General features: G+C 71.2%; 104 protein-coding genes, 4 pseudogenes and 1 riboswitch (2 of these 109 only partly in view). Of the genes and pseudogenes, 64 read left to right on the top strand and 44 right to left on the bottom strand.

The window, feature by feature from the left end:
• The 3 genes from NON19_RS06230 to NON19_RS06220 all read right to left on the bottom strand — a co-directional run.
• Positions 1-630 carry the 5' portion of an NAD(P)-dependent oxidoreductase gene (locus NON19_RS06230; protein ID WP_255925612.1) on the bottom strand. The gene continues 27 nt to the left of window position 1, outside the view, so only the first 630 of its 657 coding nucleotides appear in the window; it begins with the start codon at positions 628-630; its stop codon lies off the left edge, out of view.
• A 100-nt stretch (positions 631-730) separates the two neighbouring features.
• A complete protein-coding gene (locus tag NON19_RS06225; protein WP_255925611.1) occupies positions 731-1738 on the bottom strand; it encodes an isopenicillin N synthase family dioxygenase in 1008 nt (335 codons plus the stop codon).
• A gap of 598 nt (positions 1739-2336) precedes the next feature.
• Positions 2337-4262: a Xaa-Pro dipeptidyl-peptidase gene (locus NON19_RS06220; RefSeq protein ID WP_255925610.1), complete on the bottom strand. Its 1926-nt coding sequence runs from the start codon at positions 4260-4262 to the stop codon at positions 2337-2339.
• 173 nt (positions 4263-4435) lie between these two features.
• On the opposite strand from NON19_RS06220, the gene NON19_RS06215 reads away from it, so the two are divergent.
• Together NON19_RS06215 and NON19_RS06210 are read left to right on the top strand one after the other, a co-directional pair.
• Positions 4436-5188 carry a polysaccharide deacetylase family protein gene (locus NON19_RS06215; protein WP_255925609.1) on the top strand — a complete coding sequence of 251 codons (753 nt, stop codon included), beginning with the start codon at positions 4436-4438 and terminating at the stop codon, positions 5186-5188.
• Positions 5188-6378 (top strand): YncE family protein, encoded by a 1191-nt coding sequence (locus NON19_RS06210; protein WP_255925608.1) that lies wholly within the window; start codon positions 5188-5190, stop codon positions 6376-6378. The genes NON19_RS06215 and NON19_RS06210 overlap by 1 nt, the downstream gene beginning before the upstream one ends.
• A gap of 74 nt (positions 6379-6452) precedes the next feature.
• Here NON19_RS06210 and NON19_RS06205 read toward each other — a convergent pair whose 3' ends face one another.
• Together NON19_RS06205 and NON19_RS06200 are read right to left on the bottom strand one after the other, a co-directional pair.
• The gene (locus tag NON19_RS06205) at positions 6453-6779 is read right to left on the bottom strand and encodes a hypothetical protein (RefSeq protein ID WP_255925607.1); all 327 of its coding nucleotides are present in this window, start codon (positions 6777-6779) and stop codon (positions 6453-6455) included.
• Positions 6780-6966: 187 nt separating this feature from the next.
• Positions 6967-8052, bottom strand: coding sequence for a LacI family DNA-binding transcriptional regulator (locus NON19_RS06200; RefSeq protein WP_255925606.1), 1086 nt, complete (start codon positions 8050-8052; stop codon positions 6967-6969).
• A gap of 171 nt (positions 8053-8223) precedes the next feature.
• On the opposite strand from NON19_RS06200, the gene NON19_RS06195 reads away from it, so the two are divergent.
• The 7 genes from NON19_RS06195 (at position 8224) to NON19_RS06165 (ending at position 14590) form a co-directional block, all read left to right on the top strand.
• Positions 8224-9531 carry an ABC transporter substrate-binding protein gene (locus tag NON19_RS06195; RefSeq protein WP_255925605.1) on the top strand — a complete coding sequence of 436 codons (1308 nt, stop codon included), beginning with the start codon at positions 8224-8226 and terminating at the stop codon, positions 9529-9531.
• A 10-nt stretch (positions 9532-9541) separates the two neighbouring features.
• Positions 9542-10432, top strand: coding sequence for a carbohydrate ABC transporter permease (locus tag NON19_RS06190; RefSeq protein ID WP_255925604.1), 891 nt, complete (start codon positions 9542-9544; stop codon positions 10430-10432).
• On the top strand, positions 10429-11253 hold the full coding sequence (locus NON19_RS06185) for a carbohydrate ABC transporter permease (RefSeq protein WP_255925603.1): 825 nt from the start codon (positions 10429-10431) through the stop codon (positions 11251-11253). The genes NON19_RS06190 and NON19_RS06185 overlap by 4 nt, the downstream gene beginning before the upstream one ends.
• A gap of 11 nt (positions 11254-11264) precedes the next feature.
• Positions 11265-12509 carry a glycoside hydrolase 5 family protein gene (locus NON19_RS06180; RefSeq protein ID WP_255925602.1) on the top strand — a complete coding sequence of 415 codons (1245 nt, stop codon included), beginning with the start codon at positions 11265-11267 and terminating at the stop codon, positions 12507-12509.
• Positions 12510-12599: 90 nt separating this feature from the next.
• On the top strand, positions 12600-12818 hold the full coding sequence (locus NON19_RS06175; RefSeq protein ID WP_372514009.1) for a GH85 family endohexosaminidase C-terminal domain-containing protein: 219 nt from the start codon (positions 12600-12602) through the stop codon (positions 12816-12818).
• A gap of 82 nt (positions 12819-12900) precedes the next feature.
• Complete coding sequence (locus NON19_RS06170; RefSeq protein ID WP_255925601.1) at positions 12901-14103, top strand: helix-turn-helix domain-containing protein; 1203 nt, start codon at positions 12901-12903, stop codon at positions 14101-14103.
• Between the two features lie 82 nt (positions 14104-14185).
• The gene (locus tag NON19_RS06165; protein ID WP_255925600.1) at positions 14186-14590 is read left to right on the top strand and encodes a recombinase family protein; all 405 of its coding nucleotides are present in this window, start codon (positions 14186-14188) and stop codon (positions 14588-14590) included.
• Between the two features lie 7 nt (positions 14591-14597).
• Here NON19_RS06165 and NON19_RS06160 read toward each other — a convergent pair whose 3' ends face one another.
• A complete protein-coding gene (locus tag NON19_RS06160; protein ID WP_255925599.1) occupies positions 14598-15491 on the bottom strand; it encodes an LLM class F420-dependent oxidoreductase in 894 nt (297 codons plus the stop codon).
• 186 nt (positions 15492-15677) lie between these two features.
• Here NON19_RS06160 and NON19_RS06155 point away from each other — a divergent pair, with 186 nt between their 5' ends.
• The 9 genes from NON19_RS06155 to NON19_RS06115 all read left to right on the top strand — a co-directional run bounded on the left by NON19_RS06155 (position 15678) and on the right by NON19_RS06115 (position 23303).
• Complete coding sequence (locus NON19_RS06155; RefSeq protein ID WP_255925598.1) at positions 15678-17258, top strand: sialidase family protein; 1581 nt, start codon at positions 15678-15680, stop codon at positions 17256-17258.
• An 87-nt stretch (positions 17259-17345) separates the two neighbouring features.
• The gene (locus NON19_RS06150) at positions 17346-18353 is read left to right on the top strand and encodes an enoyl-CoA hydratase/isomerase family protein (RefSeq protein WP_255925597.1); all 1008 of its coding nucleotides are present in this window, start codon (positions 17346-17348) and stop codon (positions 18351-18353) included.
• A gap of 121 nt (positions 18354-18474) precedes the next feature.
• Positions 18475-19317 (top strand): helix-turn-helix domain-containing protein, encoded by an 843-nt coding sequence (locus tag NON19_RS06145; RefSeq protein ID WP_255925596.1) that lies wholly within the window; start codon positions 18475-18477, stop codon positions 19315-19317.
• Positions 19318-19319: 2 nt separating this feature from the next.
• Positions 19320-19505: a DUF397 domain-containing protein gene (locus NON19_RS06140; RefSeq protein WP_255925595.1), complete on the top strand. Its 186-nt coding sequence runs from the start codon at positions 19320-19322 to the stop codon at positions 19503-19505.
• A 3-nt stretch (positions 19506-19508) separates the two neighbouring features.
• Complete coding sequence (locus NON19_RS06135) at positions 19509-20189, top strand: response regulator transcription factor (protein ID WP_255925594.1); 681 nt, start codon at positions 19509-19511, stop codon at positions 20187-20189.
• Between the two features lie 128 nt (positions 20190-20317).
• On the top strand, positions 20318-21754 hold the full coding sequence (locus NON19_RS06130; protein WP_255925593.1) for a sensor histidine kinase: 1437 nt from the start codon (positions 20318-20320) through the stop codon (positions 21752-21754).
• A 107-nt stretch (positions 21755-21861) separates the two neighbouring features.
• A complete protein-coding gene (locus NON19_RS06125) occupies positions 21862-22302 on the top strand; it encodes a hypothetical protein (protein ID WP_255925592.1) in 441 nt (146 codons plus the stop codon).
• Positions 22299-22517, top strand: coding sequence for a hypothetical protein (locus tag NON19_RS06120; protein WP_255925591.1), 219 nt, complete (start codon positions 22299-22301; stop codon positions 22515-22517). Before NON19_RS06125 ends, NON19_RS06120 begins: the two co-directional genes overlap by 4 nt.
• 327 nt (positions 22518-22844) lie before the next feature.
• On the top strand, positions 22845-23303 hold the full coding sequence (locus NON19_RS06115; protein WP_255925590.1) for a hypothetical protein: 459 nt from the start codon (positions 22845-22847) through the stop codon (positions 23301-23303).
• Positions 23304-23348: 45 nt separating this feature from the next.
• Here NON19_RS06115 and NON19_RS33900 read toward each other — a convergent pair whose 3' ends face one another.
• From NON19_RS33900 to NON19_RS06105, 3 genes and pseudogenes are all read right to left on the bottom strand, one after another.
• Complete coding sequence (locus NON19_RS33900; protein ID WP_443729333.1) at positions 23349-23582, bottom strand: GNAT family N-acetyltransferase; 234 nt, start codon at positions 23580-23582, stop codon at positions 23349-23351.
• A 119-nt stretch (positions 23583-23701) separates the two neighbouring features.
• Positions 23702-23884, bottom strand: a pseudogene (locus NON19_RS33895) (GNAT family N-acetyltransferase); the annotation flags it as partial.
• Positions 23885-23903: 19 nt separating this feature from the next.
• Complete coding sequence (locus NON19_RS06105) at positions 23904-24836, bottom strand: LysR family transcriptional regulator (protein WP_255925589.1); 933 nt, start codon at positions 24834-24836, stop codon at positions 23904-23906.
• A 96-nt stretch (positions 24837-24932) separates the two neighbouring features.
• Here NON19_RS06105 and NON19_RS06100 point away from each other — a divergent pair, with 96 nt between their 5' ends.
• The 4 genes from NON19_RS06100 to NON19_RS06085 all read left to right on the top strand — a co-directional run bounded on the left by NON19_RS06100 (position 24933) and on the right by NON19_RS06085 (position 29598).
• A complete protein-coding gene (locus tag NON19_RS06100; RefSeq protein WP_255925588.1) occupies positions 24933-25637 on the top strand; it encodes a succinate dehydrogenase cytochrome b subunit in 705 nt (234 codons plus the stop codon).
• Entirely contained in the window at positions 25637-27619 is a 1983-nt protein-coding gene (locus NON19_RS06095; RefSeq protein ID WP_255925675.1) for a fumarate reductase/succinate dehydrogenase flavoprotein subunit, read from the top strand. The genes NON19_RS06100 and NON19_RS06095 overlap by 1 nt, the downstream gene beginning before the upstream one ends.
• The gene (locus NON19_RS06090; RefSeq protein ID WP_255925587.1) at positions 27616-28362 is read left to right on the top strand and encodes a succinate dehydrogenase/fumarate reductase iron-sulfur subunit; all 747 of its coding nucleotides are present in this window, start codon (positions 27616-27618) and stop codon (positions 28360-28362) included. Before NON19_RS06095 ends, NON19_RS06090 begins: the two co-directional genes overlap by 4 nt.
• A gap of 351 nt (positions 28363-28713) precedes the next feature.
• Positions 28714-29598 carry an MBL fold metallo-hydrolase gene (locus NON19_RS06085; RefSeq protein ID WP_308213657.1) on the top strand — a complete coding sequence of 295 codons (885 nt, stop codon included), beginning with the start codon at positions 28714-28716 and terminating at the stop codon, positions 29596-29598.
• Positions 29599-29703: 105 nt separating this feature from the next.
• Here NON19_RS06085 and NON19_RS06080 read toward each other — a convergent pair whose 3' ends face one another.
• Entirely contained in the window at positions 29704-30348 is a 645-nt protein-coding gene (locus tag NON19_RS06080) for a TetR family transcriptional regulator (protein ID WP_255925586.1), read from the bottom strand.
• A 130-nt stretch (positions 30349-30478) separates the two neighbouring features.
• On the opposite strand from NON19_RS06080, the gene NON19_RS06075 reads away from it, so the two are divergent.
• The 3 genes from NON19_RS06075 to NON19_RS06065 all read left to right on the top strand — a co-directional run bounded on the left by NON19_RS06075 (position 30479) and on the right by NON19_RS06065 (position 32723).
• Complete coding sequence (locus tag NON19_RS06075; protein WP_255925585.1) at positions 30479-30634, top strand: hypothetical protein; 156 nt, start codon at positions 30479-30481, stop codon at positions 30632-30634.
• Positions 30635-30657: 23 nt separating this feature from the next.
• Entirely contained in the window at positions 30658-30930 is a 273-nt protein-coding gene (locus NON19_RS06070; protein ID WP_372514008.1) for a DUF4190 domain-containing protein, read from the top strand.
• A gap of 116 nt (positions 30931-31046) precedes the next feature.
• Positions 31047-32723 (top strand): bifunctional 3'-5' exonuclease/DNA polymerase, encoded by a 1677-nt coding sequence (locus tag NON19_RS06065; protein WP_255925583.1) that lies wholly within the window; start codon positions 31047-31049, stop codon positions 32721-32723.
• A gap of 4 nt (positions 32724-32727) precedes the next feature.
• Here the strand turns inward: NON19_RS06065 and NON19_RS06060 are convergent, their stop codons facing one another.
• The 3 genes from NON19_RS06060 to NON19_RS06050 are packed head-to-tail and all read right to left on the bottom strand — an operon-like array spanning position 32728 to position 34268.
• Positions 32728-33111 carry a DUF427 domain-containing protein gene (locus NON19_RS06060; RefSeq protein WP_255925582.1) on the bottom strand — a complete coding sequence of 128 codons (384 nt, stop codon included), beginning with the start codon at positions 33109-33111 and terminating at the stop codon, positions 32728-32730.
• Positions 33112-33155: 44 nt separating this feature from the next.
• On the bottom strand, positions 33156-33305 hold the full coding sequence (locus tag NON19_RS06055; protein ID WP_255925581.1) for a hypothetical protein: 150 nt from the start codon (positions 33303-33305) through the stop codon (positions 33156-33158).
• Positions 33306-33353: 48 nt separating this feature from the next.
• Positions 33354-34268 carry an MBL fold metallo-hydrolase gene (locus NON19_RS06050; protein WP_255925580.1) on the bottom strand — a complete coding sequence of 305 codons (915 nt, stop codon included), beginning with the start codon at positions 34266-34268 and terminating at the stop codon, positions 33354-33356.
• A gap of 130 nt (positions 34269-34398) precedes the next feature.
• Here NON19_RS06050 and NON19_RS06045 point away from each other — a divergent pair, with 130 nt between their 5' ends.
• Both NON19_RS06045 and NON19_RS06040 read left to right on the top strand, forming a co-directional pair.
• Positions 34399-35019 (top strand): cyclodeaminase/cyclohydrolase family protein, encoded by a 621-nt coding sequence (locus NON19_RS06045; protein ID WP_255925579.1) that lies wholly within the window; start codon positions 34399-34401, stop codon positions 35017-35019.
• A gap of 226 nt (positions 35020-35245) precedes the next feature.
• A complete protein-coding gene (locus NON19_RS06040) occupies positions 35246-35569 on the top strand; it encodes a DUF4118 domain-containing protein (RefSeq protein ID WP_255925578.1) in 324 nt (107 codons plus the stop codon).
• 37 nt (positions 35570-35606) lie between these two features.
• Here NON19_RS06040 and NON19_RS06035 read toward each other — a convergent pair whose 3' ends face one another.
• Together NON19_RS06035 and NON19_RS06030 are read right to left on the bottom strand one after the other, a co-directional pair.
• Positions 35607-38216: an MFS transporter gene (locus tag NON19_RS06035; RefSeq protein ID WP_255925577.1), complete on the bottom strand. Its 2610-nt coding sequence runs from the start codon at positions 38214-38216 to the stop codon at positions 35607-35609.
• Positions 38213-38728: a MarR family winged helix-turn-helix transcriptional regulator gene (locus NON19_RS06030; protein ID WP_255925576.1), complete on the bottom strand. Its 516-nt coding sequence runs from the start codon at positions 38726-38728 to the stop codon at positions 38213-38215. The genes NON19_RS06035 and NON19_RS06030 overlap by 4 nt, the downstream gene beginning before the upstream one ends.
• A 259-nt stretch (positions 38729-38987) precedes the next feature.
• Between NON19_RS06030 and NON19_RS33105 the strand changes: the two genes are divergently transcribed.
• Together NON19_RS33105 and NON19_RS06020 are read left to right on the top strand one after the other, a co-directional pair.
• Positions 38988-39605 (top strand): LAETG motif-containing sortase-dependent surface protein, encoded by a 618-nt coding sequence (locus tag NON19_RS33105; RefSeq protein WP_303653366.1) that lies wholly within the window; start codon positions 38988-38990, stop codon positions 39603-39605.
• Positions 39606-39766: 161 nt separating this feature from the next.
• Positions 39767-41335, top strand: coding sequence for a purple acid phosphatase family protein (locus tag NON19_RS06020; RefSeq protein WP_255925575.1), 1569 nt, complete (start codon positions 39767-39769; stop codon positions 41333-41335).
• Between the two features lie 345 nt (positions 41336-41680).
• On the opposite strand, the gene NON19_RS06015 is transcribed toward NON19_RS06020, so the two are convergent.
• Positions 41681-42943, bottom strand: coding sequence for a hypothetical protein (locus tag NON19_RS06015; protein ID WP_255925574.1), 1263 nt, complete (start codon positions 42941-42943; stop codon positions 41681-41683).
• A gap of 146 nt (positions 42944-43089) precedes the next feature.
• On the opposite strand from NON19_RS06015, the gene NON19_RS06010 reads away from it, so the two are divergent.
• From NON19_RS06010 to NON19_RS05985, 5 genes are all read left to right on the top strand, one after another.
• Positions 43090-44118 carry a heavy metal-binding domain-containing protein gene (locus NON19_RS06010; protein ID WP_255925573.1) on the top strand — a complete coding sequence of 343 codons (1029 nt, stop codon included), beginning with the start codon at positions 43090-43092 and terminating at the stop codon, positions 44116-44118.
• 61 nt (positions 44119-44179) lie between these two features.
• Positions 44180-45013 (top strand): heavy metal-binding domain-containing protein, encoded by an 834-nt coding sequence (locus NON19_RS33100; protein ID WP_303653365.1) that lies wholly within the window; start codon positions 44180-44182, stop codon positions 45011-45013.
• 51 nt (positions 45014-45064) lie between these two features.
• Positions 45065-45469, top strand: a complete 405-nt coding sequence (locus NON19_RS05995; RefSeq protein ID WP_255925572.1) for a hypothetical protein — start codon at positions 45065-45067, stop codon at positions 45467-45469.
• Between the two features lie 317 nt (positions 45470-45786).
• Positions 45787-47577: a phosphatidylglycerol lysyltransferase domain-containing protein gene (locus NON19_RS05990; protein ID WP_255925571.1), complete on the top strand. Its 1791-nt coding sequence runs from the start codon at positions 45787-45789 to the stop codon at positions 47575-47577.
• 420 nt (positions 47578-47997) lie between these two features.
• Positions 47998-48426: a subtilase-type protease inhibitor gene (locus tag NON19_RS05985; RefSeq protein WP_255925570.1), complete on the top strand. Its 429-nt coding sequence runs from the start codon at positions 47998-48000 to the stop codon at positions 48424-48426.
• A 73-nt stretch (positions 48427-48499) separates the two neighbouring features.
• Here the strand turns inward: NON19_RS05985 and NON19_RS05980 are convergent.
• Positions 48500-48817 (bottom strand): annotated as a pseudogene (locus NON19_RS05980) (tRNA (adenosine(37)-N6)-threonylcarbamoyltransferase complex transferase subunit TsaD); the annotation flags it as partial.
• A gap of 145 nt (positions 48818-48962) precedes the next feature.
• On the opposite strand from NON19_RS05980, the gene cbiE reads away from it, so the two are divergent.
• The 4 genes from cbiE to NON19_RS05960 all read left to right on the top strand — a co-directional run bounded on the left by cbiE (position 48963) and on the right by NON19_RS05960 (position 54598).
• The gene (cbiE, locus tag NON19_RS05975; RefSeq protein WP_255925569.1) at positions 48963-50201 is read left to right on the top strand and encodes a precorrin-6y C5,15-methyltransferase (decarboxylating) subunit CbiE; all 1239 of its coding nucleotides are present in this window, start codon (positions 48963-48965) and stop codon (positions 50199-50201) included.
• Between the two features lie 171 nt (positions 50202-50372).
• Positions 50373-51392: a cation diffusion facilitator family transporter gene (locus tag NON19_RS05970; RefSeq protein WP_255925568.1), complete on the top strand. Its 1020-nt coding sequence runs from the start codon at positions 50373-50375 to the stop codon at positions 51390-51392.
• A 103-nt stretch (positions 51393-51495) separates the two neighbouring features.
• Positions 51496-53232 (top strand): ABC transporter permease, encoded by a 1737-nt coding sequence (locus tag NON19_RS05965; protein WP_255925567.1) that lies wholly within the window; start codon positions 51496-51498, stop codon positions 53230-53232.
• 13 nt (positions 53233-53245) lie between these two features.
• The gene (locus NON19_RS05960) at positions 53246-54598 is read left to right on the top strand and encodes an ABC transporter ATP-binding protein (RefSeq protein WP_255925566.1); all 1353 of its coding nucleotides are present in this window, start codon (positions 53246-53248) and stop codon (positions 54596-54598) included.
• 12 nt (positions 54599-54610) lie between these two features.
• Here NON19_RS05960 and NON19_RS05955 read toward each other — a convergent pair whose 3' ends face one another.
• A complete protein-coding gene (locus NON19_RS05955; protein ID WP_255925565.1) occupies positions 54611-56263 on the bottom strand; it encodes an NRAMP family divalent metal transporter in 1653 nt (550 codons plus the stop codon).
• Positions 56264-56566: 303 nt separating this feature from the next.
• A riboswitch (M-box (ykoK) riboswitch) is annotated at positions 56567-56740 on the bottom strand.
• Between the two features lie 312 nt (positions 56741-57052).
• Here NON19_RS05955 and NON19_RS05950 point away from each other — a divergent pair.
• The 3 genes from NON19_RS05950 to NON19_RS05940 all read left to right on the top strand — a co-directional run bounded on the left by NON19_RS05950 (position 57053) and on the right by NON19_RS05940 (position 62578).
• Positions 57053-60286 carry an amidohydrolase family protein gene (locus tag NON19_RS05950; protein ID WP_255925564.1) on the top strand — a complete coding sequence of 1078 codons (3234 nt, stop codon included), beginning with the start codon at positions 57053-57055 and terminating at the stop codon, positions 60284-60286.
• A gap of 151 nt (positions 60287-60437) precedes the next feature.
• Complete coding sequence (locus NON19_RS05945) at positions 60438-60908, top strand: helix-turn-helix domain-containing protein (protein ID WP_255925563.1); 471 nt, start codon at positions 60438-60440, stop codon at positions 60906-60908.
• 554 nt (positions 60909-61462) lie between these two features.
• Positions 61463-62578, top strand: coding sequence for a PP2C family protein-serine/threonine phosphatase (locus tag NON19_RS05940; protein WP_255925562.1), 1116 nt, complete (start codon positions 61463-61465; stop codon positions 62576-62578).
• On the opposite strand, the gene NON19_RS05935 is transcribed toward NON19_RS05940, so the two are convergent.
• Entirely contained in the window at positions 62567-62875 is a 309-nt protein-coding gene (locus NON19_RS05935) for a hypothetical protein (protein ID WP_255925561.1), read from the bottom strand. The two genes, NON19_RS05940 and NON19_RS05935, sit on opposite strands and share 12 nt — an antisense overlap.
• Positions 62876-62938: 63 nt before the next feature.
• Here NON19_RS05935 and NON19_RS05930 point away from each other — a divergent pair, with 63 nt between their 5' ends.
• The gene (locus NON19_RS05930) at positions 62939-64390 is read left to right on the top strand and encodes a metallophosphoesterase family protein (RefSeq protein WP_255925560.1); all 1452 of its coding nucleotides are present in this window, start codon (positions 62939-62941) and stop codon (positions 64388-64390) included.
• On the opposite strand, the gene NON19_RS05925 is transcribed toward NON19_RS05930, so the two are convergent.
• Complete coding sequence (locus NON19_RS05925) at positions 64373-65713, bottom strand: NAD(P)/FAD-dependent oxidoreductase (protein ID WP_255925559.1); 1341 nt, start codon at positions 65711-65713, stop codon at positions 64373-64375. The two genes, NON19_RS05930 and NON19_RS05925, sit on opposite strands and share 18 nt — an antisense overlap.
• A gap of 145 nt (positions 65714-65858) precedes the next feature.
• Between NON19_RS05925 and NON19_RS05920 the strand changes: the two genes are divergently transcribed.
• Complete coding sequence (locus NON19_RS05920; protein ID WP_255925558.1) at positions 65859-66770, top strand: squalene/phytoene synthase family protein; 912 nt, start codon at positions 65859-65861, stop codon at positions 66768-66770.
• Positions 66771-66775: 5 nt separating this feature from the next.
• Here the strand turns inward: NON19_RS05920 and NON19_RS05915 are convergent, their stop codons facing one another.
• From NON19_RS05915 to NON19_RS05905, 3 genes are read right to left on the bottom strand one after another with little or no spacing between them, the layout of a single operon-like run.
• Positions 66776-68677, bottom strand: a complete 1902-nt coding sequence (locus NON19_RS05915) for a primary-amine oxidase (protein WP_255925557.1) — start codon at positions 68675-68677, stop codon at positions 66776-66778.
• Positions 68674-70200 (bottom strand): APC family permease, encoded by a 1527-nt coding sequence (locus NON19_RS05910; protein ID WP_255925556.1) that lies wholly within the window; start codon positions 70198-70200, stop codon positions 68674-68676. The genes NON19_RS05915 and NON19_RS05910 overlap by 4 nt, the downstream gene beginning before the upstream one ends.
• 36 nt (positions 70201-70236) lie before the next feature.
• Positions 70237-71190 (bottom strand): hypothetical protein, encoded by a 954-nt coding sequence (locus tag NON19_RS05905; protein ID WP_255925555.1) that lies wholly within the window; start codon positions 71188-71190, stop codon positions 70237-70239.
• A 289-nt stretch (positions 71191-71479) separates the two neighbouring features.
• Here NON19_RS05905 and NON19_RS05900 point away from each other — a divergent pair, with 289 nt between their 5' ends.
• Positions 71480-72781: an LmeA family phospholipid-binding protein gene (locus tag NON19_RS05900; RefSeq protein WP_255925554.1), complete on the top strand. Its 1302-nt coding sequence runs from the start codon at positions 71480-71482 to the stop codon at positions 72779-72781.
• A 42-nt stretch (positions 72782-72823) separates the two neighbouring features.
• Here NON19_RS05900 and NON19_RS05895 read toward each other — a convergent pair whose 3' ends face one another.
• Together NON19_RS05895 and NON19_RS05890 are read right to left on the bottom strand one after the other, a co-directional pair.
• A complete protein-coding gene (locus NON19_RS05895; RefSeq protein ID WP_255925553.1) occupies positions 72824-73735 on the bottom strand; it encodes a Sco1979 family transcriptional regulator in 912 nt (303 codons plus the stop codon).
• Positions 73736-73843: 108 nt separating this feature from the next.
• Positions 73844-74080 carry a DUF397 domain-containing protein gene (locus tag NON19_RS05890; RefSeq protein ID WP_255925552.1) on the bottom strand — a complete coding sequence of 79 codons (237 nt, stop codon included), beginning with the start codon at positions 74078-74080 and terminating at the stop codon, positions 73844-73846.
• 225 nt (positions 74081-74305) lie between these two features.
• On the opposite strand from NON19_RS05890, the gene NON19_RS05885 reads away from it, so the two are divergent.
• Complete coding sequence (locus NON19_RS05885) at positions 74306-74833, top strand: ATP-binding protein (RefSeq protein WP_255925551.1); 528 nt, start codon at positions 74306-74308, stop codon at positions 74831-74833.
• A 4-nt stretch (positions 74834-74837) separates the two neighbouring features.
• Here the strand turns inward: NON19_RS05885 and NON19_RS05880 are convergent, their stop codons facing one another.
• Genes NON19_RS05880 through NON19_RS05865 form a run of 4 tightly spaced genes read right to left on the bottom strand, consistent with a single transcriptional unit; the run spans position 74838 to position 78404 of the window.
• A complete protein-coding gene (locus NON19_RS05880; protein WP_255925550.1) occupies positions 74838-75713 on the bottom strand; it encodes an SAM-dependent methyltransferase in 876 nt (291 codons plus the stop codon).
• 47 nt (positions 75714-75760) lie between these two features.
• Entirely contained in the window at positions 75761-76555 is a 795-nt protein-coding gene (locus NON19_RS05875; RefSeq protein WP_255925549.1) for a DeoR/GlpR family DNA-binding transcription regulator, read from the bottom strand.
• A gap of 43 nt (positions 76556-76598) precedes the next feature.
• A complete protein-coding gene (locus tag NON19_RS05870; protein WP_255925548.1) occupies positions 76599-77456 on the bottom strand; it encodes a class II fructose-bisphosphate aldolase in 858 nt (285 codons plus the stop codon).
• A 39-nt stretch (positions 77457-77495) separates the two neighbouring features.
• Entirely contained in the window at positions 77496-78404 is a 909-nt protein-coding gene (locus NON19_RS05865) for an SIS domain-containing protein (RefSeq protein WP_255925547.1), read from the bottom strand.
• Positions 78405-78597: 193 nt separating this feature from the next.
• On the opposite strand from NON19_RS05865, the pseudogene NON19_RS05860 reads away from it, so the two are divergent.
• From NON19_RS05860 to grpE, 6 genes and pseudogenes are all read left to right on the top strand, one after another.
• Positions 78598-78762 (top strand): annotated as a pseudogene (locus NON19_RS05860) (MFS transporter); the annotation flags it as partial.
• A 131-nt stretch (positions 78763-78893) separates the two neighbouring features.
• Positions 78894-80129, top strand: a complete 1236-nt coding sequence (locus NON19_RS05855; protein ID WP_255925546.1) for a glycoside hydrolase family 27 protein — start codon at positions 78894-78896, stop codon at positions 80127-80129.
• Between the two features lie 424 nt (positions 80130-80553).
• Positions 80554-81228, top strand: a complete 675-nt coding sequence (locus NON19_RS05850) for a response regulator (protein ID WP_255925545.1) — start codon at positions 80554-80556, stop codon at positions 81226-81228.
• A complete protein-coding gene (locus NON19_RS05845; RefSeq protein WP_255925544.1) occupies positions 81225-82403 on the top strand; it encodes a sensor histidine kinase in 1179 nt (392 codons plus the stop codon). The genes NON19_RS05850 and NON19_RS05845 overlap by 4 nt, the downstream gene beginning before the upstream one ends.
• An 84-nt stretch (positions 82404-82487) precedes the next feature.
• Positions 82488-84362 carry a molecular chaperone DnaK gene (gene dnaK, locus NON19_RS05840; RefSeq protein ID WP_255925542.1) on the top strand — a complete coding sequence of 625 codons (1875 nt, stop codon included), beginning with the start codon at positions 82488-82490 and terminating at the stop codon, positions 84360-84362.
• Positions 84359-84937 (top strand): nucleotide exchange factor GrpE, encoded by a 579-nt coding sequence (grpE, locus tag NON19_RS05835; RefSeq protein ID WP_308213656.1) that lies wholly within the window; start codon positions 84359-84361, stop codon positions 84935-84937. Before dnaK ends, grpE begins: the two co-directional genes overlap by 4 nt.
• Positions 84938-84944: 7 nt before the next feature.
• On the opposite strand, the gene panD is transcribed toward grpE, so the two are convergent.
• The 6 genes from panD to NON19_RS05805 all read right to left on the bottom strand — a co-directional run bounded on the left by panD (position 84945) and on the right by NON19_RS05805 (position 90366).
• Entirely contained in the window at positions 84945-85364 is a 420-nt protein-coding gene (gene panD / locus NON19_RS05830) for an aspartate 1-decarboxylase (RefSeq protein ID WP_255925541.1), read from the bottom strand.
• Between the two features lie 82 nt (positions 85365-85446).
• Positions 85447-85611: a hypothetical protein gene (locus NON19_RS05825; protein WP_255925540.1), complete on the bottom strand. Its 165-nt coding sequence runs from the start codon at positions 85609-85611 to the stop codon at positions 85447-85449.
• Between the two features lie 235 nt (positions 85612-85846).
• The gene (locus tag NON19_RS05820) at positions 85847-86842 is read right to left on the bottom strand and encodes an aldo/keto reductase (RefSeq protein WP_255925539.1); all 996 of its coding nucleotides are present in this window, start codon (positions 86840-86842) and stop codon (positions 85847-85849) included.
• Positions 86839-88065, bottom strand: a complete 1227-nt coding sequence (locus NON19_RS05815) for an MAB_1171c family putative transporter (RefSeq protein ID WP_255925538.1) — start codon at positions 88063-88065, stop codon at positions 86839-86841. Before NON19_RS05815 ends, NON19_RS05820 begins: the two co-directional genes overlap by 4 nt.
• A gap of 16 nt (positions 88066-88081) precedes the next feature.
• Positions 88082-88648 (bottom strand): M48 family metalloprotease, encoded by a 567-nt coding sequence (locus tag NON19_RS05810; protein WP_255925537.1) that lies wholly within the window; start codon positions 88646-88648, stop codon positions 88082-88084.
• 194 nt (positions 88649-88842) lie between these two features.
• Complete coding sequence (locus NON19_RS05805) at positions 88843-90366, bottom strand: APC family permease (protein WP_255925536.1); 1524 nt, start codon at positions 90364-90366, stop codon at positions 88843-88845.
• A gap of 194 nt (positions 90367-90560) precedes the next feature.
• On the opposite strand from NON19_RS05805, the gene NON19_RS05800 reads away from it, so the two are divergent.
• From NON19_RS05800 to NON19_RS05790, 3 genes are all read left to right on the top strand, one after another.
• Complete coding sequence (locus tag NON19_RS05800; protein ID WP_255925535.1) at positions 90561-90725, top strand: hypothetical protein; 165 nt, start codon at positions 90561-90563, stop codon at positions 90723-90725.
• Positions 90726-90786: 61 nt separating this feature from the next.
• Positions 90787-91404 (top strand): DUF4126 domain-containing protein, encoded by a 618-nt coding sequence (locus NON19_RS05795; protein WP_255925534.1) that lies wholly within the window; start codon positions 90787-90789, stop codon positions 91402-91404.
• A gap of 57 nt (positions 91405-91461) precedes the next feature.
• Entirely contained in the window at positions 91462-91881 is a 420-nt protein-coding gene (locus tag NON19_RS05790) for a YchJ family protein (protein WP_255925533.1), read from the top strand.
• On the opposite strand, the gene NON19_RS05785 is transcribed toward NON19_RS05790, so the two are convergent.
• Positions 91871-93115, bottom strand: a complete 1245-nt coding sequence (locus tag NON19_RS05785) for an FAD-dependent oxidoreductase (protein WP_255925532.1) — start codon at positions 93113-93115, stop codon at positions 91871-91873. The two genes, NON19_RS05790 and NON19_RS05785, sit on opposite strands and share 11 nt — an antisense overlap.
• A 157-nt stretch (positions 93116-93272) precedes the next feature.
• On the opposite strand from NON19_RS05785, the gene NON19_RS05780 reads away from it, so the two are divergent.
• On the top strand, positions 93273-94349 hold the full coding sequence (locus tag NON19_RS05780; RefSeq protein WP_255925531.1) for a glycoside hydrolase family 76 protein: 1077 nt from the start codon (positions 93273-93275) through the stop codon (positions 94347-94349).
• 39 nt (positions 94350-94388) lie between these two features.
• Here NON19_RS05780 and NON19_RS05775 read toward each other — a convergent pair whose 3' ends face one another.
• Together NON19_RS05775 and NON19_RS05770 are read right to left on the bottom strand one after the other, a co-directional pair.
• Entirely contained in the window at positions 94389-97256 is a 2868-nt protein-coding gene (locus tag NON19_RS05775; RefSeq protein ID WP_255925530.1) for a caspase family protein, read from the bottom strand.
• Positions 97246-97629 (bottom strand): hypothetical protein, encoded by a 384-nt coding sequence (locus tag NON19_RS05770; protein ID WP_255925529.1) that lies wholly within the window; start codon positions 97627-97629, stop codon positions 97246-97248. The genes NON19_RS05775 and NON19_RS05770 overlap by 11 nt, the downstream gene beginning before the upstream one ends.
• Before the next feature lie 177 nt (positions 97630-97806).
• On the opposite strand from NON19_RS05770, the gene NON19_RS05765 reads away from it, so the two are divergent.
• Positions 97807-99423 (top strand): APC family permease, encoded by a 1617-nt coding sequence (locus tag NON19_RS05765; protein ID WP_255925528.1) that lies wholly within the window; start codon positions 97807-97809, stop codon positions 99421-99423.
• Here the strand turns inward: NON19_RS05765 and NON19_RS05760 are convergent.
• The 4 genes from NON19_RS05760 to NON19_RS05745 form a co-directional block, all read right to left on the bottom strand.
• Positions 99335-100171: an alkane 1-monooxygenase gene (locus NON19_RS05760; protein ID WP_255925527.1), complete on the bottom strand. Its 837-nt coding sequence runs from the start codon at positions 100169-100171 to the stop codon at positions 99335-99337. The genes NON19_RS05765 and NON19_RS05760 overlap by 89 nt on opposite strands.
• A gap of 99 nt (positions 100172-100270) precedes the next feature.
• Positions 100271-100546 carry a hypothetical protein gene (locus NON19_RS05755; protein ID WP_255925526.1) on the bottom strand — a complete coding sequence of 92 codons (276 nt, stop codon included), beginning with the start codon at positions 100544-100546 and terminating at the stop codon, positions 100271-100273.
• Positions 100527-102758, bottom strand: a complete 2232-nt coding sequence (locus tag NON19_RS05750) for an MMPL family transporter (RefSeq protein ID WP_255925525.1) — start codon at positions 102756-102758, stop codon at positions 100527-100529. Before NON19_RS05750 ends, NON19_RS05755 begins: the two co-directional genes overlap by 20 nt.
• Positions 102759-103069: 311 nt before the next feature.
• Positions 103070-103276 carry a hypothetical protein gene (locus NON19_RS05745; protein ID WP_255925524.1) on the bottom strand — a complete coding sequence of 69 codons (207 nt, stop codon included), beginning with the start codon at positions 103274-103276 and terminating at the stop codon, positions 103070-103072.
• A gap of 21 nt (positions 103277-103297) precedes the next feature.
• Between NON19_RS05745 and NON19_RS05740 the strand changes: the two genes are divergently transcribed.
• From NON19_RS05740 to NON19_RS05720, 5 genes and pseudogenes are all read left to right on the top strand, one after another.
• The gene (locus NON19_RS05740) at positions 103298-103585 is read left to right on the top strand and encodes a hypothetical protein (RefSeq protein ID WP_255925523.1); all 288 of its coding nucleotides are present in this window, start codon (positions 103298-103300) and stop codon (positions 103583-103585) included.
• A gap of 161 nt (positions 103586-103746) precedes the next feature.
• Positions 103747-104726 (top strand): annotated as a pseudogene (locus tag NON19_RS33585) (beta-ketoacyl [acyl carrier protein] synthase domain-containing protein); the annotation flags it as partial.
• Positions 104727-104750: 24 nt separating this feature from the next.
• The gene (locus NON19_RS33580) at positions 104751-105374 is read left to right on the top strand and encodes a beta-ketoacyl reductase (protein WP_255925672.1); all 624 of its coding nucleotides are present in this window, start codon (positions 104751-104753) and stop codon (positions 105372-105374) included.
• 72 nt (positions 105375-105446) lie between these two features.
• Positions 105447-106667, top strand: coding sequence for a cytochrome P450 (locus tag NON19_RS05725; RefSeq protein ID WP_255925522.1), 1221 nt, complete (start codon positions 105447-105449; stop codon positions 106665-106667).
• A 5-nt stretch (positions 106668-106672) separates the two neighbouring features.
• Positions 106673-106882 (top strand): ferredoxin, encoded by a 210-nt coding sequence (locus NON19_RS05720; RefSeq protein ID WP_255925521.1) that lies wholly within the window; start codon positions 106673-106675, stop codon positions 106880-106882.
• Positions 106883-106885: 3 nt separating this feature from the next.
• Here the strand turns inward: NON19_RS05720 and NON19_RS05715 are convergent, their stop codons facing one another.
• Positions 106886-108121 carry a L,D-transpeptidase gene (locus tag NON19_RS05715; RefSeq protein WP_308213653.1) on the bottom strand — a complete coding sequence of 412 codons (1236 nt, stop codon included), beginning with the start codon at positions 108119-108121 and terminating at the stop codon, positions 106886-106888.
• Positions 108122-108293: 172 nt separating this feature from the next.
• Between NON19_RS05715 and NON19_RS05710 the strand changes: the two genes are divergently transcribed.
• Together NON19_RS05710 and NON19_RS05705 are read left to right on the top strand one after the other, a co-directional pair.
• Positions 108294-109148, top strand: coding sequence for a class II glutamine amidotransferase (locus NON19_RS05710; RefSeq protein ID WP_255925520.1), 855 nt, complete (start codon positions 108294-108296; stop codon positions 109146-109148).
• Positions 109149-109254: 106 nt separating this feature from the next.
• Positions 109255-109857, top strand: coding sequence for a DUF4232 domain-containing protein (locus tag NON19_RS05705; RefSeq protein ID WP_255925519.1), 603 nt, complete (start codon positions 109255-109257; stop codon positions 109855-109857).
• Positions 109858-109964: 107 nt separating this feature from the next.
• On the opposite strand, the gene NON19_RS05700 is transcribed toward NON19_RS05705, so the two are convergent.
• Positions 109965-111119 (bottom strand): PucR family transcriptional regulator, encoded by a 1155-nt coding sequence (locus NON19_RS05700; RefSeq protein ID WP_255925518.1) that lies wholly within the window; start codon positions 111117-111119, stop codon positions 109965-109967.
• A gap of 64 nt (positions 111120-111183) precedes the next feature.
• Between NON19_RS05700 and NON19_RS05695 the strand changes: the two genes are divergently transcribed.
• Positions 111184-112356, top strand: partial view of a hypothetical protein gene (locus NON19_RS05695; protein ID WP_255925517.1) — the 5' portion only. Its footprint extends 159 nt past the window's final position; only the first 1173 of its 1332 coding nucleotides appear in the window; it begins with the start codon at positions 111184-111186; the stop codon falls past the right edge of the window.

Genomic DNA, 112356 nt, shown 5'->3' with positions numbered 1-112356 from the left:
GACGTGCTGCGGCTTCTCGATCTCGTCCACGACCGCGACCGCGAAGTCCTCGACGGAGATACGGCTTTCACCCTGGTCGTCGACGACCAGTTCCTCCAGTGCGGTGCGGTAGGAACCGGTGCGCTCACCGGGTTCGATGGTCGCCGCGGGGCTGATGTTGGTCCAGCGCACGTCCTGCACGGTGCGGTAGAAGTCCAGCGCCTCACCGTGCGCGTGCATGATCTGCAGCAGGAACGCGGGCAGCCCCGGCGCATCCCACACCCGGCCGCCGTCCGGCTTGCGCAGCGATCCGGCGCCGCCGACCGCGATCAGCCGCGGCGCCTGCGGGCCGAGCGTGCGCAGGCCGCCGACCAGCGACTCGGCGGCTGGCCTGATGGTGGCGATGTGCCCGGGACCGTTGCCACTGCCGCCGCCGACCGCGCTGACCACCACGTCCTTGCCCTTGGCGGCGGCCGCCACCGTCGTCGGATCGAGCACATCGCCCTTGGTGACCGTCAGCCGGGTGTGCTCGGTGGTGAGCTTGACCGGGTCGCGGACGACCGCGGTGACCTCGTGCCCGCGGCTGAGCGCCTCGCGCAGTATGCGGCCACCGATGGTGCCGGTGGCTCCGAACAGGGCGATGGTCGACATTCTCGGTTCTCCTCCGCTGTCCGCCACTTCGCGGGCGGCGCCGTCCGCGTTCGGTCCGCTATCCACCGTCCCGCACTTCCCGGCCGCCCGCGAAGCGGGGTTACGCCGTCGCGGCGACCAGCTCGGCGTGGTGGCGGCGGGCCACGCCCGGGTGGGCGCGCAGCCAGCCCTTCAGCTCGTTGCGGCCGTAGTCGGCGAACAGCGGGTTGGCCGGGTCCTGCGTGGTGCCCGGTGCCCGGTCGGCGTGCGGGAAGGGCAGCGGTTCGATGCGGGCGTCCAGTCGCGGGTTGTAGAAGAACGGCACGGAGAACCGTTCCCGCTCGGCGGCCGGGCTGACCACCCGGTGGTTGGTGGCCTTCAGATAGCCGTTGGTGGCCACCTCCAGCAGCTCGCCGAGGTTCACCACGAACGCGCCGGGCAGCGGCGGTACGTCGTGGAACGCGCCGTCCTCCCGCTCGACCTGGAGGCCGCCGATGTCGTCCTGGAGCAGCAGGGTCAGGAACCCGTAGTCCTTGTGCGCCCCCACGCCCTGGTCAGCGCCGTCGGGGGCGCGGCCGGGGTAGCGGACGATCTTCAGGTGCAGATGGGGGTGGTCGGCGAAGGCGGCGTCGTAGAAGTCCTCGGGGGCGCCGATGGCGGCGAGCAGTTCCCGCAGCAGCCGGGCCGCGACCGCGCTCAGCCGGTCGATCCAGGCCAGCGCGGTGGTGCGCAGCTCCGGCAGGGCGGTGGGCCACTGGTTGGGACCCTCCAGCCACCAGTAGGCGGGCTCGCCCGGCCCGGGCACGCGCGCGGGGCGTTCGGCGCCTATGTCGAGTTGGTCGCGCCAGTCGGGACTGCCCCCGGTGCGCTCGTCGCCGATGCGGGTGTAGCCGCGGAAGTGCGGGGAGTTGAGGTTGGAGATGGCGAACCGCTCGCTCTCCGGCAGCGCGAAGAACTTCCGTACCACGGAGTTGAGCGTGGCGGTCTCGGCGGGCGTGACGCCGTGGCCGACGAGCTGGAAGAAGCCGACGTCGTGTGCGGCCGAGTGGAGTTCGGCGTGCAGCCGGGCACGCGCGGCGGGGCCGCGGTCGGCGGCGGACAGGTCGATGACCGGAAGCTGGTGAGACATGGGTGATCCGCAGGGTGAGGTCCGGCTACCGCCCCGGCGGTAACCGGGAGCGCCGCGAACGGGCCGGGGTACGGCGGGGTCGCGGAAGCCGGAGAGACGACTGAAGAGGGGAAGGTTCGATCAGCCGCTGCGGCGACAGGACATGCTCGTGACGCGGACGAAGTCCACGTGGCGACGGCGTACGAGCGCGAGCATGCGGGCAGCATACCTCGCGGATTCCGGGGCACGGCTTGCGGTTCGCCCGCCACCGCCGGGCTGCGGCGTGGGGGTTGCTCGCCGTCGCGGCGGAAACGATATGCACCGCCGCGAAGAAGGCGCTTCGGGCGCCGCCGCGGCGGCGCTACCGAACCCGGCAAACTCACCCCGCCGCCACGGCGAGCAACCACGACGGCGGAGCCCGGCGGTGCTCAACCCACCTGAGCCCCACGCAGTGAGTACGCGCGCCCCACGCAGTGGGTACCGCACCCCACGCACAGGACGCGCCCCACGCAGTGGTACCCGCACCGGACGCGCACCCGCGCACGGAGCACCCGCGCCCCCACGCGCCGGACGCGCCCCACGCAGTGGTACCCGCGCCGGACGCGCCCCACGCAGTGGACTAGGGCATACGCGACACCCGGGGCGCCCCCCGAAGCCCGGGAAGGGTCCGTCCCGCCGGATGCGTCACCGGCCCGGGGCCGACGGCCCGTACCAGCGCGGGATACCCGCCGACGAGCGGCAGCTCGGCGGCGGACCGCGTGAGGTCAAGGCTGATCGTCGGAGTGGTGTCCGCCCCGACGATCAGCCCCTTGTCCGTACCGGCGACGACCAGTGCGAGCCGGTGCCCGGCCGGGACGACGTGATCACTGGCGGCCAGCCGCAGCGTGATGGTGTACGGCTTGCCAGGGGTGAGCCGAACACCGTGCAGCGAGGGGGCGTAGTGACCGAGGTCGCCCCAACCACGGCTGAACACCGTGTAGTTGACGTTGGTGGTGTCGGCCGCGGTGTCGTAGAAGCAGGCGCTGTCGCCCGCAGTGCTCTCGCCCCAGCAGGACTTGGTCTTCAGGGTCGTGATGCCCTCACCGCCGCCGCTGTAGTTGCGGATGGTGGCCGGTCCCAGGTCGACCAGTACGGCGGACAGATGCGCGCTGGTGGTGGACGCGGTGGCGGTGAGCGTCACGGTGCCGCTACCGGACAGCCGTAGGTCGTGCTTGAGCACGCCGGTGGTGAAGGCGACCTTGTCGCCCTTGGCCTGGTCGACCTGCGCCGACCAGTCGTTCTCGCTCTGCGACGGGTCGTCGGTGTAGGTCTCGGTGCTGCCCGCCGCCGGGGGCCGGACGCCGAGGGTGCCCAGTCCGTTGGCGCTGCCCGGGTCCAGCCAGACCTTGGTGGCCGCGGTGCCGTGGGCGGGCCAGACGGTGTCGGTGGTCCAGTGGTCGGGGGTGCGCTCGATGTCGGCCATGGGGGCGTGGTCGATGCCGTTGTCGACGCCCATCAGATAGTGGTCGAACCACTGGTGGAGGGTGTCCACCCAGGCCGAGCGGCGGTAGTCGAACGGGTCGACATGGCCGGTCTGGGAGAGCCAGATCTTGCGCTGTACGCCGTGCGCGGCGAGCGCGTCCCACCACTGGCCGAAGTGCTTGGTGCGGACGTTGAGGTCCTCCATGCCGTGCACCACGAAGACGCTGGCCTTCACCTTGGCGGCGTCCGCGACGTAGTCGCGCCGCTGCCAGGCGTTCGTCCAGTCGCCGTCGCGCGGGGCGCCGTCGCGCAGCCGTCGTTGCTCGGCGGAGCAGTTGGCCTGCGCGGTCCGGCTCTCCACGTCGCTGGCGAGGCCGTCGGGGCCGCCGTCGTAGAGGGCGGCGCCCTGGGCGAAGTAGTAGTCGTACCAGGAGCTGATGGCGCTGATCGGCACCACGGTCTTCAGCCCCTCGACACCGGTGGCGGCCACCCCGTTGGCGATCGTGCCGTCCCAGCTCTTGCCGATCATGCCGACCGAGCCGTTGGCCCAACTCGCCTTCACCACCTTGCCGCCGCTGCGTGAGGTGTAGCCCTTGGCCCGGCCGTTCAGCCAGTCGATGACCGCCTTGGCCGAGGTGATGTCGGACGGTCCGCCGACATCCACGCAGCCGTCGGAGCGGTTGGTGCCCGCGAGGTCGACGAGGACGACGGCGTAACCGCGCGGTACGAAGTAGTTGTCGTAGTAGAGCGGGAACTGGACCGGCTTCCCGCTCTTGTCGTAGGTCTTGACCTGGCTTTCGTTGCCGCGCCCGCAGCAGGAGTAGTAGGGGCTGGCGTCCATGATGACCGGGACCTTTCGCCCGGCCGCGGCCGGTTCCCGGGGACGGATGATGTCGGCGGCGACCCGGTCGCGCTTGCCGTTGCCCTCGCCGTGCAGGCCGGTGTCGACCCAGACGGACTCCCGGACGGCGTTGGTGTACGAGTAGACGGGCCGCGTCGGTCCGGTTCTGGGACCGCCGCGCGCCATGGCCGGTGCGGTGAACGCGGCCGCCAGGGCGGTGAGGACGACCGCCACGACCGCCATGGAAGGTATGCGGAATCTCCGAGCGAATGACAGCACGCGCCGCACGCTACCCGCTGTCATTTCCATGACAAATACTGTTTGCGAAAACTCATTCGGAGGTATCGCGCGCGACCCCCCGAAAGGCGGTATTGAGCGGTGCCCGGATAGCGAAGCCTGTACACAATGTTTCAGTGATGTCCATTGACCGCCGCAGTGTTCTGGCCGCGGCCGCCGCCGCCCTGACCGCCGGGTGCTCGGGCGGCCGACCGCACGCCTCAACGCCCCGTGCGGCGGCGCCACCCAGCGCCGCCGCGTCGCGCTCGCCGGGGGCGCCGCTCCCCGCCGGGCTGCCGGACCAGATCAGCCACGGCCCACGGGACCGTCAGATGGTGGCGCTGACGTTCCACGGGCAGGGCGAACCCCGGCTCGCCGAAGGGCTGTTGGGCGAGGCGGAACGGGCCGGGGCGCGCATCACCGTGCTGGCGGTGGGCAGTTGGCTGGACACCTATCCGCAGATGGCCCACCGGGTCCTGGACGGCGGCCATGAACTCGGCAACCACACCCAGAACCACCGCTCCATCTCGACCATGCCCGCGCCCCAGGCATCGGCCGAGATCACCCGGTGCGCCGACCGGCTGCGCGGCCTGACCGGTGGCATCGGCCGCTGGTTCCGGCCGTCACAGGCCCAGTACGCCACCCCGCTGGTCCAGCGGTTGGCCCGCGCCGCCGGGTACCGCCATGTCCTGTCGTACGACGTGGACTCCCTCGACTACACCGATCCGGGCGCCGAGGCGGTGCGCCGTACCGTGCTCGCCCAGGTGCGCCCCGGGTCGGTGGTCAGCCTGCACCTCGGGCACGCGGGCACGGTCGAAGCGCTGCCCGCCCTCCTCGACGGCCTCAAGCAGCGCGGTCTGCGCGCGGTGACCACCTCGGAGTTGCTGACCTGATGCGTGCCATACCCCGTACCCCGCTCCACACGGCGCTGCTGGCGGTCGTGTGCCTGCTCGTCGCCGTCGGCTGCGCATCGCTCGGCAGCCGTCACAGCCCCCCGTCGCGGCCGAGGAGTTCGACCTCGCCGGGGGCGGGCACCATAGGCGTGGCGTTCGACGGGCTGCCCGGCATGCCGCCCCCGCTCGACGCGCACGACCTCTATGCGGCCGACCGGCCGGGAGCGCTCTCCCCCGCTGTACGGAACTTCCCGAACCTCGTTTATGTACCGAACACCATTTCCAACACGGTCTCGATCATAGATCCGGCCACCGACAAGGTGATCAGGACGATTCCGGTGGGCCGTCAGCCGCAGCACGTTGTGCCGTCCTGGGACCTGAAGACCCTGTGGGTCAACAACGACCTGGGCAACTCGCTTACCCCGATAGACCCGGCAACCGGCAAGGTGGGGACGCCGGTTGACGTGCACGACCCCTACAACCTGTACTTCACGCCGGACGGCAGGCACGCGGTGGTGATGGCCTCCCAGGACCGGCAACTGGTCTTCCGCGACGCCCACACCATGGCCGTCGACAAAGCGGTGCCGGTCCACTGCGGCGGGGTCAACCACGCCGACTTCTCGCCCGACGGCAAGTACTTCATCGTCTCCTGTGAGTTCTCCGGTGAACTGCTCAAGGTCGACACCGCCGGGATGAAGGTGGTGGGTCAGCAGCGGCTGCCGTACCAGGGCGCGATGCCGCAGGACGTCAAGCTCTCACCGGACGGAAGGACCTTCTACATCGCGGATATGACCGCGGACGGGGTGTGGGTGCTCAACGGCGACACCTTCGCCGCCCCCGCCCTGCTGAAGACCGGCAGGGGCGCGCACGGCACCTACGTCAGCCGGGACTCGAAGTACCTCTACGTCTCCAACCGCGGCGAAGGGTCCATATCGGTACTGGAGTTCGCCACCGGCAAGCTGGTGAACAAGTGGTGGCTGCCGAGCGGCGGCAGTCCCGACATGGGCGGTGTCTCCACGGACGGCCACATCCTGTGGCTGTCCGGGCGCTACAACTCCGAGGTGTACAAGATCGACACCCGTACCGGGAGGCTGGTCGACCGGATCCGGGTCGGCGCCGGACCGCACGGTCTGTGTGTGTATCCGCAGCCGGGCCGGTACTCGCTGGGCCACACCGGCATCTTCCGCTGAGCGGTGACACATGGAGCCGCACGGTGCCCACTGGGGCGCCGCGCGGCTCGGGTCGGCCCGTATCCGACCGGGTGTCATCGCTTGATGTGCATGTCGCGGTGCGCGTTCATCTGCTCGTGACGCATCTGCTCGTGGCGCATCTGCTCGTGGCGCATCACACCGGTGTGCATGGTGGTGTGGTGGCGCAGGTGCGTGTGGTGGAAGTGGCGCATATGACGGATGTGGTGGTGGCGGTTGAGCCTGACCTCATGGCCCCTGGCGAGGTGCTTTCCGTGGTGGTGCTGGGCGCTGCCCACCGAGGGAGCGGCGGAGGCGCCGCCCGCCGCGAGCAGCAGAGCGGCGGCGCCGCCAACCAGTACCCAGGCGCCGCGAACGGCCGACGACGTCGTGAGGGACTTCATGGTGTGTTGCCTCCAAGAACGTTGAGAACGAGCCCCGACAACGAGCATGTGACACATCAGGCTCGGGCTCTGCCCAACGACCCGGGCGGCGAAGGGTATGGAGGCGGTTACCGAATTTTGCCATTTATTGGAGAATTACCGCCATCTAGGCCAGACATGACGGGACAGCACCTTATGCCCCATAGCGTCAGGACCCCAACGCCTTCCCGTGGGCTTGGCGGCTTGCCGCCAAAGGCACCGTGCTCCCCCGGGGCGTCAGCCGCGGCCGCTCGTCCAGGACGTGGACCGCGGGCTCACCGTCCAGCAGCGCGAGCAGCGCCGTGGCCGCCCGGCGGCCGAAGGCGCCCGTGTCCCGGACCAGGGCGGTGAGCCCCGGATGCGTGCTGCGGCACAACACCGAGTCGTCCCACGCCACGATCGCCAGATCGCCCGGCACCGCGAGCCCCCGCTCGGTGGCGACGGCGAGCCCGGCCACCGCCATCACGTCGTTGTCGTAGACGATGGCTGTCGGCGGACGGGCATCGTCCAGTACCGCACGCGTGGCGGCCGCGCCTTGCGCGTCCGAGTAGTCGGTACTGACCGAGCGCACCTCGGTCAGCCCGAGCGCACCCGCCGCCTCGCGCAGCGAGTGCGTCCGCCGCCGGGTGTGGGCGAGTTCCGGCAGTCCGGCGATGTGCGCGATGCGGCGGTGCCCGAGTTGGTACAGGTGGTCCACGATGGACGCCATCGCCCCGGCGTCGTCGGTGCGCAGTTCGGAGATGGCCGGATACTCGGCCGCGCCGTCCGCCGACCCGGACTCAAGGCCCCCGATGATGACCGCGGGCAGCCCCAGCGAGTCGAGCAGTCCCGGCCGGGCGTCGGCGTGGCGCGGGTCCACCACCAGCAGACCGTCCACCCGGTGCTCGGCCCACCAGCGCCGGTATACCTCGCACTCCGCCGCCACGTCCTCCACCACCTGGAACAGCAGCCCCAACCGCCGTTCCGCCAGCGCCTCCTGAACGCCGGAGACCAGTCGCAGGAAGAACGACTCCACCCCGAGGGTGCGTGCGGGCCGGGCCAGCACAAGCCCCACGGTGGCCGCGCCCTCGCCGGACAGCGCCCGTGCCGCCGTACTGGGCTGCCAGCCCAACTGCTCGGCCACCCGCCGCACCCGCTCCCGGGTGGCCGGTGAGACCCCGGGCCGGTCGTTGAGCGCGAACGACACCGCGCTCTGCGAAACACCGGCCCGGCGCGCTATGTCCTTGATCGTGGGGCGGCGAGCGGAACGGCGCATGCACAGGCCTTTCCAGGTCATGACGTGCCGGGCCACGGCAACGGCCCAAAGCGCTTGGGCAACTCGATGCTAAAGCGCATTAGTTGCCGACGGAAGTGTTGACGGCGCCCACTCACCGGGTGCACGGTCGTGACCGCCACTCCCGGTACCGACCGAAGGAGTTCACCGGCCATGCCCATATCCCGTGGAACCCGCTCCCACAAGGCGGTCGGCGCCGCCTTACCGCTGTTCCTGGCAGCCGCGGCGCTCACCGCCTGCGGAGGAAACGCGGACGGTGGATCGAGCGCGGACGGGAAAGTCGCGGGCGATATCAGTTTCCAGACCTGGAACCTGCGGGCCAACTACAAGGACTACTTCAACGGCCTGATCGCCCGGTTCGAGAAGGAGTACCCGGACACAAAGGTGAGGTGGATCGACCAGCCCGCCGACCACTACGCCGACAAACTCAGCGCCGACGCGGCGGGCGGTACCCTGCCGGACGTCGTCAACGTCTCCCCCGACCTGGCCTATCCGCTGGCGAAGGCCGGGGTGTTGGTGAACCTGGACAAGGAACCGGCCAGCACCAAGTACAAGGACGAGTACACCCCGGAAGCCTGGCAGGCCAACGAGATGCCAGGGCTGAACGGCGGCTACGCCTTCCCGTGGTACCTCAACACCGGGCCGCTGTTCTACAACAGGGCGCTGTTCGCCCAGGCCGGGCTCGACCCCGACAAACCCCCGAGAACCTACGACGAGTTGTTCGCCGACGCCAACACGATGGCCAGACACTCCGGCGGCAGGGTCGCGACGCTGGCCGCGACCCCGGCCATCGAGGACTTCGGCCGCTACGGCGTGCGCCTGATGAACGCGGACGCCACCGAGTTCACCTACAACGAGCCCAGGGGCGTGGAACTCCTCACCAGATACAAGCAGCTCTACGACAACGGAGCACTCGACGCCCAGGCGCTCACCAACGGTCCTGAGGAGTCCGGCCAGAAGTTCCTGGAACAAAAAGTCGCGATGAATCCCGGCAGCGCGCACGACCTGAGCAATTTCAAGGAGAACGCGCCCACCCTCTACAAGAACCTGGGAATCGCTGACGCACCCAACAACACCGGCCACCCGAACATGTACGTAATGGGCCTGGGAATCAACAACGGCAGTCGGCACAAGCCCGCGGCGATCGCGTTCGCCTATTTCGTCACCGACCGGCAGAACCAGGAGTCCGTCGCGCACAAGGTCGCCATATTCCCGTCAACCAGGGGCTCGTTGGACGAGCCGTACTGGACGAAGGACGACGGCACCGACGAGGGCCGGGTGCGGGTGGCCGCCGCGAAGATACTCAAGGGCGCGGTGAACTACACCCCGGTGGTGATGAGCGACGAGATGAAGACCGTCCTGCAGAACCAGGTCGCCCTCGCGCTGCAGGGCAGGAAGTCACCGAAGCAGGCGCTGGACGACGCCGTCGCGCGCGGCGACGAACTGCTCAAGCAGGGCTGAGGCGCCCGGGATGCGCCCGTCACACCAGGCCAGGACCCATCGGGCCGCCAGCCCCTGGCTGTTCCTGCTGCCCGGCCTCGCCGTCATCGCGGTGTTCGACCTGTACCCGTTCCTGACCACCGTCTGGCATTCCTTCACCGACGCGCGAACACTGCTGCCGGGCCACTGGGTTGGGCTGCGCAACTTCCAGGACATGCTGCACGACGACCAGTTCTGGACCGCGCTGCGCAACAGCACCCTGTACGTGGCGCTGGTGGTGCCGTGCACGGTGCTGCTGCCGCTGCTGCTCGCCCTGCTGGTCCAGCCGCGCATCCGCTTCGTCGGCTTCTTCCGTGCCGCGTTCTACACCCCCGTGCTGGCCTCGGTCGTGGTGGTGGCGCTGATCTGGAACTGGATGCTGGACGACCGGGGGCTGGTCAACGGCATCCTGCACGCACTCGGCGCCGGGCCGGTGCCGTTCCTCGGCGACGGTTGGCTGCTGCTGTTCAGCGCGATGGCCCTGACGGTGTGGAAGGGCCTCGGCTACTACATGGTCATCTATCTCGCGGCGCTCGCCAACGTCCCACGGGAGCTGCACGAGGCGGCCTCGGTCGACGGCGCCGGAGCGGTGCGGCGGTTCCTCAGCGTCACGGTGCCGTCGGTGCGCTCCACCATGGTGCTGGTCGGCGCGCTGTCGTCGGTGGCGGCCTTCAAGGTGTTCTCCGAGGTCTTCTTGATGGCCGGTCCCACCGGTGGCCCGGCCGGAGCGGACACCACACTGGTGATGCTGGTGGAGCGCACCGGCACCGGACTGTCCGGGCGGGTCGGCTACGCCTCGGCGCTCTCCCTGGTGGTGTTCGTGATCACTCTGGCGCTGATGCTGCTGGTGCTGCGCGCCGGTCGCGGTGAGGACGCGCCGTGACCCGCGTGTGGGGGCGCGTACTGCGCTATGTCGTGCTGCTGGCGGTGCTGGTGATCACCGTCGGACCGTTCCTTTGGCAGTTGTCCACCTCGCTCAAGGGCCGCACCGAGGACATCTACACCTTTCCGCCGCGCCTGCTGCCGCGGCATCCGACCCTGGGCAACTACAAGGGCGTCGCGGACATCGTCCCGGTCTGGAGTTACGCGCTCAACTCGCTGACGGTCGCGGTGGCCAACGTGGTGACCAATCTGGTCGGCGCCTCACTGGCCGGATACGCGCTGGCCCGGCTGCGCTTCCGGGGCCGCGGGGCCGCGACGCTGGCGTTCGTGCTGGCGCTGCTGGTGCCGCTGGAGAGCATCGTCATCGCCCAGTTAACGCTGATGCGCCAACTCGGCCTGAACAACACGCTGATCGCCGTGGTGCTGCCGGGCTGTGTCGGGGCGATGAACGTGCTGCTGATGCGCGACGCGTTCGGTCATCTGCCGTACGAGACCGAGGAGGCGGCGGTCATCGACGGCGCGGGCGTCTGGCAGCGGTTCGCCCGGATCTCGCTGCCCTCGGTCAAGGGCACACTCGCGGTGGTGGCGGTCTTCTCCTTCATGGGCTCGTGGGACGACTTCCTGTGGCCGTTGATCGTGCTCTCCGACTCCTCGAAGTTCACGCTCACGGTCGGCCTGAACTATCTGCACGGCACGTTCTCCAGCAACCAGCGGCTGGTCGCGGCCGGGACGGTGATCGCCGTCGCGCCGCTGGTCGTGATGTTCGCCTGCCTCCAGCGGTACTTCTTCCGCGGGGTCGCAGAGGGCTCGGTCAAGGGCTGAGGAGGCCCCGAATGGTCCGTTTCGGCGTGAACTACACCCCGACGGTCGGCTGGTTCCACCACTGGCTGGACTTCGACCTGGACGAGGTCCGCGCCGACCTCGACTCCATCGCGCGGCTGGACCTGGACCACATCCGGGTCTTCCCGGTGTGGCCGGTCTTCCAGCCCAACCGCACGCTGATCCGGCCGCGCGCCGTGGAGCAGTTGGTGCGGCTGGTCGACGCGGCGGCGGAACGAGGTCTCGACGTCAACGTCGACGGTCTGCAAGGACACTTGTCGAGCTTCGACTTCGTCCCGTCGTGGACCACCACCTGGCACCGCCGCAACCTGTTCACCGATCCGACAGTGGCAGATGCGCAGGCCGAGTACCTGCGGGCGCTGGCCGAGGCGCTCGCCGACCGGTCCAACTTCCTCGGCATGACCGTCGGAAACGAGATCGACCAGTTCTCGGCCGCGCCCCACCCCGACCCCGATCCGGTCACCCATCAGCAAGCGGCGCACTGGCTACGGCGGATGCTCGACGCCTGCGAGCGCGGCGCGCCGGGCCGTTGCCACCTGCACGCCAGCTACGACGCGGCCTGGTACCACGACGGCCATCCGTTCACCCCCGCGCACTCGGCCCGGCTGGGTGCGATGACCGCCGTGCACTCCTGGGTGTTCAACGGCACCGCGCAGCGGCACGGCGCCAGCGGCACCGCCACCGAGCAGCACGCCGCCTACCTGATCGAGTTGTCCAAGGCCTGGGCCGACCGCCCGGACCGCCCGGTGTGGCTGCAGGAGGTCGGCGCCCCCGCACCGCACATCCCGCCCGAGTGCGCCGCCACCTTCGCCGAGGCCACCGTCGCCAACGCGCTTGACTGCGCGGGAGTCTGGGGCGTGACGTGGTGGTGTTCGCACGACGTGGACCGGTCGCTGGCCGACTTCCCGGAGCTGGAGTACGGGCTCGGGCTGCTCACCAACGACCGCGAGGTCAAACCGGTGGGCCAGGCGGTCGCCCGGATCGCCCAGCGGTGGCGCGGCCGTGAGCACCGACCACCGCCGCGCCGCACCGCGCTGGTGCTCGACGTGGGCGACGCGTACGGCGCGCCCGCCCGGTCCGGTTGCGCACCGGGCGGCGGGTTCTTCGAGGCGTGGACGCGGCTGGCGGCGCAGGGGCTGCGCCCGGCCGTCGTACTGGCCGAACGCGCCACGGACGCCGGGTACTTGGCGTCCCGTGGCATCACCTCGTTGCGAACCATCCAGGGGGCACACCGATGACCGGGCAGCCAAGACGCCGCACCGTCCTGCTGAGCGCCGCCGCGGCCACCGCCGCGCTCACCGTGCCGCGGACCGGAGCCGCGGCTACGGCTGTCCTGGGGGCGGTCGCCCTGCCCCGTCCGGCACTACGAGGTGCACCAGCTACTCCCCGACGGCGGCCGCAGATTCCTCGGCGGCACATGCCAACTCGCCGCGTACGGCCCCGAACTGCGCCGCGCGCCGGGAGAGTCGGCAACCCGCCTCGAAGTCCGCGCGGTCAACGAGCTGTTCACCGCCTCCGCGCCCGCCAGCACGGAATTGATCTGGTAGAGGAGCCCCGGCGAGAGAGGCGATCCCCGCATGGCCGATTGGGGGTACCGTTCCGGTTGTCGAGGCCAGGACGGAGTTCGGTATGCCGGATGCCCTGAATGATCGGGCGGGGATTGGTCGGCGCATCGCGCAGGCCCGCAAGACACGAGGGCTGACGCAAACAGAGCTGGCCCGGCGCATCCCCTGCTCGAAATCCCTCATCGCCCAAGTCGAACGAGGCCACAAGCCAGCCAGCCCGTCACTCACCGCCGGTGCCGCCCGCGCCCTCGGCATCCGGGTGGAGCAACTCACCGCGCAGCCGTACGACGACGCTCGACAGGGCCGTGTGCTCGCCGCCATCCCGCACATCCGACGATCCCTGCTCTCCTGGGACCTTCCCGATGAGGACTTGCCCGCTCGCCCGCCCAACGACCTCGCCACAGACGTGGCCAGGGCATCGCTGCTCGGCCGCAAAGCCCGCTACGCGCAGCTTGGGCAGATGCTGCCCGCACTCCTCGACGAGCTGTGCACCGCCTGCCACGCCGTTGACGGTCGCGAGCAGCAGCACCTGTTCGGCCTGCTATCCGAGGCGTACACCGGAGTCACCGCAATCGCCTACGCACTGGGGGAGTTCGACCTGCGGTCACTAGGCATGGACCGGGTGCAATGGGCCGCACAGCAGTCGGGGGATCCGCTGCGCGTGGCCCGCACCCAATGGCAGCGGTCCACGCTGTTCATGCAGGCCGCCGCCTACGACCGCGGCATGCGGCTGCTCGACCGGGTCCGCGGCGACCTCGGCGACGACATCGCCCGTATGGAACCGGCGATGCTCTCCGTGTACGGCGCGACGCATCTACGATCGGCCATTTTCGCGGCACGCGCCTCGAACGTCCAAGCCGCCTGGGACCACGTTTCCGCTGCGCGTGATACGGCTCGGGTACTGGGCGGCGACGCCAATCACTACGGGCTGGAGTTCGGACCGACGAACGTCGACATCCACGCCCTGGGAGTCGCGGTCGAGCTGTACGACGGGCCACGGATCGCCCGCCTGGCAGAGTCAACGAGGCTTCCGGCTGGGATTGCGCCGGTACGGGCCGGGCGCTGGTACATGGACCTGGCCAAGGGCTGGTTGGACTACGGCCAGCGCGACAAGGCCGTCGAGGCCGTTGCGGCGGCCCGGAAGGTATCGCCGGAGCAGGCTCGCAACCATCCGCAGGTACGTGAAACAGTGCGGACACTGATCGAGCTGGAGAAGTACCGGAAAGACTCCTTGGTCGGGCTGGCCCACTGGTTGGGCATCACCTGATGTTTCACAGCTTGTGAAACTCGACGCGCTCCAAGACGAGCAGTCTGTGTGCGGACGACCACACACCGCCACTGGAGTCCCTTTGATCTACCAACAGGTCCCTCTCGCGTTCATTTATGACCGCTGCGCAACGAAGAGCACGGCCGAACTGGAGCGCCGTCTGGAAGCGTGTGGCGAGTACGTCACCGCGCACGGCTGGGGATTCGGCGGGTGGTGGCGCGACAACGGCGACTACGCCCTCACGAACGACCGCCGACCCGCTTTCGACACTCTCCTTCGGACAATGCGGGCCGCGGGGAACGATCCGCGGGTGTGCCTGGTCTACGACTGGGATCGCCTCAGCCGGGACACGCGGGTCCGCAGGGTGATGACACGCCGCGTGCTTCTGCTCGGCGGCTGGGTGGAGACCTGCCGGGGCGAGAAGCGCACCCCGGACGGCAAACACGTCCCGCCGGGGTATCTGACCTCAGCTCCCGTCATCCCCTGAACGCCCCCTACGCCAAGGACCGCCCCGCGGGAATCATCCTGCTGACCCGGGCGACGAGTTCCGCGAGCCGTTCCATGGCTCGCGGGTCGTGGATGTCGGGCAGGCTGAGGATGACGTGTTCGATACCGTGTGCCGCCAACTCCTCGCAGCGGTCGGCGCATTGGTCCACGGATCCGCCGGGGCCGGTCAGCGGCAGGCGCGCGACCACGGTCTTCTCGATCTCCTCGTAGGGCCGTTCCTCGCGTTCGCAGTGCTCGCGCAGCACGGTCAGCTTGTGCGGGATCTCGGGCGTGTCGAACAGGTTGCAGGCGTCGGCGTACTTCGCCACCAGCCGTAGTGTCTTGCGCTCGCCCGAGCCGCCCACCAGGATCGGCGGACGCGGAGCGGTCAGCGGCGCGGGCGAGATGAGTGGGCGCCGCAGTGCGTAGTGGCGCCCCTCGAACGGCCGCGGCTGCGCCGACCAGGCGTGCCGCACGAGCCGCAGCGTCTCCTCCAGCCGCTCGAACCGCTCGGCGACGGGCGGAAACGGAATGCCCAGCCCGGCCGCCTCCGCGTCGTACCACCCCGCACCGACGCCCAACCAGGCGCGGCCACCGGAGAGTACGTCCAGCGTGGTCACCGTCTTCAGCAGCACACCGGGATACCGGTGGACGGCGGCGGTCACCAGCGTGCCGAGGCGGATCCGCCGGGTGTGCGCGGCGGCGAACGCCAGCGCCGAGTACCCCTCCAGCATCGGCTCGTCCTCGGCGCCGTTCATCGGGATCTGCCAGAAGTGGTCCATCACCCACAGGCTCGCCAGCCCCGCCTCGTCGGCGTCGCGGGCGACGCGCCCCAGGGTCGGGCCGATCGCCTCCGGTCCGCCGGGCCAGGTGAACGATGTCACCGTCAAACCGATACGCACGATTCCTCCCGTCATGACGTGTTGTGCCAACAATGCCGTGATTGCCGACCCATGGTCACGCCTGAGCGAGCTCGCGTCGCGCGGGAAACCGCACAAGTGCCATTGGACAGTTGTCATGTTCGAGTAAGCTCTGCGCGATTCACGTGTGTCACCGCCGTACCACTCAAGGGTTCCAGGGGGTTCCTCATGCGTGTAAGAGCTCGCACCACCGTCGCCGCGGCGGCGCTGCTGTTCGCCGCGGCGGCCGGTACCGCCCACGCGGGTCCGGCCAGCTCCGCTCCCGCCGGGAGCGACGGTCAGCCCGTCTCCCTCGCCTCACCGGGAGACCCGTACGCCAACTGCAACATCAAGGGCGACGGTTCGGCCACCAACTGGCCGTCCAGTGAGGTCGAGCCGTACATATCCGTCGACCCGCACCACCCGCACCATGTGATCGGCGTCTTCCAGCAGGACCGCTGGGCCGATGGCGGCGCCCGCGGACTGACCGCCACCTACAGCACCGACGGCACCCACTTCACCGAATCTCCCCTGCCGTTCAGCCACTGCGCGCCCGGCGGTGTGCCGTACCAGCGGGCGTCCGACGCCTGGATCAGCGTCGGCCCGGACGGCACGGCGTACTCCAGCGGCCTGGTCTTCGACGCCACCGACGCCCGCAACGGCGTTGCCGCGGCCACCTCGTACGACGGCGGCCGTACCTGGCGCAACACCACCCAGCTCATCGCGGACAACGACCCAGCCATCGGCGACGACAAGAACTCGGTCACCGCCGACCCGGTGCACCCGGGCACCGCCTACCAGGTCTGGGACCGGATCGACCAGGTCACCACGGGCGCGCACCCGCACTTCGACGGCCCGGCGTACATCTCGATCACCCATGACCACGGCCGCACCTGGTCCACGGCACAGCCGTTCGTGAACACGGCCGCCGTCCCCAACACCCAGACGATCGGCAACGTCGTCGTCGTCAACCCACGCACCGGGACGCTGTACGACTTCTTCGACTCGATCACGTACTCGGACTACAACGCGACCACGCCCACCGACGCGCACTTCGCGGTCGTCACCTCCACCGACCAGGGCCGCACCTGGAGCCAGCCGGTCAAGGTCGCCACCGACACCTCCGTTCCCGAGGTCGACCCCAACGCGCCGACGGACCCGGCCAAGGCACTGCGGGCGGGCGGCGGGCTCCCGGCGGCCGCGATCGATCCGCACTCCGGTGAGTTGTACGTGGCCTACGAGGGCTCGGAGTTCACCGGTGGACAGTACGACGCCATCCAACTCGTGCACTCCACCGACGGTGGCCGCACCTGGTCCGGACCGGCCCGCGTCAACCAGGCGCCGGGAGCGCCCGCGTTCACCCCGTCGATCACCGTCGACAGCCACGGCACCGTCGCCCTGACCTACTACGACCTTCGCTATCTCACCCCGGGCAACACCACGACCCTGCCCGCGGCCGCCTGGCTGGTGACTCTGCCGGGTGGCAACCCCGACTACCCCACCGAGCGCCGGATATCCCCGGTCTTCGACTGGCTGCAGGCCCCGAACGCGGGCGGCCACTTCCTCGGTGACTACGAGGGCATCACCAGCGCGGGCAGCCAGGTCCGTCCCATCCTGGTGGAAACCAACGACAACGCTCCGCTGGACAGTACGGACGCCTACAGCGGCGCCTTCAACGCCGCGGTGATCGGCTCCGGCACGGTTCACTCGGCCGCCGTGCCGAGGGCGGTCGCCCCACGCCCGGCCGCGCGGCCGGTGCTTCGGCGGTAGCGCACCGCCGGTTCCGTCGCGGTTCCGGGTGGGCCGTACAGTGATCCGCGTCCGCCCGGGCCCGCGACGAACAGGAGCAACCGCACCATGCACGCCCCCGTGAAGACGGCCGTCAGCGGCGGAGTCGGCTCGCTGGTCCTGGACCGGCCGAACGCCCTCAACGCACTTGACCTGCGGATGGTGCGGGAGCTGCGGACGGCACTGGAGGCGTGGCGGGCGGACGAGGCGGTGCGCGCGGTGGTGGTGCGCAGTGCCTCGCCCAAGGCGTTCTGCTCGGGCGGCGACATAAGGGCGGTGCGCGAGGCCGCGCTGCGCGGCGACGCCTCGGCGGTACGCGAGTACTTCGCGTCCGAGTACGGGCTCAACGCCGCTGTCGCCGAATACCCCAAGCCGTACGTGGCGTTGATCGACGGCTACGCGCTCGGCGGCGGCCTGGGGATCTCGGTGCACGGCGCGGTGCGGGTGGTGACGGAACGGGCCGGTCTGGCCATGCCGGAGACCGCCATCGGTTTCTTCCCCGACATCGGCGCCAGCTTCTTCCTGCCCCGGCTGCGCGGCCGGACCGGCTGGTACCTGGGGCTGACCGGGCGCCGGATCTCCGGCGCGGCGGCGGTCGAGTGCGGGCTGGCCACGCACTACGTGCACTCCGGCGATCTGGCCGCGCTGGAGCGGGAGTTGACCGCCACCGGCGGCGAGCGGCTCGCCGAGGTGCTGGGCCGCCATGCCGCGGTGCCGCCCGCTTCCGAACTCGCCGGGCACCGCGAGGCGATCGACCACTGCTTCGCCGCCGACAGCCTGAACGGGGTCTTCGAGCGGCTGACCGCCGACGGCGGCGACTGGGCGCGTCAGACGCTGGCCGAGTTGCGCAGCGCCTCGCCGTCCGCGCTGCATGTGACGTTCGAACTGCTGCGGCGCGGCGCGCGCCCCGCCGCCTCGCTGGCGGACTGCCTGGACCTGGAGCTGCGCACCGCCTGCCGGATGGCGGCCACCCGCGACTTCGCGGAGGGCGTGCGGGCGGCACTGGTCGACAAGGACCGCAGGCCGACCTGGGACCTGGCCCAACTGGACACCGTTCGCGGCTGGTTCGAACAGTAGCGGTCAGCGCTCGGGCGGCCCCGCACCCATGGTGTGACCTGGCGTAACTCACCGGCGGGGTCGGGCAGTTATCCGTGGTAACGCCTTTGCGTGAGGTGAAGCGCACGGAGAGTAGGACCACATGCCGCCCAGGAGCAACCCCACAGCGCGCCAGGTACGACTGGGCGCCGAAATGCGCAGGATGCGTGAACGCGCGGGCATCACGGCACGGGACGCCGCGGCCTTCCTCCATTCCAATCCAATCCAGATGAGTCATGTGGAGTCCGGCCGCAGCGGTATCAGCGAGGAACGCATCCGGCGGCTGGCCGACTACTACTCGTGCGAGAACCGGCGATACGTCGACGCACTGGTGGAAATGGCCAACGAGCGAGGCAAGGGTTGGTGGGAGGAGTACCGCGGCAGGCTCTGCGCGGTAGCGCTGGACCTCGCCGAGATGGAACACCACGCGGTGCACATGCGCGCACTGGAGGTCCTGCATATCCCCGGCCTCCTGCAAACCGAGGACCACATGCGGGCCGCTTTCTCGTATGTGAATCCGGGCCTAGCGCGGGAAAAACTGGACACCTGGGTGGAATTCCGCTCCCGCCGCAAGGCGGCGCTGGGCGGTTGCGTGTTCGGCGCCGTGATCCACGAGGCGGCGCTACGGCTGAAGGTGGGCGGGACCAAGGAGGCGCGCGCCCAGCTCAGATACCTCCTGGAGATGTCGCAGCGGGACGGCGTCTCGGTGCGGATCATCCCCTTCGACGCCGAGGGTTTCGCGGGCGCCGGGTACTCCATGCTCTACGTGGGCGGTCCGGTTTCACAGCTGGACACGGTACAGATGGACACTATGGACGGTTCAAGTTTCGTGGACGAGGAATCCCGGTTGCACAAGTACCGCACTCTGCTCGACCGGATCGAGAGTTCGGCCCTCACCCCCGAGGCCTCACGGGACTTCATTCGTCGCGTCGAAAGGGAGCTGTAGCCGTGGCCACCTCGATCAACTGGCAGAGATCCTCGTATTCCGCGGGCTCGGAGGGCAACACCTGTGTGGAGGTCGGCATCGTCGCCAACCGAATACACCTTCGGGAAAGCGACACGCCCAACGCCGTAGTCACCACCAATCGCAGGCATCTCTCCGCCTTCATACGGCTCATAAAGACGGGGAGTTGACCGATGGGCCGGGTACTCATCGTCGACGACGACGCCGCGATCCTGCGCTCGCTCGGCCGCGGACTGCGACTGAACGGTTACCGCGTCACCCTCGCGGACAGCGGGGAGGCCGCCCTGGAACAGCTGGCGGCGGCCCCGGCCGACGTGATCGTGCTGGACGTCTCCATGCCGGGCATCAGCGGCACCGAGGTGTGCCGCCGACTGCGCACCGCCGGAGACGACACGCCGGTGCTGATGCTCTCCGCGCTGGACGAGGTCAAGGACCGGGTGGCCGGGCTTCAGGCCGGGGCCGACGACTACCTCGTCAAACCGTTCGCGCTCCAGGAACTGCTGCTGCGGTTGCAGGCGCTGCTGCGCCGCCGCCCGCCGTCGCCCACCGAACCGCTGCGGGTCGGCGACCTGGTGCTCGATCCCGCCTCGCGCGAGGTGCGCTACCGGGGCGCGCCGATCCGGCTCACCCGGCGGGAGTTCGAGCTGCTGGAGGTGCTGGCGCGCAACGCGGGCGTGGTGCTCAGCCGGGACCAGCTGCTGGACCGGGTGTGGGGGTACGACTTCGACGTTCGCACCGATGCCGTGGACACGTTCGTCAGTTACCTGCGGCGGAAGCTGGAGGCACAAGGGCGCCCGCGGTTGGTGCACACGGTGCGCGGGGTGGGGTTCGTACTGCGGCGGGACCCCGCATGAGCGGCACGTCTGGGGAGGAAATGACAGCGGAGCGAAGCTCCACGTTTGAGGGTGGTGGTGGGCGCCGGGCAAACATCACAGCGGAGCGAAGCTCCACGTTTGAGGGTGGTGGTGGGCGACGGGCGGGAATGCGGCTGTCCACCCGGATCGCGATCGCGGTGGGTGTGACGGTGCCGCTGCTGGTGCTGGCGTCGGCGGCGCTGCTGCTGCGGCTGGTGACCGTCGACGCGCACGCCGCGCAGGACTCGCATCTGCGGGACCGGGCGGCCGTGGTGCTGCCGATGGCCCGCAACCTGATCAACGTCGACCGTGCCGGGCGCTACCGGCAGGAACGCAACCGTGAACACCGGCTGTTCGCCACCGCGTTGGACGTCGGCGTGCGGGTGGTGGCCGGGCCGGACGGCAGCACGGTCGCGGCGGGCGGCCCGCAGCCCGGTCCCGGCGTTCCGCTGCCCGCGGCGACCGCGAATCCGGTGACCGTGCGGGCGGACGGCAAGGCGTGGCGGGCGTTCCGGCTGCCGGTCACCGGGGAGCGGGCGGGGGACGCGCTGTGGGTGTTCTCCCCCGCGTCGGTGGTCAACAGCGGGGTGGACGCGGTGCGCGGCCGGATCCTGCTGACCGCGCTGATCGCGGCACCGTTCTCGGCGCTGCTGGCGCTGCTGATCGCCGGGCGGGCGACCCGCTCACTGCGCAGGTTGCAGCGGCAGGCCAGCGGGCTCGACCCGCGGGTGAGCGAGGCCCGCCTTGAGCACCGGCCGTCCCGGGTCACCGAGGTCGACGACCTGGCCCGCACCCTGCAGACGCTCCTGGCGCGCTACGACGAGCAGGCGGCCCGGACCGGCGAGGCGCTGGCGACCGCGAGGTCGTTCTCGGCGGCGGCCTCGCACGAGTTGCGCACCCCGCTGATGAGCATGCGGACCAATCTGGAGATCCTCTCCGACCATCCGGATCTCGACCCGGCGGAACGCGCCGAGGTGCTGGCGGACCTACGTGACGAACACGCCCGGTTGCAGGGGCTGTTGGTGACGTTGCGGGCGCTGGCACAGGGTGACCTGGTGGAGGCGGACGCGTTCACCACCGTGGACCTGGGCGAGTTGGTCGAGGCATCGGTCGCCGACGCGGCCCGCCGCCATCCCGAGGCGCGGATCACGGTACGGGCGGACGCCGCCCCCAGGCTGCGCGGCTGGGAGCCCGGTCTGCGGATGATCAACGACAACCTGCTCAACAACGCGGTGGTGCACGGCTCGCCCGACATCCAGGTGACGCTGCGGCGCGAGGGCGAGCACGCGGTACTGACGGTGGACGACGCCGGTCCCGGCATCCCGCCCGCATCGCGGGAGCGGGTCTTCCAGCGGTTCGAACGCGGCCCGGACAGCCCCGGCACCGGGCTCGGGCTGACCCTCGTCGCCCAGCAGGTCGACCTGCACCGCGGCACCGTGCGCGTCGTCGACCGCCCCGACGGCGAGCCGGGCAGCAGGTTCGAGGTGCGGCTGCCGTTGTCGGGGACATCGGAACTGCCCTCGCACCGCGACTGGTTGAGCGGTTCGGTGCGTTCCGGGGACTGACCGGCCCGGGCCACAAGGAAACCACAAGAACCGCTCCTACGGTCTGCGGTACGCGGCCCGGCCGTGGGCCGCGCCCCAACCGTCACCACGAAGTGGAGAGAGTCATCATGCAGCGTCGCAAGGCGACGGTGACCGCGACCGTCGCGGGACTCGTCCTCACCGGTTCACTGGCGGCCGTGGCCGTTCCCGCGTACGCGGACGGCAGCAGCCCCTCCCCCTCCGCCAGCGCCGCCCCGCAGGCCCACCCGAAGGGCCCGAAGACGGACGGCGCGCGGGCGCTGTGCCGCAGGGTGCCGAAGCTGGACCGCCGGATCGCCCGGGAGATCAAGCGGCTGGAGGCGGGGGTCGGCACGCCCGGCTCCATCGCGTTCCTTGAGCAGCGCGTGGACAACGCGAAGAAGGAGAACCACGCGGCGATCGCCAAGTACCTCGGCGACCGGCTCACCGCGCGTCAGGCCCTGCTGGTCAACCTCAAGCAGCGGCAGCAGGACCTGAAGGACGTCGCCACGTGGTGCAAGGCCAACCACAACGGCAAGACGAACGCATGAGCCGCCGACGCCTCGCACTGCTCGCGGCGGCGGCCGTTGCGGTACCGGTGCTGGCGGGGTGCGGGCACTCCGCCGGTGGTACGGCCAGCGGTACGCCGTCGGCCACGTCGACACCGGCTTCGACCTCCGCCGACCAGGTACAGCAGATGCAGCGGAAGGTCGATGCCGCCCAGAGTGCGGCGGACGCGGCGGACCGGGACGCCCAGAGCAACTGACCGCTCCGCCGGGGATACGGCGATTGGCGTGGACCGTCCGCGGCGTTGTTGTGGCTGGTCGCGCCCACGCGGCGGAGCCGCACATGAACACAGCCCGCGCCCCTTCAGGGCGTTGCCGAACCTGCTTAGCCCTTCCGGCGGATCGCCGCCAGCGTGCTGGGGCATGCCGCCTGACGTGCGCGAACACCCCCGAAGGTCCCGCGTTCGGGTGACGCGGGGCCTTCGGTTCGCGTCGCACACGGGGCGGGCGGGAGTTTGCATCCTGGTGAGCCGGTCGGGCCAACGCGGCGCATTCGGGCCGCGCCGTTCCGGCGCCGGGAGTGTGCCATGCCCTCTGGTCGAATCCTCACGGTCACGCTGGCCGCCGTTGCCGCGCTCGGTCTGACGGCTCCGGCCGCGCGGGCCAGTGTGAGCCCCGATCCGGTGAGTCCCGGGCAGCGGTTGCGGCTGACCGACGACGGCAGATGCGACATGTCGATGGGCGCCAAGGCGTCCTCGCCCTTGTTCGGCGAGGCGGACCTGGCCGCGGGCGCGGACCGCATGGTCGCGGGCGTCACCGCTGCCCCGACGGCCAGCCCCGGCACCTACGGGGTGACGATCCGCTGTGGCGCGGGCGGTACGCCCCTCACCGCCACAGTGCGGGTACGGGCGACGCCTTCGGCCGAGCCCTCCAAGGGCGCCCAAGCAGGCACCGGCACCCCCGGCGCGGGTGCCCCCCAACTTGCCTGCGGCACAGCACTGTTGGGCTTCGCACTGACCGCCCTACGACGCCGCCGCCACCGCTGAACGCCGGGTCGCGGCCGGGGTCGACACCGCCGGACCACGAAGGCGTCAGCCGTTCACGCGGGCGTGCGGGTGCATGTCGTGCCAGCCGTCGGCGTGCAACGTCGCGCTGCGTTTCGTTCCCTCCAGGGCGAAGCCCGCCTTCTGCGCCACCCGGCAGGAGGCCGTGTTCCGCACGCCGTGGGTGAGTTCCAAGCAGTGCAGGCCGAGGTCGTGGAAGGCCCATTCCGCGGCCCTGTTGGTGGCGTGCAGCGCCACCCCCGCACCGCGCGCGGCGGGCAGTAGACGTACTCCGCGGTGGCGTGCCGCGGGTCCATGTCGCCCAGTCCAACCGACCCCAGCACCGCGTCGTCCTCGGTACGGACGACGGCCCAGATCGCCGCCGCCTCCTCATGCCACCGCCGCGCGTACCGGGCGATCCGCTCCCGGGCCTCCTCGATGCCGCCCGCGGGCGGGCGGTTCCACTGCCGGATCGCCGGGTCCTGCCAGGCAGCGGCCAGCGCGGGGGCGTCCTCGGGCCGCCACGGCCGCAGCGTGAGCCCGGCATCGGCTACCCGCAGCACGGGCTGCGCGGCGCCACTCATCCGACCGGCGGGGACGCCGTCAGCCGCCCAGCAGCCGGGTGCTGGGCGGGAGGGTGCCTTCCCGGGAAGCCGAGAGCAAGTGCTCGGTGAGTACACCGCGCAACTCCCGTGCCGCGCGCGGTGGTTCGACGTCCTTGCGGTGCGCCACGGCGATCGTACGGTGCAGGCCAGGCGGGGCGAACGGGGTGATTCGCAGCCCCGAGCGGGCGGCGACCATGGAGGGGATCACGGCGAGGCCGAGCCCGGCTCGGACGAAGCCCAGTACCGCGTCCATCTCGCCGCCCTCGACGGTGAAGACCGGGTCGAACCCGGCCGCCCGGCACGCGGACGTGGTGAACTCCCGCAGGTCGTAGCCGCGCCGGAACATCACCAGCGGCTGGTCGCGCAGGTCCTCGATGCGGATCCGGCCGCGCCGGGCCGGGACGTCGGACGACGGCGCGCAGACCACGACCAGGTCCTCGCGCAGCAGTTCGGTCGCGGCCAGCGCGGGGGCCTGGCCGGGCAGCGGGGTGATGATCAGGGCGAGATCGAGTTCACCGGCCGCCAGCACCCGCACCAGATCCTGCGACCCGTCCTCGTGCACCACCAGCTCCACCCCGGGAAAGCGGTCGTGGAAGTCCCGCAGTACGTCCGGCACCAGGCTCGCGCACAGACTGGGGGTGGCCCCCAGCCGGACCCGCCCACGGCGTAGCTGGGCCACCTCCTGCACCTCCCGGCGTGCCGTCTCGGCGTCCGCGAGGATCCGCTGGGCGAGCGGAAGCAGCGCCTCCCCCGCGTCGGTGAGCGTGATGTGGCCGCGGGCGCGGTGGAACAGCTCGGCGCCCAGCTCCCGTTCCAGCGCCCGGATCTGCTGGGAGAGCGAGGGCTGTGCGACATGCACCCGGGCCGCCGCCCGGGTGAAGTGACGGGTCTCGGCGACGGCCGCGAAGTACTGGAGCTGATGCAGCTGCACGGTCGCCACGATACCCGGGACGATAGGCAGCAGCTATCAAATCGAGCCGATCCATGTCTTGGACCGATGTACCCCGCACTCCCTACCGTCTGTGTCATGGCACTGGCGACGCGGACGGTACGCAGGCCGTCCCCCTTGGCAACCCTGTGGCGCTCGACGGTCGGCAAGAAGACCGTCATGGCCGTCACCGGCGTGATCATGCTGCTGTTCCTGGTCGTGCACATGCTGGGGAACCTGAAGATCTTCTTCGGCTCGACGGACTTCAACGGCTACGCGCACTGGCTGCGCACCATCGGTGAGCCCGCGCTGCACTACAGCTGGTTCCTGTGGATCACGCGGGTGGTGCTGGCCGCCTCGGTGGCGCTGCACGCCGTGTCCGCGTACCAGCTCAGCCGCCGTGATCTGGCCGCCCGCCCCACGGCGTACGCGCACCGGCGACCGCGGGCCAGCTACGCGACCCGCACCATGCGGTGGGGCGGGGTGATCCTCGGCTTGTTCATCGTCTGGCACCTGCTGGACCTGACCACGTTGACGGTCAACCCGCGCGGGGAGGCGGGCCATCCGTACCAGAACGTGGTGGCCGACTTCCGCAACTGGTACGCCGACGTGGTCTACATCGTCGCCATGCTGGCCCTCGGACTGCACGTCCGGCATGGCTTCTGGAGCGCGGCGCAGACCCTCGGCGCCAACAACGCGCGCCGTGACAGCGCGCTGAAGTTCACCGCCAACGCGCTGGCCCTCGTCCTGACCGCGGGATTCATCGCGGTGCCCGTCTCGGTGATGACCGGAGTGGTGAGCTGATCATGAGTTACGTCGACTACACCGTGGGCGAGCCGATCGCCGACACCAAGTGCCCGGCCGGGCCGATCGAGGAGCGCTGGGACCGCCGACGCTTCACCGCGAAGCTGGTCAACCCGGCCAACCGCCGCAAGTACACCGTGATCGTGGTCGGCACCGGTCTGGCGGGCGGCTCCGCGGGCGCCACCCTGGCCGAACAGGGCTACCACGTGGTCCAGTTCTGCTACCAGGACTCTCCGCGCCGCGCACACTCGATCGCCGCCCAGGGCGGCATCAACGCGGCCAAGAACTACCGCAACGACGGTGACTCCATCCACCGGCTGTTCTACGACACCGTCAAGGGCGGCGACTTCCGCGCCCGCGAGTCCAACGTCCGCCGCCTGGCGCAGGTCTCGGTGGAGATCATCGACCAGTGCGTGGCGCAGGGCGTGCCGTTCGCCCGCGAGTACGGCGGGCTGCTGGACACCCGCTCGTTCGGCGGTGTGCAGGTATCGCGTACCTTCTACGCCCGCGGCCAGACCGGCCAGCAGCTACTGCTCGGCGCCTACCAGGCGCTGTCCCGGCAGATCGCGGCGGGGAACGTGGAGATGCACGCCCGCACCGAGATGCTGGACCTGATCGTGATCGACGGCCGGGCGCGCGGCATCGTCGCCCGTGATCTGGTCACCGGTGAGATCTCCACGTACTTCGGGGACGCCGTGGTGCTGGCCACGGGCGGCTACGGGAACGTCTTCTACCTGTCGACCAACGCCAAGAACTCCAACGCGACGGCCATCTGGCGGGCGCACCGGCGCGGCGCGTACTTCGCCAACCCGTGCTTCACCCAGATCCACCCCACCTGCATTCCGCGCTCCGGCGACCACCAGTCGAAGCTGACGCTGATGAGCGAGTCGCTGCGCAACGACGGCCGGATCTGGGTGCCCAAGGCGAAGGGGGATAACCGCCCGCCGGACCGCATCCCGGAGCAGGAGCGCGACTACTACCTGGAGCGGATCTACCCCTCGTTCGGCAACCTGGTGCCGCGCGACATCGCCTCGCGGGCCGCGAAGAACGTCTGCGACGAGGGACGCGGCGTGGGTCCCGGCGGGCAGGGCGTCTACCTGGACTTCGCCGACGCGGTAGCGCGGATGGGGCGGGACAAGGTCGCCGAGAAGTACGGAAACCTCTTCGAGATGTACCAGCGCATCACGGCGGAGAACCCGTACGAGGTGCCGATGCGCATCTATCCGGCGATCCACTACACCATGGGCGGACTGTGGGTCGACTACGACCTGCAGACCACGATCCCCGGCCTGTTCGCCATCGGGGAGGCCAACTTCTCCGACCACGGCGCCAACCGGCTGGGGGCCAGCGCGCTGATGCAGGGGCTCGCCGACGGCTACTTCGTGCTGCCGTCCACCATCAACGACTACCTGGCGCGCCACCCGCACGACACCGTCGACCCCCGACACCCGTGCGTCACCGAGGCGGTTGCGGACGTCAGGGTACGTCTGGACAAGCTGCTGTCGGTCAACGGTGACCGCACCCCCGACTCCTTCCACCGCGAACTGGGCGAACTGCTGTGGGACAACTGCGGGATGGCGCGCAACGACGCCGGACTGCGCAAGGCACTTGAGCGCATCCCCGAGCTGCGCGAGGAGTTCTGGCGCCGGGTGAAGGTGCCGGGCAGCGGCAGCGAGCTCAACCAGTCGCTGGAGAAGGCCAACCGGATCTCCGACTACTTCGAGCTGGCCGAGCTGATGTGCCTGGACGCCCTGCACCGCGAGGAGTCCTGCGGCGGCCACTTCCGCGAGGAGAGCCAGACCCCGCAGGGCGAAGCGGCACGCGACGACGACCGGTTCGCCTACGCGGCGGCATGGGAATGGCGGGGCGAGGGGGGTCGTCCCCCGGAGGAGCACGGCGGCGGCACCGGCGTGGCGCCCGTGCTGCACAAGGAGCAGTTGGTCTTCGAGTACGTCCACCCCACCCAGCGGAGTTACGCATGAGGCTCACCCTGCGCATCTGGCGGCAGCGCGGACCGGAACGGCCCGGCGCCATGACCACGTACGAGGTCGACGGCATCAGCGAGGACATGTCGTTCCTGGAGATGCTCGACACGCTCAACGAGCGGCTGATCCTCGAAGGAGACGAGCCCGTTGCCTTCGACCACGACTGCCGGGAGGGCATCTGCGGCGCGTGCGGGATGGTGATCAACGGGCAGGCGCACGGCCCTGAGCGGACCACCACCTGCCAGTTGCACATGCGGCACTTCGCCGACGGCGACACGATCGATGTCGAGCCCTGGCGGGCGGCGGCGTTTCCGGTGGTGAAGGACCTCGTCGTCGACCGGTCGGCGTTCGACCGGATCATCGGGTCCGGTGGCTATGTCACCGCGCCGACCGGCAGCGCGCCGGAGGCACACGCCACACCGGTACCGAAGCCTGTCGCCGACACGGCGTTCGAGCACGCCGAGTGCATCGGCTGCGGCGCTTGTGTGGCGGCTTGTCCCAACGGGTCGGCGATGCTGTTCACTTCGGCGAAGGTGGTGCACCTGAACGTGCTGCCGCAGGGGGCGCCGGAGCGGGAGTCCCGGGTGCTGGACATGGTGGCGGCCATGGACGGCGAAGGGTTCGGCGGCTGTACGAATACCGGCGAGTGCGCGCTGGCTTGCCCGAAGGGGGTACCCCTTCAGGCCATCGCCACGATGAACCGCGAGTTCCTGCGGGCCACCCGCAAGGGGGCACGGTAACGCCTCCGGCGGGGCCGGTTCGTGGGTGCTGTGGGTTCGGCACCGCCGGGCTCCAACGCCGTGGTCACTCGCCGCCGCGGCGGGAGTTCCCGGCCGTACTGGACCGACTGGCCTCCGCCCAGGGCGAGTTGATGGGCCAGCAGCCCGCCGACGCCCCGATGGCCCTGCTGGCGCAGACGGGCAGTCGGCTCGGCGGCCTGGTGGCCTGGTGGCCTGCGGAGTGCTCAGCACGTACCGCTGGTGTCTCGGCCTGGCCCTGCTCGCCGCCTGGCTCACCGTCCGCAGGCCGCTGCGTGCCCTGGGCCCTCCAGGCACGCGGTTACCTGGACGCCAGGTCCTAGACTCCCTGGGATGATCCAGTCACCGGAAGGCATGGGAATGGCGGACGAAGCGGCGCTGGTCGAGCTGGCCGACGGCGTACTGGCCTACGTACAGCCGCGCGGTGGCTGGTGCGTCAGCAATGCGGGAGTGCTGGTCGGCCGGGACGCGGTCACCCTGGTCGACTGCACCGCCACCGAGCGCAGCGCGCTGCGGCTGCGTTCCGCGATCGCCGAGCGCACCCCTGCCCCGGTCGGCACCCTGGTGCTCACCCACCACCACGGCGACCACCACTACGGGGCCGGGGTGTTCGGCCCGGGCCTGACGGTCGCCGCGCATGAGCGCACCCGGGAGACGATGCTGCGGGAGGGGATGAACCTGCCGTCGATCTGGCCCGACGTGCAGTGGGGCGACGTACACCTGGTACCGCCGCAGCTGACCTTCACCGACCGGCTGGCGCTGCATGTGGACGAGCTGCGGGTCGAGTTGGTCCCCGTCGGTCCGGCGCACACCACCGGGGACGTGGTGGTGTGGCTGCCCGAGCAGCGGGTGCTGTTCACCGGGGACCTCACGTTCTCCCAGGGCACGCCGTTTTGCGTACAGGGGTCGCTGGACGGGACGCTGGAAGTGCTGGCGCGGCTGCGGGAGTTGGACGCCCGGGTGGTGGTCAGCGGGCACGGTCCGGTCTGCGGCCCGGAGGTGCTGGAAGCCAACGCGGAGTACCTGCGCTGGGTGCGCGAGGTGGCCGCGGAGGGGTTCGCGGCCGGACGGGAGCCGCTGGAGGTGGCGCGGGCACCGAACTCGGCGCTTTCGCCGGGCTGTTGGAGCCCGAGCGGCTGGTGGCCAACATTTACCGCGCCTACGCGGAGCTGCGCGGCGAGCCGCGCGGCGTCGAACTGCCGCTGCCGCCGATCCTGAAGGACATGATCGCCTTCAACGGCGGTCGGCCACCGCTGTGTCTGGCGTAGCCGAGGGGGCCACGTCCGCGGCTCGCCTTGGGGGGTCGCTCGGCGCCGCCGGGTCTCAGTCGTCCAGCCAGTGGCTGCGGCCCAGCCGGATCAGCCGCAGCTGCCTGCGGGCGATGTTGGCGATCTCCTCCTCGGAGCCGGGGTCTTCGGGCGAGACGTCCAGGAAGGCGATGGCGATCATCACCATGTGGTCGACGTAGAGGTCGGCGAGCATCCGGATGTCCTGCGGGCTCCAGCCCTCGGACTCCGGCTGCGCGGCGAGGTCGCTGGCCAGTTCCTCGGCGAACAGCCGGAGTTCGTCGGCGATCGCCTCGCGCACCGGCTGTACGCCGCCGTAGCGCTCGCGGGCGATGAAGCGGAAGTGCGGGCGGTGTTCGCGTACGTAGCGGGCGATCACCTCGACGGTGCCGTCTATGACCTCGTCGGCCTTGGCCTGCTCGCCGCGGATGGCCCGCACCATCTCGCGCAGCGAGCCGAAGGACTCCTCGACCAGTGCGACGCCGAGGTCGCTCATGTCGCGGAAGTGCCGGTAGAACCCGGCGGGCGCGACGCCGACCTCACGGGTCAGCTCGCGCAGCCCGAGGCTGCTGAGGCTCTGGTGTTCCAGCAGCCGCAACCCCGCGTCCAGCAGCGCCTGCCGGGTGCGCAGTTTCTGGGCCTGTCTGGCGCCCAGGGGCCTGTCTCCGAGAATGTGACTCACATCATCCAGTAAACAGTCGTTCGCCGATTTTCGCCAGGCTAGAGTGGAGGTGTCAGTGAACAACTGTCATCCCAACTGTTCACTGACTGTTCGGTTCACCGAAGCCCACGTCATACGGAGAAGGCCCACCATGGCTCTCGCCCTGATCATCATCGCCCTCGGAACACTGTTCGGTGCGGCGGCCTACGCACCGGCCCCGGTGTTCATCGGCGCCGCCGCGCTGATCGGCGGCTGGCTGCTGGTGTTCTACGTCCGTGAGCGCCTCACCCGCGCCCGCAACCACTGACAACTTCCCACGTCCCGAAGGGAATCATCGTGACCACCGTCACCACGGCCCCCGCCCGGCGTTCGGACGCCGACGGCACGGCCGTCGCGTCGTTCATCCTGGGACTGCTCGGCACCTTCGTGCTGAACATCGTCTTCGGACCGCTCGCCATCATCCTGGCCTCGGTCGCCCTGGTCCGCGGCACCCGACGGCGCGGCCGGGCACTGCTGGGACTGTTCCTCGGCATCGCCGACATCGCCATCCTGGTCGCCCTGATCACCACCCACCAGAGCATCGCCTGGACCCCGGGCTTCTGAACCGCGGTTCGATAGCGCCCTGAAGGGGCGCGAGGAACTGCGCGACCAGCCGCAGCGGCGCCGCAGATGATCGACGCCACATCGCCGCACCCCGGCGGAGCGCTTACGCTCGGCCGGTGACCAAACACCCTGACCCCGAGTGGATCGCCGTGGCCACCGATCCGGTGGGGCCGGGCGGACGGCTGCAGGCCGTGGACGGGGACGGGACCCCCGTCTCGGCCGCCGAACCGGTGGCCGACCTGGCGTCCGCGATCGCCGAGCGGGAGGCGCGGCTCGGACCGCGCTGGGTGTGGGCGGCCACCGACGATCTGTACCCCCGGCTGCTGGACCGGATGCCGGTACGGCTGGCCCGCTGCCATGACCTCAAACTCGTCGAGGCCCTGCTGCTCGGCCACGAGGGCGGCCATGGGCAGCCCCGCTCGCTAGGTGGGGCCTGGGCCCGGCTGCGTGGACTGCCGGTGCCGGACGATCCGCGCGACGGCGGCGCCGACGGACAGCCGTCGCTGTTCGCCGCCGACCGCCATCAACTACCGCCCGATGTCGACCAGTTGACCGCCGTGGTGGCGGTCCACGCCGACCAGCGGCGAAGGATCTCGGCGGTGGAACGGCCGGAGCGGGTGCGGCTGCTGTGCGCGGCGGAGTCGGCGGGCGCGCTGGCCGCGGTGGAGATGGCCAGGGACGGGCTGCCGTGGAGCGCCGCCGTCCATGACGCGCTGCTGACCGAACTTCTGGGGCCGCGCCCGGCGGGCGGGGTGCGGCCGGAGCGGCTGGAGCGGCTCGCGGCGCGGTTCCAGGAGGCGATCGGCCGCCCGGTCAACCCGGACTCGCCCGCGCAGGTGCTCTCGGCGTTCGCCCGGGTCGGGGTGAGCCTGCCGTCCACCCGCAACCATGTGCTGAAGGAGGCCGGTCACCCGGCCGCCGCGATCCTGCTGCGCTACAAGGAGTTGTCCCGGATCCACTCGGCGCACGGCTGGGCGTGGCGCGAGCAGTGGGTGCGCGAGGGCAGGTTCCGCCCGGAGTACGTGGTCGGCGGGGTGGTCTCCGGCCGGTGGGCGACGCGCGGCGGTGGCGCGTTGCAGATCCCGCGGCTGCTGCGCTCCGCGGTGGTCGCCGATCCCGGGCACCGCCTGGTGGTGGCCGACGCCGGGCAGTTGGAGCCCAGGGTGCTGGCGGCGATGTCCGGCGACCGCGGGCTGTGCGCCGCGGCGGCGGGCGGCGACATGTACGCGGACCTGGCCCGCACCGCGTTCGACGGCGACCGCGGGCGGGCCAAGATCGGGCTGCTGGCCGCGATGTACGGGCAGACCAGCGGCGAGGCCGGGCAACTGCTGGCGGTACTGCGCCGCCGCTTCCCAGCCGCCATGGCACTGGTCGAGAAGGCGGCGCGGGTCGGCGAGGCGGGCGGCGTGGTCCGCTCCCGGTTGGGCCGCACTTCACCGCGACCGGCGGACCTGTGGCCCGGGGGCGACGAGGAGGCGGAGGGCACCTTGCGGGCGGCGCGCGCCTGGGGGCGGTTCACCCGCAACTTCACCATCCAGGCCTCCGCCGCCGACTGGGCGCTGGCGGTACTGGCCGCGCTGCGCCGCAGGCTCGCCGCACTGGGCGGCGAGCCCCGGCTGGTGTTCTTCCAGCACGACGAGGTGATCGTGCACACCCCGGTCGAGCTGTCCGAGGCGGTCGCGGCGGCGGTCGCCGAGTCGGCGCGGGAGGCGAGCCGCCTGGTGTTCGGGGACACCCCGGTGCGCTTCCCGCTGGAGACCAGCGTCGTGGAGTGCTACGCGGACGCCAAGTGACCGCTCACACCTCGGGCCCGGCGGGCGGCTCCCCATCGACGGCCACCGTCGCCACCGTGTCGTAGAACGACAGATGGTCCTTGATCGCCTCGACGCCCGGCAGCGGCTCCTGGTACGACCAGACCACGTCCGGGTGCGTCCTGCCGCCGCCCACGTAACTCCAGTACGACGCGGTGCCCTTGAACGGGCAGGTGGTGTGGGTTTCCGTCGGCTCGAACAGGGTGAGGTCCACGTCCTGCGGCGGCAGGTAGTAGCGGACCTTGTGGCCGGTCTCGTACACCAGGACCGGGCGGCTGCTGTCCGCCACGATCCGGCCGTTGATCTCCACCCTGACACGCTGGTTCCCGGGCACCGCCGCAACCCGGTGGCCGTGCGCACGCTCTGGCATCGCGCCTCCTCACGCCTGATTCCGTTACTGGGGCAACACCGCCGTCACGCGGAGTGTTCCACTCCGATCAGCACCTTGCCCACCGCGTCGTCCCTGAGCGCGGACGCCGGACCGCTGTGCGGGATCCACCCGCCCCGCTCCCCCGCGTGCGGGCCCACGTCGACCAGCCAGTCCGCGCGGCGCACCAGATCCATGTCATCGGTGGTCGTCTCCGTGGTGCCGCTTGGGGGATTGGCAGTGACTTACGGGTTGGTCGGCAGGTCCTCCGCTTCGACCAGGCGGTAACCGTCGCCGTCCCGCGTCACGTAGCCGCCGGTCGGGGGTGCGAAGTGGGTGCCGAGTAGCAGCGCGCCGGTCCGCTCGGCGTCGGCCAGCAGTTGCTGCCGGGTGCGCATGGCCTGCGCCGGGTCGACGTCGAAGACGCTGCACACCTCGGTCCTGGCCAGTTGTACGGGGTGGTGCACGCAGTCCGCGGTGATCAGTGCCGTGCGGCCTTCACTGGCCAGCCGGACCGCGACCTGCCCGGGGGTGTGGCCGGGTGCCGGTAGCAGGGTGAGCCCGGGGACGACCTCCAGGCCGGTGGGCGGTACGTCGACCAGGTCCAGCAGGCCGCTGTCGCGTACCGGGTCGACGGACTCGGTGAACATCGGCCGCCGCTCGGGCGGAAGATCGGCGGCGTACCAGTACTCGTACTCGGTGCGGGCCGTCAGATAGCGGGCGTTGCGGAAGGCGGGCACCCAACGGCCGCCTTCCAGGCGGGTGTTCCAGCCGATGTGGTCGCCGTGCAGATGGGTGTTGACCACCAGGTCGACGCTGTCGGGCGGGAAGCCCGCGGCGGCCAGCCGGTCGAGGTACGGGGTGCCCAGACCGCTCCACGCCGGGTTGGGCAGCGTCTTGTCGTTGCCGATCCCGGTGTCGATCAGCACGTTGCGGCCCGCTGTCCGCACCGCGAACGTGTGGACGGAGCCCAGGAGTTCGCCGGACGCGTCGGCGTAGTCGCGGGCCAGCCACGGGGTTCGCGGCACGATGTCGGGCGGCAGGTCGGCGAACACCGTGCGGCCCATGCCGGTGAGCGTGAGTTCGTCCACGCGGTGCACGGTGATGGCGCCGATCCGCCAGGTCGCCCCCGGGCCGCGGTGATCGTGAGTCACTGTCATACGGCGATCCTACGAAGGTCCGTTCGGCGCGGCGCGGGCGCCGAGGTCAGCCGCCGCCGACCGACGGCGGATTAGGATCTTCGCGGGTCCCGGCCCCTCCCATCCCTTACCGCCCGGAGGACAACCGAGCGTGCGTGACGAGACGATCAACGGGTTCCTGGAGCGACTGGCCGCACGGCGACCCGCCCCCGGCGGCGGTGCGTCGGCCGCGCTGCACGCGGCGCAGGGGGCGGCGCTGCTGGGCATGGTGGCCCGCTACACCACCGGCGCGAAGTACGCGGAACACCGGGAGGCCATCGAGCGGATCATCACCGCCACCGACGAACTGCGCGCCGCGGCCCTGCAACTCGCGCGGGACGACGCGACGGCGTTCGCGGCCGTGGCGGACGCGTACCGGTTGCCCGAGGACACCGAGGAGGCGAAGACGGCGCGCTCCGCCGCCATCGCCACCGCCCTCGTGGGCGCCGCCTGGCCGCCGTCGGAGGTCATCGGCGTCGCCGAGCAGTTGGTGACCGCGGCCGAGGGGCTGCTGCCGGTCGGCAGTCGCAGCGTGCTCAGCGACATCGCGGCCGCCGTCGAGGCCGCCCGCGCGGCGGCCACCACCGCCCGGGTCAACATCGAGGCCAACCTGAGGGGCATCACCGACGACCGGGCCCGCGCCGAACTGACCGAGGTCGCGGCCGAGGTGGACGGCATCGCGGCGCGCGCCGAACGCGTCACCGCCACGGTGCGCGGGGAGCTCACCGCCTGACCGCGCCCCTCCTGGACGGACGGGCGCCAGGCCCCCGTGTCGGCGCCCGTCCGCGTATCCATCAATACCCGGTGCGGCGTCAACGGACCGTAAGAATCAGCGCGTTCCGGATACGGGTACCGCTAACGTCCCAGGCCCCGGGCGCACCGCTCGCCTGAAGCGGCGCCAGGCTCAGGGCATGACTTCCGTGCACTGGGTACGACGTGGTACTCGGCCACGCAGACTGATGGATGATCTCGTACTGCCGGTCGGCTACGCCTCGGCGGCATTGGCTGCCGCCGTTCTCGCGTTGGGTGGCGGCCACTGGCACCCGTGGTTCTCGCTGACGGTCTTCGCCCTGCTCACCGCCGGGATCGCCGCGCAGACCACCAGAATGGTGCGGGCTGTGGCGGTGGCGGCGGTCTGCTGGTTGTTCTTCGACGGTTTCATCGTCAACGGCCAGGGTGAACTGGCCTGGCGGTCGACGGACCGCACGGGTTTCGCCGTACTGCTGGCCGCCGCGCTCGGCGGAGCCGCGGCCGCGGCGCTCGACCGGCACCGCGACCGGTAGGTGGGGCGGGTCCGCCGGACCCGCCCCACCCGGACGGTCACCGCTCGTGGGCCAGGTCCACGTCGAACCCCTCACGGCCGGTGCCGTCGAGGTGCACCTGGGTGGCGACCGGCGGGTATCCGCTGGCGATCACGGTGTACTCGCCGCACTCCAGATCGCTGAACCCGTACTCGCCGTCGGCCCCGGTCGTCGAGGTGCCGACCACGTTTCCGGCCGGGTCGAGCAGGGTCACCCTGGCGTCGTCCAGCGGCGCGCCGTCGGGCGTGCGCACCGTGCCGCGGATCCGGGCGCCCGGCGAGAGCCGTACCTCGTACCAGTTGGGCGTACCGGTGACGACCTCGACGGGCAGCGCGGCCGGGCGGTGCCCCTCGGCGCTGACCGCCAGCGTGTAGCTGCCCGGAACGAGTTCGCCGAACGAGAAGTCGCCCTCCACCCCGGCGGCGCCGGAGGCCACGACCTCACCGCGCACATCGGTGGCCACCACCAGCGCGCCCGGCAGCGGTTCGCCGTCCGTGGCGGCGCGTACCGCACCGGTCAGTCCGGCCGCACCGCTGAGCGTGAGGTCGAAGTCGACGGCAGCGTCGCCGACCACCACGGTGGCCGCCTGCGGCTGACGGGCACCGGCGGAGCCGATGAGCACATAGGTGCCGCTGCCGGGCGTGTCCAGCTCGTAGCGGCCGTCGGCCTCGGTGGTGGTACGGCCGAGCTGGCGGCCGCCGACGTCGATCAGGGTGACCACGGCCTGCGGGACCGGGGTGCCCTCGCCGTCCGTGACCAGGCCGCGTACCGGTACACCGGTGCGGTCCAACACGGCGGTGGCGGCGGCCGGTTCGGCGGCCTCGGCCGGTCCGCCCTCGCGCCGGTGGGTGCCGGTGCCGGGCTCGGTGGCCACGGCCGCGGCCACCGGCTGCTCCACGGCCGGTGCGGCGGGTGCGGCGGGCGGCGTGCCGCCCTCGTCGGACCCGGCGGCCTCGGCGGCGCGGGCCTGCAGGCCGGAGACCTGGCGCAGCGGCACCTCCTTGATGAACAGCATCAGCACGAACGCCACCGCGACCACCACGGCACCCAGCAGGAAGACGGTGTGCATGGAGTCGGCGAAGCCCTGCTTGAAGGGCTCGGCCAGCCGCGGGTCGAGCTTCTGGATGAACGACGAGTCGTTGAGCACACCGGAGGAGCCGCCTGCCGCGCCGGGGTGCTTGAGCATGCTCAGCACGGGCCGGTTGGCCGGGTTGGACAGCACCGACGGGTCATGCAGCGCCGTCTGGAACCAGTCGGTGTGCACGGCGGCCCTGAACGCCGAGGAGATCTTGCCGCCGACGTTGCTGAACAGCACCGAAAGGAAGATCGCGGTACCGGCGGTGGCGCCCATCTGCCGGAAGAAGGTGGACGAGGCGGTCGCCACGCCCATGTCCTTCGGCGGCACGGCGTTCTGCACCGCGAGCACCAGGGTCTGCAGGCAGCCGCCCAGGCCGAGGCCGAAGACGAGCATGTAGACCATGGTCTGCCACAGCGGGGTGTCCCACTGCACCTCGCGGTAGAACAGCAGCATCGACGCGACCATCAGCAGGATGCCGATGACCGGGAAGATCTTGTAGCGCCCGGTCTTGGCGGTCACCTGACCGGAGACGACCGAGGCGATGATCATGCCGAGCATCAACGGCAGCATTTCCAGGCCGGACTTGGTCGGGCTGGCGCCCTTCACGATCTGCAGGTACTGCGGGATCATCAGCATCCCGCCGAACATGCCCATACCGATGAGCACCGACAGCATGCTGGTCTTGCTGAAGGTGCCGTTGCGGAACAGCCGCATCGGGATCAGCGCGTCATCGCCGATCCACCGCTCGACGAAGATCCAGGCGATGATGCCGACCGCGCCGATCGCATAGCAGACGAGGGACTTCGTGGAGCCCCAGCCCCAGTCCCGGCCCTGCTCGGCGACGAGCAGCAGCGGCACGACGCCGATGGCGATGGTGACGGCGCCCCACCAGTCGATGCGGTGCTCGCGGCGGGTGTGCGGGATGTTCAGCACCTTGGCGACGACGAACAGCGCGATGATGCCGATCGGCACGTTGACCAGGAACACCCAGCGCCAGCCGGTGATGCCCAGCAGGGTGCTCTGACCGGCCAGGAAGCCGCCGATCAGCGGTCCGGCGACGCTTGAGGTGGCGAACGTGGCGAGCATGTAGCCCTGGTAGCGGGCGCGCTCGCGGGGCGGCACGATGTCACCGATGATCGCCAGGGCGAGCGACATCAGACCGCCCGCGCCGAGGCCCTGGAACGCCCGGAAGGCGGCCAGCTCGGTCATCGAGGTGGAGAAGGTGCACATCGCCGAGCCGACGATGAACACGCTGATCGCGGTGAGGAAGTACGGCTTGCGACCGTGCAGGTCGGACAGCTTTCCGTACAGCGGCGTGGCGATCGTGGAGGTGATCAGGTAGGCGGTGGTGGCCCAGGCCTGCTGGCTCAGTCCGTGCAGGTCGTCGGCGATGGTCCTGATCGAGGTGCTGACGATGGTCTGGTCCAAAGCGGCCAGGAACATGCCGAGCATGAGGCCGCTGAGGATGGTCAGGATCTGCCGGTGGCTCATGCCGCCCGGCGAGGCTATCGCCTTGGACTCCGCGGACGGCGGAGACGCGGACGTGCTCATACGTGTATTTCTCCCTGCTTCGCCGCGGTGCCCGCGTGTCCCCCGGGGCAGAGCCGCGCCTGTTGTTGTTCCACCAAGTCGTCGTTGAGGCGTGCCATGAGCCGGATCAGCTCACTGCGGTCCTCGGCTGGCCAGGGCTTCAGGAGCTCGGCCAGTTCCGCGTCGCGCTGGCGCTGGTAGTGCTCGAACGCCGCGCGCCCGGCCTCGGTCGCGGTCAGCAGCGACCCTCGCCGGTCCTCCGGGTCCGGTCGGCGCTCGACCAGACCCCGCTCCACCAGGGAGCGCACCTGCCGACTGACGGTCGACAGGTCAAGGAAGGCATCCGCGGCCAGATCGGTGGCCCGGCGCTCCCCACCGATCACCAGCCTGGCGAGCAGTACCCGGTCAGCGGCGCCCGGCTCGTGCTTGGCGCGCTGCTTCCAGGCCGCGATCAGCCGGGTGAGCCGTACCAGCTCGGCGCCCAGACCGGCCGCTGCTTCGGCGAGGCCTGTCTGGTCCGTACCCTCACCCATCGCCTTCCGCCTCCAGAGTGTATTGCTTGTATCCAGCAAGCTAGTGTAACCCGCTCCGGAGCGCCCTCTAGCACGCCGGGTGTGAATTCTTCATAAGAAGCGGCGCGGCATGGGCCTCCAAGATCACGGAGGCCGACGCCCGCTCGTGCTCAGGCCATGGATTCCGAGGTGCCACCGGACTGGAGTAGTGTGCCGCCCCTCTCATTGATGCCGCGGCGCAACGGGGGCGCCGCCAGGGGAAGTTGGAGAAGGAGAGCTCATGATCAGAGCGAGCCGGGGCGGCAGGAGATCAGGCGTGATCGCCGCTGCCGTCTTCACGGCCCTGCTCGGGAGCGGCGCACTGGCCGCCCCCGCCTCTGCACACGTCCCGGGATGGTCGGTGACCTGCGACACGGCCTCGATCGACCTCACCAACTACGACACGCGGGCCACCAACACGGTGGAGCTCAAGGCTGACGGCAAGGACCTGCTACCGGCCACCCAGTTCGGCGACACGTACCACAACACGTTCCAACTGCCCAAGCACTCCAGCCCGTTGCCGGTGGAGCTGGTCGTGCACGCCGGTGACGACCAGCGGTACAGCGTCGACCAGACCAAGACCGCCCCGGTGTGCGCCAACGCCTCGACCTCCGCCACCCCGTCCGGTCCGCCGCCGGTGTCCAGCAGCCCGCTGCCCAGCGTCACGGCGACCCTCAGCGCCTCCCCGTCCGCCGTCGCGCCCGTTCCCTCGCCCTCGCAGTCGGGCGGCCTGGCGCAGACCGGGGGCTCCAGCGCCACACCGCTGATCGCCGGTGGCGCCGCCGTGCTGGCCGCCGGTGGCGCACTGCTGGTGTTCGGCCGCAAGCGCCGGGCGAGCGGGGCGCACGCCGCCCGCTGACCGCCTCAAGTCCCGGGCGGGGCGGGCTGGTTCGCCGCCGCGCCCGGGGCCACATCGCGCACGGTTATCGCGCACGGTTTCGGTCTCGTTCGGTCGTTCGTCGGCCATTCTTCGCCGTGTCACATCCGGTATGACACATCCGGCGGGCATCGTCGGCCCCCATGAGTCGCACCGAACCTTCCCCGCCCCGGCCATCCGTCTCCCGCCGGGGTCTGCTCACCGCGGCCGGAGCGGGTGTCTCCCTCATCGCCGTCGACGGCGGCCGGGCCAACGCCCTGCCCGCCTCCTCCCCCACCCTGCTCACCACCCCGAGCAGGCTGGACGCTCCGGCGCTGGCCGGGGTGCACCTGCAGTTCGGCGCCGACGCCTCCCGCGAGGTCACGGTCTCCTGGCAGACCGATGTCTCGGTACGCCGTCCCCGGGTGCTGCTCGGCACGGTCGAGCACGGCGTCGGCGCCGCGCACCCGGCGCGGACCCGGACCTACCGCGACCCGGTCACCGGCGAGGAGGTGCAGGCCCACCACGCCCGCGTCCGGGGGCTGCGGCCCGACACCGAGTACCTGTACATGGCGGTGCACGACGGGGCCACCCCGGAGGCCGGCACCTTCCGCACCGCACCGCGCGGGCGGCGCCCGTTCACCTTCACCAGCTTCGGCGACCAGGCCACCCCGCAGGTCAACAAGGCGGAACCAGGCGGACTTTGGGGCCAGGACAACTTCGGCTCGCAGTACGCGGGGGACACCACCTCCGCCGTGGAACGGGTGGCTCCGCTGTTCCACCTGCTCAACGGCGACCTGTGCTACGCCCAGATGTCGGCCAACCCGACCCGGGTGTGGCGCGACTGGTTCATCAACAACAGCCGCAGCGCCCGCAACCGGCCCTGGATGCCCGCCGCGGGCAACCACGAGAACGAACTGGGCAACGGCCCCATCGGCTTCCGCGGCTACCAGACGTACTTCGACTTCCCGGACAACGGGGCCGAGGACGAGTTCAAGGGCCTGTGGTACGCGTTCACCGCCGGTTCGGTGCGCGTGATCATGCTGCAGAACGATGACGTCGCCTACCAGGACGCGGGCGGGTCGTACATCCGCGGTTACTCGGCGGGTGCGCAGGAGCGCTGGCTGGAACAGGAGTTGCGGCGCACCAGGGCGGATCGGGACATCGACTGGATCGTGGTGTGCATGCACCAGGTGGTGATCTCCACCGCCGACTTCAACGGCGCCGACCTCGGTGTGCGCCAGGCGTGGCTGCCGCTGTTCGACCGGTACGGCGTCGACCTGGTCGTCTGCGGCCACGAGCACCACTACGAGCGGTCGCTGCCCATCCGCGGCCAGCAGGGCAACGCGACGGCCACCCCCATCCCGGTCTCCACCGACCTCACGCTGGCCGACACCAGCAAGGGCACCGTGCACATGGTGATCGGCGGGGGCGGCATGGGCTTCACCTCCAACGGCAAGCTGTACGACGGCAAGACCGCCAAGGTGATCGTCGCCCGCGGCGACACCAGGACGAACGGCCACTACCAGGCGGTCTACGCCCACGAGGACGCGCCCTGGTCCGCCTTCCGCGATCGCGACAACCCCTACGGCTTCTGCGCGTTCGACGTGGATCCCGGCGAGCCGGGCGGGCGGACCCGGATCCATGTCACGTACTACGCGGTGACCGGTCCGGGCGGATCGATGAAGCCGGTGGACCGCTTCACACTGGAACGCCCCCGCAGCGACGCGTGACGCTTCCGGCTTGGGATGCGGTGACGCTCCCGCTGGGGGTGCGGTGACGCTCCCGCTGGGGGTGCGGTGACGCTCCCGCTGGGGGCGGTGGTGTGCGGTTTCGGTCGGGTGCGGCGACGTTGTGGCTGGGCGCGCAGTTCCCCGCGCCCCTTTGGGGCCCCTTCGGTGCCCATTCCGCCGACCTGCCTAAGCAGGTCGGGTGAAGTCCGCCGCGGTGCGGTGGCGCCCCGAAGGGGCGCGGGGCTGTGTTCATGTGCGGCTTCGCCGCGTGGGCGCGACCAGCCACGACGGTGCCGCGGCCGATCGAACGGCACATCGCGGCACTTCCAGCGAAGCGCTGAGCGCTTAGCGCACGGCGCCCAGGGCGTCCAGGCGTTGTTGCAGGGCGGACAGCGCGCCGGGCTGGTGGCCTACCACCTGGCGGCGCAACCGCGCCAGCTCCGGCGCGAGTTGGCGGGCCCGGGCCGGGTCGGTTACCCGGGACCAGCAGTGGTGGGCGCGGTCGACCGCGTTGATCACCGCCTCGTCCTCGGTGTCCTGGCCGCCCATGAGCCGGGCGCTGGCGGCGGTGAGCCACAACTCGCAGGCGCGGCCGGTGTCCTGGGCGAGCATGGCGAGGTCAGCGCGGACCTCCACCCAGTGCACGGCCTCCGCCGAGGAGGGCCCCGCGGCCCGTAGTGCGGCCTGCTCCCACGCCGCCGCTATGGCCGCGGCCTCGGTGTGCCGACCGGCCCGGGCCGCCTCGCGGATGGCGGCATGCGGATCGGCCGCGCCCGGCGGGGGCGCGGCGAGCGCCGTGCTGCGGCTGTCGGCGGCGCGCGGCGCCAGGTCAGCGGGGTGTGGCGGCACCGGCCCGGCGGCGGGGAGTTGGGGCTGGGCGGGTGCCAACGCCCCTGCGGCGGGCGGCGGTTCGACGGGCGCCCCGCCGTGGTGCGATCGCTGCGGCGGCCAGCCGCCGAAGAGCAGTTGCCGCCCGCCCGTCAGCCCGGCCGCCGCTGCCGCCTCCTGGTGCAACCGCTCCAGGGGCGGGCGGACCTCGGCGGCCCGGAGCAGTTCGGCGAGCGCCCGGCTGTACCCGCACGCCACGGTCTCCCGCTTGGGCGGCGGCGGGGCCAACACGCCGTACAGTGCCAGTCCGCCGGTCAACTGGTCGGGCCGGGTGGATATCAGCTGCCATGCCGACTCGTCGGCGACCAGGTCGCACACCACCGTGGTGCTGCCGGGCGGCCGCTGCTGGAACGTGGCGGCCAGCCAGTGCCACGGCAGCGCCGTGTACCGCACGGTTTCCGCCGTGGTGCGGCCCAGCAGCAGGTGCGGCAGCCGCTGTTTGCGGTCCAGGGTGAGCTGTCCGCACACGTAGACCAGCAGCGGCCCGGGGGCGGCCGCGGCGGTGTGCAGATGGGTGGTGACGGTGTTGGCGTCCACCGGATCCACCAACTGCACGACGCTCCCGCCGGAGCGGGTACCGGTGAGGATGTGCGGCGGGACGGCCGCGAGCAGCGGCAGCGCCGAGGAGGTGTCCAACACCCGGTGTCTTCCGGGAGGTGCGGAGGTCAGCAGCAGCGCGCATCCATGGTTCTGGTGGTCCGCCGCCCCGTTGATCGCCATGTCAGCACAGTATCGGCCAGGCGATGGCGGCCCCGCCACAGTCCCGGCGTTCGGCACCCCGGTGCCCGAGTGCGCCCTGTCGGTCCCAGGTCCTAGACTCAGCCTCCCAAACCAGCGCGCTAACGCGGACGGGGAGTTGGTCTTCCATGAGCGGGGAGTGGTCATCGGGGTCGGCCCTGCCCCCGGTGGCGGCGGCCAGGACCGCCGAGGCACGGCGCACCGGCACGTGGTCGTCCGCGCTGTCCACCGGCGAGTTCGCCGCCGTCCGCTCGGTGGGCTTCGAGCCGGTGGGCCAGGCGATGGGCTCGGCCGTCTACCAGGTGTCGCGCAGCGGGCAGTACTGGGGCTACTACGACTGCGGGTACCAGTACGCCGGGTTCTCCGGCCGGATGGCGTATCCGGCGCAGGTGGCGCTGTCCGGTCAGGGAGCCGGTTCGCGGGCGCTGGTCGAGGTGCTGATGGACGCCCGGCGCAAGGCGCTCAGCCGGATGACCGCGGAGTGCTCGGCGCTGGGCGGCGACGGGGTGTTGGCCGCGAACCTGACCATCGCGCCGTTTCCGGCCGCGCCCAACTGCCTGGAGTTCCAGGTGATCGGCACCGCGGTGCGGGCGCAGGGGCCGGTTCGGCCGCCGCGGCCGTTCACCACGCATCTGGACGGGCAGGGTTTCGCCAAGCTGATCACGGCCGGATGGGTGCCGGTGGAATTGCTGATCGGCCTGTCCATCGGGGTCCGGCACAACGACTGGACGACCCGGCGGCAGAACTGGTTCGGCGCGGGCAACCAGGAGGTCACCGGCTGGACCGACCTGGTGGGCGCCACCCGGCACGACGCCCGGGCCCAGCTGTACGGCCAGGCGGCCCGGAGCGGCGCCGACGGTGTGGTGCTGGGCAGCAGCGACCTGCGGGTCTGGGGCGAGCGCTGCGTTCGGGCGCGCAACCGCAACAGCGAGTCCGACGCCGAGGACCATGCCGCCGAGGCCACGTTGGTCGGCACGGCGGTGGCCGCCTTCCAGGTGCGCGAGGCCGCGCCGCGCACCCTGAGCGTCATGCCGCTGGACTCCAGGCGCAAGCGGCTGCGCCAGCGCATCAGGCGCGAACTGGACTCCTACGGCACCGATCCGACCGAGGTGCGCCGGATGCTGGCCGAGCTGTCGGAACTGGAGGGTACGCAGTGATCCGCATGATCCGCGCAACCGCCCGTACCGCCGATGATCACGCAACGAGGGGAACCCGATCATGACCGCCACCGACCCCACCGCCCAGGGCGTACCGGCTGACGCGATGCGCCGCCTTGCCGAGCTGCAGCCGGGCAAGCCGGGCGGGATCTTCACCAGTGACCTGTCGGTCAACGAGTTCCTGCTGGTGCGCGAGGCGGGCTTCCGGCCCATCGGCCTGGTGCTGGGCAGCTCGATCTACCACGTCGGGATCCAGTTGGGCCGCTGGGGCAAGAACCAGGAACTGACCACGCTCAGCCAGGCCATGTACCACGCGCGTGAGCTGGCGATGACGCGGATGGAGGCGGAGGCGGCGCAGCTCGGCGCGGACGGCATCGTGGGGGTGCGGCTGTCGGTCGAGGCGCGTGAATTCGGCAGCGACATCGCGGAGTTCATCGCCATCGGCACCGCGGTCAAGGCGGACGCCCCGGCGCCGGGCGGTGACGGCAGCTGGCGCAACGTCAAGGGCCAGCCGTTCACCTCCGACCTGAGCGGCCAGGACTTCTGGACGCTGATCCGCGCCGGGTACGCGCCGCTGGGCATGGTGATGGGCACCTGCGTCTACCACATCGCGCACCAGAAGATGGGCTCGGTGTTCTCCAACTTCGGCAAGAACGTGGAGATCGAACCGTTCACCCAGGCGCTGTACGACGCGCGCGAGCTGGCGATGGAGCGGATGCAGCACGAGGCGGAGGAACTGCACGCGGAGGGCATCGTGGGCGTGCAACTCAACTCGCACAACCACCGCTGGGGCGGCCACACCACCGAGTTCTTCGCGATCGGCACCGCGGTACGGCCGCTGCGCGACGACCACGTCATCGAACGGCCGACGATGGTGCTGAGCCTTGACGGCTGAGCCGATTCGGTATTCTCGTGGGCTTCGCCCCCGGGCCCCCGGAAGGATTCCATGACCTCGCCCAACGATCCGATCGACCTCCTCGCCGCCGCGCTGCGCCAGGACGCCGCCGATCTCGAGGTGTACGCCCGGGTGCTCACCGGCACCCTGGCGGACGCGCTGCCGCCCGGCTCGGTGGCGGTGCAGCGCAAGCGCGGTATGGCGGACCGGCTGGCGGGCCGGGAGGGCCGGGTGGAGCGGCTTGAGGTCAGCCTGGGCGAGCAGCGGCTGGTGCTGAACCTGTCGGGCGGCCGTGCGACGGGTGAGGTGTGCAAGGAGGTGCGCGGGGTGGTGCTCTCCCGCCGCCCGGTCGCACTGGACGAGTGGGTACGGGAGCTGGCGGTCGCCATCGCGACCCGCGCGGAGTCGGACGCACGTGCCCGGGCGGCGCTGGAGAAGCTCATCCTCGGCCAGTAGGCACTGTCGGGAACATCACGATCGGCATCGGTACCCGCACGGTCGACATCGTCATGAAATCGCTGGGAAATAGCCGGAATTTCAACTCGCGGCGGTTCCGTCCGGTGCCGGTGGTGTGAAATGCCCCTAGAGGTGGACGCCATATCGCCGCCACATGGTTGCCGCACAGTTCCCGCACAGAAGACGACCGGTTTGCCCAGGCACAGAGCGGTGTCGCCCTTTCGTGTGATTGGTAAAGTCGAGGGTTGGTGCGGAACGCGGTTCGTCAATGGGGGCGCACCAGCGAGCGGTTTTCACGGATCTGAGGGGCGTCATCCATGAGCAATGCTGTCAGTGCCGCGCCGAGTGCCGATACGGGCACCGGGCCGGGGGCGGGAGGACAGCAGCAGCGTCGGTCGGGCAGGCAGTCCTCCGCCCTGACGCGACGCAGCGCGGCGGTGCCGATCTGGTACCTGCGGTTGGTAGGTGTGCTGAACCTGCTGACCGCGGTGTCCTTCGCGCTGCGCGAGCGGGTGCAGGAGCACAACACCGGTGAGCTGTTCACCCCCTTCATGCTGTTCGCCGGGTTCGGCTCGGCGGCCGCGGCGCTGTTCATGGCGATGATGCTGGGGCGGCGCAAGCGGATGGCGTGGATCGTCTTCGTCCTGCTGTGCGGCGGGTACGCGGCGTTGACCGCGTGGTGGCTTGTGACCTGGCAGGAGTTCCGCGAGCACCCGTTCAACTGGGTGTCGTTCGCGATCACTTGCCTGGTGCTGCTGTTCACGGTGATCGCACACCGGGAGTTCTACGCCAAGGGCGACCGTACGAACCCGCAGCTCGCCCTGGCGGTGCTGGGTGCGGGCGCGCTGATCTCCGTCTTCGTCGGCGCGACCCTGGTGACCGCGGTCGGTCCGGACCGGGCCAGCATCGGCGACCGGGTGTGGTACGTGGCGCTGCGGCTGACCACCCTGACCAACGACAAGGACTTCGGCACCCTGCACGTGGCGCGCTGGGTCAGCGCGGGCATCAACCTCACGGGCCTCGCGCTGCTGCTCGCGGTGCTGTACGCGCTGTTCCGCTCGCCGCGCGGGCGCGAGCTGCTGGACCGGGACGACGAGGACCGGCTGCGTGCGCTGCTGGACAAGCACGGCTCGCGTGACTCGCTGGGGTACTTCGCGCTGCGCCGCGACAAGTCGGTGATCTTCTCGCCGTCCGGCAAGGCGGCGGTGACCTACCGGGTGATCGGCGGGGTGTCGCTGGCCTCCGGCGACCCGATCGGGGACGTGGAGGCCTGGCCCGGCGCGATCGACGCCTGGCTGGCCGAGGCCCGGGAGCACGCCTGGATCCCGGCGGTGACCGGCGCCAGCGAGGAGGCGGGCAACGTCTACGCCCGGCACGGCCTGGACGCGCTGGAGATGGGTGACGAAGCGATCGTCTACCCCGCCGAGTTCACTCTCGAAGGCCGTGCGATGCGGGGCGTACGGCAGGCGTACAACCGGGTCAAGCGCGCGGGCTACACCACCCGCATCCGTCGGCATGCGGACATCCCGGCGGACGAGATGGCCCAGTTGCTGGACGCGGCGGACCGCTGGCGCGACGGGCAGACCGAGCGCGGCTTCTCCATGGCACTGGGCAGGCTCGGCGATCCGGCCGACGGCCAGTGCGTGATGATCGAATGCGTCGACGGTGAGGGGAAGTTGCGGGCGCTGCTGAGCTTCGTGCCGTGGGGGCCGAAGGGCCTGTCCCTCGACCTGATGCGCCGGGACCGTGAATCCGAGAACGGTCTGGTGGAGTTCATGGTCCTGGAGTTGATCCAGAAAGCTGGCACGGTGGGCGTGGAGCGGATCTCGCTCAACTTCGCGATGTTCCGTTCGGTCTTCGAGGAGGGCGCCCGGCTGGGTGCGGGGCCGGTGCTGCGCATGTGGCGCTCCGCGCTGCTGTTCTTCTCCCGCTGGTGGCAGTTGGAGTCGCTGTACCGCTCCAACTCCAAGTACCGCCCGATCTGGGAGCCGCGCTTCCTGCTGTTCGAGAAGACCTCGCAGCTGCCCCGGATCGGCATCGCCAACGCCCGCGCCGAGGGCTTCATCACCACCCCCGCCCCGCTGGCCCGGCTGCGCCGGGACGGCTGACCGCCATCAAACGAGGGCGCTGCGCGCCCGCCCTGGCCCCGCGGCTTCCGGCCGCGGGGCCAACGTGTTTCAGCGATGTTTCGTACGCCTCGGGGATATGCCCCGCGCACCGCACGGGTGCCCTTTTTGTCCAGCACAGGTGTGCGTTTTCGGCCGACTCGGTCCGTCCTGAGCGGACAACATGTTCGGTATTCGTACAGGTGAGGAAGGCGTCAACTGCCGTTAGGTAACACGGAATTCACAACCGGCAGCCCATCGAACAACCCCCCGCGCACCCGCCCCGAGCAGCCCCGACGCCACTCGCAGCCACCGCATGATCGCACCCCGTGACCAGAAGTGTTCGTTCGATGTGCGTTACGTGGAGGATTCGGCAAGACTCCCGACCGCTATCAGCACCCCCCGAGTCAAGGAGTGTTCGGAATGCGGTTCACCAAGCGGACCATGGGCATCGTCGCCGCCCTCGCCCTGGGACTGACCGGTATCGGCGCCACCACCGCGGCCGCCGACAGCGGCCCGGCGACGCACGCGCCCTCGGCCCTGGTGCTCACCATCGCCAACGGCACCAACCCGAACACCGCCACCGTAGAGCGCGCGGTAACCCTCCGCTGTTCGCCGTCGGTCGGCGGTGACCACCCGGACGCGTACCAGGCCTGCGCCGAACTCGGCGCCGTGGGCGGCGACTTCGCCGAGCTGAGCACCAACGCGCAGCGCACGATATGCCCGATGATCTGGATGCCGGTGACGGTCACCGCGCAGGGCGTCTGGAACGGCCAGCGGATCTCGTACACGCACACCTACGCCAACCAGTGCGTGATGAAGAGCAACAACGCCTCCGTCTTCGACTTCTGAGCGGCCCGGACCGCTCAGCGCGACGGCCCGTAAGGTGCCGGTCCCACAGGGACCGGCACCTTCGTCGTTCGCGCTACCCGGCGACCGGGCACAGCGCCGCGTACTCCAGCGGCGCCGACGGGTCCACCGAGAGGTTCCACGGCGCCGCGGGGGCGCCCGCGCGGACCAGCAGGTCCCCCATCGCGGCGATCATCGCGCCGTTGTCCGTGCACAACCGCGGTGGCGGAACGCGCAGTTGGACACCCGCGGCCGCACACCGCTCGGCGGCCAGCGACCGCACCCGGGAGTTGGCCGCCACACCGCCGACCACCACCAGGGTGCGCGCCCCTACGATGCCGAGGGCGATCGGAGAGGAGGGGGCACGCGACGGCCTTTCTTGCAAAGATGTTGCAATTGCTTATCTATGCAGAACACCGGGGGCAGATCCGGTCGTCGGGGCCAAGCCCCCGGCAGCCCCGCCGGGGAGCGAGCTCCCGGCGGATCAGTAGAGTTCCGGAGTCCGATTCCGTCTCCGACCGAGCGCCCCGAGGTGATCCGTGAGTTCCGCCGCAAGCCACAGCGACGATGCGCCGGTGACGGTGGTCGGGATCGGGGCCGATGGGTGGGAGGGTCTCTCACCGGCCGGCCAACGAGCGCTGCTCGGCGCCGAGGTGGTGATCGGTGCCCCCCGGCAGCTCGGGCTGCTGCCGCCGGAATGCCGCGGTGAGCGGGTCGCCTGGCCGTCACCGCTGCGGCCCGCGGTGCCGGGGCTGCTGGAGCGGTACGCCGGGCGCGGGGTGTGCGTACTGGCCAGCGGGGATCCGATGTTCTTCGGCATCGGCCGGACGCTGACCGGGGTTGTGGGCGCCGAGCGGCTGCGGGTACTGCCGCACCCCTCGTCGGTCAGCCATGCGTGCGCGCGGCTGGGCTGGCCGCTGGAGGAGACCGAGGTGGTCAGCCTGGTCGGTCGGCCGGTGGCGACACTGGCCGCCGCGCTGCACGCCGGACGGCGGCTGCTGGCGCTCAGCGCGGGTGCCGCCACGCCCGCCGAGGTCGCCGCCCTGCTACGGGACCGGGGCTACGGCCCGAGCCGCATACGAGTGCTGGAGCAACTCGGCAGTGAACGGGAGCGCCAGCTCCGCGGAACCGCCGACACCTGGTCGCACCCCGCGGGCGACCCGCTCAACGTGGTGGCGGTGGAGTGCGAGCCCGCCGAGGGCACCCCGCGGTTGCCGAACATCCCCGGCCTGCCGGACGAATCCTTCGAGCACGACGGCCAGTTGACGAAGCGTCAGGTGCGTGCGGTGACGCTGGCCGCGCTCGCCCCCACCCCCGGTGAACTGCTGTGGGACATCGGCGCGGGCTCCGGCAGCATAGGCATCGAGTGGATGCGCACCCACCGCGGCTGCCGGGCGATCGCCGTGGAGCGCGATCCGGTGCGGGCGGAGCGGGTGGCCCGTAACGCGGAGCGGCTGGGCGTGCCGGGGCTGCGCGTGGTCACCGGGAGCGCGCCGCGAGTGCTCGCCGAACTCCCCGCGCCGGACGCGGTGTTCATCGGTGGCGGTGCCACCGCGCCGGGGCTGCTGGACGCCTGCTGGGCGGCGCTGCCCAGCGGTGGCCGCCTCGTGGCGAACACCGTGACGCTGGAGTCCGAGGCGCTGCTGGCCGAGCGCTACCGACGGCATGGCGGCGAGCTGGTGCGGATCGGGGTCTCGCACGCGGTCGCGGTGGGCGGCTTCACCGGATGGCGGCAGGCCATGCCGGTCACCCAGTGGGTGGCGACCAAGCGCGACTGACGCTGGGCCGATTTGGGGCTCGCGGAGAAACCGCAGGTCACAGCGGTCTTACCGGGTTCGATAACGGTTGCCAGTGCAGTCTTTGGATCTTTCGCCGATTCGCGGTCTACTGCCTTGGACCGGGTACCACGAGATGCCCGATCAACTTGTCCACAGCGGAGGGAATCGGGGATGGGCAACGAGCCGGAGCAGCGGCACGAGCACGACCATGGCGGCCACGGGCACGACCATGGGCACGCGCACGGTGTGTCGGCCGACGCCGACCGCCGCTGGCTGACGATCGCGCTCTGCCTCATCGTGGGCTTCATGGCCGTCGAGGTCGTCGTCGGCCTGTTCGCCCACTCGCTGGCGCTGATCTCGGACGCCGCGCACATGCTCACCGACGCGGCCTCGATCGTGCTCGCCCTGGTGGCGATGCGGCTCGCCGCGCGTCCGGCGCGCGGCGGCTTCACCTACGGGCTCAAGCGCGCCGAGATCCTCTCCGCGCAGGCCAACGGCATCACGCTGCTGGTGCTGTCGTTGTGGCTGGCGTACGAGGCGGCCTGGCGGCTGATCTCCCCGCCCGTGGTGACCGGCACTCTGGTGCTGGTGACGGCGCTGGTCGGCATCGTGGTCAACGTGATCGCCGCCTGGTGCCTCTCCAAGGCCAACCGCACCTCGCTGAACGTCGAGGGCGCCTTCCAGCACATCCTCACCGACCTGTACGGCTTCATCGCCACCGCGGTCGCCGGACTGGTCGTGCTGCTCACCGGGTTCGCCCGCGCGGACGCCATCGCCTCGCTGGTGGTGGTGGCGCTGATGCTGAAGGCCGGTACGGGCCTGGTGCGCGAGTCGGGCCGGATCTTCCTGGAGGCCGCGCCCGCCGGGGTCGACCCGGACGCCATCGGCGACCGGCTGGTCGGCCACCCGTCCGTGGTCGAGGTGCACGACCTGCACGTCTGGCAGATCACCTCCGGCCAGCCCGCGCTGTCCGCGCACATCCTGGTCGAGCCGTCCGGGGACTGCCACGCGGTGCAGCGCGACCTGGTGGAACTGCTGCACCACGACTACGGCATCACCCACACCACGCTCCAGGTCGACCACGCCCCCGAGCAACTGCTGGCGGTCACCCGCCGCGGCGCCGAGCGGGACAAAGGCCACTGCGCGGACGCGCACGGCCCGGTGCACCGCGAGGGACCGCACCCGCACTGACTGTCGCCCAAGCCGGTGGGCGTCGGGGTGTTGCCGTCCGCAACCCGGCGGGCCGCCACCGGGGCCGTGATTCGCTGAGGACCACGGCGACGGAGGTGAGGCGGTGGCGGGCGCGGACGGCTTTCCGTCCCGGGATGTCTGGCGCCGTCCCGGGTTGCGCTGGGTGGACCTGCTGGTGGCGGCGGCGCTGGTGGGGCTGCTGTACGGACTGCTGGAGCTGGCGCCGTCGCTCAACGCGCCGTTCCTGCCCGGCCAGGCGCCCAAGACGGTCTCCACCGACCCGGCCGATCTGCCGTTCTACGCGGTGCGCTCACTGCTGCGGATGTTCCTGGCGCTGATCGTCTCGGTGCTGTTCACCTTCGGCTACGGGCTGGCCGCGGCCCGGCTGCGCAGGGCCGAGAAGGTGCTGGTTCCGGTACTGGACATCCTGCAGTCGGTGCCGGTGCTGGGCTTCCTGTCCGTGGTGGTGACCGCGTTCATCAACCTCTTCCCGGGCTCCACGCTGGGCCTGGAGTGCGCCTCGATCTTCGCCATCTTCACCTCGATGGCCTGGAACATGACGTTCGCCTTCTACCACTCGCTGGTCAGTCAGCCGCGCGAACTGGACGAGGCGGCACGTGTGATGCGGCTGACGAAGTGGCAGCGGTTCTGGCGGCTCGACGTGCCCAGCGGCATGATCCCGCTGGTCTGGAACGGGATGATGAGCTTCGGCGGCGCGTGGTTCTTCCTGGCCGCCTCCGAGACCATCAGCGTCCTGAACCACCAGTACGCGCTGCCCGGCATCGGCAGTTACGCGGCCACCGCCATCGGCAACGGCGACCTGGCCGGGGTGGGCATCGCCGTCGCCGTGATGGTGGTGCTGGTGATCGGCGTGAACGTGGTGTTCTGGCGGCCGATGGTGGCGTGGTCGGAGCGGTTCCGGGTGGAGGAGTCGGAGGCCGCCGAGCGCCCGCGCAGCGTCGTGCTGGAACTGCTGCGCCGCTCCTCGCTGCCGGAACTGATGGCGCGGCCACTGGGCTGGGCGGGCCGGGCGCTGGACACGGCCACCCGGCCGTTCGGAGTGGCCGAGCACCCGCTGGTCAGGCCCGTGGCGCGGGAGCGCACCGGCGATGTGTTCTTCGCCGGTGCGGTGGCGGTGGTGGTGCTCTACGGCGCGTGGAAGGCGCTGGGCTATGTGCGCGGGTCGGTGGGGCTCGGGGAGTTCGGGCACGCCTTCGCGCTGGGTGCGGCGACGTTCGGGCGGGTGGTGGTGCTGCTGGTGGCGGCGACGCTGGTGTGGGTGCCGGTCGGGGTGTGGATCGGGATGAACCCGAAGGTCACCAGGTTCGCCCAGCCCGTGGTGCAGGTGCTGGCCAGCTTCCCGGCGAACTTCCTCTTCCCGTTCGCCACGGCCGCGTTCGTGGCGCTGGGCATCTCGCTGGACGCGGGCGCCATCGTGCTGATGGCGCTGGGCGCGCAGTGGTACATCCTGTTCAACGTCATCGCGGGCGCCTCGGCCATCCCGTCCGACCTGCGGGAGGCGATGACCGGCTTCCAGGTCGGCGGACGGCTGCGCTGGCGGCACTTCATCCTGCCCGCGATCTTCCCGTACTACGTCACCGGCGGGATCACCGCGGCGGGCGGCGCCTGGAACGCCTCGATCGTCGCCGAGGTGGTCGGCTTCGGCCACCACCGGCTGACCGCGACCGGGCTGGGCGCGTACATCGCGGGCGCGACCGGTACCGGTGACTTCCCGAGGATCCTGGTCGGCGTCACGGCGATGAGCGTGTACGTCGTCGCGCTGAACCGACTGCTGTGGCGCCGCCTCTACCGCCTGGCCGAGACCCGCTACGCGCTGTGACCCGGAGCCGCCGATGACCACCACCCCCAGCCCGGAGCCCGGCACCACGATCGTCCGGGCCGAAGCCGTGACGAAGACGTTCACCACGCCCGACGGCCGGGAGCTGCCGGTGCTGGACGCGATCAGCATGCGGGTGGACGAGGGCGAGATCGTGGCGCTGCTCGGCAAGTCCGGCTCCGGCAAGTCCACGCTGCTGCGCTGCCTCGCCGGGCTGATCGCCCCCTCGGCGGGCACCGTCTCGTACCGCGGCACGCCGCTGACCGCCACCAATCCGGGGGTGGCGATGGTCTTCCAGTCCTTCGCGCTGCTGCCGTGGCTGACGGTGCAGCAGAACGTGGAGCTGAGCCTGCAGGCCCGGGGGGTCGCCGAGGAGGAGCGCAGGGAGCGGGCGCTGAGGGCGATCGACCTGATCGGCCTGGACGGTTTCGAGGGCGCCTACCCCAAGGAGCTGTCCGGCGGCATGCGCCAACGGGTGGGCGTGGCACGGGCGTTGGTGGTGGAGCCGGACGCGTTGTTCATGGACGAGCCGTTCTCCGCGCTCGACGTGCTGACCGCGGAGAACCTGCGGGGGGAGATCGTCGGCCTGTGGGAGGGGCACGAGGCCCCGGTGCGGTCGGTGCTGATCGTCACCCACAACATCGAGGAGGCGGTGCTGCTCGCCGACCGGATCCTGGTGCTGTCCTCCAACCCGGGCCGGATCAGGGCCGAGTTGACGGTCGGCCTGCCCCGGCCGCGGGACCGCCGCACCGCGCAGTTCGAGGCCCTGGTCGACACGGTGTACGGGATCCTCACCGGCCGGGAGGAGGCCGCGCAGGCGGCCGCCGCCGCGGCGCAGGCGCCCGCCGGGGCGCCGAGGTCGGTGGCCACCCCGATCGCGGTACCGCTGCCCGAGGTGAGCGTGGGCGGGCTGGCCGGGCTGCTGGAGATCCTGGTGGCGCGGGGCGGTGAGGACGGTCTGGCGGAGCTGGCCGACGAGTTGAGCTTTGAGATCGACGACCTGCTGCCGCTGGTGGACGCCGCCGTGCTGCTGGGTCTTGCCCGCACGGCGGGGCCGCGGATCACACTGACCGAGCAGGGCCGGGAGTTCGCCGCCGCCGACATCCTCACCAGCAAGCAGTTGTTCGCCCGGCACGCGGCGCGGCGCGCGCCGCTGGTGCGGGCCATCGTGCAGGCGCTGGCGGCGACCGAGGGCCAGCGGTTGCGTGAGGGCTTCTTCCTCGATCTGCTGCGCCGCAGGTACTCCGTCGACGAGGCCCGGCGCCAGCTCGACATCGCGGTCGACTGGGGCCGGTACGGCGAACTGTTCGACTACGACGCGGACGACGGCCTCCTCACCCTGGAACCGGGCGCGGAGGCCGCGTTGTGACGCCCCGGCGCCTCAGTGGCCGAGCGCCACCTCGACGATCTTGACGACCACCAGGACCATCGCGATCAGCAGGTACGAGCGGAGCGCGCCCATGCCGATCTTGTAGCCGGTGGACATCACCGGCTTGGCCAGCGTCTCCAACGGCGGCATCCGCCACTCGTCCCGCCCGGTGCGGTCGATGCCCGCACCGGCGCGCGCCCAGCCCTTGCGCCGGCGGCGCACCTCGGCGTAGCCGATGGCGAGCACCCCGGCCACTCCACAGGCGGCCATGATGTCCATGATCGCGCCCGCGGTGATGTCCGGGAAGAGCACCGAGGCGGTGAGGATGATCGAGAGCATCACCAGCACGCCGACCACGGCCGAGGTGAACGCGTTGGTCTTGGCCCCGTTCACCCAGGGGCCGAGGACGGCCTTGTCGTTGCACAGCAGCAGCAGGAAGACCGACGCGGACGGCAGCAGCACACCGGCGAGGGTCTGCACCCCCTCGGTCAGCAGCCCCAGCGGCGAGCCCGGGATCAGCACGATCGCGGCGGCCGCGGCCACCAGTCCGGCGTAGACGGCGTAGAAGCCCTTGGCGCCCTTGACCCCGCGGTGCAGCGAGTGGTTCATCCCGAACACGTCCCCGACGGCGTACGCGGTCGACAGGGAGACGGCGAACGCGCCGATGATGGAGGCGTCCAGCAGCGCGATGGCGTACAGCACGCCGGTCAACTTGCCGCTCGCAGCGGCCAGTCCGTGGGCCACCCCGGCCGCGTCGGTGAAGTTCCCGAAGCCCTTGGTCCCGGCGAACGCGGCGGCGGTGAAGCCCATCATGGCGGCGGCACCGATGACGACGATGGCGATGCCGATCCACAGGTCGGCCTTCTCGTACTTCATGAACCGCGGGGTGATCCGCTTGTCGATGACGTACGACTGCTGGAAGAACAGCTGCCAGGGGGCGACGGTGGTGCCGACGATGCTGATGATCAGCAGCATCACGGTCGCCAACTGCCCCGCACCACCGGGCATGGTGGGCGCGACGAAGTCATGGGCCATCTGCGAGGTGGCCGGGTGGACCATGAAGTAGACGGGCACCAGCAGCAGCGATCCGGCGCACAGGAAGACGCAGATCCGCTCGAACCGGCGGAACGAACCGGTGAACGCCGACGCGATGATGATCGCCGCCGCCAGCACCACCGACGCCGCCTTCGGCAACCCCAGGTACCCGGCCGCCAGCGTGATGCCGATGAACTCGGTCACCAAGGTGAGCGCGTTGAGCAGGAACAGGTCGATGACCGAGAAGGCGCCCCAGAACTTCCCGAACCGCTCCAGGATCAGCCGGGCGTGCCCGACCCCGGTGACCGCCCCCAGACGCAGCACCATCTCCTGGTTGACGTACAGCACGGGGATGAGCAGCAGCAGCGTCCACAGCAGCTTGGTGCCGTAGTTCTGCCCGGCCTGGCCGTAGGTGGTGAAGGCACCGGCGTCGTTGTCGCCGACCATCACGATCAGGCCGGGGCCGACGATCGCCAGCAGGGTCTTCAGCTTCGCCGACAGACCCAACCGCGGCGCGGTGTCGTCCAGCCGGATGGTGCCGAGCGCGCCGCGGATGTCGCCGACGTGCGCGTCGTCGAGCACAGCGGCGCGCGGGGTCTGTGCGGCGGCGGTCTCGGTGATGGTGGTCATTACGGGCCTCCCAGTTCCCCGTCAGGGGGCTTTGCTAGGGGGCACGCAGCAGCAATCCCCCCTGCGAGCGCACGCCGAACCGCGGCCGAGCGGCTCTAGGCCGTACGGGACCGCGATCTGTGGTGCTGTGGTGCGCGCAGGGAAGGTGGTTACCGCGTGCCGGAGGTCAACGAGGACAAGCGGATGCGGGGCTGACTATGGCCCGGACTACTGCTACTGCAATCCATGTCTCTCGCCTCCTCCCGGCCGGGGCGCTGTGCGCCAAACGGACTCGGCAAGGAGCGGACCAGCCCGAACACGGCTGATTCACCCCAACTCGTCAGAGCTTTGGCACTCCACGGCGTGTCCCGCCAAGAGCGGGAAGCCACTTGGGGTCACCCCTTAACTCGGGGAGACCTGTCCTGATCCGGAGCGTCTCTCGACGGGTGGGATCAGTGGCCTGTGTCCGTGCAGACGCCTCACCGAACGAGGTGCCTCTTGCAACATCGGTTGAAGTCTAGCCTTCTTCTTGCACATGCGCGCAACTACTTGACCGAACCTTGACTCCGGACGGCCGGTATGTCTAAGCGCTCCGCTGGGCGTGCGGCGCTATGCCGTCGATCGTCCGCAGCGTCGTTGTGGCTGGTCGCGCCCACGCGGCGGAGCCGCACATAAACACAGCCCCGCGGCCCTTCGGGGTGGTGCCCAACCTCAGATGACCTCGCCCGGCCTGCTTGGCGCCCGGGCTGTGCCACGATCGGCAGCGCGCAACATCGAACTCCCCCTCAACCAACAAGCCAGGGAGCCTTCTTGGACACCGTTCAGGACCCTTCCGACACCACCGGTTCCGCGCTCTCCCGGCGCGGTTTCTTACAGGCGGCCGCGTCAGCCGCGGCCGCCTCAGCCGTACTCGGCCTACCGGGTGAGGCCCTCGCCGCACCGCCCACCGCCGACGGCGCCACCGGGCGCACCACGCTCTCCCTCACCTCCGGCACCAACGGCTCGGCCACCTTGTCCCCCGCTGGCGACCGGATCATCGCCGAGGTGCAGAACGTGCTGTGGTCGCTGCCGTCCGGCGGCGGCCGTGCGGTACCGATCAGCACGCCCGACCTGGAGCCGACCCGCCCGGTCTTCTCCCCCGACGGCGAACTGCTGGCCGTGTGCGCCTACCGGGGCGGCGGCTTCCACATCTGGACGCTGCGCCCCGACGGCTCGGGCCTGAGACAGCGCACCGACGGCCCCTGGGACGACCGCGGCCCGTCCTGGTCGCCGGACGGCACCCGGATCGCCTTCGCCTCCGAGCGCGGCGGGGACTACGAAGGGCCAACGGCGGGCAGCCCGTACCGGATCTGGCTGCTCGACGTGGCGACCGGACGGCTGACCCGGATCACCGGACTGCCTGGCCAGCAGGGTCCGCTGCAGGACGGCCCCTGGGAGGACTTCGACCCGACCTGGTCGCCGGACGGCCGCGAGGTGCGGTTCGTCCGCGCCCGGCCGGTGGCCTCCGGCGCGCCCGGCGGCACCGCGCTGGACGCCCGCACCATCGCCTCCGTCCCGGCCGACGGCTCGGGACCGGTCACCGTGACGCACACCGACCCGACCCCCGGCGTCCAGTTGATGGTCCCGGCCGTCTCACCTCGCGGACGGCTCGCCTATCTGCGCACCACCCCCGCGCCCGCCGCCTCCTGCACGCTGGTGGTGGACGGCGCGCCGGTGCCGATAGACGGGGACCTGGCGCCCGCCCCACCGCGCTGGACGTCCGACGACGAGTTGCTGGTCACCGTGGACGGACAGTTCCGGCTGCTGTGCCCGCAGCGGCCCGCCGCCGCCCGGCGGATCCCGTTCGCCGCCGCGCTGCCCGTGGACCGGCCGCGCTACCGGGTGAAGAAGTACGACCTGGACGGCTCCGGCGTACGCCCGGTGCGCGGGGTGCATCTGCCCGCGCTGTCCCCCGACGGCCGGCAGGTGGCCTTCGCGGCGCTCAACTCGCTGTGGCTGTGCGGCACTTCGGGCGGCAGACCGCGCCGGATCGTCAGCACCGAGCCCACCCGGTACCTGCTGGGCCCGGTCTGGGCGCGGGACGGGCGTTCCCTGCTGTACGCCGACGACCGGGACGGGCTGTTCGCGGTGCGCCGCCGTGACCTCGCCTCGGGCGAGGAGACCGTGCTGGCCTCTGGCGGCCGGGTGTATCCGGCGCTCTCGCCGGACGGCGAGCGGCTGGCCTGTGTGGACATGTCCGGCAACCTGGTGGTGCGCGATCTGGCCAAGGGCACCGAGCGGGTACTCGCCGCGCCGCTGGGCGGTGGCGGCCTGCCGGGTCGGCCGAGCTGGTCGCCGGACGGCCGCTATGTGGCGTTCTGCGACCGCAACCGGCTCAACCAGCGGTTCCGTGAGGGCTACAACCTGATCCGGGTGGTGGACGCCACGGACGGCACCGCCCGGCTGCACGCCGTGGCGCCGCATGTGTCCATCTCCGACCGCCATGACTCGGGCCCGGTCTGGTCACCGGACGGCCGTTGGATGGCGGTCATCGCGGAGTCCGCGCTGTGGCTGCTGCCGGTACGTCCGGACGGCACCCCGGACGGGGCGCCACGGCAGCTCACCGAGGAGGCCGCGGACCATCCGTCGTGGTCCGGGGACTCGCGCAGCCTGCTGTACCTGTCGTCGGGCACCCTGCGGCTGATCGACGCCGCGGGCGGCACCGCCCGTACGATCCGCGTGCCGCTCGACTACCGGCGCCCGGCGCCCGCCGACACCGTGGTGCACGCCGGGCAGTTGTGGGACGGCACCGGCGAGCAGGTCCGGCATGACGTCGACGTGGTGGTGCGCGGCGGGCGGATCACCGCCGTGGAACCGCACCGCGCCGGGCGGCCCGCGCTGCGGCGGATCGACGCCTCCTCGTACACCGTCACACCCGGGCTGTGGGATTCGCACACACATCCCTGGCAGACGACCTACGGCGGTCGGCAGACCTGCCTGCAGCTCGCCTACGGCATCACCACGGCGGTATCGCTGGGCGGCTACGCCTACGAGCAGGCCCGGATCCGGGACGCGGTCGCGGCGGGCGTGCTGGCCGGGCCGCGGCTGCTGGCCACCGGTGAGCTGCTGGACGGCTCGCGGGTGGCGTACAGCATGGGCAGGGCGCACCGCACCCGGGAGGGGCTCGACCGGTCGCTGGCCCGGGCGGCGGCGCTGGACTGGGACTTCGTCAAGACCTATGTGCGCGCGCCCGGTTGGGTGATGGAGACGGCGGCGCGCTTCGCGCACGAGCGGCTCGGGGTGCGCAGCGGCAGTCATCTGTGCACACCGGGTATCCAGGTCGGACAGGACCTGACGACCCATCTGCACGCCACGCAGCGGCTGGAGTTCGGGCATGACGTGACGGCCACCGGGCACTCCTACGAGGACCTGCTGGAGCTGTACACGGCGCCCGGCTTCCGGATGATCGCCACGCCGTTCACCGCGGCACCGCTGGTGGGCGACGATCCGGCGCTCGCCAGCGACCCCCGGGTCACCGTGCTGATGCCCCCGTGGGACACCGCGGCGGTCCGCCAGCTCGCCGCGCGACCCGCGACGGCCGACCAACTGGCAGCGCTGGAAACGGAGGTGGGCGCCTACCGCAGGGTGCTGGACGGTGGCGGTCTGGTGGCGATGGGCACCGACTCCCCGCTGGTGCCGGTGGGCTTGCATCTGCACATGGGGCTGCGGGCGCTGCACCGCTGCGGCCTGTCGGCGGCGCGGACCCTGCGCACCGCGACCGCCATTCCGGCCCAGGTCTTCGGAGTGGAACGGGAGTTGGGCACCGTCGAGGAGGGCAAGCTGGCGGACCTGACGGTGATCGACGGCGATCCGTTCACCGACTTCGACTCACTGGTGCGCACGGTGTCGGTGCTGCGCGGCGGAGTCCCCTACGAGCAGGCGGAGTTGGTGGGCAGCTTCACGACACCGGGACACGCCGCGCGCCGGGCGTCGGCGGCGGATGCCGAATGGCTGGCGGTCGGCCGCCAGTTGCGCCGTGACTGCTGTTGCGACGTGGGCGTGTGAGCCGTACCGGGCCATCACCTCACCGCCAGTTAAGTGGCCTGAACAGCCGGTTTCTTAATACGACTGGTGCAAGGCAGCGCTTACATGGCAGGATGCCAAGCGTGCAGTTAAGTGGCTTAACTGGCGGTGAGACGTTGGAAGGACGGTAGAGATGGCAGCCGGAGGTGACACACCGCCCAAGGCCACGTGCGGGTCGCTGGCCGAACGCCTCAACTACCTGTTCGCCCACATGCACCCGCCCGGGGCTCCCTACACCAACGCCCATGTGGCTGCCGAGATCAGCAAGGGCACCGAGGAGTACGGCGGGGTCACCCTCACCGAGCAGTACCTGTCGATGCTGCGCAACGGCAAGCGGGCCAATCCCAGCCCCGATGTGCTGCGCGCGGTGGCCAAGTTCTTCGGCGTGCCCGTCGGCTATCTGCTGGGCGACCTGTCCGCGTCCCAGGCCCAGCGGGTGGAGGAGGAGGTCCGCTTCCTCGTCGCCATGCGCGACCAGCGGGTACGCGCCATCGCGCTGCGCGCGGTGGGCCTGCCGCCGGACGTACAGGACTGCCTGACCACGATCATCGGCCAGTTCCGCCGCGAGATGAACCTGCCTTCCGACCCTCCCCAAACACCCTGAAACGAAGCCGTGTCCACACGGCCTCACAACGAGGTGGCCCCGGACGGGGGTCAGGGCCACCTACACCGCAGGGGCGGCGCCGCGCCACGACGGCCCGGCGCCGCCCCTCGCCCCCCACGGCCCTGATGCGAGCACATGGCCTGATTTCGTTGTCCATGGCGTGGTGAGCGACAAAGCGAACAAGATTTTGATGCATAACCACCTCTCGATGCGGTAAAAAGATCCATGTGCCTGCCCGGTGTGCATCCCCCGTCGCACCGGGCAGGCCTTCTGCTTTTCGCGCGCGGTGACGGCGCGGGACCGGACGGTGCCCAACGCACCGGCGCACAACGGCAGATGGCGGCGCGGACGCCGCCCGGTGGGTTCCGCGAGGGCGGGCCGCCCGCAGTGGTGGCCTCCGGGACAGGCTCGGGCCGCTTCGGTACGGGGTCTCCTGGGGGCGGTTTCGGCGGCGAGCGGCCCCTCTTCCTCGGTGGGTCTTTCGGCCAATCCTGACGGGCCTGAGCGCGGGATAATGGTTCATGACTGCCGGGCGAGTCGGGCAGGAGGGAGCCATGGCCGAGGTCGCGGTTGCCCAGCCGAAGTTGCCGCCGGTGCGCCTGTCGCCGCGCGTGCGGCTACTGGTCGGTTTGGCGTACCTGCTGATCGCCGCCGCGATCGTGGTCGACCTGCTCACCGGCTCCCGTTCGACGTTCTCCCCGATCCTGGCCGCGCTGCCCGTACTGACGGCGATCAGCACCCGCAAAGCCGTGGTACCGATGGTCGCCGGGCTGATCGGCACGGCGGGCGTGGCGCTGTTGGGCCTTGCCAACCAGGGCGTGCCCACGGTGGTGCACGCCACGGCCGCGGCCACCGTGCTGGCGGTCACCTTCACCAGTACCGCCTCGGTGGCGCTGGTCGCCGCCCGGGAGCGTGAGCTGGCCCAGGTGCGCAACGTGGCCGCCGCCGCCCAGCAGGCGCTGCTGCGGCCGGTCCCCCGCCGGTTCGGGCCGCTGCGGGTCGCCGTCCGGTACGTGGCCGCCGCGGCGGAGGCCCGGATCGGCGGTGATCTGTACGAGGTGCTGCCGACGCCCTACGGGACGCGGATGCTGCTCGGCGATGTGCGCGGCAAGGGGCTGTCGGCGGTGGAGGCGGCGGTGGACGTGCTGGGGGTGTTCCGGGACGCCGCGCAGACCGAGGGGGACCTGACGGCGGTGGCGCGCCGGATGGACGGGGTGCTCGCCCGGCGGCCGGGCGGCGAGGAGTTCGTGACCGCGGTCCTGGTCAGCGTCCCGGACCAGGGCCCGACCGCGATCGTCAACTGCGGCCACCCGCCGCCGCTGCTACGCGACGCCTCCGGCGCCACGACGGAGGTCGACCCACCGGAGTACGCCCCGCCGCTGGCGCTGCTGTCGCTGGTGGGCGGCGCGTACACCGCCCGGACCATCGGTTTCCAGCCCGGTGAGCTGCTGCTGCTCTACACCGACGGGGTCTGCGAGGCGCGCGACGCGTCGGACCGGTTCTACCCGCTGCTGGAGCGGGTCACCGCGATGCGCGCGGACGACCCCGAGACGCTGCTGGACGAGCTGCTGGACGACGTCCGGGCGTACGCGGGCGCGCTGAACGACGACGCGGCGGTGCTGGCGGTGCGCCGCGACGCGCCCGCCGGGCACCGGGGCTCACTGCTGTGACGGTGGCGGCCAGCGGTCGCCGCCCTCCCACACCACCTGGTCGGGATCGTCGAGGTCCAGCCCCCACTCCTTGGCCAGCACCTCGAGCTCCTCCCGGGTGTGCACCTGCCGGTAGCTCTCGTTGGGAAACATGACCAGCCGGTACGGGCTGTGCCCGTCCCAGGCGTACACCACATACGGATACCGGCTCACCATCCCAGACTGACCCAGCACGGCGGCGCCCGCCAGCGCGGACCGGCCGCCGACCAGGATCCCGCCGTCCGCCTGCCGGTGCGGGGCCCGCGGCGATCCGGTCACACCGGTGGACCCGTCATCCCGTCTTCTCCCCAAGTTCAAGGCCGAGGAGCATACTTCCCAGCCATGGACTGCTGTCCCTCCTCTCGCCGACAGGCCCTGGCGTGGGCCGGTCTGGTCGCGGTACTGCCGTTCGCCGACGTGGCCACGGGGGCGGGTGCCGCCTCCGCCGCCGCGCGGCCGAAGAGGCTGCTGGTGACCGATCTGGACGTGGTGACGGTCACCGACACCAGTGTGGTGATCACCTGGTTCACCGGCTCGACGACCGAGGTGGACCGCTACGGCGCGCCCACCCCCGTCCCCACCGACACCGAACTGCTGCTGGGCGAGCCCGGCAACCCCGGCTCGCTGCGCACCGTGTTCCACGACACCAGCCCGACGGCGTTCCACTACGCCGAGGTACACGGGTTGGAACCCGGGCGTACCTACGCGTTCCAGGGCCGGTCGGCGGGACAGGTGGCCCAGCAGTCCGCGCTGCAGTTCCCGGGCAGCGGCGGGTCGATGGACGCGCCAGGAGTGTTCACCACGCTGCTGCCTCCGCCCGGGCGGTATCTGTTCACCGTCGCGCTCTGCAACGACCTGCACATGGGCGAGCAGACCGCGGGCGTCATCGTCGGCGACTGGCCGCCGTCGTTCCGGCAGGACCCGGGCCTGCCACCGTATCCGGAAGTGATGCTGGAAGCGCTGCTGGCGGACCTGCGCCAGCCCGACCGGGGCGCCGACGTGCTGCTGGTCGCCGGTGACCTGACCGCCGAGGCCCGGCCGAAGGACGTGACCCGGGTGCGCCAACTGCTGGACGGCTGGGGCCGGTTGGGCCGGGACTACTTCGTGGCCCGCGGCAACCACGACCGGCCGCACGTCGGCCAGGACTACGCCGGGTGCACCCCGGTGCCGGGCGCGGACGACCACCACGACTGCTGGGGGGACACCTTCCGGTACCGGCGGCAGACACTGTCCACCCACGAGGTGGGGGGCCTGCGGATCATCGGGCTCGACACCACGACGCTGGACGCGGCGGGCGGCACCCTGGACGACGGTCAACTCGCCGATCTGAGACGGGAGTTGCGGGAGGACCGGGACCGGCCCACCCTGCTGTTCGGCCACCACCCGGTGACCTTCGAGTCGGCGGTCACCACCGCGGCCGGTCCCGGCTTCGACCTGGACCAGGTCAAGGCCCGCGAACTGGAGGCGCTCTACCGCCGCGCCCCCGGCGTGTTCTTCCACCACTGCGGGCACACCCACCGCAACAAGCGCACCTTCGCCCAGGACAGCAAGGCGGTGGAGTTCCTGGAGGTCGCCGCCGCCAAGGAGTACCCGGGCGGCTACGCGCTACTGCGCTGCCACACCGGCGGTTACCAGGTCAACTTCTACAAGACCCGCACGGAGCTGGCGAAACGCTGGAGCCAGCGCACCCGCGCCGAGTACTTCGGCACCTGGACGCACTACACCCTCGGCACCATCGCCGACCGCAACCACACGGTGGTGCGGGACCTGTCCGGGCTACGCCCGGTGCGCTGAACCCTTCTGCCCCCGCAACGCCTTCGCCACCCGCAACATGGTGGACGGGCGGGTGAGCAGCCTGGGGTGCTCACGCATGTTCACCACGTCTACGAAGATCCGGTTGACCTCCCGGTCGGTGATGGTCGCGGCCAGGAACCGCTCGGTGTACCAGCTGGCGAAGCGGTATCCGGGCGGATACGGGCCGTTCACATGGGGTAGGGCGAGGTCGCCCAGGGTGGACAGCTGCCAGGCCGCGTCCACCACCACCCGCACCCGGCGGAAGTAGTCCCAGGCGGGTTCGTCCAGCGACGCCCCCGAGCGCAGGAAGGTCGACAGGCAGGACGCGTGCAGCGTCGCCGACGCCATGCCCTGGCCGTAGACGGGGTTGAACGCGGCGACCGCGTCGCCCACCGCGACCAGTCCGGCGGGGAACCGGTCCAGCCGCCCGAAGTCACGGCGGCGGCTGTCCGCGACGCTGTGTACGGCCACCTCGCCGAGCATCTCGCAGCGCGCGGCCACCTCCCGGAACGGCTCGGCGGCGAGCTTGCCGCAGCGGACGAGGAACTCCTCCGGGTCCCTGGTGGGCCGCTGGTCGGCGTAGTTGGCCAGCAGCACCATCCAACGGCCGCCCTCGACCTCGGCGATGACCCCCATGTCCACCAACGGTTGCCCGGCGGCCGGGGGGCCGCCCAGGTTCTGTGAGATGGTGACATCCGGCAGTTCCTCGCCGCGGCCGAAAAACGCCGTCGCATAGCCCAGCTCGATCCGCATCCGCTCCAGCGGCGGCGCCTGCCAGCCCGCGGCCTCCAGCCAGGCGCCGAGTCGACTGCCACGCCCCGTGGCGTCCACCACCAGGTCCGCGGACAGTTCCTCGCGGCCATCGCGGTCCGCGCCGATCGGCAGGTAGTACGCCCCGCTGACCCGGTTGCCAGTGAACCGCAGCCCGTCCACCCGGCCGCGCAGCACCGTGACGTTCTCCCGCGCCAGCACCCGGCGCCGCACTCTCGTCTCGATGAACGGGCGGGTGGCGCTGACCAGTTGGAAGCCGGTGACCTGCGGCTTGCGTACGCCGTCGAGGTACTGGTGCAACCGGTCGCCGTCGGACAGCACGGCCCCGTCGTTCGCGAGTTCGCGGATCAGCCCGGGGAACCACCGCTCCAGTTGGATGCCGCCCATGTCCAGCAGCACGTGCACCTGCACCATCTGCGGCACCCCCGGCCGGGCGCCGTCCGTGTCGAGGTCGTCCGCCTCGACGATCACCACTCGCTCCGCGTGGTCGCTGAGCACCCTGGCCGCCATCAGCCCGGCCATGCTGCCACCCAGTACCAGTGCCGTACGCATCCACACCCCTGTCACCAGTTCCCGGCCGTCAGCCTATGACCATGGTTCTGCCCGGCGCCCGCGGCGGCCGTACACATTCGGCCATTCCGCTTACCGATAGGCTTCGCGTGCCAGGCAGTCCGCACGGAGGAACGGTCAACGGTCAATGAGCTCATGGAACAAGGCACTTGACGCGGCTGGCATCGGCGAGGCCGGGCTGCGCGACGACTACACCGAGCAGCGCAAGATCGTGGCGCGATACCGTCGCAGCTCCTACCTGGCGGCCAGGCTGCTGCTGCCCGCCGCGCTGTTCCCGCATGTGGTCGCGGCCACGGGCTTCATGCACCACGGCGACAACGTCATGGACAGCGGTCCGGTGGCGGAGCGGGCCGACGCCTACGCGGAGTGGGAGAAGCGGGTGCGCGAGGCCCTGGACACCGGAAGGAGCGATCTTCCGGTGCTGCGGGCGCTGCTGAACACCATCGCCGCCCATCCCCGACTGCGCGGGCATGTCGAGGAGTACCTCAGCACGGCCCGCACGGATCTCGAGTTCTCCGGGTTCGCGACCGAGGCGGACTACCAGCGCTATGTGGACGAGTACTCGCTGCCGTCGTTCATGCTGATCGCCTGCCTGCTGGCGCCGCAGGACGAGTTGGCGGCCTATCGCGCCGCCTGCCGTACCTACATCGACGGCAGCCAGCGGCTGGACTTCGTCAACGACCTGGCCGAGGACCTGCGCGGCGGACGGCTGGCGGTTCCGGCGGACGTCATGGAGCGGTACGGGGTGACCCGTACCGATCTTGAGGAGGCGCTGGACACCCCGGGCACCCGTGAGTTGCTCCAGCACCTGCTGGAGCAGGCCAGCACGTCGCTGGCCGCCGCCCGCCCGCTGGTGGACCTCGTGCCGCCCGCCAACCGCCCGCTGGTCCGGGCGCTGATCGAGCTGGAAACCCTCACCACCACCGCGGCCGCCACCAAGGAGATCGACCTGCTGCGCAGCCCGGCGAGCCCCTCGCCCCTGGCGGCGCTGGGCGTACTGGCCCGCGAGTACCTGCGCGCCCGGCGGCTACGGCCCTGAGAGCCCTACCGGGGAAGGTCCAGCGCCGGGTTGCGGTCGAAGAACCCCGTCGGCTTCAGCATGAACCCGGACACATCGACGGGCATGACCGGCCACTCCTCCAGGCGTGGCAGATGCGTGGGTCCGAAGGTGTGCCAGAGGGTGAGTTCGGTGTTCTCCAACGACTCACCGGCGGCGGTCCATTCCGGTAGGCCCGCCCCGCCCGGGTGCTGGTTGGGGTAGTCCCCGGCGGGGTACCGGCGCTCCGGCCGGTACCGGGTGACCCACAGGTGCTTGGTGCCGTAGGCCATCCGGCGCCGTGCCGCCGACCCCGGCTGGGCCAGCAGCACGGGACCGGGCTGCGGAACGAGCGTGTACGCCACCGGCTCGCCCATCCGGTTGCGCACCCCGGTGTTGGTGATGCGCCAGCGCCGCCCCACCGTCGTGTCGGCGGTCCGGCCGCCGCGCGCGCTGTCGGTGATGGCGGTGCGGCGCACGGTGAAGGCGTTGCCGTTGGGATTGTCCGGACCGCTGGGGACCGGGACGACATCGACCTCCTCCACCGTGTTCCGCGTCCCGTCGACCGCCGCGTCCAACCGCACGCAGAACAGATGCTGGTGGTACGGCGCCAACAACCCCGGCGCCACCTCGGTGCCGTGCGGTGATCCGGCGCCGGGCCGGATCGCCGAGGTCTGCACGATGCCGGTGGACTTGGCCTCGAAGGCGATGGTGCCGTCCTGGTGGAAGTACCAGTAGAAGCCGTAGTCGTAGTTGCCCACCGTGGCGATGTAGGAGACGACGAGCCGCCGCGAACGGCGGCTTTCCGCCGTGTCGTTGTTGAAGATGTCGGTGTGCTTCCACAGCAGCCCGACGTCCTCCTCGTGCACGCAGATCGCGTTGGACAGCGTGTACGCGGCGCCGTCGTCGTCGGCGAGTACCGCGTCGAGGTAGCGGATCTCGCCCAGGCAGTCGCAGCCGAGCTTCAGTGAGTTGGCGTTGCGGCCCAGCGAGTACTCCCCCGCGTCCAGGAACGCCACCCAGTTGCGCGACTCCTCCGCCTCGCCGTAGGCCACCGCCATCTCGGCCAGCGCGGCGCGGTGCAGCACGGATCGCCCGCGCAGGATGATCTGGTGCAGTACCAGGCCCTCCCGGGCGTTGAAGTCGATGCGGAACCGCCAGTCCTGCCAGCTGAGTTGATGCCCGCGGATCTCGAACGAGGGCCCCTGTGGCTGGCGGATCTCCAGTGGACGCAGATCGGTGCGCGGCGGCCCGTTGAACTCGGCCTCGTATCTGCCGCATTCGGCCGGAACCGGCACCGCACCGGTGTCGACCAGCCGGACCACGCGCCGCTCGATCACGTCGACGTCGGCGTACAGTCCGCCCACCGGATGCGCCCAGGGGCTGTCGGTCGCCTCACAGCGCAGCCAGGTCAGTGAACGCAGCAGTCTGCGGCCGTGGTTGCCGTCCCCGTTTGCGCTGCCCGCGCACAGGGGTGCGCAGATGGCGAGTTCGGTGTCGGTGATGCCGCGCTCGGCCATGGCCTTGCGCCAGCCGGGGTCGGCCTTGACGACCGACTCGACGACCTCGTACTCCTCGAAGGCGACCGGCGGTTGGCCTTCGACGGCCGGGTCCAGCTCCCGGTGGGAGAGCAGCAGTCCGGCGGTGACGTCCACCAGCGCTTCGGCGGCGGCGCCGGTGCGCGAGTCCAGCAGCGTGATCCGCAGGCGGCGCGCCACGGGGTCGCCGTCCCGGTGTGCGGTGGCGGTGTGCCGGTCGGGCTCGTCGAGCAGTACGAGCGGGAAGCGGGTGGACTCGCCGACGTGGCCTTGCTGTTGGAGGACGCGCCGGGCGGTGTCGATCTCCTCGGCGGTCAGTGGGTCCAGCGGGTGGGGGTCGGCCGCCGGGGGCCGCGGGTGGCAGCACGTCATGACGTTCCCTCCGATGCGGCGGCCTTCTCCAACTGGAAGGCCTCGTTGCCCAGGCCGACGCGGGTGTGTACGGCGGGGCGCGCTTTCTTCAGCACCAGCCCGTGCACCAGACCGCAGACCGCGCTGAGTCCGATGATGCCGGGCAGGATCCAGCTGAGCGCGGAGCCGGGGTCGGCGCCCAGGAGGACGCCGAAGTCCTTGACCGTCAGCACCGCGATCACCAGCAGCGCGGCACCGGCCAGCCCCGAGGCGGCCAGCCGTACGGCCTGGGGGCGGGCGGCGCCGTGCCGTACGAAGAAGGCGATGACGGCCGCGCAGGCGGTGGCCATCAGCAGGGTGATCCCGAGCGCTCCGACGTTGCCCATCCAGGTGAACAGGTGGAGCACCGGCGCGGTCGGGTCGTCGTGCGGCCTGTTGTCGGTCGCCGCGAAGACCAGCACCACCACCAGCGAGACCGCGCTCTGCAGCAGCGAGCCGTAGGCGGGTGCGCCGCTGGTCCTGGAGGTGCGGCCGACCGCCGCGGGCAGCAGTCCCTCGCGTCCCATCGCGAAGGCGTACCGGGCCACCACGTTGTGGAAGCTGAGCATGGCGGCGAACATGCCGGTCACGTAGAAGACGTGCATGACATCGGTGAAGGTGGCCCCGAAACGGTTCTGCGCGAGCCAGAACAGCAGGTTGGGACCCTGCTGTTGGGCCGTGCCGACGATCCGCGACGGCCCGGCGGCCACGCTGAGCGCCCACGAGCCGACGACGAAGAACAGTGCGACGAAACCCACCGCGAGGTACATCACCCTGGCCACCAGCACCTGCGGGCGGCTGGTCTCCTCGGCGTAGACCGGTGCCTGCTCGAAGCCGACGAAGGCGGCGACGCAGAAGCACAGCGCGGTGCCGATGCCCGCGCCGCCGAGCGTGCCGGGGTTGAAGGAGTGCAGTGACAGACCGTCCCCGCCGGGGTCCGCCAGCCCCGCCACGTCGAAGGCGAGCACCATGGCGCACTCGACCAGCAGCAGCACGCCGAGCACCTTGGCGTTGAGGTCGATCTTCAGCCAGCCGAGCACCCCGACCACCACCACGGCCGCCAGCGCGGGTACCCACCAGGCGATGTCGACATCGAGGTGCCTGGCCAGCTGGCCGGACAGTTCGAAGCCGAAGACGCCGTAGATGCCGACCTGCATGGCGCTGTAGGCGACCAGCGCGACGACGGACGCGGCGGCGCCCGCGGTGCCACCGAGGCCGCGGGCGATGTAGGCGTAGAAAGCACCGGCGTTGTGCACATGTCTGCTCATCTCCGCGTAGCCGACGCTGAACAGCATCAGGACCACGGCGAGGATCACGAACAGCAGGGGTTGCCCGACGACGCCCATCTCGCCGAAGGTGGTGGGCATGACGCCGGCCACCACCATCATCGGCGCGCTGGCCGCGACCACCGACAACAGCAGCCCCGGCAGGCCGAGACGGCCCGCGCGCAACCGCCGTTCCTGGCCCAGATACGTGCTGATGTCGCTCGTGCTGCCCGTCAACATGCGGTGCCTTTCCTTCCCTTGGCGGGTTGGGCGCGGTTACGAGGAGCCGAGCGCGGCACGGCGCGCGGCACGGAACGCCTTCTTCGGATCGCGGTCCGGATAGGACCAGGGGGCGTGCGTGGCGTGCGGGCCGATGCGGGTGAACAGCGCGGCGGCCTCGGCGGTGCGGCCTTCGTAGAACTTGGCGTGCGCCAGGTAGTTGAGGTCTGTCTTGCGGCGTGGATGGTGGTGGTCGTCGTCCCATTCGAGCCACCAGTCGAAGGCTGCCTTCATCACCTGGCGGGCGCGGCGGGTGGTCCAGTGCCGGGAGTGGGCCGGGTCGCGCGGCGCCGCCCCGGCACCGGCCAGCACCCGGTAGCGCTCGGCGTGGGCGACCACCGGCAGTACGGCCAGTGGTGAGTCGGCCGGTGCCTGCTCGGCGGCCCAGGAGGCGAAGTCGTACACCTCGTGCAGCGGGTCGTCGGTGTCCCCGGGCGGGCGCTCGGCCAGGCAGGCGGCCATCAGGTGGTGGGCGTGGTGGTGTTCCCGGTGCCGGGTGCGGACCTGGTCGAAGGCGCGTGCCCGTTCGTCGTCGGTGCCGGTGCGGCGGGCCAGGATGAGCAGACCGAGCCACGGCGAGGGGTCGTCGGGTGCCATCCGGGCGGCCGCGGCGCACGCCTCGTGCGCGTCGCGGGCGGTGCCCTTGCCGTGGACGGCGCGGAAGACCGAGGCGCAGGCGAGCAGCGCGGCGGCGTCCGCGCTGTCCGGTTCGGCCAACTGCCAGTCGCGCGCCCACGCGGCGCTGGCCGGGCCTTCGGCGAGGACGACCAGGCGGTGTCCGCGCCGGTCCCAGTCGTCGCCGGTCGCGGCGAGCAGGGCACGGGCGTGGTCCCAGCGGCCGCGGGCCAGCGCGTCCCGTACGGTGGCCAACTCGGTGTCGTCCAGCGCCGGATCGAAGCTGATGTCGTCCCTGCCCCGGGAGCGTCCCAGAGGAGGCGGAGGCGGCGTCATAGACGTACTTCCCCCATGGCGCACTTCCCCTCCGGGCGACTGGTCGGATCGCCCGCACAGAACCGTCACAGCACGACCACAGAGTTGTGTGATCACGCACAGCAAACCGGCAGGCATCGCTCCGCGTCAAGACCGGTATAGGACCGATCACTCCCCAACTGGCCCTGAAATCACATGAGTTCGACCAACCGCGACGCGCCGGGCGACCGGGGTCCCGTTGTCCGGAACGAAGCATGATTCCGTCAAGGAGACTTGCGGTCCGTACGGGTGTTCGTGATGAGATCGTTCGATGGCACCCCACACCACGAACACGACGACCGTGGGCCATGTGTCCGGGGATTCCCACCCCCACCTCGGGGAATCCGACTGGCGCAACCCGTACGAGGAGTTGGCGGATCCACGCGGCGCCGAGCCGGCGCCGCCGCGCCACAACCCGTACGAGGAACTGGGTTGGTTGGACTTGCGCGAGGAGGACCGGGGCGATCCGCTAGGACTGGGTCTGCGACCGGAGTACGACGACCAGGAGCGCGTGCGCCGCGGCGGCCATCGGCGGCACCGGCCGCGGCGTGGACTCAGAGTCCCGACCACCGCCAAGGCCCTGGCGGCCGTGCTCACCTGCGGGGCCTTCCTCACCCTCGCGGACCGTTGGGCGGCGCTGTACGCCGAGAAACAGGCGGCGCACCGGCTCAAGGAGGCCATGCACCTGCAGGCGGACCCCGAGGTCGACATCCACGGTTTCCCGTTCCTCACCCAGGTGGCGTACGGCCGCCTCGACCAGGTGGACATCACGGTGCCGCACGTGTCCGCCGGTCCGGTCTCCATGGCCAAGGTGGACGGATCGGTGCGGGAGATCCGGATCCTGGGTGATGTGCCGTCCTCGATCCGCGGCGCGGTGATCGGGCGGATGCAGGGCAGTGTGCTGCTGGCGTTCGACGACCTCGACCGCGAACTCGGTTCGTCCCAGGTGAAGTTCAGCGCCAAGGACGATCAGTCGGTGCTCGCCGAGGGGCGGTTGGCGATCGCGGGATACCGGGTGCGGGCGCGAGCGGTGGCCCATTTACGGCTGGAGGGCGACCGTTCGGTCAACACGACCATCGACGACATGCTGATCGACGTCCCGGGCGTGGCGAGCTACACGCCGGGGGACAACGGCGGCCTGCGGCTGGCCCGGCCGATGGCGGAGCGGATCCGTACCGACGCCGCGAAGGCCAAGGCGCTGCTGGCGGTCGGGGCCATCGCGCAACGTCTCGGGCTCACCCCGCAGATAGTCCGGGAGGCCGCGCGCAGCGATGCCGCGCTGCGCCGGATCACCGGCGATCCGCGCTTCGTGGAGCGCCTGATGCGGGTCAACATCCTCGACCTGGTGGAGCAGAACCCCTGGCTGCTGGGGAAGATCGGGGTGGACCCCTCCCTGGTGCAGGGCCTGCGCGACATCCAGATGCCCAAGCTCGCCGAGCGGCTGTCGCTCTCGTTCAGGCTGCCGGAACTGCCCGGTGGCGTGCGGCTGCGGGACGTGTCGGTGCGGCACGACGGTATCGAGGTGCACGCCTACGGCAGCAACGTTCCGGTGGGCGGCGGCACGAAGCTGTGATCGCCAAGGGGGCTTGGGAGATGACCCCAAGCCCCCTGCGGGTCAACCGAGTTGGCGGAGCAGCTCGGTGATGAACGCCACGGACTCCCGGGGCGGCTCGGCCTCGGCGCACAACCGGTCCATCACGCTCAGGTAGTTGTCGACCTCGTCCAGCTTGTCGAGGTAGAGCGCGCTGGTGAGCTGCTCCAGGTAGACGATGTCGGGCAGGTCCGGCTCCTGGAAGCGCAGGATGGTGATCGGCCCACCGGCCGCGGCGATTCCGCCGAGGTGGAACGGGGCGACCTGCAAGGTGATGTTCGGCAGCTCGGCCACCTTCAGCAGGTGGTCCAGTTGGGTGCACATCGCCTCGACGCCGCCGAGCGGGCGGCGCAGCGCGGCCTCGTCCACCACGGCCCACAGCCGGGGCGCGCCCGGCGCGGTCAGCAGACGCTGGCGGGCCATGCGCAGTTCGACCCGGCGGTCGATCTCGCGCAGCGAGGCGTTCGGATAGCCGAGTTTGGTGACGGAGCGTGCGTACTGTTCGGTCTGGAGCAGGCCGGGGATGAACTGGACCTCGTAGGTCCGGATCAACGAGGCGGCCTCCTCCAGGCCGATGTGCGTCTCGAACCAGCTGGGCAGCACATCGCCGTACTGGTTCCACCAGCCGGGCGTGCTGGCCTGCCGGGCCAGCGCGAGGTAGTCGGCGCGCTCCTGCTCGTCCAGCACGCCGTACAGGGTGAGCAGATCGGAGACGTCGCGCTCCTTGAAGCTCACCCGGCCGAGTTCGAGTCGGCTGATCTTGGCGTGTGAGCCGCGGATCGCATCGCCCGCCGCCTCCCGGCTGATCCCGCACTGCTCACGCAGCCTGCGCAGTTGGGTGCCCAGCACGATGCGCAGGACGGTCGGACCGCCCCGTGGGTGTTCGAGGTAGCGCCTTATCGACGCCTCTTGGCTCGGCCGCGTCATGGCGGACATTCCAACTCTCCTGTGCGACTGGGGACTTCCCCGAGTCTGGCATCCGTGCCGCCCCTGGGTACAGCGCCGGGCGGCGCGGATGCTCGGTGTTGACCTCGCCGGTCCGGCTCAGCCGACCAGGGAGTCGAAGTCGCCGTCCTTCGCCCCGCCGATGAAGGCGATCATCTCCTCACGGGTGTAGATGAGCGCGGGTCCTTCGGGGTGACGGGAGTTGCGCACCGCGAACTGGCCGTCGGGCAGCGCGGCGAGCTCCACGCAGTTGCCGCTGGGGTTGCTCCGTCGGCTCTTGCGCCAGACCGCTCCCTCGATCCGACTGGCCCGCACACCGTTGTCGATCTGCTGCATCCGCGTCGCTCCTTTGCCGCCGCACACGGTGACCACCGGCTTCGCCAACTTTTCCTGATGCTGCGTCAACTCTCCGTGCACGTGCATCCGTTCTTGCAGATGTACTTACCGGTGTGCTTACGACTGTAATTGCAGATGTGCTTGCAGCGCCACCGCGCATCGGGGGATAGTGGATTCGGGAGGCCCGTCCGCAACGACTGCCCGAGAGGTTCCACGGAGATCGTGATGACCACACATCCGGCCGATTCAGCAGGCACCGCCGCCGTACCCGACGGACCCGGCAGGCACTGGCTGGCACTGGCCGCGAGGGGGGCCTTCCCGCTGGACGACAGCGACCAGGGCCCCAGCGGATTCGCCGCCTGCGGTTTAGCCGACGACCTCGAAGCGGCGGGCCAGGCACGCCAGTTCACCCGCTCGACGTTGACCGGCTGGGGCATGCCCGCCCTGGTGGACAACGCGGCGATCATCGTCTCCGAGTTGCTGAGCAACGCCATGCGGTACGGGCTGACGGCTCCCGCGCAACTCCCCGTACCGGCGCACCCGGTCTGGCTCGGCCTGCTGCGCCGGGGCACGACCGTGCTGTGCGCGGTGTGCGATCCCGGTACCGACGTACCGGTACTCAAGGAGCCCGACTACTTCGCGGAGACCGGCCGCGGGCTGCACGTGGTCGACGCGCTCAGCGAGACATGGGGCTGGACCCCGCCGGACCGCGGCGGGAAGGTGGTGTGGGCGGCCGTCTCGGCGGGCGCCTGAGCGGTCAGCCCTTCCGGGCCACCGCGCCGTACAGCGGGACATCGGTGGGCGAGAGCGATTCGGCCTCGATGTCCCCGGCGTCCGGCCGCCAGCGGTGCACCACCTCGATACCGGGTTCGACCAGCTCCAGCCCCGTGAAGAACTCGGCGATCTCGGCCTTGCTGCGGGTGTTCACCGTGGAGCCGGTGCGCTGGAAGTCCTCCGCGATCTGCTCCAGCGCCTTGCGTTCGAAGTCGTTGGTGGCATGGGTGAGCGCCAGGAAGCTGCCGCTGGGCAGTGCGTCGAGCAGCCGCGCCACGATCTCGTACGGGTCGCACTCCTTCGGTAACCAGTGCAGCACCGCGACCAGGGTGAGCGCGACCGGCTGGTCCAGGTCGAGGGTGCGGGTCAGTTCCGGATTGCCCAGAATGTCCTCCGGCTGGCACAGGTCGCCGTGCACGTACGCGGTGCGGCCCGCGGGGTGGCTGGTGTGCAGGGCGCGGGAGTGGGTGAGCACGATGGGGTCGTTGTCGGCGTAGACGATCCGCGACCGCGGAGCGACGGCCTGGACGACCTCGTGCAGATTAGGCTGGGTCGGGATGCCGGTGCCGATGTCCAGGAACTGGCGTACTCCTGCCGCCTCGGCCAGATAGCGGGCCGCGCGGTGCATGAAGGCGCGGTTCTGCCGGGCCACCAGCGCGGCGTTGGGCAGCGACTGCAGCGTCCGCCGCGCGGCCTCGCGGTCCGCCGCGTAGTTGGTCTTGCCGCCCAGCAGGTAGTCGTACACCCGGGCGGCGTGTGGCCGGTCGGTGTGCAGTTCCACGGGCGCGCTCGACCGCGACCGCATCCACTCCGGACCCCGCCCCATCACCCGCACATCCCTTCGCGCCCCGAAGATCATGTCAACTACCGTGCCAGGCTAGCCGGTTGGGCGGATCCTCGTGCTGCTCAGTCGGGTACCGGGGCGATGATCACCCTCAGGCCGCGGTCGGTGAACTCACCGCGGGCCTGTTCGTCGGCGCCGTCGTCGGTGATGAGGGTGTCGAACAGCTCGCAGGTGCCGATGGAGGCGAAGGCGCGCACGCCGAGCTTGGAGGAGTCGCAGACCACCACCGCGCGGGTGGCCCGCTCGGCCATCAGCCGGTTCACCCGGGCCTCGCGTTCGTCGTGCACGGTGGCCCCGACCTGCGGATCCAGGCCGTTCACCCCGATGAACGCGAGGTCCATGGTGACCTCGCGCAGCACCAGGTCGCTGTACGGGCCCACGAGTTCGTAGGAGCGGGGCTGGGCGACACCGCCGGTCAGCACGATCTTGATCTGCGGGCGCACGGCCAGTTCGTTGGCGATGTTCAACGCGTTGGTGACAACCGTCAGATGCGGATCGGGACCGGCCTCCGCCAGGTCCGGGCGGCTCGCCAGGGTGCGGGCGATCTCCGTGGTGGTGGTACCACCGCTCAGCCCCACCACGCTGCCGCGCGGTACCAGTGCGCTGGCTGCCTGGGCGATCCGCCGCTTCTGGGGGGCGCGTTGGCTGCCCTTGTAGCGTATGGGCAGGTCGTAGGCGACGGAACTGAGCACCGCACCGCCGCGGGTGCGGGTCAGCAACTGCTGTTCCGCGAGGGTGTCCATGTCGCGGCGCACGGTGGCGGCGGACACGCCCAGCTCGGCCGCGGCCTCCTCGACGCCCATCTGGCCTCGTCGGCCGAGCAGTTCGAGCAGGGCGGTCAGTCGTTCGTGCCTCATGGTGGCCCTCCGCGGGGTGGCGCTGGAGTGGCCATTGTCCATGTCAGCTGGGGATGGGCTCCGGTGCGGGGGTGGTGATCACCCGCAGCAGGTCGACCGCCGCCTCGGTCACCGCCTCACGGGCCGGGCCCAGGTACTTGCGGGAGTCGACCAGTGCCGGGTCGGCGGCCAGCCGTCGCCGTACCTCGGCGGTGAAGGCGGCGACCAGATGGGTGGAGACGTTGATCTTCGTCATACCGGCCGCGACGGCCCGGCGGATCTCCTCGTCCGGCACCCCGGACGAACCGTGCAGCACCAGCGGCACCGGCAGCCGGTCCCGCAGCCGGGTGATCAGCTCCTTGTCGAGCTCGACGGTGCGCTCCCGCATGGCGTGCGAGGAGCCGACGGCCACCGCGAGCGCGTCCACATCGGTGGCGCGCACGAACGCGAGCGCCTCGTCCGGATCGGTCCTGGCGCCCGGCGCGTGCACCCCGTCCTTGCCGCCGACCTCCCCCAACTCGGCCTCCACATACACCTTCCGGTCATGGCACCAGGCGGTCAGCTCGCCGGTGGTCGCCACGTTGCGGTCGTACGGCAGCGCCGAGGCGTCCACCATGACGGAGCCGATGCCCGCGGTGACGCCCTCGCGCAGCAGGGCCGGGTCGGTGATGTGGTCCAGGTGCACGGCGACCGGCGCGCTGCTCGCCTCGGCCAGCGCCAGCGTGGCCCGGGCGAGCGGCAGCAGGCTGCCGTGGTAGCGCACGCAGTTCTCGCTGATCTGCAGGATCAGCGGCGCCCCGGCCCGCTCCGCGGCGGCGACCAGCGCCTCGGCCGTCTCCAGATGGAGGACGTTGAAGGCGGCGGCGCCGGTGCCCGCGGCGACGGCGTCCCGCATCACGGACGCGGTGGTGGTCAGCGGCACGACACGGTCCTTCCTCGACTGCCCGTCAGTTTCTCGCGGTCACGCGTCCAGGATGACGGACCGGGTCAGCGCGCGCGGCCGGTCGGGGTCGAGCCCTCGGGCCCTGGCCCGCTCCAGGGCGACGCGCTGCACCAGCACCAGATCGGCCAGCGCGTCCCGTTCATGGTGCACGAAAAGCGCACCGGTACGGGCCACGTCCGCCGCCAACTCACCGTTGTCCGGGCCGAGTACCCAGGTGACCCGGCCCGGCGCCGCGATGGCGATCGGGCCGTGCCGGTACTCCAGCAGGGGGTAGGCCTCGGTCCAGCTCTGTGACGCCTCGCGCATCTTCAGCGCGGCCTCGTTGGCCAGGCCGTACGTCCAGCCGTGGCCCAGGAAGGTGAACTGCTCGGCCTTCACCCACGCGGGGTCGACCGGCTGGCGCAGCGCGTCCGCCACATCGCGTACCGCGGGGGTGACGTCCTCGCCCAGGTGGCGGCGGAGCAGCAGCAGCGCGGAGGTGGCGAACCGGGTCTGCACCACCGACTTCTCGTCGGCGAACGGCAGCCCCACGATGGCGTCGCAGACCTCGGCGATGGGCGCGTGCCGGTCACCGACGACGCCGACGGTGCGGACGCGGCCCTTCAACAAGCCCATCAGCCGCAGCAGTTCGGTGGTGGTGCCGGAGCGGGTGATGGCCAGCACCGTGTCATAGCCGCGCTGGACGAACGCCTCGCCCGCGGCGAACGCCTCCGAGGCGGCGAAGGCGTCGGTGACGCCGTGTCCGGCGCGCTCGCGCAGCGCCGCGTAGGACTGCGCCATGAACCACGACGTGCCGCAGCCGACGACGGCCACCCGCTCACCGGGGGCGGGCAGCGGGACGTTGTCGGCGGCGGCGATCTCGGCGGCCCGCCGCCACACATCCGGCTGGCTGTCGATTTCCTGCGCCATGTGCTCGATCGCGGCCATCGATCCTTCTCTCCGGCTCCGGGTGACTCCTGTTGCGCGAAACAGGCGCGCTTCGATCAGCATCGCGCAGGACAGGCCCGGCTGTCCATGGCTGAAGTCCGGGGCGCGCCTGTTGACAGATGCTCAGTTTGGCCTCGATATTTGCAAAATCGATCAGCACAACCCCCAAAACCAATCAACGGTGGTTGCCGCTATGCCTCACCCGCCCCAGGTGTCCCCCACTGCCGCGCCGCGCTCCGGCCGATACCGCACCGGTCGGCTGATCGCGCTGACCGGTGCGCTGGTGGGAGGGATCTACGGCTATGACACCGGCAGCATCTCGGGCGCCCTGGTCTTCCTGAGCAAGGACTTCCACCTCGCTACGGCGGTTGGCGCTACGCGCCCGGGGTGAGGGTGAGGCGTTCTCTCGGGGGGCTACGCCCCCTGGAGGGCTGCGCCGCTGACCCCCTTCCGGGGCTTCGCCCCGCCACTTCCCCATCGGAGGTTGTCATGTTCGCGAAAATCATGGTCGCCGCCGCGCTCGCGCTCGCCAGTCCCGCGGCGCTGCCCAGCACTCCATCCACCCACCCCAGTGGCGGCTACCAGGGCTTGGCCGCCACACCGCCCATGGGCTGGAACGACTGGTCGTACTACCAGTGCAACATCGACGAGAAGCTGATCCTGGACCAGGGCAGGGCCCTGGTGCGCAGCGGACTGGCCGCCAAGGGCTACAACACCGTCACCACGGACGACTGTTGGATGGGCAAGAGCCGCGACGCCTCCGGCAACCTGGTCTCCGACCCGCAGAAGTTTCCGCACGGCATGGCCTACGTCGGGCGCCAACTGCACCGCATGGGACTGAAGTTCGGCATCTACGAGGACGCGGGCACCCAGACCTGCGGCGGCTACGCGGGCAGTTGGCAGCACTACGACGCCGACGCGAGACTGTTCGCCAAGTGGGGAGTCGACTACCTCAAGCTGGACGGCTGCAACGTGCCGTCGGTTCCCGGCCAGTCCGCCGAGCAGACCTACCGCCAGGCGTACGCCGGTATGAGCCGGGCCCTGCGCGACAGCGGCCGGAAGATCGTCTTCTCCGAGTCCGCCCCCGCGTACTTCCAGGGCACCGCCGACTGGTACACGGTGCTCGGCTGGGTGGCGAAGTACGGCAACCTGTGGCGCGAGGGCTATGACATCGCCCTCGGGCAGCAGAGCGGCGCGGCCAAGTGGAAGAGCCTGCTGGGCAACTACGACTACAACGTGCCGCTCGGCCGGTACGCGGGTCCCGGGCACTGGAACGACCCGGACTTCCTGCTGGTCGGCGACCGCGGCCTGACCGCCGACGAGGCGCAGACGCAGATGGCGCTGTGGGCGGAGATGGCCGCACCGCTGATCAGCAGCACCGATCTGACCACCCTCTCCCCGCAGGCGCTGGCGATCCTCGGCAACCGCGACGTCATCGCGGTCGACCAGGACCGCCTCGGCGTCCAGGCCACCAGGGCGGCGCACACCGACACCCATGACGTGCTCACCAGGCCGCTGGCGAACGGCGACCGCGCCGTGGTCTTCCTCAACCGCGGCGACTCCCCGCTCACCATCACCGCGTCGGCCAGCACCCTCGGCCTCGGCCCCGCCCAGCACCTGTCCGGCAAGGACCTGGTGACCAGGCGGACCAGCCGGTACGGCGGTTCGGTCACCGTTCGGGTCCGGCCGCACGCCACGGTGATGCTGAGGCTGCGCGCGGCCTGACGGCAGCGCCGCGGTGGCTCGCCCGTGTCCCTGGGCGCGGCCGCGCCCAGGGACTCAAGGCGGGCTGCCGGTGCTTCCGCCGCCGGATCCGCTGTTTGGGTGTGGGGGGATCGGCGGGTCACCACGACGTGACCGGCTGCCGTGCCCCCGCCGACCGGGTCACGTCTCGGCGGGTGTTCCAGCCTCCCAGCGTGCGCCGACGGCGAACACCCACCGCCCGAGGGAGAGCGCACCTCCTACCGGAGGTACCCGATCAGACCTGCGAACGAGGGTCGTACGGCCATGTCGCACGACGACTTGTGACGGAGGGTACTCGGGCCGCTACGAATTGACTCTTCTGAGGTGATTCGGGCTGCGGTACGGTCACGCAGAGCTGTTCGCTCGTTTGTCGCACAGATTTGGTGAGCAGGGCGGGACACGCCGCATGACTGAAGTGGAAACCCCTTCCCCGGTACGGGTGCTGATCGTCGACGACGAGGCGCTGATCAGATCCGGGCTGGCCATGATCCTGGGCAGCGCGCCCGGCATCACCGTCGTGGCCAGCTGCGAGGGGGCCCAGGCGGTCGCCGCGGTACGCCGCGACCAGCCCGATGTGGTGCTGCTCGACATCCGGATGCCCGACGTCGACGGGCTCACCGTGCTACGGCGGCTGACCGAACTGCCCAGCCCGCCGTACGTCGCGATGCTCACCACCTTCGACACCGATGAGTACCTCGGCGAGGCGCTGCGGCTCGGCGCCTCGGGCTTCCTGCTGAAGGACACCGACCCGGAGATCCTGGTCCGCTCGGTGCGCGCGGTGGCCACCGGCGCGGGCTGCCTGTCCCCCTCGGTGGTCCGGCGACTGGGCCGCCCCGCCAGGGCCGCCGCGTCGTACCAGGCCAGCGAGGCGGTGAGCGCGCTGTCGCCGCGTGAGCGACAGGTGCTGGCGTACGTCGGGCAGGGGCTGTCCAACGCTGAGATAGGCGCCCGGATGCACATAGCGGTGGCCACCGTGAAGGACTACGTCCGGGCGGTGCTGACCAAGCTGGGCGTGGCGAACCGGATCCAGGCCGCCGTGCTGGCGGACCGGGTCGGGCTGGTCGAGGAGCAGGGCCTGTGAGCCGCTCGGTACGCGCCGCCCAGCCGCTGCCGTTCCTGCGGCTGCTGTGGCGCACGCACTGCCGCTGGCAGTCGCGGGTCATCGACCTCGTCCTGGTGGCGCTGGCCGGTCTGGACGCCGCGTTGAACTACCCGCCGCCACGCGACTGGCACTTCTACGCGTCGCTGGGCGCCGCCGCCGTCCTGCTGCTGCGCAGGCGGTGGCCGCGCACCGTCCTGATCGCCACCCTCCCCGGGCTGTACGCGGGCAACGCGCTGATCGCCGCCATGGTCGGCGCCTACACGGTGGCCAGGACCGAGCGGCCGGTGCGGCACAAGGCGCTGGCCGCGCTGGTGGTGGCCGCCGGGGCGTTCGTCCCGTGGCCGATCACCGGGTTCGCCAAGGAGACGCTCAGCGATCTGGTGCAGCAGCTGATCTACGCGGTGATGCTGGGCACCGGCCCGGTGATGCTGGGGCTGCTCGCGCAGACCAGGAAGGACCTGTCGGACCGGGTCGCGGAGCTGGCCACGGTACGGGACCACGAGCGGGCGCTGCACGCGCAGACGGTGATAGCAAGGGAGCGGGCGCGGATCGCCCGTGAGATGCACGACGTGGTCTCGCACCAGGCGGGGCTGATCGCCGTGCAGGCGGGCGCGCTGGAGGTCACCGCGCGCGACCCGGACGTCAAGGAGGTCGCGGGCACGCTGCGCGGGCTCGCGGTGGCCACGCTGGAGGAGTTGCGCAGCATGATCCTGGTGCTGCGGGCCGCCGGTGCCGGACCGACCGAACTCGCGCCGCAGCCCACCCTCGCCGACCTTCCGGCGCTGGTGTCCGCCTCCGAGGTCAACGCCGAGCTGCGGATCGACGGCGCGGACGGCCGGGAGCTGCCGGAGCCGGTGGAGCGGGCCGCGTACCGCACGGTGCAGGAGGCGCTGACCAACGTCCGCAAGCACGCGCCGGGAGCCGCGACCACTGTGACGGTGGTGGTCGCCCAGGAGTCGCTGCGGGTATGCGTACGCAACGGCCCGGCGTCCGCCCAGGCGCCGCGCCCCGATCTGCCGGGCGGCGGCCACGGCATCGTGGGGCTGCGGGAGCGCGCCACACTGCTCGGCGGCACGCTGGCGGCGGCACCGGAGCCGGACGGCGGGTTCGCGGTACGGCTGGAGCTGCCCTACGGGCGGACGGACGTTCCGTAGCGCTCCGCGGCACCCGCACCGCTGCGGCGGACGGATTCCCGAGGCACTCTGGAACCGATAGCGGGCGCGAGGAGGAGAGCTGCCATGGCACGGCCAGTCGGTATTGACCTCGGTACGACGAACTCCGTGGTGTCCGTCCTGGAGGGTGGCGAGCCCACGGTCATCACCAACACCGAAGGGGCGCGCACCACCCCGTCGGTGGTGGCCTTCGCCAAGAGCGGCGAGGTGCTCGTCGGCGAGATCGCCAAGCGTCAGGCCATCACCAACGTGGAGCGCACCGCCCGCTCGGTCAAGCGGCACGTCGGCGACCCGAACTGGCGCTTCCCCGAGAAGGGCGACATCGACGGCAAGCGCTACACCGCCCAGGAGATCTCCGCACGGGTGCTGCAGAAGCTCAAGCGGGACGCGGAGGCCTATCTCGGCGAGGACGTGACGGACGCCGTGATCACCGTGCCCGCCTACTTCAACGACGCGCAGCGCACCGCCACCAAGGAGGCGGGCGAGATCGCCGGGCTGCGGGTACTGCGGATCATCAACGAGCCGACCTCCGCCGCCCTGGCGTACGGCCTGGACAAGGAGAACGACCAGACCATCCTCGTCTTCGACCTCGGCGGCGGCACCTTCGACGTGTCGCTGCTGGAGATCGGCGAGGGCGTGGTCGAGGTGAAGGCCACCCACGGCGACACCCACCTCGGCGGTGATGACTGGGACCAGCGGATCGTCGAGCACCTGGTCAAGCAGTTCAAGAACGCCCACGGGATCGACCTGTCCAAGGACAAGATGGCGGTGCAGCGGCTGCGCGAGGCGGCCGAGCGGGCCAAGATCGAACTGTCCTCGTCCACCGAGACCAACATCAACCTGCCGTACATCACGGCGTCCGCGGAAGGCCCGCTGCACCTGGACGAGAAGCTGACCAGGGCGCAGTTCCAGCAGCTCACCGCCGATCTGCTGGAGCGCTGCAAGGAGCCGTTCCACGCCGCGGTCAAGGACGCCCGGATCAAGGTCGCGGACCTGGACCACGTCATCCTGGTCGGCGGATCGACGCGGATGCCCGCGGTGACCGAGCTGGTCAAGGAACTGACCGGCAAGGACCCGCACAAGGGTGTCAACCCGGACGAGGTCGTCGCCATCGGCGCCAGCCTGCAGGCCGGTGTGCTCAAGGGCGAGGTCAAGGACGTCCTGCTGCTGGACGTCACCCCGCTGTCCCTCGGCATCGAGACCAAGGGCGGCATCATGACCAAGCTGATCGAGCGCAACACCACGATTCCGACGAAGCGTTCGGAGATCTTCACCACGGCCGAGGACAACCAGCCGTCGGTGCAGATCCAGGTCTTCCAGGGCGAACGGGAGATCGCCGCGTACAACAAGAAGCTCGGCATGTTCGAGCTGACCGGTCTGCCCCCGGCGCCGCGCAGTGTGCCGCAGATCGAGGTCACCTTCGACATCGACGCCAACGGCATCATGCACGTCTCCGCCAAGGACCTGGGCACCGGCAAGGAGCAGCGGATGACCGTCACCGGCGGTTCCGCGCTGCCCAAGGAAGACATCGACCGGATGATGCGCGAGGCCGAGCAGTACGCGGAGGAGGACCACAAGCGCCGCGAGGCCGCCGAGACCCGCAACCAGGCCGAGCAACTCGTCTACCAGACCGACAAGTTCCTTAAGGACAACGAGGGCAAGGTGCCCGCGGACGTCAGGAGCGAGGTGGAGACGGCGATCGGTGAGCTGAAGGAGAAGCTCAAGGGCCAGGACACCGCCGAGATCCGCGCCGCCACCGAGAAGCTGGCCGCGGTCAGCCAGAAGCTGGGCCAGGCCATGTACGCCGCGGCGGGCGAGGGCGCCGGGGCCGCCACCGGCGGCGACACCGGTACCGCCGGTGCCACCGGCGGCAAGCCGGAGGACGAGGTGGTGGACGCCGAGATCGTGGACGAGGACAAGCCCAAGGGAGGCACCGGATGACCCACCCCACCGGCTCCCCGCCCGGGGCGCGGCTACCGGTACCGGTGTCCGCCCCGTACGACCCGCGCGCGCACTGCGTCGACCCGGTGCTGCGGCTGCGGCCCCCGTCGGGCACGGTCAAGGAGACCGGCCCCGGCCAGCTCAGCGCGCAACTCGCCGAGCGCACAGCGGACTTGCAGCGGCTGAAGGCGGAGTACGACAACTACCGCAAGCGGGTGCGGCGCGACCGGCTGGCGGTGCGCGAGATCGCGGTGGCCAACGTGGTGCGCGAACTGCTGCCGGTGCTGGACACCGTGGTGCGGGTGCGGCGCCACGGTGACATGACCGACGGCTTCGTCGCGGTCAGCGACGCGCTGGAGACGCATCTGGCGGCGCTCGGGCTGCGGTCCTTCGGGGAACCCGGGGAGCCGTTCGATCCCACGGTGCACGAGGCGCTGTCGCAGGCCCGTTCCCCGGACGTCGACGGCCCGACCTGCGCGCAGGTGCTGCGGCCCGGCTACCGGCTGGGCGACCAGCTGCTCAGCCCGGCGCTGGTGATCGTGGCGGCGCCGCCGGAGCCCGGCGGCGCCTCCTGAGCCGCGGTCAGCGTGCCACGGCCCGGGGGCTGCGTACGGTGTCGCCGCCCGGCACCGGGGCGGAGGCGTCGGCGCCCAGCTCCACGATCCGGTTGCCCTCGTCCACGTGCACCACCCGCGGGCGCAGCGTCCTGGCCTCGGCGTCGTCCACCTGCGCGTAGCTGATCAGGATGACCAGGTCGCCGGGGTGCACCAGATGCGCCGCGGCGCCGTTGATGCCGATGACGCCGGAGCCGCGCTCACCCTCGATGACATAGGTCTCCAGCCGGGCGCCGTTGGTGATGTCGACGATGTGGACCAGCTCGCCGGGCAGCAGGTCGGCGGCTTCCATCAGCTCGGCGTCGACCGTCACCGACCCCACGTAGTGCAGATCGGCCTCGGTGACCGTCGCGCGGTGGATCTTGGACTTGAACATGGTGCGCAGCACTGCGGAACGCTCCTGTCGACGAAGGGTCGCGCCCTCGCCCCGAGGTACGCGCCTGCGCCCTCATCGTACCGAGAGGCCGCCGTCAGCGGTGGGCGGCGGCCCCCCGGCGACGGGTGGCCCGATGCTGGCCGCTGGCTCCGCGCTGCCTGCGGTGGCGGCCGCGCACCCGGCGGCGGGTGGCACCGCGGCTGGTGGCCGCGGCGGCCGCCATGGCGCCGCAGGACAGCAGCACGGAGAACCCGATCATCGCGGACTGCAGCGGACAACGGGAGGGCACGCGGCCAGCCCGGGCGCCCGCCGGTTCGCAGAACACATACGCCGGATGCGCACCGCCCGCTGACCACGGCCGGGGTAGCGCCGCGCGGCGCGGGGCTGTCCGCGCGGGGCTTCCACTCGATCGCCGAAGTCATCGGCCGGGTACGTGAGTTGGATGGCCTGCCCCGGGAGCCCACGACCCAGCGGCCGCGAGGTCCCGGCGGTGGTCAGTGGCCTACGCGGCGCAGCGCCTGTTCCGGGTAGCGTTCGCCCGCGACCGCGGTGGACGGCACGGCCTGGCACAGCTGGTCGATCTGCTCGGCGGTGAGCCGGAGTTCGACGGCCGCGGCGTTCTCCTCCAGATAGCGGACCCGTTTGGTGCCGGGGATCGGGATGATGTCGTCGCCCTGGGCGAGCAGCCAGGCGAGCGCCGCCTGCCCGGGGGTGCACCCGATCGTCGCCGCCAATTCGCCCACTGCCCGGACGAGTTCCAGGTTGGGGCCGATGTTCTCGGCGGAGAACCGCGGCCAGCGCAGCCGGTTGTCGTCCCGCGTCAGGTCGTCCCGGGAGGCGACGGCGCCGGTGAGCATGCCGCGGCCGAGCGGCGAGTACGCCACCACGGCGATGTCCAGTTCCCGGCAGGTGGCCAGCATCTCGCCCTCCACCACGTCCCGGGTGAACAGCGAATACTCCAACTGCACGGCGGCGATGGGGTGTACGGCGTGCGCCCTGCGCAGCGTCGCGGCGCTCACCTCGGACAGCCCGAGGTACCGCACCTTGCCCGCCTCGACCAGCGCGGCCATGGCGCCGACGGTGTCCTCGACCGGCACCTCGGGATCGCGGCGGTGCGCGTAGTACAGGTCGATGTGGTCCACGCCGAGTCGGCGCAGCGAGGCGTCACAGGCCACCGGCACGTACTGCGGGGAGGTGTCCACGTCGCCGACCCGGCCGCTGGCCGCGTCGTGCCGCAGCCCGAACTTGGTGGCCAGCACCACCCGGTCCCGGTCCCGCCCGCGCAGCCAACCGCCCAGCAACTCCTCGTTGGCGCCGCGCCCGTAGGCGTCCGCGGTGTCCAGCAGGGTGACGCCCAGCTCACCGGCGCGGTCCAGGACCCGTCGGGCCTCGGTCTCGTCGGCGGGGCCGTACGCGATCGACATGCCCATGCATCCGAGCCCGAGCGCGGAGACCGCCAACCCGCTGTTGCCCAGTCTGCGCTGCTTCATGTGGTGCTCCTCTTCCTCCGTGCGAGAGCCGCATAGGCCCGGGCGACACCGACCAGTCGGGAGACCTCGCCCAGGTAGTCCCCATCCTCTTCCGCGGCGAGCGCGGGTCGCGCGACGGGGGTGGTGGGCGGTGCGCCGTCGGTGGCCGGAAGGTTGTCCCTTCTGGCCCTCAGTGCCGCCCGCACCTGGGCGGCGCGTACGGCGGCGTCCAGGCGGTCACCGGCGAGGCCGGCGCCGCTGGCCGACCGTGCGGCGGCCGCGGCGATCTCGGGGTCCATGTGGGGGCGCAGTACGAGCAGTCCGTCCTGGATCTCGATCACCAGCCGGTACAGCCGGTAGTTGATGTCGCGCGGGGTGAACCGGTCGAGCCGGGTGGACGCCGGAGGGCTCAACGCGATGTCCGGGATCGCCCGGTACAGGTCGCGCCACAGCGGGTGCAGCCGCTGGTACGCCACGAAGTTGCCGATCGCACGCCGCAGTTCGGACAGTCGCGGCCCCCAGGACGGCATGGTGAGCCCGCTCGCCAGGCACAGGATGCCGATGCCGTTGGCGATCGGGGTCAGTGCCTCCCACTGCAGCGGGTTGAGTCCGAGGTGGACCGCGACCACCGCCCAGGCCCGGTTGGCGCAGTAGATGATGCAACTCAGCGCGCCGAGTTGGGTGGTGGCCATCCCCCACCGCAGCCACTGCCGTCCCGCGGCCCTGGCGTAGCGGCGGCACAGCAGGGCGATCTGGATCATCCCGGCGCCGAACGCGATGGCGTAGAGCAGGGTGTAACCGCCCACCACGGGGTCGGCCACGTTCTGCAGGATGTAGTGCGCCGACCTGACGTCCCCGTGTGGCTGGGCGGCCAGCCACAGCGCGAACATCGCCATCGCGCACGCGCCGAACCCGCACAGCCAGGCCCGCGCCCTCGGCCAGGCCTGCTCGGCCGGGTGTACCCAGTACGTGATGGCCACCAGCAGCGCGGCGCTGGACGAGACACCGCCCAGCAGATGGATGCCCAGCGCCGCCAGGTTGGGCACCCCGGTGTGCGCGTCCACGCTGGCGGAGACCGCGGGGATGGACAGGGTGAACGAGACGCCCTTGAGCAGGAAGGCGGTGATCAGGGCGAGCAGCGCGGGGTCGCCCCGGTGCTGCCGCAGGTCGCGCAGCTTGTAGAGGAACGCCACGGCGCACAGCGCCGCGCAGGGCGGAAAGACAACGCCCTTCAGATCTCCCACGTACCCTCCAGCGGGTTCATCCAGGGCGCTGCAGCGTACGGTCGATACGGGCCACGGTCTGCGCCTCGGCGGGCGGAACCGACCACACCTGTTCCTTCGGCGGCCGGGTGACGCGCTCCAGGATCAGCGACGCCAGGATCTCCGCCTCCTGCTCCTCCTGCGACGAGTAGCTGGTGCGGCCCAGCATCTCGTGCACCCGGCGGGGGTCCAGATCGGGGAAGAGCTGCTCCAGCCCGGCCGTCTCGGGCTGGTTCACATCGCGGTGGCCGCAGATCATGTGGGCCAGTTCGTGGGCGATGATGTGGTCCCGGTGCAGTCGGCTGGTGTCGGCCTCGAACACCACGAGATCGGCCACGTCCAACGCGATCCACATACCGCACGGATGGGCCGCGCCCATGGCCAGCGGCACCAGGTGCAGGGGGCGGCCACGTGTCCGGCTGAGCAGTTCACAGAGCGTGGAGATATCGCATTTGTCCGGCAGGTTGAGCTGGTCGAGCAGGGACTCGGACAGCCGACGCAGCCGCCGTATGTCTCCTTTTCCGGGTTTGCTGGGTCTCGACCCGGCGCGCGAGGAGTGGTGCACGGCTTCCGCTCTCCTTGCCACGACAGGTCGAACGGTCCGTGAGTCTAGCCGGGCCGCCAAGCACCGGCCATGGTCTAAACCGGCCAGTTGTGCGCGCCGACCGTTCGTCCCCCGACGGCTCAGCGAACAGCGCGCGGTCACGTGCTGCCACGAGTCGATCGCAACAGCACGTGACCGATGGCCGCGAACCGGAGTCAGTCGCTGGTGGGAGCGCTGTTCGCCCCGCGGCGGATGAGGTAAAGGCCCGCGCCGACCGCCACGATGACGGCGGTGAAGACGACGGCACCCCACTGGAAGTACCAGTGGTCGCTTCCGTAGACCTCCTTGCGCGGCCAGGCGAGGTTGACGGTCATGGCGGCCCCGTACAGCACCGCCAGCACGTTGACCGGGGTGCCCCAGCGGCCCAGGTTGAAGTACGGGCCGTGGTCCGGGCGCGGCCACTGACCGCGCAGCCGGCGCAGCAGCATGGGGCCGGTGACCATCAGGTACGGGATGTAGAACAGGATGATGGCGACCGAGGTGAGGATGTAGAAGACCCGCTGGTTGCCGATGTTGACCAGCAGCAGCGCGATGGTCAGCGCACCGGTGAGCACCGCGGGGACGATCGGCGTCTTCGAGCGCGGCGAGACCCTCGCGATGGCGGTGCCGAACGGCAGCCGCCCGTCCCTGGCCATGGCGAACAGCAGCCGGATCGCGGCGGTCTGCACGGCCAGGCAGCACACGGTGATGGCGATGGCGGAGCAGACCAGGAAGACGTTGCCGAGGCCGTTGCCGAGGGTGGACTTGATCAGGTACGGCATGCCGAGCGTGCCCAGTTCCTTGGCGTTGATGTCGCCGACGGCCATCATCCCGACCAGCATCAGCAGCCCGCCCGCCAGGAAGGCGGCGGTGAGGGCGCGCAGGATGGCGCGCGGTGCGTGCCGCCGGGGCTCCCTGGTCTCCTCGGCCAGCGAGCCCGCGGTGTCGAAGCCGTAGAAGACGTAGGCGCTCATGATCGAGGCGACCAGGAAGGCACCGAGGTACCCCCAGGACTGCCCGGCCCCGGTGCCCTGGGTGTGGGTGACGATCTGCGGACCACGCTTGATGTGCAGCGCCAGCATCACTATCAGCAACGTGACGCCGATCAACTCCACCGCCACACCAAGGTTGTTGATCTTCGCCATCAGCCGTACGCCGACGATGTTGACGACAGTGGTGAAGACCACCAGGCCGAGCGCGAGCAGGATCGCGTTCTTCGCGCCGTTGGGAGTGGCGGTCTGGCCCGCGTCGGAGGCCCCGCCGACGATCTGGAAGGCGAGCGAGACCTGCGGCAGGATCACCTGGTACGCCACGGCGACGGCCGCCGCGGTGACCACCGCGCCGATGGTCATGATCCAGCCGGACATCCAGGCGGTCGCGGGCCGGGCGATGTTCTTGGACCACTGGTAGACGCCGCCCGCCAGCGGGAACTGCCCCGCCACCTCGGCGAAGCACAGCGCCACCGCGCCCTGGCCGATGAAGACCAGCGGCCAGCTCCAGATGAACGCGGGCCCGCCGGAGGCGAATCCGAAGCCGAACAGCTGGAAGACACCGGTCATGATGGAGATGTAGCTGAAGCCCGCCGCGAAGCTGGAGAACGAGCCCAGCGAACGCTCCAGTTCCTGGCGGTATCCGAAGCGCGCGAGGTCACCGGTGTCGTCAACCGGCGACGCGGTGGCAACTGCTACCGTCTGTCTCATTTGTCCGGAATCATGCATATGGGCACTCCAGGGCGGCGTCGGGGGCGGCCGATGATTGTGGCTGGTACCCAGCTCCCGACCGGCAAACCTGTTGAGACGCACACCACAGGTTGTGCGAAGCGAGACATGCACCGGGATCCGCAACGAACCTCGGCTCGACCTGGCTCTCGCGGGCGCCCTGTCACCGCCGTCTCGTGGACCTCCCGCGGGGCGAGGCCTTCCGGCTCTCCGACGGCTGGTTGGAGGGGTACGAGGCCGAATTCCCGCCGCACGTCTCGAAGTTCGGGCCTGGCTGCGCCGCCTACCCGGCCGAGTGGCTGCTGAACGCGGCCGTGGAGTACGCCGGTCCGCCGTCCTGAGATCATTTGGACCCGGGCCGTCCGACCGCGGAGGGCCCGTGGACCTGACCTGGAAGGCGAGATGACGATAGTTCCGTTGGTCTTCACCAGCGGCTGGGCCAGTGGGATCAATGCCTACGGCGTGGTGATGCTGCTCGGACTCCTCGGGCGGTTCGGCGGGGCGACCGCCGTTCCACCGGTGCTGGAGCGCACCGATGTACTGATCGCGGCGAGCGTGCTGTTCCTGTGCGAGGCGGTGCTCGACAAGATCCCGTACGTGGACACCGTATGGGACGGCGTCCACACGTTCATCCGGCCGATCGCCGGTGCCACCGTCGCCGCGCTGCTCGCCAGCCACCACCCCGGCTCGCTCGGCGAGGTGGCGGCCGGTGCCATCGGCGGGGTGAGCGCACTGCTCAGCCACGCCGTGAAGGCCTCGCTGCGGATGGCGGTGAACACCTCACCGGAGCCCGCCAGCAACATCGCGGTCAGCGTGCTGGAGGACCTCGCGGTGGCCGGTCTGGTCACGCTGGCGATCTTCCATCCCTGGGCGGCGGCTTCCGCGGCGGCGGCGCTGCTGGTGCTCGGGCTGGTGTTGGTGGCGTTCGCGGTCTCCCGCATCCGCCGCTTCCTGGCCCGGCGCCGCGAGCGGGCGGCGGCCCGGTCCACCGCGCGCGCCCTGCGGGCGGTCAACGGCTGACCGGGGTGCCCTACGCTGGGGCGCGCACCAGACCGTACGCACTACCGCCATGGAGCCATGTCCCGACGCACCCCATCCCCCGGCCGCCTGGCCGAGGCGCCCTGCCCCTGCGGACTGCCCGCGGCCTACGAGGAGTGCTGCGGCCGACTGCACCGCGGTACCGCCCGGGCGGCGACCGCGGAACAGCTGATGCGCTCCCGGTACAGCGCCTTCGCCCTGCGCGACGAGGCGTACCTGCTGCGCAGCTGGCATCCGGACACCCGGCCGACCCGGGTGGACTTCGACCCGGGAACGCGCTGGCGGCGGCTGGAGGTCCTCGGCACGACCGGGGGCAGCGCGTTCCACACCGAGGGCACGGTGGAGTTCCGGGCCCACTACACCGAGCGCGGCGGGCGGGCCGGTGAGCTGCACGAGAACAGCCGTTTCGTCCGGTACGACGGTGACTGGGTGTACGTGGACGGTGTGGTCAGCGAGTGACCCTGCCCAGCGCGGCGGCGGGCGGGCGTTCGCGTAGCGCGCCGTAGCCGAAGAAGTAGGCGGGCGCCCGCTTCAACCACGGTGCGGCGGTGAGCACTTGGACCAGCCGCGGTGGCCGGTCCCGGTCGGCGCCGCGGGAACGCCCGGCGAGCAGCGGTTCGATGACCCGGGCGTGGGCGAGCCGCTGCAACGCCTGGGTGGCCGCCGCCGTCGGCCACCGGCGCCGCTGCACCCGCCGTACGTCACGCGGCCCCACGGTGCCCGCGCGCAGCGGCCCGGCCAGATGGCGGGCGGCGGCGACGGCGTCCTGCACGGCGAGGTTGATGCCGATCCCGAACACCGGCGACATCGCGTGCGCGGCGTCGCCGATGCAGAGCAGCCCCGGCCGGTACCAGCGGCCCAGCCGGTCGAGCCGTACGTCGAGCAGTTTGACCTCGTCCCAGGAGCGCAGCGCCGCCACCCGGTCCGCCATCCAGGGGGCGGCCGCGGCGAACTGGGAGCGGAACGCCTCAAGGCCCGCGGCCCGCCGCTGGGCGTCACTGCCCTTGGGGATCAGCGTGGCGCACTGCCAGTACTCGCCGCGGTCGATCATGGCGATCAGGGACCGCTCCCCCAGCGTGCCGACCAGCCCGTGCGGGTCGCCCGACCGCCGGGGCAGCCGGAACCACCAGGCGTCCATCGGGCAGCGGAACCGCCGCAGCCGTAGCTCCGGCAGTTCCCGCGCCAGCGAGCCGCGGCCGTCGCAGGCCACCGTGAGGGTGGCCGCCAGCTCGCCGGTGCGGCCGTCCGCGGTGCGGTAGCGCACCCCGGCGACCCGGCCGCGCTCGTACCGGAACCCGGTGGCGGCGGTGTCCATGCGCAGCCGGAAGGTGGGCTCGCGCCCGGCCTCCTCCGCCAGCAGGTTCAGCAGGTCCCACTGCGGCACCATCGCCACGTAGTTGTACCTGCCGCGCAGCGAGCTGATGTCGCCGACGGTGAACAGCGTGCCGCCCGGGCCGATCGGCAACTGCACGGTGTCCACCCGGCGCTGCGGCAGTTCGGCGAACCGCTCGGCCAGGCCCAGGTCGTCCAGCAGCGACAGGGTGGAGGGGTGAACGGTGTCGCCGCGGAAGTCGCGCAGGAAGTCCCCGTGCTTCTCCAGCACCGTGACGTCCACCCCCGCCCTGGCCAGCAGCAGGCCGAGGACCATGCCCGCGGGGCCGCCCCCCACCACGCAGCACGCGGTCCGCTCCATCGTCCCTGCCCTCCGTGTCGCTTCCGCTCCCAGCGTGCGGCGGGCCCGCGAGTCACGCAATCGGCGGCGGGAGAACGGCCGCCGCGGCGGGCCTGAGCTAGCCTTGACGCGGTCTCACAGCAGGCGCGCACCGCCCCCGTCGCCAGGGAGGACGCCGATGAGCGCAGCCCGTGCCGCCGCCTCCTACCAGGCGTTGCAGCGGTACCTCGCCGTGGGCGACGGCTCCGGTCTCTACCACGAGCGGTATCCGGTGGCGGCGGGCGACAACGCCTACTCGTACGAGTGGCCGTTCTCCCAGGCGCACACCGCGACGTTGGACCTGACCGGGATGCCCGGTGGGCAGGGCGAGGCGTATCTGCGCGATCTGGCGGCGCGTGCGGTCGGCCAGCAGCGGTACTGGAAGGCCTCCGGCGGCACCACCGGCAAACCCGGCTACGCCTCCTACCCGGTGCCGCCGTACGGGGGCGGGGGTGACTTCTTCTACGACGACAACGAGTGGGTGGGGCTGCTCGACGTCCAGCGGTATCTGACGCACGGCGACCGTGAGGCGCTGGAGCGGGCCGAGCGGGTCTTCCAACTCGTGGTCTCCGGTTGGGACTCCGACACCGCGCACGCCGACTCCGGCGGGGTGTTCTGGACCCAGGCGGCCTGGAGCCAGGACCGCAACACCGTCTCCAACATGCCCGGCGCCCAACTCGGCCTGCGGCTGCACCAGATCACCGGCCAGGCCTCGTACCTGGACTGGGCGCGCAGGATGTACGACTGGACCAACCGCCATCTGCTCAGCCCCGACGGCCTGTACTGGGACCACGTCAACCTCACCGACACCGTGGAGACCACGTTCTGGAGCTACAACCAGGGCGTGCCCGTGGGTGTCAACGTGCTGCTGTACGAGATCACCGGCGACCGGGAGTACCTCGACCGCGCCCAGCGGATCGCCGGGGCGGCGCACTCCTACTTCGTCACCGGTGGCAGGCTGCTGGGGCAGCCGCCCTACTTCAACTCCATCTACTTCAAGAACCAGTTGCTGCTGGAATCGGTGGCCGGGGGGCACACCCATCGCGACGCGATGCGGGAGTACGGGGAGACGGTGTGGAACCGGTACCGGGATGCCGGGACGGGGTTGTTCCACTTCGATGGAGCCGCGTGGACGGAGACGCTGCAGCAGGCGGCGATGGTGCAGGTATACGCGGCGCTGGCGTGGGACCCGGCTGACTGCCGGAAGCTGTACTGAGGGTTCTTCTCGGGGGACACGCCCCCCGAACCCCCGCCTTCAGGGCACGTAGAAGCGGCGGCGGACCGGGTCCGTACCCTTGGCGTAGGCGGTGGCCTCCGCGTGCAGGGACGCCGCGCGCAGGCAGTGGATCACGTCCAGGGGGTCGACCCTGCGGCGGGCGCCGACGAAGCGGCAGATGTCGCAGAGGTCCTCCTGGGGGCTGCCCGCGTCGTGCAGTGCCTGGAGCACGGAGGGTACCTGCTCGGTCGGTACCCGGGCCGGACTGACCAGCGCCGCCATCGCTATCTCCTGGACGATGGTGAGCTGTTTCGCCCTGAGCACACCCGGCAACGCGATCAGCGCCTCCACGTCGAAGTTCCGTACCACGGCGTCGCGCAGCACATCGTGCAGCGGGTGGTACTCGTCCGCGCCGACGAGGCGGTCGATCAGCCGCATCACCTGTTCCGGGTCGCGCTTGGCCGCCAGTGCCACCACCAGTTTCTGCGACGCCTTCTTGAACGTCCGCCGCTCCAGGCGCCGCCGCAGCACCAGGATGAGTTCGGCTATCTCGCCGCCCTGGGTACGGTGTCCGGCGAACACCTCGATCGCCTCGGTCATCAGCCGCCGGGCCAGCGCCCCGTAGCTCTCGTGGTCCATGATGGCGGCCAGCTCGTCCATCCGCGCGACCGGCCAGATCCGGCAGACCCAGTTGAGCACCGTTGCCTCACCGGCCTGGCAGCGCGGGCGGACCCAGGTGATCAGCGTCCACACCTGCTGCGCGGTGCAGAACTCCGTGAGCGCGCCGAGCAGCCAGGGCAGTTGGCCGTCCATGGCGCCGGGCAGGGCCGTGAAGCGGTCCAGCGTGCTGACCAGCGCGCCGTCGCCTGCGGCGGCCGGATGGGCCGCAAGCCTGCCGACCACCCGGCGCACCAGTGCCCGGGCCAGGTCGTGGAAGCCCAGCTCGGCGAGTCGGCAGGCGACATGGAACACCCGGTCAGGGGGCAGGTCCCGGGCGGCCCGGTTGAGCGTCGCGGCGACCATCAGGTGCTGCTCCGCCTCCTGGAGCAGCCGCATCACCTCGATCGTCTTCTCCACGGCGGACGGCCCGGCCAGTACCAGTCGCCCGGTCACCAGCCCGGCCACCCGCCGCCCGCCGTACCGGTACAACTGGACGGTCATCGCGGCCAGTTGGTCGGGCGTGCGGTGCCGGACCGCGGCGTCCAGCGCCGAATCCAGCATCTCGCCGGTTCCGTCGTGGTGGAGCAGCAACAGCAGCCGGGACAGGTCGCGCACCGACAGCCCCTGCGGCTGCTGCGCCGCGCAGGCCAGCAGCGCGGCCCGCGGCCCGTCGGGCAGCGCGTCCAGTACGGCCAGCAGGAACCTCGGCGGGTGCCGCCGCAGCACGGTGAACCGCAGTAGCTCGGCGAAGTCGGGGTCGGCACCGGCCAGACGCAGCAGCTCGGCCAGTTCTGCCGCGCCCCGGCGGTCGGCGGCGGCCTCCAACAGGGCGTTGCCCAGCTCGCGTTGGCCACCGGCGGCCATGCCCGCCGCCAGTTCGTACAGCTGCGTGGGCGGCGCCAGCGCGGCGACCCGCTCCACCGCGTCCACGGCATCCCGGCGGCGCTCGGGGGGCATGCCCCGGTGGTCGTCCGCCTCCCACAGATGGGTGGCCAGTGCGCTGAGCCGGTCGATCGTCAACGCGTCCAGCACCCGGTCACGTGGCGCGTCGGATCCGGTGCCGCGGCGCAACAGGGCTAACAGCTCCACCAGTTGGTCCGACGTCCAGTCGGCGACCGGCGGCCGGCCGCACAACTCGTCGGCGGCGCTGGCGCATTCCGCGCAGCCGCGCAGCAGCAGCCCGCCGAGCACGACGGCGAAGGTGTCGACGGAGCGGCCGGTCAACGTGTCCAGGACCGCGGGGTTCTGGTGCTGCCGGTGGATCAGGGCGGCGAAGTCGGCGCTGTCGCGTTGGGCGAGCACCCGCTCGGCGGTGGCGGTGGCGTAGCCCGTCTGACCGCCCTTGGCGAACTCGCCGATCAGCGAGGCGATGTCGTCGAGCGTCCGGTGATCGACGAAGCCCGCCAGCAGGCGGTCGACTCCGTCGGGCTGCTCCTGCATGGTCTCGGCGAAGGCCGCGGGTGCCAGGTCGAGCAGCGGGGACAGTTCGGGGGCCGGGTCGGGTTCGTCGGGCCCGGGCCGGTACTCCGGATTGCGTACCAGCACCAGCCGGTCGGCGTCGCCCCGCATGCCGGGCTGCGGCAGGCCGGCGGCCACCATGCGGATCTTGACCGCCTCGAAGACATCGCTGATGGTCAGCTCGGCCGGTCCGTCCGCGATGCCCTGCTCCAGCACCTCCACCAGAGCCCCGGCGAAGCCGGTGTACCCGGTGTCCTTCCACACCGAGCTGGCCTCCACCCGGTATTCGGTGGCCGCCAGGGTGCACACCCCGACCACCTCAAGCGCCGTGTTGTCGCGCCGTGCGCCGAGGAAGGAGTCATCGGCGTAGCAGCAGTCCAGCAACAGCAGCTTCCGCCGCGCCACGGCGTTGCGCAGGATCTCCTTGACCTGCCGGAAGGACAGATGAAGGTTGAAGTAGTCGAAGTCCGAGTCGGACAGGGCGAGTTGCAGTTCGTCGGGGTTGCTCATGAAGCGGCTACCGTGACAGCCGAGGTAGACGATGAGCAGGTCGGTGGGGACCGCGGCGGCTTCCTTCAGGGCATACAGACACTGCCGGACGGTGACATAACCGGTCAGTACGGTGCTGTTGCCGTCGGGGATCGCCCAGATGCCGTTCTCTCCGCTCAGCGCGGCGCACAGCGCCTTGGCGCTACTGGCGAGCGACTCCCGGTTGCCGTAGTGCGGGTCGGGGTACTCGGAGACTCCGATGCTGAGGAGGTAGGCGGCATCCGCTGGGTCAGCCGTCATCGCGGGAGACCACGGGCAGGGGCTCGCCGGGCGCGGTGGTGATGGTGACGGTCACCGGCCCGACCACCACCGTGGTGACCGTGGCGGCGCCGTCCGGCGCCGGGTTCCGCTGGACCTGGGGGGTGGTGTCGACGTTGCGCCCGAAGCGGTTGTGCACCCATCCGGCCACGGCCGCGCACAGTGCCATCAGGTCGGCGGTGGCGCTGATTCCGGTGAGCACCTCGGTCACCAGTTCGCCGCCGAGGTGGTCGGCGGAGGTCTCCGGTTTGTCGAAGTCGAGGGCGAGTTCGGGGTCGGCCTTGGGCAACCACTGGCGCAACAGGCGCAGTTCCTGCGCGGGGTTCGTGCCGTCGCATGTGATGGCGATGTCCAACGGTGGCTCCGCAGGTCCGGTGAAGTTCGGAACACAACCAGCGTACTTACGGTGCCCGTGCTAAGAAGTGGGAACCTGAAAGGAGGGGGTTGACGCTCCGTCGGTAAGCGGGGCGGACAGCGGTGGTCACCCTTGCCGAAGGCTCAAGCACCGCCCACTGGCTCACGGGGGAGATCGATGGCGACGACGACCAGCAGAGACGTCAGCAACACGGCGAGTGACCCCGGTCTGCGCAGGGCCTTGGGCTTCTGGCATCTCACCGGTATCGCGCTCGGCGGCATCCTGGGGTCCGGTTGGCTGCTGACGCCGATGTACGCGGCCCAGGAGGCCGGTCCGGCCGCGCTGCTGACCTGGGTGATCGCGGGTGTGGCACTGTTGCCGATGGCGTTGGTGCTGGTCGAGTTGGGGGCGTCGTACCCGATGTCGGGCGGCCTGGTGCGCTGGCCGTTCCACAGTTCGGGCCGGCTGGTGGGCACGTTCGCCAGCTGGTGCATCTGGCTGGCGTACGCGACCAATCCGCCGGGTGAGGCGTCCGCGGCGATCCTCTACCTTCGGCCGCACTGGCCGTGGCTGTACTCCGGATCGCACCTTTCCGTCTGGGGATATCTGCTCGGCCTCGGGCTGATGGGCGGCTTCGTGCTGCTGAACTGGTTCGGGGTACGGCTGTTCGCCCGGTTCAACCTGCTGATCACCGTCGGGAAGATCGTGGTGCCCACGGTGACGGCGCTGGCGCTGATCGCCGCGCACTTCGACCGGCACAACCTCACCGGGCACGGCGGGATCGCCCCCAACGGCTATCCGGTGGCGCTGACCGCGGTCACCACGGCGGGGGCGCTGTTCGCGTTCACCGGCTTCCAGGCGCCGCTGGACTTCGCGGGTGAGGCGACCGGGGAGCGCCGCGACATCCCGCGCGCGGTGGCGACCGCGCTGCTGGGGTCGCTGGTGCTGTACATGGGGCTGCAACTGGCCTTCCTCGGCGCGGTGCCGCATGCCACTTTGGCGCACGGCTGGTCGGCGGGCATCAACCCGCAGTCGACGTACCTGTATCTGGCGCAGGCGCTCAACCTGTTCTGGCTGTGGGTGCTGCTGTCCGTGGACGCCGTGGCCTCCCCGGCCGGTTCCGCGCTGGTCTACACCGCCGAGGGCAGCCGCGCGGCGTACGCGATGGGGCTGCCGTACTACGGGCTGCTGCCGCAGCGCATCGGCGCGGTGCACGCCAGGTCGGGCATTCCGCGCAACGCCCTGGCGGTGAACTTCGTGCTGGGCGCGTGCTTCCTGGTCTTCCTGCGGGACTGGCCGCACATCATCGCGGTCACCAGCATCCTCACCCTGCTCGGCTACTCGATGAGCCTGGTCTCGGCGCAGGCGTTCCGCCGCTCCGGGCGGCGGATGGCGCGGCTGGTGCCGGGGGTGGCGGTGCTCGCTCCGGCCAGTTTCACCGTCACCGCGTTGATCTTCTACTGGTCGGGCTGGGACCGGCTGCACTACGTGCTGCTGGCGCTGGCGCTGGCCACCGCGATCGGGTACGCGTGGCACGCCTGGGAGCACCGGCGGGACGGCTTCGACTGGCCGGACCTGCTGCACGGCCTGTGGCTGGTGGGCTATCTGGCGGCGCTGACCGCGATGTCGAAGCTGGGCAGCTTCCACGGCCTCGGGGTCATCGCGGCGCCGTACGACTCGATCACCGTCGCGGCGGTCGCGCTGATCAGCTACTTCGGTGGACTCGGCGGCGCGGAGCGCCACTTGAGGCAGTGCGGCACCCAGCGCTATCTGGACGGGACAAGGGCGCGGTGAACCCCCGGTTGGCCAGGGTGATGTCGCCGCCGTAGTGGGCGAGCACCCTGGGATCCATCAGCCGCCGCCACAGCGGCGGACACCAGGCCACCGGGATCAACGCGGCGTACCCGGCGGGCAGTTGCGGCGCGGTGTCCAGGTGGCGCAGCGTCTGGTAGTGACGGGCCGGGCTCACATGGTGGTCGGAGTGCAGTTGCATGTTGAACAGCACGATGTTGCTGACCAGGGTGTTGCTGTTCCAGCAGTGCCGGTGGGCGGGCGGCTCAAAGCGCCCGTCGGGCCGCGCGCGCCGCGGCAGTCCGTAGTGCTCCAGATAGCTGACCGTCTCCGTGACGACGATCCCCACCGCGGCCTGCACCAGCAGGTACGACCAGATCCGCGGCCCGAAGGCGGCCACCGCCAAGCCGTAACACAGCGCGGACAGCGCCCAGCAGCCCAGCACCTCGTTGCGCACGCTCCAGGCGCGTCGGCCGTGCCGGGCGAGGCGCCGGGACTCCAGCACCCACGCGTCGCGCACCCGGCCGACGACGACCCGCGGCAGGTACCGCCAGAAGCCCTCGCCGAGCCGGGAGCTCGACGGGTCCTGCGGGGTGGCGACCATCGCGTGGTGACCGCGGTTGTGCTGGACGTGGTGGTGCCCGTAGAGGCTCTGCGCCAGTGCCACCTTGCCGGTCCAGCGGTCCAACGCCCCACCTCGGTGCCCCAGTTCATGGCCGACGCTGGCCGCCACCCCGCCGACCCAGCCCACGTCCAGCGCCAGCCCCAGGCCGCCGAGCGGGCCCAGGCCGGGCCGGGACCACTGCTGGCAGGCCCACAGCAGCGCCAGGTACTGCAGCGGTACGAAGGCCTACAGGCACCGGCGGTAGTAGGGGTCGCGCTGTAGTTCCGCCGCCCGGTCCCGCGGTGGGCCGACGCAGCGGTCCGCGCCCACCCGCCAGTCGAGCACCGGTACCAGCAGCAGACCGGCCTGCGGCGCCCACCAGCCGTAACCGCCGAGGCCGGTGGCCGCGCCCAGGCCGCCGAGGAAGGGCAGGAACGTGGTGAGAAGTCCCAGTGGCCATAGGCGGCGCTTGGTGTCCCGCCATGGCACCGGCGGTGCGGTCTCAGGTGGCGTCGCGCTCAACGTGCCTCCTTACGGGCCGCGTTGACCTGGGTGGCGGCACGGGTGCGCGGTCCCGGTGCGGGTCGACGCGGCGGTGCAGTCGGGCCAGCGGGGCCGGCGCCCACCAGTTGGCGGCTCCGGCCAGCCGCATCACGGCCGGGACCAGCACACCGCGCACCACGGTGGCGTCCACCAGCACGGCGAGGGCCAGACCGCAGCCGGTGATCTTCAACAGGGTGATGCCGGAGGTGGCGAGCGGCGCGAGCGCGACGGCCACCAGTGTGGCGGCGATGGTGATCAGCCGGCCGGTGCGGGCGACACCGCCGACGATGGCCGCCCGGTGGTCGCCGGTGGCCCGGTACTCCTCGCGGATGCGGGAGATGAGGAACAGCTCGTAGTCCACGGAGAGCGCGAACGCGGCGCCGAACATCAACACCGGTAGCGAGGTGTCCAGTTCACCGGTGACCGTGAAGTCGCCCACCAGCCAGCGCAGTCGGCCGTCCTGGAAGACGTACACCATGGCGCCGAAGCTCGCGCCGAGGCTCAACGCGCCCACCAGCACCGCCTTCAGCGGAATGAGCACCGAGCCGGTGAACAGCATGAGCAGGAGCAGCACACAGCCGACGATGATCGTGGCGGCCGTCGGCAGGACGTCCAGCACCGCGTTCCGGTTGTCCAGTACGCGGGCCGGGCGGCCGGAGACCAGATGCGGTCCTGGTGCGCTCAACGCCCGCAGTTCCTGGACGAGTTGCTCGCCATCGGCCGGTGAGCCGTCGGCGTCCACCGCGAGCCAGGTGGCGCCGTCGGCGATGTACAGCAGTGAGGCGGTGGTGGGGCCGAGCACCCGGTGTCCGGCGCGGTAGGTTCCGGTTCCGGTCAGCACGCGGGAGACGCCGGGCAGTGCGGACACGCGGCTGGCGTACTCCTCCACGGCGTCCTGCTGCTCCACCACGTCGGTGTTCGGCAGCACGACCGCCAGTGCCCTGGTCCACGGCAGGTCGAACTCCCGCTCGATGCGGGCGGCGACCGCGTGGGACTCCACGTCGGCGGGCAGCACGCGTTCGTCGGCGACGCCGAACCGTACGTGCGCGAACGGCGCCGCGAGCGCCAGCAGCAGCACCGTCGCGCCCACGGCGGCGAGCAGCGGGCGGGCGGTGACCGCACGGGCGATCCGCTGCCAGCGCTCGCCGCCGCGCCCGGCCGTACGGCGCAGCCGGGCCAGCGGATCGAACCGGTCGATGCGGTGCCCGACCACGGCCAGCAGGGCGGGCAGCACCGTCACACTGGTCAGCGCGGCCAGCAGCACCACCGTGATGCCCGCCAGGGCCAGTGCGCGCAGGAAGCCCAGGGGGAAGACGAACAGCCCGGAAAGGCAGACCGCGACCGTGGCGGCGGAGAAGGCGATGACGCGGCCCACGGCGTGCATGGTGCGCAGCACGGCCGCCTCGACTCCGTGGCCCGCGCCGAGCTCCTCCCGGTACCGGGTGACCACGAACAGCCCGTAGTCCACGGCGAGTCCGAACCCCAGCGCCGTGGTGATGTTGGCGGCGAACGCGGACACCGGCAGCACCGCCGTCAGCAGCCGCAGCACCGCGAACGTCCCGGCCACCGACAGCGTGCCGACCGTCGCGGGCAGCAGCGCGGCGGTGAGCGACCGGAAGGCGAACAGCAGCACCAGGACGGTCAGCGGCGCGCCGAGCAACTCGGCCCGCAGCAGCTCCTCGTGGCTGAGCCGGGTGGCCTGCGCGATCACCCACGCGGGGCCGGTGGCCGAGACCCGCAACGGCCCGTGCGCACCGGTGTATCGCGGAACCAGGCGTTCCGCGGTGTGCGCCCAGGCGGAGTCGTCGCCGTCCAGATCGGCCAGCAGCAGTGCGGCATGCCCGTCCCTGCTGAGCAGTTGGGGTTGCCGTCCGCTGGTCCAGTACGTGTAGACGCGCCGCACGCCCGGTTCGCGGGCGAGCCGGTCGGCCAGCGTGCGCCCGGCGGACTCGACGGGCGGGTCGGTGGCCCCGGTTGCCGACCTGGCGTACAGCACCAGGCCCGGGATTCCGGCGCCGAACCGGGTGCGCAGCAGCTTCTCGGCGCGTACCGCCTCGGTGCCGTCCGCGATGTATCCGCCGTTGCTCAACCGGCTCTGGGCACCGCTGGCGCACAGCGCGAGCGCGGCGCCCAGCAGCAGCGCGGCCGCCAGAACCCGCCGCGGGCACCGGAGGACCCACCCGGTCAGCACGGTCCCGAGCGGCAGACATCCCCACTTCTTTTTCCGTCGATTCTTCCCCGAAAACGCCGCCGATCCTTTCCGGTTCGGCGTCCGCCAGTCAAAAGCGGTTACGCCATCAGGAGGTTGTACCGCTGCGCCGTGAAGTGTCCTGCGGCGCGGCCGGGTCTATGCTGCCGGGCGCCACGCACAGGAAATACCGTACGAATAGGGGCAGTTATGCCGACCGGCCGTTTCAAGCCGACCGTTTTCCTTCTCACGATCCGCCGCGCCGTCACGTTCCTGGTCACCTTGGGCCTCACCGCGGCCCTCACCGCGACCGGCTACCGGACGGTGACGCCGGTGCGGGCGGTCGCCGCCACGCCCGGGTTGCGGTGCTTCCTGCGCACCGAGCCAGGCAGACCGATCTCCTTCACGCCGGAGGTGAACGCCTTCCCCCGCCGGGTCACCGCCAGCGGTTCCGCGCTGCTCGACCAGTGCTCCTCCGGCACCGGTGAGTTCCGCGACATCGCGTCTGGACGGCTGGTCATCAGGGGGGACGCGGTGGCGAGTTGCTCCCAGGCGACGCGGCTGCGCGGCTGCGCGGCTCGGGGAGGATCACCTGGTACGCCGCTTCCGGCCAGCGCGGGCGAGTGGTGGGCGGTTCGGTGCTGGTCCCGGATGCGCGCGGCGGGCAGGGCTACACCCCGGTGGACTCGCTGCTGACCGGTTCCGTCACCTCGGGGCGGCTCGCCGGGCGGCGGTCCACCGGTACGGCGGTGCCGACCAGCGACGTGCTGGGGTGCGCCAGCCGAGGGGTGCGATCGGTGGCGGGACGCGGATTGCTGTCGTTTAGCTGAGGTTCCGCCGAAGGGAGTAGGCGGTATTTGCCATCGATTCCGGCCGGGTGCCAGGATCACCGCGTTTCCGGGAAATCGTAGGTGCCGTGCGGCGGTCAACCGCCGTGCCCCGTCCGCTTTTTCAGGCGGGCGGCCAGCTGAATTTCGGGTCGGAGAAATCGATGAGGGCAAGCGAATACCAGGCCGGTCCGCCAGAGCGGGCGATCGCGGTGATCGGGGCGGCCTGCCGATTGCCCGGCGGCATCGTGGATCTGGCCGGTCTGTGGGACGCGCTGGTAAACGCGATCTGATCACCGAGGTCCCCGGGGAACGCTTCGACACGACGCAGTTCGTGGACCCCGGCATGCCGCGCCCCGGCAAGAGCTACACCGACGCGGGCGGCTTCCTGACGGACATCGCCGGATTCGACGCCGCCTACTTCGGCATCTCGCCCAAGGAAGCCGCCCAGATGGATCCGCAGCACCGGATGCTGCTGGAGATGGCGGTCGAGGCGTGCGACGGCGCCGGGGTGGCCCCGGCCTCCCTCGCCGGTTCCGACACCGCGGTGTTCGTGGGCATCTCCGACAACTCCTACGGCGCGCTGCAGATGCTCGCGCCGGAGGGCATCAACGCCTACACGATGGCCGGGGCGGCCTCCTCCATCGCCGCCAACCGGCTGTCGCACTTCCTCGACCTGCGCGGCCCCAGCCTCATCGTGGACACCGCCTGCTCGTCCTCGCTGGTGGCACTGGTGCACGCCTGCCAGACGCTGCTGGCCGGAACCAGCCGCACCGCGCTGGTCGGCGGCGTCAACGTACTGCTCAGCCCGTACCACTTCGTGGGCTTCTGCCAGGCGTCCATGCTCTCGCCGACCGGCCGGTGCCGGTCGTTCTCCGCCGGTGCGGACGGGTACGTACGCGCCGAGGGCGGCGGTGTGGTGCTGCTGAAGCGACTGGCGGACGCGCTCGCCGACGGGGACCGGGTGCGCGCCGTGATCGTGGGCAGCGCCGCCAACAGCGACGGCCGCACACCCTTCTACGGCGTGGACCTGACCGCGCTGCTGCACCAACCGGACCTGGCCGCACGGCAGTTCGCGGAGGTCGCCGGGCTCATCAGGTCCGGCCGCTACCGGCCGCTGCCGCACAGCGTCTACCCGGCCTCGCGCATCGACGAGGCCTTCCGGCCGATGCAGCACTCCCGGCACATCGGGAAGGTCGTGGTGGCCTTCGATCCGCTGGACGAGCCGCTGACCGTCGAGCGGCGCGCGGCTGCGCCGCGACTCGATCCGCAGGGCACCTATCTGGTGGCGGGTGGCCTCAGCGGCTTCGGCGCGGCCAGCGCGCGCTGGCTGGCCGACCGGGGTGCCCGGCGGCTGGCCCTTGTCGGCCGCCGCGGCGGGGACAGCCCGGAGGCGCCCGCCCTGCTGGCGGAACTGGCCGAGCGCGGGGTGGGTGCGGTCGTGCACGCGGCCGACGTGACGGACGCGGGGGCGATGCGGCGGATCGTCGCGGAGGCGGACGCGGCGGGGCACCCGTTGCGCGGCGTCGTGCACTCCGCCATGCACCTGGACGACGCGGGGCTGACGGACCTCACAGACGAGCGGTTCCGTGCCGTGCTGGCGCCGAAGCTGGCCGGTGGGGCGGTACTGGACGAGGTGGCCGGAGCAGGGCCGCTGGACCTGTTCCTGGTGTACTCCTCGGCCGCCGCCGTGGGAAACGTGGCGCAGTCCCCGTATGTCGCGCAACGACAGACGGAGGTGGAACACGCGGGCGATACGTTGCCCTCGGCAACGGACTACCCTCGGGGGTGAGAGGGCTTGCTCATGGGCCGGCCGCTCGGGAGGTGAGTGCGCCGACCACGCCGGTGGAAGGGAGCACCGCCCGTGTCTGTCGCATCGCCCACGCCGTTCCCGGCCCCGTTGCCCACCCGTCGCGGCTGCCCGTTCGATCCGCCCGACGGGTACGGCGAGCTGCGGCGCGACCGTCCGATCAGCAGGCTCGCGTTCCCGGACGGAAAGATCGGCTGGCTGCTCACCCGGTACGAGGACGTGCGCGCCGTGCTGGAGGACGTACGGTTCAGTTCCGACCGCCGCCACGCCTCGTCGCCGGTGCGGGCGTTCCCCGTCCGCGACGGCGATCCGCGCATACCGGGCTCGCTGATCGGCATGGATCCGCCCGAGCACACCCGCTACCGCCGCCTGGTGACGCGCTGGTTCACGGTGCGCCGGATGCGCGGGTTGGCGCCGCGCATCGAGCGGATCGTCGCCGACCACCTGGACGCGATGGAGCGCACCGGCCCGCCGGTCGACCTGGTGGAGGCGTTCGCCCGGCCGATCCCGTCACTGGTGATCTGCGAGCTGCTCGGGGTGCCGTACGCCGAGCGGGCCGACTTCCAGCGGTGGACGGCGACCCTGTTCCGGCTGGACGAGCCGAAGGAGTCGGTGTACGCGGCACGGGACGCGCTGTGGGACTACATGCGCTCCCTGGTGACCGTCAAGCGCCAGCTTCCGGACGACGCGTTGCTGTCCCAGCTGATCCACAGCGAGGACCCCTCGGCGGGGCTGACCAACCAGGAACTGACCGGTCTCGGCCAGCTGTTGCTGATCGCCGGGCACGAGACCACGGCCAACATGCTGGCGCTGGGCACCTTCGCCCTGCTGTGCCATCCCGAGCAGGCCCACACCCTGCGCACCCGGCCCGACCTGGTGGACAACGCGGTCGAGGAGCTGCTGCGGTACCTGACCATCGTGCAGTTCGGCGTGGTGCGGGTGGCCAGGGAGGACATCGAGTTCGCCGGAGTGCGGATACTCCAGGGCGAGACGGTGGTCGCGTCGATCGCCGCGGCCAACCGGGACCCCGAGCGCTTCGCCGACCCCGATGAGCTGGACATCACCCGTAGCGCCGCGCACCACATCGCCTTCGGGCACGGCGTCCACCAGTGCCTGGGCCAGCAACTGGCGCGGATGGAGATGCGCGCCGGGTACCCGGCGCTGTTCCAGCGCTTCCCCTCCCTGCGGTTGGCGGTGCCCGCGGACCAGGTGCCGTTGCGCGACGACATGTTCATCTACGGGGTCCACCGGCTCCCCGTCACCTGGCAGGGGTGATCACCATGCGCATCCGGATCGACCGCGGCCGCTGCCAGGGGGCGGGTCAATGTGCCCTGAACGCCCCGGAGTTGTTCGACCAGTCCGACGACGACGGCCTGGTCGTCGTACTCGACGACCGGCCGCCGCCCGCGCTGCGGCACAAGGCCCGGCTGGCCGAACAACTCTGCCCGAACAGCGTCATCCGGGTCCTCGAAGCGGAGGACGACGGCTGACCGTCAGGAGTGCAGCGCGCTTCCCTCGACCCACTGCGACCAGTCGAGGTTGTAGTCGGCGTAGCCGTTGTCCGGAGCGGCGTTCTTCGGCTCGCCCTTGACGGTGACCGGGTCGCCCTGCTTGACCAAGTTGTAGAACCACTTCGCGTCGTCCAGCGACAGGTGGATGCAGCCGTGCGAGTTGTTGTCCACACCGGGGTCGGTGTCTCCGGTGGAGTAGTGGACGTAGGTGCCGGAGTCCGTCAGGTGCACGTCCCAGGGCAGCTTCAGGTCGTAGTAGTTCGGCCCGTTCTTGTCGCACTGGATGCCGACGCTGCACGAGGTCATCTCCACCATCGGCTGCTTGTCGATCACCGCCATGGTGCCGCCCCAGGTGGAGAAGCCCGCCTTGCCGCTGTCCGCGGGCAGCGAGCGCACCAGTTTGCCGTTCTGGTAGACGTTCAGCTTGTGGTTGGCGGTGTCGGAGACCGCCTCGACGTCGTCGCCGATGGTGAAGCTGTGCTCGTAGTTGTGCGTCCCGTAGCGGCCGTTGCCGTCGTTGACGCCGTTGAGGTCGGCGTCAACCGTCACATGCGTGCCGGACTTCCAGAACTGCTGGGGCCGCCAGTCCACCCGCTCGTCGCCGAACCAGTGCCAGGCGCCGGTCACCGACGGGCTGGTGGTGACCTTCAACTGCTTTTCCACCGCGGCCTTCGCGGAGTCGGCCACCGGGTGCGAGAAGACGATCGAGATGGGCATGGCCACCCCGACCACCGCGCCCTTGGCCGGAGTGATCGAGTCCAGCTCCAGCGCCCTGCCCGGTGTCTCCACCGTGAAGTTGACCTGCTGGGTGGCGGGCCTGCCGTTGTGGCCGGGGGTGGTGGCGCTGGCCCGCAGCGTGTAGTTCAGGCCGACGCCGAACGGCGAGTTGGGTGTCCAGGTGCCGCTGGCCGCGTCCAGGGTGCCGGGTATCGCGTCGCCCTTGGAGTCGGCCACCGTTACCGAGGCGAGCTTGCCGTCCTGCACGGAGATCTTCACCGGCTTGTCCGGAACCACGTCCCCGGAGGAGTCCTTCTGCAGGGTCACCGTGATCTTGGCCGGGTCCACGGCCAGGGCCGCCTTCCCCGATCCCTGGCCGTGGGCCGGGGTCGAGCAGGCGCTCACCCCGAGCGCCAGCGCCGTCAGCCCCACCGCGGCCGCCGCGGCACGGCCGCGGTACCCCATGGCCTTGTCCCATCCCCCAACTGTGCGTCGCTTCACGCCTTGCCCCTCGATACGCCCTGCACAACCCCGACAACACCCAGGACACTCGGACCGCGCCTTTCGGTTGCGGTCAACTCGCCCGGAACACAAGACGTTACCGCCGTCGGCTGTGAGTGCTGTCATCCTCGTAACCGAGGCCCCCGGCGCACAGAGACGGAGGAAGAACGACATGTGCCGACTCTTCGGCATGAGCAGCGCGCCGCAACGGGTGGGCGCGGTCTTCTGGCTGCTCCAGGCCCCGGACAGCCTCAGCGCGCAGAGCCGCCGGGACCCGGACGGCACGGGGTTGGGGTTCTACGACGCGTCAGGCACCGCCCATGTGCACAAGGCGCCGATCGCCGCCTACCGGGACCGGGCGTTCGCCGAGGACGCCAGACGGGTGGAGTCGGCCACCTTCGTCGCGCATGTGCGCTACGCCTCCACCGGTGCGCTGTTGGAGCGCAACACGCATCCGTTCCTGCAGCAGGGGCGGCTGTTCGCGCACAACGGTGTCATCGAGGGGCTGGACGCGTTGGACCGGCACCTGGGCGACGACCTCGGCCTGGTGCGCGGTGACACCGACTCGGAGCGGTTCTTCGCGCTGATCACCCGGGAGGCCGCGGCGCACGGCGGCGACGTGGGCGCGGGCATCGAGCACGCGGCGCGCTGGATCGCCGAGAACCTGCCGGTGTTCGCGCTCAACCTGGTGCTGATCACCCCCGGGGAGTTGTGGGCGCTGCGCTATCCGGACACCCACGAGCTGTACGTGCTGGAGCGCGGCACCGGCCGCCACCTGGAACACACCGGCAGCGGCGGCCGACTGCGGGTACGCTCCTACGACCTCGCCGACACCCCGGCCGTGGTGGTCGCCAGTGAACGGCTGGACGACAACCCAGCCTGGCGAGACCTGGGTTCCGGTGAACTCCTGCACGTCGGCCCCGGTCCGCGGGCCACGTACCGGCAGGTGCTGCCGCAACCGCCAGCGCACCGGCTGACCCTGGACGACCTACGCCCCGAGGCCGCCGCCTCACAGCGCACCGGGTAGCGCGATGGGCACCTCGTCGGCCGGAGCGCGTTCTGGGATGATCCTCCAAGGGCGGATGGTTGGACCACCATGCGCAACGCAACAGCCGGATAACTGGGGGCAGTCCATGGGAGCCAAGCATCGCCTTCTCGGGGTCGTAGCGGCGTTTTCCACCGCGCTCGGGGTGGCCGCCTGCGGCCCCACGGCCGCGCACGGCAGTCCTGCGGGGCCCCCGGACCCGCCCCGCGCCAGCCATGCCAGCCTTCCGGCCAGCCCGGCGGCGGCGAACGGCTCCGCGCCCAGCTGCCGTACCCGCGCGCTGCGTTGGAGCTTCACCCTGCTCCAACTCCCCGACGCCCAGCTGTCGGCGGTCAACCGGGGCAAGGGCCGCTGTGTGTTCGGCGGCTTCCCGGTGGTGGCCGTGCACAACGGCAAGGCCAACGCGGTCAACGGCGTCGGCCGCGGTCGGCCCGCGGCCGTCACCCTGTCCAGGGGCGCGGGTGTGACGTTCGACCTGCGGTACACCCCCAGGGGTGCGAAGGGCGCCAGCGACCTGTGCGTCAGCGAGAGCGAGGCGGTGGTACGCGCACCGCACGACATGGTGCGCGCGGACGTGCCGATCACCGACCCCCGCCACCGGAAGGCCAAGTTCCGCGCCTGCGGGGAGACGATGCAGGTCACCACCCTGGCGGCCGCGCAGAGCCCATCAGGCGGTTCGGTAGCGCCCTGAGGGGGCGCGGGGCTGTGTTCACATGCGGCTCCGCCGCGTGGGCGCGACCAGCCACAAGGGTGCCGCGGACGATCGACGGCACATCGCCCGCACTGTCAGCGGAGCGCCTAACCGTGTATGCGGCGGTGGGCCAACGCCCACCAGATCTCGGCCAGATCGGCCGGATCGCGCAGGCTGGTGCCCGTCGCCTCCTCGAACCGGCGCAGCCGGTTGCGCAGCGTGTTCGGGTGCACGAACAAGGTCCGCGCCGCCGCCTCCACCCGCATCCCGTACCGCAGGTACGCCGCGACCGCCTCCTCCAGCTGGGCGCCCTCCTCGCCGCGCTCACGCAGCGGGGCCAGCCGCTGCTCCACCAGCTGTCGACCGAGCGCGGGCGCGCTGACCACCGCCGCCCGCAGGCCCAGCTCCTCGCGGGTGAACACGCCAACGAGGCCGAAACCCACGGCGGTTGTCAGCGCCTGGGTGGCCTGGGTGAACTCCGCGGCGAGCCGGTACGGCTCCACCCCGGCGCCCAGTCCGACGACCAGATGGCGCCGCAGCCCGCACGGCCGGGCGACCAGCAATCCGGCCACGTCCCCGTCCACCACGGTGACCAGCGCCCCGCCCGTCGTGTCCACCGCGAGCCAGGGCCGCAGCAGCTCCACCACCTCGGCCGGTACCGTGCCGCCGGAGGCCGAACGGGCCCGGAACGGCAGCCGGACGGCCGCCTGGTCGAGACCGTCACCGTCGGCCGAGGCGGCGGCCGGGTCCAGCAGCAGGGTGCGCACATACGCCTCGCGCCGCCGGTCCGCCCGCTGCCCGTCACCGTTGGCCCGGCGGACCAGGTGCACGGTGATCGCACCGGCCCAGGCCCATACGCTCTCCCCGACCGCCAGCAGTTCCTCGGCGGGCGCCTGGCGCTTGGCCATCTCCGCCTGGAAGCGGGACCACACGGTGTCCACACCGATCCGGTACGCCGCGATGACGTCCTCGACCCTGGGCGCGTACTCCGGCGGCCAACCGCCGCGCTGCCCGAAGTCCGGGTCGGTGCCGGGTAGTTGGGCCAGCCGCCGCACCGCCGATATCCCGCCCGCCAGCGCCCGGCGCACCCGCAGCTTCAGCAGCCCGGGCGGGACCGCCGCGTACGAGGGCAGCCGTGTCCTGAGGCGTCCCGCGACCACCTCGACCAGCTGGTCGAGGTCGGTGTGCAGCGCGGCGACGGCCTCCTGCACCGTTGTGGAAACCTCCACGCCGTCCTGGCTCAACTCGCTGTCCTTCTCCATGGCTCCCCAAGATCACCGACCGTCATGCTATGGGAGTCCGTTCACCCTCCGGAGGGACCTCTTCATGGCCGTTCCCTGGCGCCGCATAGCGGTGCCCGCCGCAGCGCTCGGCGTGCTCGTGCCCGCCGCACTCGGCGCCCACGCGCTGCTGCCATCCCTGGACGACCCCGGCCGGACCGCGGTGGCGGCCGACGCCAGCCCCTCGGCGAGCACCGCACCGGACGTCCCGCTGGACGCCCCGGTGGACAGCGCCGACGCGGGGGCGGCGGTCGCCGAGACACCCGGCAACACGCCGTCCGGCAACGGGAGTTCCGCGCCGGTGCGGCTGTCCTCGTACGACGCCCGAAGCCATCGCGCGGTGCTCAGCGCGCCGAAGGCCGCATCGGTGCGCACCGGTGATGTGATCGCCTCCGCGCCGAGCCGTACCGCGCCGTCCGGGGCGCTGTTCAAGGTGGCGAAGGTCGTCAGGGCGGCCAAGGGCCACACGGAGGTGGCCACCGCCCCGGCGACCGTCTCGGAACTGCTCGGCGACCAGCGGGTCGACAAGCGAGCCGCGCTGGCGCCGCGTCAGCTGAAGGTCAGGCCGCTGTCCGCGGGCGTCACGACGAAGGACGACTCGCGGCAGACCCCGTCGGCGTCCCCGCAACACCCCACGCTCCGCCTGGCGTTGGACGTGCCGCTGCCCAGCGGCGTCGAGGCGACCGACCGTTCCCCGGCCCGGCTGGGCGGCGAGGTGGACTTCAGCCCCGAGCTGGTCTTCCAGTACGAGCGCGGCGCCCACAGCGCACTGCCCGAGCGCGCCGCGGTCGGCCTCGGCGGTACCTACGGGTACGGCTGGAGCCTGCACGGCAAGGTGCCGGGCCACGTTGACACCGGTACCGTCTCGGTGCCGCTGGCCGCGGTGAGCGGTCAGTACACCTTCTGGGTGGGACCGGTGCCGGTGGTGGTCAGCGCCGAGGTGACCTTCTCCTACCGGTTCTCGGCGGACGGCCGCATCGTCCTCGACGCCGAGCAGCACACCACGGGATCGTTCACCGTGGGGGCGCGCTACGACCGTACGCGCGGCTGGCAGCCGCTGCACGAGGTGGACCAGCGCACCGAGGGCGGTCAGCCGCGGATCGCCGGTGCCGCCACCGCGACAGCCCGGATCGGGGCGCAGGCTTCCGTGTTCCTGTACGGCGCGGCGGGCGTGGGCGGCGATCTGTCCGTCTACCTCAAGGGCCAGGCGTCCGCGGCC

It is taken from the genome of Streptantibioticus rubrisoli, from assembly GCF_024436055.1.
GTDB lineage: Bacteria > Actinomycetota > Actinomycetes > Streptomycetales > Streptomycetaceae > Streptantibioticus_A > Streptantibioticus_A rubrisoli.
This window is presented reverse-complemented; position numbering and strand designations above follow the sequence as displayed.

Bases quoted from the DNA above. Each gene is read 5' to 3' on its own strand.
- NON19_RS06225 (WP_255925611.1), bottom strand. From the start codon at position 1,738: ATGTCTCACCAGCTTCCGGTCATCGACCTGTCCGCCGCCGACCGCGGC.
- NON19_RS06220 (WP_255925610.1), bottom strand. From the start codon at position 4,262: ATGGCGGTCGTGGCGGTCGTCCTCACCGCCCTGGCGGCCGCGTTCACC.
- NON19_RS06215 (WP_255925609.1), top strand. From the start codon at position 4,436: ATGTCCATTGACCGCCGCAGTGTTCTGGCCGCGGCCGCCGCCGCCCTG.
- NON19_RS06210 (WP_255925608.1), top strand. From the start codon at position 5,188: ATGCGTGCCATACCCCGTACCCCGCTCCACACGGCGCTGCTGGCGGTC.
- NON19_RS06205 (WP_255925607.1), bottom strand. From the start codon at position 6,779: ATGAAGTCCCTCACGACGTCGTCGGCCGTTCGCGGCGCCTGGGTACTG.
- NON19_RS06200 (WP_255925606.1), bottom strand. From the start codon at position 8,052: ATGCGCCGTTCCGCTCGCCGCCCCACGATCAAGGACATAGCGCGCCGG.
- NON19_RS06195 (WP_255925605.1), top strand. From the start codon at position 8,224: ATGCCCATATCCCGTGGAACCCGCTCCCACAAGGCGGTCGGCGCCGCC.
- NON19_RS06190 (WP_255925604.1), top strand. From the start codon at position 9,542: ATGCGCCCGTCACACCAGGCCAGGACCCATCGGGCCGCCAGCCCCTGG.
- NON19_RS06180 (WP_255925602.1), top strand. From the start codon at position 11,265: ATGGTCCGTTTCGGCGTGAACTACACCCCGACGGTCGGCTGGTTCCAC.
- NON19_RS06170 (WP_255925601.1), top strand. From the start codon at position 12,901: ATGCCGGATGCCCTGAATGATCGGGCGGGGATTGGTCGGCGCATCGCG.
- NON19_RS06155 (WP_255925598.1), top strand. From the start codon at position 15,678: ATGCGTGTAAGAGCTCGCACCACCGTCGCCGCGGCGGCGCTGCTGTTC.
- NON19_RS06150 (WP_255925597.1), top strand. From the start codon at position 17,346: ATGCACGCCCCCGTGAAGACGGCCGTCAGCGGCGGAGTCGGCTCGCTG.
- NON19_RS06145 (WP_255925596.1), top strand. From the start codon at position 18,475: ATGCCGCCCAGGAGCAACCCCACAGCGCGCCAGGTACGACTGGGCGCC.
- NON19_RS06135 (WP_255925594.1), top strand. From the start codon at position 19,509: ATGGGCCGGGTACTCATCGTCGACGACGACGCCGCGATCCTGCGCTCG.
- NON19_RS06130 (WP_255925593.1), top strand. From the start codon at position 20,318: ATGCGGCTGTCCACCCGGATCGCGATCGCGGTGGGTGTGACGGTGCCG.
- NON19_RS06125 (WP_255925592.1), top strand. From the start codon at position 21,862: ATGCAGCGTCGCAAGGCGACGGTGACCGCGACCGTCGCGGGACTCGTC.
- NON19_RS06120 (WP_255925591.1), top strand. From the start codon at position 22,299: ATGAGCCGCCGACGCCTCGCACTGCTCGCGGCGGCGGCCGTTGCGGTA.
- NON19_RS06115 (WP_255925590.1), top strand. From the start codon at position 22,845: ATGCCCTCTGGTCGAATCCTCACGGTCACGCTGGCCGCCGTTGCCGCG.
- NON19_RS06100 (WP_255925588.1), top strand. From the start codon at position 24,933: ATGGCACTGGCGACGCGGACGGTACGCAGGCCGTCCCCCTTGGCAACC.
- NON19_RS06090 (WP_255925587.1), top strand. From the start codon at position 27,616: ATGAGGCTCACCCTGCGCATCTGGCGGCAGCGCGGACCGGAACGGCCC.
- NON19_RS06085 (WP_308213657.1), top strand. From the start codon at position 28,714: ATGATCCAGTCACCGGAAGGCATGGGAATGGCGGACGAAGCGGCGCTG.
- NON19_RS06075 (WP_255925585.1), top strand. From the start codon at position 30,479: ATGGCTCTCGCCCTGATCATCATCGCCCTCGGAACACTGTTCGGTGCG.
- NON19_RS06060 (WP_255925582.1), bottom strand. From the start codon at position 33,111: ATGCCAGAGCGTGCGCACGGCCACCGGGTTGCGGCGGTGCCCGGGAAC.
- NON19_RS06055 (WP_255925581.1), bottom strand. From the start codon at position 33,305: ATGGATCTGGTGCGCCGCGCGGACTGGCTGGTCGACGTGGGCCCGCAC.
- NON19_RS06050 (WP_255925580.1), bottom strand. From the start codon at position 34,268: ATGACAGTGACTCACGATCACCGCGGCCCGGGGGCGACCTGGCGGATC.
- NON19_RS06040 (WP_255925578.1), top strand. From the start codon at position 35,246: ATGGATGATCTCGTACTGCCGGTCGGCTACGCCTCGGCGGCATTGGCT.
- NON19_RS06035 (WP_255925577.1), bottom strand. From the start codon at position 38,216: ATGAGCACGTCCGCGTCTCCGCCGTCCGCGGAGTCCAAGGCGATAGCC.
- NON19_RS06030 (WP_255925576.1), bottom strand. From the start codon at position 38,728: ATGGGTGAGGGTACGGACCAGACAGGCCTCGCCGAAGCAGCGGCCGGT.
- NON19_RS33105 (WP_303653366.1), top strand. From the start codon at position 38,988: ATGATCAGAGCGAGCCGGGGCGGCAGGAGATCAGGCGTGATCGCCGCT.
- NON19_RS06020 (WP_255925575.1), top strand. From the start codon at position 39,767: ATGAGTCGCACCGAACCTTCCCCGCCCCGGCCATCCGTCTCCCGCCGG.
- NON19_RS06015 (WP_255925574.1), bottom strand. From the start codon at position 42,943: ATGGCGATCAACGGGGCGGCGGACCACCAGAACCATGGATGCGCGCTG.
- NON19_RS06010 (WP_255925573.1), top strand. From the start codon at position 43,090: ATGAGCGGGGAGTGGTCATCGGGGTCGGCCCTGCCCCCGGTGGCGGCG.
- NON19_RS33100 (WP_303653365.1), top strand. From the start codon at position 44,180: ATGACCGCCACCGACCCCACCGCCCAGGGCGTACCGGCTGACGCGATG.
- NON19_RS05995 (WP_255925572.1), top strand. From the start codon at position 45,065: ATGACCTCGCCCAACGATCCGATCGACCTCCTCGCCGCCGCGCTGCGC.
- NON19_RS05990 (WP_255925571.1), top strand. From the start codon at position 45,787: ATGAGCAATGCTGTCAGTGCCGCGCCGAGTGCCGATACGGGCACCGGG.
- NON19_RS05985 (WP_255925570.1), top strand. From the start codon at position 47,998: ATGCGGTTCACCAAGCGGACCATGGGCATCGTCGCCGCCCTCGCCCTG.
- NON19_RS05970 (WP_255925568.1), top strand. From the start codon at position 50,373: ATGGGCAACGAGCCGGAGCAGCGGCACGAGCACGACCATGGCGGCCAC.
- NON19_RS05960 (WP_255925566.1), top strand. From the start codon at position 53,246: ATGACCACCACCCCCAGCCCGGAGCCCGGCACCACGATCGTCCGGGCC.
- NON19_RS05955 (WP_255925565.1), bottom strand. From the start codon at position 56,263: ATGACCACCATCACCGAGACCGCCGCCGCACAGACCCCGCGCGCCGCT.
- NON19_RS05945 (WP_255925563.1), top strand. From the start codon at position 60,438: ATGGCAGCCGGAGGTGACACACCGCCCAAGGCCACGTGCGGGTCGCTG.
- NON19_RS05940 (WP_255925562.1), top strand. From the start codon at position 61,463: ATGGCCGAGGTCGCGGTTGCCCAGCCGAAGTTGCCGCCGGTGCGCCTG.
- NON19_RS05930 (WP_255925560.1), top strand. From the start codon at position 62,939: ATGGACTGCTGTCCCTCCTCTCGCCGACAGGCCCTGGCGTGGGCCGGT.
- NON19_RS05925 (WP_255925559.1), bottom strand. From the start codon at position 65,713: ATGCGTACGGCACTGGTACTGGGTGGCAGCATGGCCGGGCTGATGGCG.
- NON19_RS05920 (WP_255925558.1), top strand. From the start codon at position 65,859: ATGAGCTCATGGAACAAGGCACTTGACGCGGCTGGCATCGGCGAGGCC.
- NON19_RS05915 (WP_255925557.1), bottom strand. From the start codon at position 68,677: ATGACGTGCTGCCACCCGCGGCCCCCGGCGGCCGACCCCCACCCGCTG.
- NON19_RS05910 (WP_255925556.1), bottom strand. From the start codon at position 70,200: ATGTTGACGGGCAGCACGAGCGACATCAGCACGTATCTGGGCCAGGAA.
- NON19_RS05905 (WP_255925555.1), bottom strand. From the start codon at position 71,190: ATGACGCCGCCTCCGCCTCCTCTGGGACGCTCCCGGGGCAGGGACGAC.
- NON19_RS05900 (WP_255925554.1), top strand. From the start codon at position 71,480: ATGGCACCCCACACCACGAACACGACGACCGTGGGCCATGTGTCCGGG.
- NON19_RS05895 (WP_255925553.1), bottom strand. From the start codon at position 73,735: ATGTCCGCCATGACGCGGCCGAGCCAAGAGGCGTCGATAAGGCGCTAC.
- NON19_RS05890 (WP_255925552.1), bottom strand. From the start codon at position 74,080: ATGCAGCAGATCGACAACGGTGTGCGGGCCAGTCGGATCGAGGGAGCG.
- NON19_RS05885 (WP_255925551.1), top strand. From the start codon at position 74,306: ATGACCACACATCCGGCCGATTCAGCAGGCACCGCCGCCGTACCCGAC.
- NON19_RS05880 (WP_255925550.1), bottom strand. From the start codon at position 75,713: ATGATCTTCGGGGCGCGAAGGGATGTGCGGGTGATGGGGCGGGGTCCG.
- NON19_RS05875 (WP_255925549.1), bottom strand. From the start codon at position 76,555: ATGAGGCACGAACGACTGACCGCCCTGCTCGAACTGCTCGGCCGACGA.
- NON19_RS05865 (WP_255925547.1), bottom strand. From the start codon at position 78,404: ATGGCCGCGATCGAGCACATGGCGCAGGAAATCGACAGCCAGCCGGAT.
- NON19_RS05855 (WP_255925546.1), top strand. From the start codon at position 78,894: ATGTTCGCGAAAATCATGGTCGCCGCCGCGCTCGCGCTCGCCAGTCCC.
- NON19_RS05850 (WP_255925545.1), top strand. From the start codon at position 80,554: ATGACTGAAGTGGAAACCCCTTCCCCGGTACGGGTGCTGATCGTCGAC.
- dnaK (WP_255925542.1), top strand. From the start codon at position 82,488: ATGGCACGGCCAGTCGGTATTGACCTCGGTACGACGAACTCCGTGGTG.
- grpE (WP_308213656.1), top strand. From the start codon at position 84,359: ATGACCCACCCCACCGGCTCCCCGCCCGGGGCGCGGCTACCGGTACCG.
- NON19_RS05825 (WP_255925540.1), bottom strand. From the start codon at position 85,611: ATGATCGGGTTCTCCGTGCTGCTGTCCTGCGGCGCCATGGCGGCCGCC.
- NON19_RS05820 (WP_255925539.1), bottom strand. From the start codon at position 86,842: ATGAAGCAGCGCAGACTGGGCAACAGCGGGTTGGCGGTCTCCGCGCTC.
- NON19_RS05805 (WP_255925536.1), bottom strand. From the start codon at position 90,366: ATGAGACAGACGGTAGCAGTTGCCACCGCGTCGCCGGTTGACGACACC.
- NON19_RS05795 (WP_255925534.1), top strand. From the start codon at position 90,787: ATGACGATAGTTCCGTTGGTCTTCACCAGCGGCTGGGCCAGTGGGATC.
- NON19_RS05790 (WP_255925533.1), top strand. From the start codon at position 91,462: ATGTCCCGACGCACCCCATCCCCCGGCCGCCTGGCCGAGGCGCCCTGC.
- NON19_RS05785 (WP_255925532.1), bottom strand. From the start codon at position 93,115: ATGGAGCGGACCGCGTGCTGCGTGGTGGGGGGCGGCCCCGCGGGCATG.
- NON19_RS05780 (WP_255925531.1), top strand. From the start codon at position 93,273: ATGAGCGCAGCCCGTGCCGCCGCCTCCTACCAGGCGTTGCAGCGGTAC.
- NON19_RS05775 (WP_255925530.1), bottom strand. From the start codon at position 97,256: ATGACGGCTGACCCAGCGGATGCCGCCTACCTCCTCAGCATCGGAGTC.
- NON19_RS05765 (WP_255925528.1), top strand. From the start codon at position 97,807: ATGGCGACGACGACCAGCAGAGACGTCAGCAACACGGCGAGTGACCCC.
- NON19_RS05745 (WP_255925524.1), bottom strand. From the start codon at position 103,276: ATGACCAGCCGTCCAGACGCGATGTCGCGGAACTCACCGGTGCCGGAG.
- NON19_RS33580 (WP_255925672.1), top strand. From the start codon at position 104,751: ATGCAGCACTCCCGGCACATCGGGAAGGTCGTGGTGGCCTTCGATCCG.
- NON19_RS05720 (WP_255925521.1), top strand. From the start codon at position 106,673: ATGCGCATCCGGATCGACCGCGGCCGCTGCCAGGGGGCGGGTCAATGT.
- NON19_RS05710 (WP_255925520.1), top strand. From the start codon at position 108,294: ATGTGCCGACTCTTCGGCATGAGCAGCGCGCCGCAACGGGTGGGCGCG.
- NON19_RS05705 (WP_255925519.1), top strand. From the start codon at position 109,255: ATGGGAGCCAAGCATCGCCTTCTCGGGGTCGTAGCGGCGTTTTCCACC.
- NON19_RS05700 (WP_255925518.1), bottom strand. From the start codon at position 111,119: ATGGAGAAGGACAGCGAGTTGAGCCAGGACGGCGTGGAGGTTTCCACA.